Genomic DNA, 96,824 nt, shown 5'->3' with positions numbered 1-96,824 from the left:
ACCAATCTCATCCCCGGTTCAAGCCAAGGGGCCTGCGGTCCCGGCCGTCCGCACTCCGGCGGATGGCCATCCGCCGGAGTGCGCACCGATCATCCAACAATCAGCGCTAATTGAACATGCAAGGGGCTGGTCTCGGCAATCTCCTGGGCCGAGGATGACGCCGAGTAGAGAGCGAGGCGGTCAAAAAACTAACGCCGCCCGGAGGCGGCGTTTGAAGGCGCGTGATCCGTAAAGCTTAGAACTCTTCCCAGCTCTGCTCGGCTGCGGCCGCATTGCCGCCGAAGGCGCGGGCGACCTTGGCGATCGCCCGGCGGGCGGGCGAGGCAACCGGTCTTTGCGGCTCGTTGCGGACGAGCGCCACGGGCGTCGGCGCATCATCCGGCAGCTTGAAGCGGGCAATGAGGCGCACCAGTCCACCGGCTTCGGCCGACAGCCTGTGCGTGGCGGCGGAGGTCTCTTCCACCATCGCAGCATTCTGCTGTGTCACCTGGTCCATCTGGTTGACGGCGGTATTGACTTCCTTAAGGCCGGTCGACTGTTCGGTCGCGGCGGTGGCGATCGAATGGATATGATCGTTGATGGCGATAACGCGGGTGCCGATTTCGGCCAGCGCCTCGCCGGTCGCCTGGACCAGCTTCACGCCAACCTGCACCTCGTTGCCCGACTTGGTGATCAGCGCCTTGATGTCCTTGGCAGCCGTTGCCGAACGCTGGGCGAGTTCGCGCACCTCCTGCGCGACCACCGCGAAGCCCTTTCCGGCATCGCCGGCGCGGGCCGCCTCGACACCGGCATTCAGCGCCAAGAGGTTGGTCTGGAAGGCGATCTCATCGATGACGTTGATGATTTGGCTGATTTCGCGCGATGCCTGCTCGATGCGGCCCATGGCCTCGACGGCATTGCCCACGACGACGCCGGAGCGGCCGGCGTTCTCCTTGGCTTCGGACACCATGATGGTGGCTTCATGCGCCCGCTCGGTGGAATTCTGGACGACGGCGGTGATCTCGTCGAGCGCTGCCGAGGTCTCTTCGAGGGCGGCTGCCTGCTGCTCGGTGCGCTTCGACAAGTCGTCGCTGGCATTGCGCAGCTCGGCGGTGTTGCCGTTCATCGCTTCCGTCGTCTCGCGCACTTCGCGCATCGTCGCCTGCAGGGTGACGAAGGTATTGTTGACGTTCTGTTGCAGTTCGGCGAAGGCGCCCTGGAAGCTGCCGCTCATCGTCTGGGTGAGATCGCCTTCGGCAAGGCTTGCGATGACGCGGCGGGTCTCGCCGATGCCGGCATCGACGCTCGACAGCAGCATGTTGATGTTGCCGGCGAACTGGTTGAGGTTGTCGTCCTCGTAGTCCTTGCTGATGCGGTGGCCGAAATCGCCGGCCGCAGCCGCCGCCACGACGACGGACATGCTCGACTGCAAGTCGTCGCTCTTGGCGCGCATCGCCGCCTCCTGGGCATTCAGGCGCTTGACGGCGAGGCCGTTCGCCTTGAAGACCGCAACCGCTGCGGCCATCTCGCCGATTTCGTCCGGGCGGCCGGCGAAGGGAACCTCGGCGTCGAAATTACCGTCGGCGACTTCCTTGATCGCGTGGGTGACGCGCTTGATCGGGCGGCTGAGATGGCTGGTGCCGATATAGAAGCCCATGCCGATGCCGACCGCGATACCGATGCCGGTGATGCTGAGCACGAGCATCAGCACCCAGGAGCGGAAGCTCTCGATCTCGGCGTTGACGGTCTCCAGCGCTGCCTTGTCGATGGCGACGACGGCATCGATTTCCGCCTGGAACGCCTTGCGATTGGCGCGGTTGGCGTCGTTGTTGCCCTGTTGGCCGGCGGCCTCGGGGCCGACTTCCGTGCCGAGGCGGGCCGTTTCCATGCGGAAGGTGCGGAATTCCGCGGCGCGGGCGACAAGCTTGGCAAAATCGTCCTTTTCATCCTCGGGAACGAGCGGCGCCCAGCCCGAGATGACCTTGTCGATCTCGTCGAGGCCGGCCAGCAAGCCCTTGGCGAAGTTCGGCGTATCCTTGATCGTTTTGGCGGCATAGATGCCGCGCGATTCCATGACCACGGCCGTGACGAAACGATTGAGGCGTTCGCCGGCATAGGCGCGGCTGGCGGCCTGCTCGTAAGCCGTCAGGTTGCGACTGTATTCGTGCATGGCGGACAATGCCGTTGCACCGATCAGAAGTGCCACCGCGCCCATCACGCAAACCAGCAGATTAATTTTGCCACGGATCTTCAATGCAATGCCTCCTAGCTACGCCACTGCCTGGAAAGCAAATTCCCAGTCGATGCGTTGAATATCGGCGAAATTTATTAAAGTTAGATTTCTAATATTTACGATTATGGCTTCGGAAGTGATCCATGCCGAATGCAGCCGGAAGGCGTAAACGCCTGAAAACCGGGGCGATCGATCTGCCGCGGCGCAAACTACAACCACTCAGAGCAGGCCTCATTTCTTAACACCAGAGTGCGAAATTACTTTCCGGGCCAGCAGCGCAGAGTGAAATTATCCGGCATAATTGACTTTTATGGGCTTCATCCTTTATAAGCCCGCGCACGTCCGGGCACTCAAGCCTTTCATGGCCCGCCCGTTCGAAAAACAACGCTCCTTGCATTATGCAAATTCAAGAAGGGCCGCACTCCGCGGTGTTTAAAATAAATGAAGCGTACCTACCAACCATCCAAGCTTGTTCGCAAGCGTCGCCACGGTTTCCGTGCCCGCATGTCCACGAAGGGTGGCCGCAAGGTCATCGCAGCCCGCCGCGCGCAGGGCCGCAATCGTCTGTCGGCGTAAGCCGGGTTGCCCGGTAAGAGATGGCGGGCGAATTGACGATCAGTGAGAAGAAACACACTGTCGGGCGGCTGAAGAGCCGCCCGCAGTTTCTTGCCGCGCGCGAGGGCGAAAAACGCCGGGGCGGCTTCTTCCTTCTCGAAGTCCTCGACCGGAAGGAACCCGACAGCCACGCACGCGTCGGTTTTACAGTCACCAAAAAACATGGCAACGCGGTCGAACGGAACCGTATGCGCCGCCGCCTGAAAGAGGCGGTGCGGCTTCATGCGGGGTTTGCAATGCAGCCCGGACACGACTATGTGGTTGTCGCGCGCAGGGACGTGCTTGACGCGTCCTTCCAGGAATTGGCCGCGGAACTGAAATCCCGCGTGGAAACCAGGCCGAAACACCGGCGCTCCGGAGACGGACGCCCCAGGAACGTATGATGGAAAACAACCGCAATTATTTCATTGCGATCGCTCTCTCGGTGCTGATCGTCCTCGGCTGGCAGTTTCTCTATATGAATCCGCGCATCGAGGCCCAGCGCAAGGCGCAGGAAGCCCAGAAGGCGCAGCAACAGACCGAGCAGGTGCAGCAGCCGGCAGCAGGCGGTCAGGCACCGGCCCAGACGAGCGGCGCTGCCCCTTCCGGCCAGGCGGCCGCGACGGCGACGCTCGAGCAGGCGCTGGCAAAGTCCCCGCGCGTTGTCATCGACACCCCGGCGCTTTCCGGCTCGATCAACCTTGCCGGCGCCCGTCTCGACGATCTGAAGCTCAAGGGCTATCACGAGACCGTCGACGACTCGAGCCCGATCATCACGCTGTTCAGCCCGGCGGAAACCAAGGACGGCTATTTCACCGAACTCGGCTATATCGGCAGCGACGCGACGGGCAGCGTTCCCGGTCCCTCGACGCTCTGGACCGCACCTGAGGGCGCCAAGCTCACCGAAAAGACGCCGGTGACGCTTTCCTACACCAATGACAAGGGCCTGACCTTCACGCGCACCATTTCCGTCGACGAACGCTACATGTTCACCGTCGCCGACAAGATCGAAAACACAGGCCAGGTGCCCGCCGCGCTGTCTTCCTACGGCCGCGTGACACGCTACAACAAGCCGACGACGCCCTCCGTCTACGTTCTGCATGAAGGCTTCATCGGCGTGATCGGCGATGACGGCCTCATCGAAACCAAATATAGCGCCGTCGAGAAGGAAGCCGTGGCACCGGCGAAATCCACCGGCGGCTGGCTTGGCATCACCGACAAATATTGGGCGGCGACGATCGTTCCGCCGCAGAGTGCCGCCTATGAGGCGCATTTCTCCTATTTCGGCGATGGCCAGCCGCGCTATCAGGCCGACTACAAGGACGATGCCTTCACCGTTGCGCCGGGCCAATCGATCGAGCTGAAGAACCTCGTCTTCGCCGGCGCCAAGGAAGTGCCTGTTATCGACGGTTATGAGGCCAGCTATTCGATCCCGAAGTTCGACCGGCTGATCGACTGGGGCTGGTTCTATTTCATCACCAAGCCGATGTTCAAGCTGATGGACTTCTTCTTCCGCTACTTCGGCAATTTCGGCGTGGCGATCCTGTGCACCACCATCGTCGTCAAGGCTCTGTTCTTCCCGCTCGCCAGCAAGCAGTACGCTTCGATGGCGAACATGAAGCGCATGCAGCCGAAGATGGAGGAGCTGAAGGCGAAATTCGCCGACGACCGCATGGGGCTGCAGCAGGCAACGATGCAGCTCTACAAGGAAGAAAAGATCAACCCGATCGCCGGCTGCTGGCCGGTGGCGCTGCAAATCCCGATCTTTTTCTCGCTCTACAAGGTGATCTATATCACCATCGAAATGCGGCACGCACCCTTCTTCGGCTGGATCAAGGACCTTTCAGCGCCCGATCCGACGACGATCGTCAATCTGTTCGGCCTGTTGCCTTTCGAGGGACCGACGCTGCTGCACCTCGGCGTCTGGCCGCTGATCATGGGCGTCACCATGTTCGTGCAGATGCGCATGAACCCGACGCCGCCCGATCCGACACAGGCGATGATCTTCAACTGGATGCCGCTGGTATTCATGTTCATGCTGGCAAGCTTCCCGGCCGGCCTGGTCATCTACTGGGCCTGGAACAACACGCTCTCGGTGGCGCAGCAGGGGCTGATCATGAAGCGCCACGGCGTCAAGGTCGAACTCTTCGACAATCTGAAGGGTCTGTTCCGACGAAAAGAAGCGCCGTCGAAGTGACGCTTGCCAAGCCCCGCTCCGGCGGGGCTTTTCATTTCCGGGTGGCGGACGAAGGACACAAGGCATGCCGCGCAGGCGCCTGAAAAGCTTGACATCCGCCCGCAAAACCATGAAGCCCGGTAAAAGACCCAACCCAGAGATTGCAGAGCCCGCATGCCCGAAACCGAAAAGCCGCTCTTCGGCCACCCATGGATCTTCATCCGCGGCGTGCCGTCCCTGAACTTCCTGCCGCCGGAAGGGCCGTTGGAAGTGGCCTTCGCCGGTCGCTCGAATGTTGGCAAATCCTCGCTGATCAATGCGCTGGTCGGCCAGAAGGGCTTGGCGCGCACCTCGAACACGCCGGGACGCACGCAGGAACTGAATTATTTCGTTCCGGATGGTTATTCCGGCGAAGGCCAAGACCTGCCGCCGACGGCGATCGTCGACATGCCGGGCTATGGTTATGCGCAGGCGCCGAAGGAGCAGGTCGACAAGTGGACCAAGCTCGTCTTCGATTACCTGCGCGGCCGCGCGACGCTGAAGCGCGTCTATGTGCTGATCGACAGCCGCCACGGCATCAAGAAGAACGACGACGATGTGCTTGATCTGCTCGACAAGGCGGCCGTCTCGTATCAGATCGTGCTCACCAAGACCGACAAGATCAAGGCGGCTGGTGTGCCGAAGCTGCTTGCCGAAACGGCGGAAAAGATCCGCAAGCGCCCGGCTGCCTATCCCGGCGTGCTGTCCACCTCGTCCGAAAAAGGTGATGGGCTGGACGAATTGCGCCAGGCGATCGCCGAAACCGTCGGCATCGCCCGCTGGAAGTAGAGGGCGGAGGCGCCTCGGACGCGGCGCCCTGTTTGGTGTAAAGGTCTCTGCGACATCCCATAGTTGAACATTATGCTATTGGAAAACTAAAGGTTGACCACGCAGCTTTATTGAGCTAGATAGCGACCATCGAATTTTGCTTGCTGGCTTGGTTATCGCGCGATTGGCACCGCGCTCTGAACGAACTTCCTTTCAAAAATCGCTATCACCATCCGCATCGCCCTGGCGTTACGGTTCTCCAATATTGCTATGAAAGGGTTCATCATCATGGCCACTGGCACAGTTAAATGGTTCAATTCCACCAAAGGCTTCGGCTTCATTCAGCCTGATAATGGCGGCGACGACGCCTTCGTTCACATCTCCGCCGTCGAGCGCGCCGGAATGCGCGACCTCGTCGAAGGCCAGAAGATCGGCTTCGACCTCGAGCGTGACAACAAGTCGGGCAAGATGTCCGCTTGCAATCTCCAGAACGCTTAAATCGATACCTGCTTTCCTTTGACCACGGATGTACTGGCACTGCCGGAAGCACGTTATCCATCCAAGGCCAGGCGATTTGCCTGGCCTTTTTTGTTTTCGCTCGCGCGTCGAGCCCTCCCGTATCGGAGCCAATATGACTGAGACATACAGCAAATCTCGCCAGCGGGCGGAGATTGCCTTCGGCAACGTCCAGACCCAGTTTTTCGCGAAGAACCAGGCGGTCGAAGAGCTCGAATCCGACGCCCAATCGCAACAGGCAAAGACGTTGCGACTTCGGGAGGCCCGGCTTGCGAGGGAACAGAGTAACCGGGTGTCGGCCACCTCTGCCCTCGTTGCGAAACGCGCCAGGGCCCGCTGAGATCACAATCCGATCGACAAGGCTCGAGATTTAACCGCGTCTGAAATGACGAGCTTGCAGATCGCGCAGCTGCAGCATGGCCGAAGGCGTGCTGGCATTCACTCGTACCAAGGAAGCGTCAATGGCAGAGACTGCGAACGAACTTCAATCGATCAATACAGCCTGGCAGATCGCCATTCAGGAGATCCTGCGCATGGTGATCAGAGACATGTATCACGGCGGCGGCGAAGCGTCGTTCAGAACCCATATCAAGCGTATCGAAGAAGCGGCCGTCGACAGTATTTACACGGATTTGCGGCTGCGCGGGACCGATGAATGGACGGAGGTCCTGGTCAAGGAAAGGGCGAGCAATTTCGTCACGACCCTGCTGACGTCATTTACCTATGACCGGGCTTAAATCACCCTGCGGCCGGCAATCGACGGACGTGCCGCCGATCAACGCTTGCGTCCCCGCAGTTTTTAAAGCAACCCTAGTTCTCCTGCTGTACGGGAGCAGCCGCGTCCAAGAGTAATATTTGATGACCGATAGCAAAGACCAGCCGATTTCGCCCGAAGGCGTCGGCAACTTGCCCCATCTTGCCGAAGCCCTTGATGATGACCGGTTTCGACACTTCCTCGATCATGTGCCATTCGCGGTGGCTGTCTCCGAACTCGGTGGCGACGAGCCGCTGATCTACGTCAATCTCGAATTCGAACGGCTGACGGCGCTTGAGGCAACCGAGGTCCAGGGAAAACCTTGGCCGGAAATTAAATTGAAGTCCACCGCCGTCTCCGGAGAGGTGCCGCTCACGGCCGCTGTGACCTCTGCGGAGGAGTATATTGGTGCCTTCTCGCTGGTGGCCGAACCCGAGAGCACCGTCGTTATCGATGTCTGGTCGAATACGATCGTCGACGACGACGACACCCCGCTTTTCCGATTGGTGGCCTTTGCTGCCCGCAATGAGGCGACGGCCGCAGAGAGCTTCAGCGAACTGCTGACGGAGAAAGATGTCCTTCTGCGGGAACTACAGCATCGCGTGAAGAACAATCTTCAGATGATCACGGCGCTCATCCGAATGGAGGCGCGCAATGCTCAACAGAATGAGGAAAGCGAGAGGTTTGTACGGCTTGCCGGGCGGATTGAAGCTTTGGCTCTGCTCTATCGCTCGCTGTCGGACGAAGAGAAGGGCGCCACGATCGATCTTGGCACCTATGTCAGCCAGATTGCCGCTTCTGTGATGGCGGCCCACGCCGTGGAGGGGATCCGGCTGGACATGAAGGTCGATACCTGGCCGGTTTCCGTCGATGTCGCCATGCCGGCCGGCCTCGTCATCAACGAACTCCTCACCAATACGCTGAAGCATGCCTTCGTGGGGCGTGATGGCGGTGAGATTACGCTCCGCTGTGTCGTCAGCGATACCGGCTGCAGGATCACCGTTGCTGATAATGGGATCGGCCTTCCCCAGGATGTGACCTGGCCGCAGCCCGGGAAGCTGAGCGCGATGATCGTACAGTCGCTGAAACAAAACGCCCGCGCCGAGGTCGAAGTCAACTCGTCCCCTGATGCCGGCATGAGTGTCACGCTCGTCTTCCCGAGAGCCGAAGCGGCCCGATAGCCACCTATGTTCGGGGCGCCCCGAAGAGCGCCCCAATGCGTCTGTCGATACGAGCTGGCTTACATCTTCGGCAGCAGCACCTTGTCAACAACGTGGATGACGCCGTTCGACTGCTTGACGTCGGCAATCGTCACATGGGAGACGCCGCCGTTTTCATCGGTCAGGGTGATCTTGCCCATGCTTTCCTTGGCTTTCAGCACGCAGCCGCCGACGGTCTTGATGTCGTGCTCGCCGCCGTCATCCTTGATCATCTTGGCAACGGTCTTGGCCATCGCATCGGCGGCAACGACGTGGCAGGTCAAAACCTTGGTCAGCGTCGCCTTGTTTTCCGGCTTCAGCAGCGTATCGACGGTGCCCTTCGGCAGGGCGGCGAAAGCTTCGTTGGTCGGCGCAAAGACGGTGAAGGGGCCCTTGCCCTCGAGCGTGCCGACGAGGCCTGCTGCCTTGACGGCTGCGACCAGCGTCGTGTGATCCTTGGAGTTCACGGCGTTCTCGATGATGTTCTTGCTATCGAACATCGCCGCACCGCCGACCGTCGGGTTTTTCGCGGCGGCAAAGGCGACGGCGGACATGGCAGTGGCGAGCGCGAAGCCGCGCAATACGGACTTGATCATGATTTTCTCCTCACCGGACACCATCCGCGGGCTTTATGCCTGAGCGTCGTCCGGACATTTCGAACTACGGAGGGCCGCGCCGAAGAGTTTCAGTGAGGAGACATGATTTATGGCCGGTGCGATTACGGCCGGTGCAGGGGACCGCTTGCGATCACCGGACCAGTCGCCTGGCCGGTCGGTGAACCGCCGAAGGGTTCGAGACTGACGGCAAGCGTTGCGCCATCGGCTATCATGCTGCGCAGTTCGGCGGGAATGACGAGTTCACCGCTTTCGCCCGGCTGGAAGACGCCGAGCGATCTCGTCATGCCGCTGCCCGGGACCAGCCAGAGTTCCAGCGACTTCTCCTCCGGCTTGCCGGCGGCGACCGGCACGATTTTCAGCCGGCCGCTCTGAAGCTCATAGGAGGCAAGAAGATTGATAGTGCTGTTCTGGCCCGAAAGCGAGGCTACCAGTGGTGCAGGCCCCTGCGGCTCCGGCACCACGCCGGAGGCGAAGATGACGGCGCTGGCGGCGACGACGATGCAGGCGAAGCTCAGCGAGCGCCAGAAAACGGCGGAATTCCAGAGTCCCTGCGAAAAGGAGGGGGGCTTTTGGCCATCGCCGAACAGCCGCGCCTCGATCTGCTTGAAGGTTTCCCGGTTCGGAGCAACGCCTTCATACTCGTCGTTGAAGGCGGAGAGGTTGGTTTCCCAACGGCTGACGATCGCAGCGAAGGGGCGGTCGTGGCGCATGCGCTCTTCCACCACCCGACGATCCTGCAACGACAGGACGCCAAGCACATATTCGCCGGCGAGAACCTCGTCGCGGGAGCGGTCTCCCTTGCTTTTGTCGGGCGATGTCATCGTTCCATGCACTCTCTCAGTTTCAAGAGGCTGCGCCTGAGCCAGGTCCGCATCGTGTTCAGCGGGACACCAAACTGATCGGCCAGTTCCTGATAGCTCAGCCCTTCGACATAAGCCCGTTTCACCGCGACCGCACGATCAGCTTCCAACTCTTCCATGCAGGTGTCAATCCGCCTTCCTTCATCCTTGGTCACCGTCTGCATTTCCGGGTCGGGTCCGGCATCGGCAAGATCGTAGACCGTGTCCAATTCGTCGGCGACGGGCTTGCGCGCCCGCAGCGCATCGATCGACCGGTTGCGGGCAATTGCGCCCAGCCATGCCGAGGACGAACCCGAGGCGACGGAGAAGCTGCGAGCACGCTGCCAGATGCTGATATAGACTTCCTGCAGAGCTTCTTCGGCTTCCGTGCGATCCTTCAAGATACGCAGGCAGATCGAGAAAAGTTTCGGTCCGGTCTGATTGTAGAGGGCCACGAAAGCCCTGCGATCGCCGAGTGCGACGCGGCCGATCAGGTCTGCGATGTCATCGCCTTGCATGCCGTTCCTCATCTCAAGCTTGCGTGCGCCAGACGGTAACGACGTCCGGCTACGCGCCAGATACGAAAAACTATTGCCCTCTGGATTATTCCCTCGGTCAGAAACTTGCGATAAAAGGCCGCGAACAATTCTGCGGGGTTCCCATGAACGAAACCGAAAGCGAAATGCAGGCACGGCTTCTGGCCAAGGCTCTGCCCTTCATGCAGCGTTACGAGAACAAGACGATTGTCGTGAAATATGGTGGCCACGCCATGGGCAATCCCGAGCTCGGCAAGGCCTTTGCCAGCGACATCGCGCTGTTGAAACAATCGGGCGTCAACCCGATCGTCGTTCACGGCGGCGGCCCGCAGATCGGCGCCATGCTGAGCAAGATGGGCATCGAATCGAAATTCGAGGGCGGCCTTCGCGTCACCGACCAGAAAACGGTCGAGATCGTCGAGATGGTGCTCGCCGGCTCGATCAACAAGGAAATCGTCGCGCTCATCAACCAGACCGGCGAATGGGCGATCGGCCTTTGCGGCAAGGACGGCAACATGGTCTTCGCCGAAAAGGCGCGCAAGACCATCAAAGATCCGGATTCGAACATCGAGCGCGTGCTCGATCTCGGTTTTGTCGGCGAAGTGGTCGAGGTCGACCGGACGCTGCTCGATCTGCTTGCCCGCTCCGAGATGATCCCGGTCATCGCCCCCGTGGCGCCTGGCCGTGACGGCGCCACCTACAATATCAATGCAGATACCTTCGCCGGCGCCATTGCCGGTGCGCTGAACGCAACCCGGCTGCTGTTCCTGACCGATGTGCCCGGCGTGCTCGACAAGAACGGCCAGCTCATCAAGGAGCTTTCGGTCGCCGAAGCACATGCGCTGATCGCCGATGGCACGATCTCGGGCGGCATGATCCCGAAGGTCGAGACCTGCATCGATGCGATCAAGGCCGGCGTGCAGGGCGTCGTTATCCTAAACGGCAAGACCGCCCATTCCGTGCTGCTCGAGATCTTCACCGAGCACGGCGTCGGAACGCTGATCGTTCCCTGAACCAGGCTGCGCCCTTCACTTGCGAAGGGCGGATCTTCCTGACGCGGAAACAGGGTATCGAGGAAACAAATGCGCCTGACTGACTGCTATAATTTTCACGATTTCCGGCGCATGGCCAAACGGCGTCTTCCCGGACCGATATTCGACTATATCGACGGCGGTGCCGATGACGAGGTGACGTACCGGCGCAATACCGCGGCCTTCGAGGCCTGCGATCTGGTGCCTGACGTTTTGCGCGGTGTGGCCGATGTCGACATGTCGGTGACCGTCATGGGGCAGAAACTCGCAATGCCGGTCTATTGCTCACCGACGGCGTTGCAGCGCCTTTTCCACCACCAGGGGGAGCGGGCGGTCGCGGCAGCGGCGGCAAAACACGGGACGATGTTCGGCGTCTCCTCGCTCGGCACGATCAGTCTGGAGGAAGCCAGGCAGATCAGCAACGGGCCGCAGGTCTATCAGTTCTACTTCCACAAAGACCGCGGCCTCAACCGCGAGATGATGGCGCGGGCGAAAAATGCCGGCGTGCAGGCGATGATGCTGACGGTCGACAGCATCACCGGCGGCAACCGCGAGCGCGACAAGCGCACGGGCTTTGCCATTCCCTTCAAGCTCAATCTTGCCGGCATGACCCAGTTCGCGATCAAGCCTTCCTGGGCGATCGACTGGCTGACGCACGAGCGCTTCCGGCTGCCGCAGCTCGAAAACCACGTCAAGATGGATGGCGGCGCGCTGTCGATCAGCCGATACTTCACCGAGATGCTGGACCCGTCGATGTCGTGGGACGATGTGGCGGAGATGGTGCGCGAATGGGGCGGGCCATTCTGCCTGAAGGGCATCATGTCGGTGGAAGACGCCAAGCGCGCGGCGGAGATCGGCTGCAGCGGCATCGTGCTTTCCAATCATGGCGGGCGCCAGCTCGACGGCTCGCGCAGCGCATTCGACCAGTTGGCCGAGATCGTCGACGCCGTGGGCGACCGGATCGACGTGATGATGGATGGCGGCGTGCAGCGGGGAACGCATGTTCTTAAAGCGCTGTCGCTGGGGGCGAAGGCCGTCGGGCTCGGGCGCTACTATCTCTTCCCGCTTGCCGCTGCCGGACAGCCCGGTGTCGAACGGGCGCTGGAGACGATGCGCACCGAGATCGAGCGCGGCATGAAGCTGATGGGCTGCACCTCGGTCAGCCAGCTCAGCCGGCGGAATCTGCGCTTCCGTTCCTGAGCGGAACGGGATTTCATTCCGGGCCGCAGCCTTTCGTACTAAAGCGCGTCGCGATCTTTCGGATTCGCTCGTCGCGCTTTAGCTCTTTGTTTTTACGCATGCCGTTGTCGCAAAACCGCTGCACACTTTTGCGCGATATGCTTTACATCTGCGGCCCTCGGGCTTTCGACGTCAGAGCGGGCTATAAATCGCCGCCGCCTCCTGTTTCAACTTTTCCATCATCGACCGGTAAGGCCCCGGACCATAACTGACACGACCGACGCCGAGCTTTGCCAGCGTCTTCACATCCGGAGCGCCCGTCCGCATCATGATGTTGACCGGCAGCGGCGATGCGGCGCAGATCTTTTCGATCAAGGCGGGATCGATCAAACCAGGCACGAAGAAGCCGCTGCCGCCGGCGGCCGCATAGGCCTTGCCACGCTCGATCGCCTCGTCCACCAGACCGGCATGTTTGGAAAGATCGCTCTCGGCCAGGAAGAGATCGGTGCGGGCGTTGATGAAGAAGGGAATGCCCTTGCCTTCCGCCATAGCGCGAATGGCGCGGATGCGGGCCGCCTGCCTCTCGGCCGGATAAAGCCCGCCACCGCCGACCACCTGATCCTCGAAATTGATGCCGACAGCGCCGACTTCCACCAGCTTGGCAACGTTGGCGGCCGCACCTTCAGCCTCGGCCGAATAGGCGCCTTCGAAATCGACCGAAAGCGGCAGGTCGACGGCAGCGGTGATGGACTTCGCCGTTTCGACCAGCACCGACATCGGCAGCTTCTCGCCGTCGGCATAACCATGGGCAGCGGCCACCGACCAGCTTCCCGTCGCAAGCGCCTTGGCGCCGCCATCGGCGACGGCCTTGGCCGTGCCGGCATCCCAGATATTGTAAAGAATGACAGGATTACCCTTGCGATGCAGCGTGCCGAACAGCTCGGCCTTTTCACTCTGGTTCATGCCGTCTCCTCCATGTTGGGTGCTTGTGCGCTGATCTTCTCTTCATGCCGCAGCAGCCATTGCTTGCGCCAGAGCCCGCCGCCATAGCCGGTCAGCGAACCATCGCCGCCGAGGATGCGATGGCAGGGCACGATGATGGCAAGCTGGTTGGCGCCATTGGCGCGGCCGACGGCACGCACCACTTCCGGCCTTTCCATTTCCCTTGCGAGATCGCCATAGGCGCGCGTCTGGCCGACAGGAATCTCCATGAGCTTTGCCCAGACATGTTTTTCGAAGGGCGTGCCGCCGAGCGCCAACGGCGTCTTGAAGACGGTGAGCCGCCCTTCGAAATAATCCCGGATCTCCGCCGCGATCTGATCGATCGCCGGCGTGCGGCCGATCGCGACCGACGAGCGGACGCGCTTCTGCAGCGCCTCGAGCTCGGTCGGCAGCGCCTTACGGTCGTGGAATTCGAGAAGATGCAGATGCGTCTGGTCGGCAACGGCTACCATCGGCCCGAGCGGCGTGTCGAACCAGTCGGCAAAGAGCAGTTCGCGGTTCTGCGACATCGCCGGCGCCTTGCCGACGAGCCGCTGAAAAGCCGTCCGGAAACCACTTGGGGAGTCATATCCCGCATCGAGCTGCGCATCGATGACGCGCGCGCCATCGGCCAGCTGCCGGGCCGCCTCGCCCAGCCGGCGATAACGGACGATATCGTGGAAGGTCATGCCGAGCCCGCGTTTGAAGGCGCGGCGCACGGTCGAGGGATCGTGGCCGCGGCGCACGAGCTCATCCTCGGTCCAGCGCAGCTGCGGCTCGCGGTCGAGCGCGGCAAGCAGCTCGTGGACGATCGGTTCCCTGCCCGGCTGCTCCAGCGGCCTGCAGCGTTGGCACGGGCGGAAGCCGGAATGCATGCAGGCGGCGATCGTATCAAAAAAGAGCGTATTTTCCCGCTTCGGCTTGCGCGCTGGGCAGGTCAGACGGCAGAAGATGCCTGTCGTCTTGACGCAGACATAGGCCTGCCCCTCATAATCGGCGCTGCGCGCGATCAGGGCATCATAGAGCGTATCGTCATCGGGGCGTTCGAAAAGCATGACCGCTTTCTAGCATTCCGTGCCTGCGCCGTCCGCCGAAAATCGGGCGTCTATTTTTTCTTGCCGATTTCCTTGGCGGATGAGCCGTGCCATAAGACCGCCATGACCAAGATCGACCGCACGCCTGACAAAGCCGATTTCCAGCACGTTACAGACTGGGTCTTCGACCTCGACAACACGCTCTATCCGCATCATGTCAATCTCTTCGCGCAGATCGACAAGAACATGACCGCCTATGTCGCGGCACTCCTGCAGATGGAGCGGGAAGAGGCGCGCAAGCTGCAGAAGCAATATTACCTCGAGCATGGCACGACGCTGCAGGGCCTGATGATCCATCACGGCATCGACCCGAACGACTTTCTCGAAAAGGCGCATGCGATCGACTACACGGCGCTGACGCCGCAGCCGGAACTCGGCGAGGCGATCAAGGCGCTGCCGGGGCGCAAGTTCATCTTCACCAACGGCAGCGTCAAGCATGCCGAAATGACGGCGGAGGCGCTCGGCATTCTCGAACATTTCGACGACATTTTCGATATCGTCGCTGCCGATTACGTGCCGAAGCCGGCGCAGGCGACCTACGACAAGTTCACAGCGCTGAAGCGCGTCGAAACCACCAAGGCGGCGATGTTCGAGGATCTGCCGCGCAACCTGACGGTGCCGAAAGCGCTCGGCATGCAGACCGTGCTGCTGGTGCCGCGCAATCTGGAAGAGACGGTCGTCGAATGGTGGGAAAAGACCAGCGGCGAGGAGGATCATATCGATTTCGTCACCGACGATCTCGCCGATTTTCTCAGCAAGGTTACCGGCTGAAAGCATTACCAAGTTTTCATTCAGCTTACCGATGTTTAACTGGGTCTTCCGGGCCTGCGGCCATATCTTCTTTCGTGAGGGGACACCTTACGAAAGGCAAACACGATGTACCGCAACAAGCTGATACTGGCAGCGCTTTCCTCCACCCTCATCTTCGGCGCAGCCGCCGGGGCAGTTTTTGCCGCACCGGGTGACGGGCCGCGCCAGCATGCCGGCATGGGCCGTCCGGGTCCAGGCTCCGCTGCCTTCCGCGAAATCACCTATGTCCGCATGCTCAAGCAATTCGATACGAATAAGGATGGACAGGTCTCCAAGGACGAGGCGACCGCCGGCCTCGACAAGATCTTCGCCGCGATCGATACCAACAAGGATGGCTCGCTGACCCCGGGCGAAATCCGTGAGTACCGGAAAACGCAGATGCAGGCGATGCGCGATCAGCGCAAGCAGGAGGCCGGCGAAAACAAGGATGCGAATGCCGCAGCCGCGACGGCAGACAATAACGACCAGGGACGGCCGCCGCGCGACGGTCACGATGGTCGTGACGGGCATCGTTGGATGCGCCATGGCGGCAACATCATGCGCGCCTCGTTGATGATGCAACGGATCGACACCGACCAGAACGGCCAGATTTCCAAACAGGAAGCCACAGCCGCCTTCGACAAGCTGTTTGCGCGGATGGACCGCAACAAGGATGGCGTCATCTCGATCGACGACATGCCGGACCGGCCGCTGCTCTAAAGCATGTCGCGCAAAAGTGCGCCGCGGTTTTGCGACAACGGCATGCGTAAAAACAAAGACCTAAAGCGCGAGGAGCGAATCTGAAAGATCGCGACGCGCTTTAGAACAGGATGACGACTTCCCCTGCCTTTCCCCGCCTCGGCGGGGAGAGGCTTTGCGGCTTATCCCTCCGAAGCGCCTATTCGCGGTGTTCGTAGAAATTCTGCACGATCTTCCATGCCTCCTCGGCCGTGTCGACGAAGCTGATCAGCTTGACGTCGTCGGGCGCAATCGTCCCGAATTCCGCCAATGCGTCGAAATTGATGATGCTCCGCCAGAACGCCTCCCCAAAGAGGATCAGCGGCAGGCGCTCCATGCGGCCGGTCTGGATCAGCGTCAGGCATTCGAAGAATTCGTCAAGCGTGCCGAAGCCGCCGGGAAAGACGGCGATCGCCTTGGCGCGCACCATGAAGTGCATCTTGCGGATGGCGAAATAGTGGAAGTTGAAGCTGAGCTCCGGCGTCACATAGGCGTTCGGCGCCTGCTCGTGCGGCAGCACAATGTTGAGGCCGATCGAAGGGGCGCCCTCGTCGGCCGCGCCGCGATTGCCGGCCTCCATCACGCCGGGGCCGCCGCCGGTGACGATGACATATTCGTGGAAATTGAAGGTGGCCGAATATTTCGAGCAGAGCCGGGCGAATTTGCGCGCCTCGTCATAGTAGACGGAGGCCGCCTCCAGGTTGACGCGCTGGATATCGTTGCGGGCTGCCCAGGCGCTCTGGCCGGGGGCGGGAATGCGGGCGCCGCCGAACATGACGACGGTCGACTTGATGCCGCGTTCGGTCAGCATCATCTCCGGCTTCATCAGTTCCAGCTGCAGGCGGATCGGCCGCAACTCCTCGCGGCAGAGGAAATCCTCATCGACATAGGCAAGGCGGTAGGCAGGCGACATCGTCTGCGGCGTCTTCGGCACGGCTTCGGCACGCTGCTTGTCGGTCGAGCTGCTCTTCAGCGGGTCCCATACGCCATCCTTGCGCCGCGAACCGCCGTTTCGTCCCTTCGCCATGTCAAAATGCCTTTCAGTATTGCCGGCTACGAAGCCGGATATGTCGCTATAACGCCTTGAATCCAGGTATGATCTTGTCGGAAAAATCATTCCGTTCTACGGCTTCATGCTGTAAAGCAGGGTAAACCCCGCCAACCGCAATTCCGGAGACGCCCCGTCTCCACGATAAAGATCGAAGTTTAAGGAATTCTCATGAGCGCCACCGACCTCGCATCCCTCGAAAAGATCATCGAAGCCGCCTTTGACAATCGCGACAATGTGAACACGTCGACGAAGGGCGAGGTTCGCGATGCGGTCGAAGCAGCGCTCGATCTGCTCGATGCCGGCAAGGTCCGTGTCGCCGAACGCTCCGCCGACGGCGCCTGGTCGGTCAATCAGTGGCTGAAGAAGGCCGTGCTGCTGTCCTTCCGCCTCAACGACATGGACGTGGTGAAGGGCGGCTCGGGCAACTCGACCTGGTGGGACAAGGTTCCTTCGAAGTTCGAAAACTGGGGCGAGAACCACTTCCGGGCCGCCGGCTTCCGCGCCGTGCCGAACTGCGTCGTGCGCCGCTCGGCTTATATCGCCCCGAACGCGATCCTGATGCCTTCCTTCGTCAATCTCGGCGCCTATGTCGGTGAAGGCACGATGGTCGATACCTGGGCAACGGTCGGCTCCTGCGCGCAGATCGGCAAGCATGTGCATCTCTCCGGCGGCGTCGGCATTGGCGGCGTGTTGGAGCCGATGCAGGCGGGCCCGACGATCATCGAGGACAATTGCTTCATCGGCGCCCGTTCCGAGGTGGTCGAAGGCTGCATCATCCGCGAAGGCTCGGTGCTCGGCATGGGCGTCTTTATCGGCAAGTCGACCAAGATCGTCGACCGCGCCACCGGCGAGGTGACCTACGGCGAAGTGCCGCCCTATTCCGTCGTCGTCGCCGGCTCGATGCCGTCGGGCAATGCGACGATGGGCAACGGCCAGCCGGCGCCGCATCTCTACTGCGCCGTCATCGTCAAGCGCGTCGATGAAAAGACCCGCTCGAAGACCGGCATCAACGAGTTGCTCAGAGATTGATGACACCGGGACGTTGATCCGGTAAACAGACGGCGTCTTTTTACGCGAGGCGGCCCCGCCTTGCCATGTCTTTGCCATTCCCGCCGGATAGTTCGACCGCCATGACCGCTACCGACCCCGTCGCCAATCTCCAGACGCTGATTCGCTGCCCGTCCGTGACGCCCGCCGAAGGCGGCGCGCTGTCGGCGCTGGAGGCGATGCTTGCGCCGCTCGGCTTTTCGGTCGACAGGGTGAAGGCGAGCGAAGAGGGAACGCCCGACATCGAAAACCTCTATGCCCGCCTCGGCACGGACGGCCCGCATCTGATGTTTGCCGGCCATACCGATGTCGTGCCGGTCGGCGACGAAGCCGCCTGGACGCATCCACCCTTTGCCGCCCAGATTTCGAAGGGCGAGCTTTTTGGCCGCGGCGCTGTCGATATGAAGGGCGGTATTGCCTGTTTCGTTGCCGCCGTCGCCCGCCATATCGAGAAAAACGGGCCGCCCAACGGCTCGATCTCCTTCCTCATCACCGGCGACGAAGAAGGCCCGGCGATCAACGGCACGATCAAGCTGCTGCAATGGGCGGCCGAACGCGGCGAGCGCTGGGATGCCTGCCTTGTCGGCGAGCCGACCAATCCGGACAGGCTCGGCGACATGATCAAGATCGGCCGGCGCGGCTCGCTGTCGGGTAAAATCACCGTTCACGGCGTGCAGGGCCATGCCGCCTATCCGCATCTTGCCGACAATCCGGTGCGCGGCATGCTGCAGCTGACGCAGGCGCTGATGCACCCGCCGTTTGACGGCGGCACCGGCGATTTCCAGCCGTCGAACCTCGAAGTGACCACCGTCGACGTCGGCAATCCGGCGACCAACGTCATCCCGGCCAAGGCATCGGCAAGCTTCAACATCCGCTTCAACGATAGCTGGACGGTCGAAACGTTGCGTGCCGAAATCCTGCGCCGTCTCGACGCCGCCGCAGGCAACGGCGCGTTGCGGCCGGGCCGCGAACCGGTGGCCTATGATATCGTCTGGGCCGACCGGCCGAGCCATGTCTTCCTGACGCGCAACAATGAGCTGATCGCCTCGCTGTCTTCAGCCGTCGAAAGCGTTGCCGGCCAGTCGCCGCGGCTTTCGACCACCGGCGGCACATCGGATGCGCGCTTCATCAAGGATTATTGCCCGGTCGTCGAGTTCGGCCTCGTCGGCCAGACCATGCACATGGTCGACGAGCGCGTCGCTGTCGCCGATCTGGAGACGCTGACGGCGATCTACGAAACCTTCATCGCCCGCTGGTTCGCCAATGCCGGGCTTTAGGGAGGTTCAGTACTATCTGGCCGGCCTCTGGCTGCTGATCCGGCTGGATCCGCGCGGCTTCCGCTACCTCGACATGTCGGAGCGCGGCGTCAATCGCTCGTTCTGGGCGATGCTCTGGTGCCTGCCGCCGATGGGTATTTCCTGGCTCTGGTGGCGACAGGCCTTCCTGCGGGCGATGCCGCCGGAAGCCGATGTCGATTTTCCCTTCTATATCAGGCTCGGCCTCGTCGAGGTCGCCAACTGGTTCGTGCCGCTGGTCTTTGCCGGGTTTCTGCTGCTTGCCTTCCGCATGGGCGAACGTTTCGCGCCTGTCGTCGTCAGCGTCAACTGGCTCGGCGTGCCGCTTTCCTATATCAACGGGCTGCTGCTGGCGCTGGTGTTCTTCCTGCCCGGCTCCGTCGGCCTCGTCTCGCTGCTGCTGCTCGCCTTCATGCTGGCGCAGGTCTTCGTGCTGGCGCGCATTCTCCGGATGATCTGCCATGGCCATGCGCTGATGACCGGGGCGCTGACACTGGTGCTTCTCGTGCCATCGATGATCCTTTCGGAATATCTGCAGCACTTCCTCGGCATCTATCCCGTCTGACCAAGCTTACGAGGGGTCGTCAGCATCCCCGTCATTGGCATCGGTATCGGTGACCGGCCTTCGGCGATCGGGGATCACGTCGGGATAGTCCACCTGCATGAAATAGAGCCCGTCCGGCGGCGCCACCGGGCCGCAGGCCTTCCGGTCGCGAGCCTTAAGCGCTGCCTCGACATCATCGGGCTTCCATTTGCCTTCGCCGGCGAGCTTCAGCGTGCCGGCAAAGGAGCGGATCTGGTTGTGGAGAAAACTCTGCGCCGTGGCGCGGATCTCGATCAACTCGCCGTTGCGCGTCACATCCAGCCGGTCGAGCGTGCGCACCGGACTGTTTGCCTGGCAATGGGCGGCGCGGAAGGTGGAGAAATCGTGCCTCCCGACCAACCTCTGGGCGGCGGCGTGCATGACCTCGTGATCAAGCACCTTCGGCACCCACCAGGCCTTGCCGGCTTCGAGCGCCAGCGGCGCCCGGCGGCTGACGATGCGATAGAGGTAATGGCGCCGCAGCGCCGAAAAACGCGCATCGAAGAACTCGGGAGCCACCTTGACGTCGAGAATGGAGACGCGCTCGCCGGCAAGCCTCAGATGCGCGTTCAGCGCATTCTGCAACTGGTAGGACGACCACTCCTTCGAAAGATCGGCATGGATCACCTGCCCCATGGCATGGACGCCGGAATCGGTCCGGCCCGCGCCGCGCACTAAGACCGTCTCGCCGGTCAGCGACAGCACCGCGGCCTCGATCGCGCCCTGCACCGAGTGGCCATTTTCCTGCCGCTGCCAGCCGACATAGGGGCCGCCGTCATATTCGACGGTCATGCGGAAACGCGGCATCAGGTGAGCCTCGTGCCCGCCGCAAGCGGCGTGCCCCTGAGAAAATCCGCCGCCGCCAGCGGCTTGCCGCCGGCCTTCTGCAGCCTGGTGAGCCGCACCGCGCCCGAGCCGCAGGCGACCACCAGATCATCCGTCAGCAATAACCCGGCCGCACCCTGCCCTTCAGCCAGCTCGGACGCCAGCACCTTCACCCGCTCCGGCTTGCCACCGATTTCGAGCTCGAACCAGGCGCCCGGAAACGGCGCCAGGCCGCGGATGTGATTGTGCACGTCGCTCGCATCCCTGGAAAAATCGATGCGCGTCTCGGCCTTGTCGAGCTTGGCGGCATAGAGCACGCCGTCTTCCGGCTGCGGCGTCAGCGGCAGGTCGTTCATTTCGAGTTTCACCATGGCCTCCGCCATCGCCTTGGCGCCGACCAGCATCAGCCGGTCGTGCAGCTCGCCAGCGGTCATGTTCGGGCCGATCTCGACCTCGCGGGTGAGTGCCAAGGCGCCGGTATCCAGACCCTTATCCATCTTCATCACCATCATGCCGGTCTTTGCGTCGCCGGCCATGATCGCCCGCTGGATCGGTGCCGCACCCCGCCAGCGCGGCAGCAGCGAGGCATGACCGTTGTAGCAGCCATCGCGGGTGCCGTTCAAAATCGCTTCCGGCAGCAACAGTCCGTAGGCAACGACGACGCCGACATCGGCATTCAGGCCACGAAACCTCTCGCGCTCCTCGGGGTCCTTGAAATTGACCGGGGTGAAGACCGGCAGGCCGAGCAGTTCGGCCGCCTGATGCACCGGCGATTTCTGCAGATCGAGGCCGCGCCGCCCGCCCGGCCGCGGCGGCTGCGTATAGACCGCAACGATCCTGTGGCCGGCATCGACGAGCAGGCGCAGGGTCGGAACCGAGAACTCCGGGGTTCCCATGAAGATGATGCGAAGAGACATTTTATCTCGCCAATTGAGGATCAACCGTCTTCAAACGGGTTTACGAGCTTGAGATCAAGCCCCTCGAAATCTCGGATATTGCGGGTCGCAAGCGTCGCGCCGTTGGCAAGGCAGATGGCGGCAATCATAGCATCCTGGACCGAAATCGGCCGCCCCATGCTTTCGCGTTTCGCCCGCAAGCGACCGGTAGCCATGGCCGTTTCCAAATCCCAGCCGGCGATACGATCGCGAAACTGGCCTTTCACCAAATTCTCGATCGCGCGAAAGAAGCGGTCCGATCCTGTCTTCAAGAAAACCCTTTCGGCTCCGTAAATCTGCTCCATCAAGCCAACCGTGCAAAGCCAGATTCTCGAGCCATCCTGCTGCAATATCCAGGCCTTCACCTTTTCATTCGGCAATGGCCTGGCGAACTCGGAAATCACATTCGTATCGAGAACGATCATTCGAAATCCTCGAACGGCCGGCCGAAATCCTTTTTCCGCGCGGCCTCGATTTCGTCCATGATTGCAGCAAATTCATCGTCGACTGCGTTTTCGCTGACGAAAGCGGCGCGTATTGCTTCATACGCCGACAAATTCGCGGGCTTTGCTTCTGCTTTTCTTTTCAGCGCTTCCCGCAAAAGCTCCTTGGCCTCGTCAGAAAGACTGTTGCCGCTCCGCTGCGCCGATTCCGCAATGTCTCGCTTCATTGCTTCGGAAATGTTTCTGATCAGAAAATCACCCATTCGGCACCTCCATCATGATATCAGTGATATCATAGTGGGTCGCCGGTGAATTTTCAACGCAACGTCAGAGCGCCTTGGACTTCGCCGCCTTGGTGAATTTCTTGATCACCATCTCCCGCTTCAGCCGCGAGATGTAATCGATGAAGAGCACGCCGTTCAGGTGGTCGATCTCGTGCTGCAGGCAGGTGGCAAGCAGGCCGTCGGCTTCGACCGTCTGTTCCTTGCCGTTCCGATCGAGATATTTGACCGAGACGATAGCCGGGCGCTCGACCTCGGCATAATAATCCGGAATCGAAAGACAGCCTTCCTCATAGACGGAACGCTCGTCGGAAGATTTGACGATCTCAGGATTGATGAAGACCTGCGGCTGCTTTTCCTCGCCCTCGCGCGAGATGTCGATGACGAGCATACGGCGCGGCACGCCGATCTGGATCGCCGCAAGGCCGATGCCCGGCGCGTCGTACATGGTTTCCAGCATATCGTCGGCAAGACGCTGCAGGTCGGAATCCACCCGCTCGATCGGCTTGGACAGCTGGCGGAGAACGGGATCGGGAAGAATGATGAGTGGCTTGATGGTCATGGCGTTCCCATAACCCATCTTTTCCGACTATGGAATTATCCGGCAGCCGGGGAATACGCTTTTTTGCATCCCCGCCTGGAATTTCGCCATATTCGCCTCATGCCGCCCGACGGGCAGCACCGGCGGAACGGCCCTCCGGCCGGGCGCGGAAGCGCCGCAGCAGCTCGATCAGGGTCTCCACCTCGTCCTTGAGGCGGCGGGTTTCCGCCGAAGAGTGCTCGACCATGTCCGAATTCTGCTGGGTGATCGCACCCATGTTGCGGACGGCGAGGCTGACCTCGTTGACGCCCGTCGCCTGATCGCGGGCGGCGGCGGCGATATCGGCGACGAAACGGTTGATGATGTCGATGCGGCTGATCATGTCGTTCAGCGCCTCACCGGTGCTGGAGACGATGCCGACGCCCTGATTGACCTGGGTCGAGCTCTGCGAGATCAGGTTCTTGATCTCCTTGGCCGCTTCCGCGGTGCGCTGCGCGAGCTGGCGGACTTCCTGGGCGACGACGGCGAAACCCTTGCCGGCATCGCCGGCACGCGCCGCCTCGACACCGGCGTTCAGCGCCAGCAGGTTGGTCTGGAAGGCGATCTCATCGATGACGCCGATGATCTTGGAGATCCCGGTCGAGGATTTCTCGATGCCGGCCATCGCCGAGACGGCGCTGGTGACGAGTTCGCCGGAGTTCTTCGCCTTCTGCTGCGTCTCGCGCACGGCGTCCGACGCCTTCTCGGCATTGGCGGCCGTCTGGCCGACGCTGACGGACAGCTGCTGCAGAGCGGCCGAGCTCTCCTCGACGCCTGCCGCCTGCTGGGCGGTGCGTAGCGCCAGATCGTTGGTCGCCTTGGAAATGACGTCGGCGCCGCTCATGATGTGGCCGGAGGTCTCGCGCACGGAGGCAAAGGACTGGCTTAGCGCCCTGACGGCACGGTTGTAGTCCTCGGCCATCTGCCGGAAATTGCCAGGCAGATCGGACGGCAGGGTGGCTTCGAGATCGCCGTTCGACAGCGCTTCCAGGCCGCGACGCAGCTGCTCCAGCGCGATCGCCTGATCGGATTCGGCCTCAGCGCGCTGCTCTTCCAAGGCGCGGCGCTTGGCTTCCAGCGTCTCGAGATAGACCGAGATGGAATAGTCCATGTCGAGCATGCCTGATTTGATGACGGCCGACAGTTTCTCGGCCAATGCCTTGCCTTGCTGGCGCGCAAAGATCGAAGGCCACTGCTTCTCCATGATGCCCTTGACCAGCTCGGACATGACGATGGCGTAACCGCCAATATACCAGCGCGGCTCCAGCCCGATGCGGGCGTCCGTCCGCCCGACCGCGGTCACGCCGTTGACATAGCTCTCGTCGAACGCGCCGCCGGCGAGATTGGCCCAATGGTCCTGCTGGCGCTTCTTGGCATGGCCGACATGGTTCTTATCGGCGAGGAAGCCGGCAACCGCAGGGGTCTTGGCGATCTTGGCGTAGAATTTATCGAGGGCGCCGCCGATCAGCTCTGATATGACAGGGCGCAGATCCCGCATCGACTTGCGCGCTGCCTCATCCAGTTCGATGAAGTCCAGGCGCTGCCTGAGGGCATTGTCGGTCTGCTGGGCGGTCATGGAGATCTCTGTACTTGGCGCGACGCGCGGGAAGGAATTTCTGCGCCGCAGGTTTTGGCCAATATGGTTGAGCAATCGTTAAATCGGACGGCGATTTCTTCTCCCCGAGCGAGGAAGAGCGGTTGCTTGCGAGGATATTGAGGGCGGCTCATTCCGTTCACGTTTTGATCTATATCTCGCCATTTCTTCTGTTATGCTGCGGCATGACTATCCATTCCGAATCGCTCGCCCTTGCGCTTGCCTCGATCAGCCCGGCCATGCTGGCGCTTGTCGGAGGCGTTCTCGCCGCCCTCGCCCTGCTGGTAATCGTGCTTCTGCTGCGCGGCGCCAGCCTTCGCCGCGAGCAGGCGGAGGAAGCGAGCTTTCGTGCTGAGGAAAACGAAGCGCGCATGGCCGAGCTTTTGAAGATCCAGGCGGAGATGCAGGGCCGCATCGCGGCGATGACCGAGGTCTTCGGGGCGCGGCAGAGCGAACTCAACCAGACGATCAGCCAACGCCTCGACGGAATGTCGCAGCGCGTCAGCTCGACGATCACCGAGCAGACCAAATCGACGCATGAGAACCTGCAGCGGCTGCAGGAGCGGCTGGCGGTCATCGATGCCGCGCAGAACAATATCCAGACGCTCGCCAAGGATGTCGTCGGGCTGCAGGCCATTCTGTCCAACAAGCAGACGCGCGGCGCCTTCGGCCAGTCCAGGATGGAAACGATCGTCGCCGACGGTCTGCCGATGGGCGCCTACGCCTTCCAGCAGACGCTGTCCAACGGTTCGCGGCCGGACTGCACGATCCGCATGCCGAACGGTGCGCCGCCGCTGGTGATCGACGCAAAATTTCCGCTCGAAGCCTGGAACGCGATCCGCGACGCCGTCAGCCCCGAGGCCGGCAAGATCGCCGGCCAGCAATTCCGCCGCGACATGGAGGTCCATATAAGGGACATTTCCGAGAAATATCTGATCCAGGGGGAAACCCAGGATACGGCCTTTCTCTTCGTGCCGTCCGAATCGATCTTCGCCGAGATCCACGAGCACTTCGAACCGGTGGTGCAGAAGGCGCACCGCGCACGCATCGTCATCGTCTCGCCGTCGCTGCTGATGCTGTCGATCCAGGTCATCCAGGCCGTGCTCAAGGATCAGCGCATGCGGGCGCAGGCGCATCTGATCCAGGGCGAAGTGGCGATCCTGATGGACGATCTCAGCCGCCTCGACGAGCGGGTGCGCAAACTGCAGGGTCATTTCGCCATGGCGCAGAAGGATATCGATATGGTGGTCACGTCAGCCGACAAGCTCACCAAGCGCGGCGCCAGGATCGAAGCGCTGGAATTCGAGGCCGGCGGCGGCGAAGCCAAGCCCGCCCGCGACAGCGAAGCCGCGGCCAAATCGGTGGAAAGCCGCACCGGTCTTCTGAAGCTGCGGGTGGTTGACGAGGAGTGACCGCTTCGGGCAGTGTCTCGCCCGCATGAAACAGTAGGAGCATCATGTCGTCCGCATGCTCCAGAAGACGGGACACATTCATGATCACAGTTTTCGGGTCCATCAACATGGATCTCATCGCCACGACCGAGCGCCTGCCGAAGCCCGGCGAGACGGTGGCCGGCAACGGCTTTGCCACGGCCGCCGGCGGCAAGGGCGCCAACCAGGCGCTGGCAGCGCGGCGCGCCGGACGCTACGTGCATATGGCCGGCGCCGTCGGCAAGGATGCCTTCGCTGCGGAGGCGCTGGCCCTGCTCGATGATGCAGGTACCGACCTTTCCCTGATCAAACATGTCGACGGTCCCACAGGCACGGCGCTGATCCTTGTCGGCGGCGACGGCGAGAACATGATTGCCGTCGTTCCCGGCGCAAATGGCCAGGTCACACCTGCCGATGCCGAAACTGCGATCGGCCGCATGAACGACGGCGATATCCTGATGCTGCAGCTCGAAGTGCCGGCTGCCGCCGTCGAAGGCGCGCTGTCGGCCGCCCGCGCCAAGGGCGTCACCAGCATCCTCAACCTCGCGCCGCTGATCCCCGATGCCCCGCGTCTCGGCCGGCTTGCCGATATCGTCATTGCCAACGAGACCGAGTTCGAGCGGCTCGCCGGGCAGGAGGGCATGGACGCGCAAGCGCGCGAGGCAGCCCTTGTGCATCTGCATGCGGAGACGGGCCAGACGCTGATCGTGACGCTCGGCGCCGACGGGGTCATCGCCATTCGTGACGGGGCGATTTCAAGGGCGCAGGGTCTCAAGATCGAACCTGTCGATACGGTCGGCGCCGGAGACACGTTCTGCGGCTATTTCGCCGCCAGCCTCGACGACGGCCTCGATTTTGTCTCGGCGCTGCGCCGTGCGGCGGTTGCCGGTTCGCTCGCATGCCTCAAGGCCGGGGCGCAACCTTCGATCCCTTTGAGCGAGGAAGTCGCAGACAGGATATGAAATCTTGAAGGAATGGACGGGCGTATGATGATGGGACCGCGGAGGCTGTGGCCTGATGGGCCTGCCGGCACCGGGTTTACTCGACATGTTCCGCTCAGTCCCTTCATCGTCGCGCGGTTCGGCTGTCGTGGCGCAGAACAACTGGGAAGAGTTCTGATCGTCCAGCCCCTCATAATGCAAAAGGCGCCTGGGAGATCCGGCGCCTTGTGCATTTCGGGGATAATGCAGCTCAGGCAGCGTTCGACGTCTGCTCTTCGTTGAGGAAGGCGTAGATCGCCGAGGCGGATTCGGTGGCGCGCAGCTTGGCGACCAGATCGTGATCGCGCAGCACGCGGGCGATACGCGACAGAGCCTTGAGATGATCAGCGCCCGCGCCCTCCGGCGCAAGCAGCAGGAACACGAGATCGACCGGCTGGTCGTCCAGCGCCTCGAAATCGACCGGCTGCTCCAGCCGGGCGAAGATGCCGACGATCGAATGGATGTTTCCCAGCTTGCCGTGGGGAATGGCGATGCCGTTGCCGACTCCGGTCGAGCCCAGACGTTCGCGCTGCAGGATGACGTCGAAAATCTCCCGTTCGGAAAGCCCGGTGATCCTGGAGGCTCTTGCAGCCAATTCCTGAAGCAACTGTTTCTTGGAATTTACTCTGAGGGCGGGAATGATCGCATCCTGATGGAGCAAATCTGCCAATGCCATTTCTTTTTCCTTCTGTCGCCGGGATCAAATGCAAGGAGCGGCGGCAATACCGCCGCTCACCACCCTGATCTCAGCCTTTGATACTGGCTGAATCGATCCAGCCAATATTTCCGTCGTGCCGACGGTAAACGATGTTCAGATGTTCCTTGCCGGGGCTGCGGAACAGGAGAAGCGGCTCGTCGGTCATGTCGAGCGCCATCACTGCGGTGGCGACCGACATGGTCTTCAGCTGCTTCGTGCTTTCTGCGACGATGGCCGGAGCGAAATCGTCGGCGATTTCATCATCGTGATCAGGAACGGAATCCATGACCGTGTAGGAGACCTCTGCAAAACCATTCAGATGGCTTCCGGCGTGATGGTCCTTCAGCTTGCGCTTGTATCGCCGCAGCCGCTTCTCGATCCGCTGGGAAGCCGCGTCGAAAGCCAATTGCGGGTCGGTCGCCTCGCCGGCTGCATGCAGCACCACCCCGCTGTCGAGATGCAGCTTGCAATCCGCCGAGTAACGAGAACTCGCCTTTTCCACGGTCACTTGGCCGGAATATCCCCCGTCGAAGTATTTCGTGATGGCCATACCAATTTGGTCCTCGATCTTTTGACGGAACGATTCACCAATTTCCATATGTTTCCCGGATACACGCACACTCATGGAGTTTCCCTTCTTATGGTCGTTTGCGGGTATCAGTTTACGCCAAGCCTCAGGTTCATCCAAGCACTTCGCACAATCTCAAGCAAGATCGGCTTAGGCCTGCGGGTCCTTGGTGCCCTTCTGATGCTGGGGATAACTCCAGACGCCGTTCGCGGCATCGATTGCGGCGGGCTTCTAGCCAGAGCGTGCCGAAAAGTCAATAGGGCGCCGAATCACCCTCGGCGGCACGCGGTCAGCGTGTGGCGGATACCTTGTCGGGCAAGGCATGTCGCCGATCGCCACCCCATCCACTTTACGCGTTTCGCGCTTGCGTTGCGCGCCTTCTTGCAGGGATCGTCATGGCGGCGACACCTGATATGACGCAGACGAGTCCAATCCAGGCCGTCGGGCTCAGCCTTTCGCCGAGGAAGACGATGCCGATCGCAACGCCGATCGGCACTCTGAGATAGGCCTGCGCGGTGGTTCCGACCGAACCCAGCGTCTGGACGAGACGGAAATAGATCACAAAGGCAAGCGCCGTCGAAAAGGCGGAGAGGGCCAGCAGCGCCAGCATCGATGCCGCCGAAGGATCGATTTCCCACGGCCGATCGACGACGAGGCTCATCGGCAAGAGAATAACCGCGCCCGAGATCAACGAGCCGGCCGCCGGCACTGCGGGATCGAGCCCCTCGAAGTTCTTGCTGAAAATCGCGGCACCTGCATAACAGATGGTCGCCAGGATGATGGCAAGCTGCGCCATCAGGTTTTCACCGAGACCGCCGAGCGCTTCGACGCCGATGACGAGGCAGATGCCGGCAAGCCCGGCCATGACGCCGAAAAGTCTTCGCAGCGTCACCTGCTCATGGCGGGCGATCAGCACGGCCAGCAGGAAGGTGAAGATCGGCGTTGCCGAATTCAGGATCACCGCCAATCCAGCGTCGACGGACTGTTCCGCCCAGGCGATCAGCGTGAAGGGGACGACGCTGTTCAGACAGGCCTGAACGAAAAACCGCCGCCAAGTGGCACGATCGCGCGGCAGACGGACACGCCGGTGGCGCAGGACGGCCAGCAGAATACCGCCGGCAATCAGCGTGCGGGCGGCGATCAACGTTATCGGCGGGATCGTCTCGACGCCGATCTTGATGAAGCTATAGGAGGAACCCCAGAGGCTCGCCAGCACCAGCAGCAGGAAAAGCTCCCTGGCAAGGTTGGAATTTTGCGGCGTCATGGTCGGCATTTCGATTTCGTTGAAGACAATTCAAAGGGTTGCAGCGCCGTTGCGCGTCTGAAAAGACGCTGGGGCGCCGGAGAGGAATAGCGGGATTTGCGGGCCGGATGCTTCGAACGAGGTCGAAGCATTGCTGCGTCAGAAGCCTGCGACCTTGGCGAGTGCCCGCTTCTCGCGGCGGCGCTGGACCGAAGAGGCGATGTTCATTGCCTCCCTGTATTTCGCAACGGTGCGGCGGGCGAGATCGACGCCGCCCTTCTTCAGCATGTCGACGATATCGTCATCGGAAAGCACCGCCTCCGGACTCTCCTGCAGGATCAGCGCGCGGATCTTGTGACGCACGGCCTCGGCCGAATGGCTGTCGCCGCCGGCGACGGCGCTGATCGAGACGGTGAAGAAATATTTGAGTTCGAAGAGGCCGCGCGGCGTCAGCATATATTTGTTCGACGTGACGCGGCTGACGGTGGATTCATGCATCTTGATCGCTTCGGCGACCGTTTTCAGGTTCAGCGGGCGCAGGTGATCGACGCCGTGCAGCAGGAAGGCGTCCTGCTGGCGGACGATTTCGCTTGCCACCTTCATGATGGTTTTTGCCCGCTGGTCGAGGCTGCGGGTCAGCCAGTTGGCGCTCTGCAGGCAATCGGAGAGGAAGGCGTGGTCCTCGCCGTTCTTCGTCACACGGGAAAAATAGGACTGGTTGACCAGCACGCGCGGCAGCGTATCCGGATTGAGCTCGACCAGCCAGCCGCCGTCCGAGGCGGACCTGACGACTACATCCGGCGTGATCGCTTCGGAAACACCCGCTTCGAAGCCGCTGCCGGGCTTGGGATTGAGCTGACGGATCTCGCCGAGCATGTCGAGAAGATCCTCCTCGTCGACGCCGCAAAGCCGCTTCAGCGTGGCAAAATCACGCCGGGCCAGCAGTTCGAGGTTTTCGACCAGAGCCTGCATGGCCGGGTCGTATCGGTCCTTCTGCCTGAGCTGGATCGCCAGGCATTCAGCGAGGCTGCGGGCGAAAACACCTGGCGGATCAAGGCTCTGCAGGGTGGCAAGCACGCGCTCGGCCTGTGCGAGGCTCGTGCCCAGCCTCTCGCCCGCCTCGACGATATCGGCCTGCAGATAACCGCAGTCGTCGAGCTGGTCGACGAAATTCTGCGCGATCAGCCGGTCGGCCATATCAGGCAGGACGAAGGGGATCTGCTGGGCGAGATGATCGCGCAGCGACACCTGGCCGGCGACGAAATCGTCGAGATCGTAGTCGGCGCCCTCGCCGCTGCCCGGCATCGACTTCCACTGGCTGACGAGTTCCGGCGCATCGAGGCGCTGCGGGGCGCCGTCATCAGGAAAGACATTGGTGTAATTGGCGTCGAGTTCGTCGTTCAGCCGGCTGGTGCTGGCGCTGCCGCCATTGTCATACCAGTCGCTGGAGAGCGCGTCGGCGCGGTTGTCGTAGCCATCGTCGGAGCCGGCATCCTCGGGCTGATGAGCATATTCTCCATCTTCGGCATCGCCGCGTTCGCCGCCCGCCTCACCGTCATTCGACGGAAATTCGAGCAGCGGGTTCTTCTCCACTTCCAGGGCGATGAACTGGTTGAGTTCGAAATGAGTCATCTGCAGCAACTGGATGGATTGCATCAGTTGCGGTGTCATCACCAAAGACTGGGTCTGGCGCAGGAAAAGATTGGCGGACAGTGCCATGACGGACGCGAAACTCCCCTCGATTCCTCCGGGAAACCGCGTCCGATCAAGGCTTCAGGCCACGGAAATCCAAGTTGGCCCAAAAATTGCTTTTTTATTGTATTTGGTCAAGCGGAACTATGACGGCACGGTGAATTTCTGCCGATCCGGCCTAAAATCATCCGGATCCGGCGTCAGAGGCTAAAATTGTCGCCGAGGTAGAGCCGGCGCACTTCCGGATTGTTGACGATGTCGTTCGCCCGGCCATGGGTCAGCACCTCACCGGCATGGATGATGTAGGCGCGGTCGATAAGGCCCAGCGTCTCGCGCACATTGTGGTCGGTGATAAGAACGCCGATGCCGCGTGCCGTCAGATGGTGAACGAGATTCTGGATGTCGGCAACCGAGATCGGGTCGACGCCGGCAAACGGCTCGTCGAGCAGCATGAAGGTCGGGTCGGTCGCAAGCGCACGCGCGATTTCGAGGCGGCGGCGCTCACCGCCGGACAGGGCGACGGCGGCAGTTTTGCGCAGCTTCTGGATATGAAATTCCTCCAGCAGCTCATTCAGCTTCTGCTCGCGCTCGGCCTTGTCCTTCACATGCACTTCGAGGACGGCGCGGATATTCTCTTCCACCGTCAGGCCGCGGAAGATCGAGGCTTCCTGCGGCAGGTAACCGACGCCGAGGCGCGAGCGGCGGTACATCGGCATGGTCGTGACGTCGTTGCCGTCGATCTCGATCGTGCCTTCATCGACCGGCACCAGGCCGGTGATCATGTAAAAACAGGTGGTCTTGCCGGCGCCGTTCGGGCCGAGCAGGCCGACGGCCTCGCCACGGCGCACCACCAGCGAGACGCCGTTGACGACGCGCCGCGTCGCATAGGTCTTCGTCAGACCCCGTGCGATCAGCGTTCCCTGATAGCGGCTCTTGTCGGCGGCGCCCGCAGCTTGTGGCCCGGGCTTGCCGAACATGGTGGATAGCGATGATAATTTCACGTGGGAGGCCGGCTTCTCAGTTCTGCTTCTGCTGCTGCGCATTCGGCTGCGATTTCGGATCGAGCTGAATCTGGACACGCCCGCCGCAGCTTTCAAGCTCCGCCTGGCCAGTCTGCATGTGAACCGTCAGTTTGCAGCCGGTAAAGACGTTCGGCCCGTCCGACAGAATAACCTTGTTCCCCTGATCCGCGGTGAGGGTGAATGTCTGCGAGGCCATGTCGAAATTGCCATCATCGGCAGTCGCCGTCTGCGTGCCCGAGGTCAGGAAGACCTTGTCCGTCACCAGGATCTTGTCGATATCGGCACTTCCCGATGCAAGCGAGGCCGACTGCTGCGGCTGTGCCGCGGGCTGGGCCGGCGGTTGGGCGCCGTCAGCGGCCGGCTTTGCCGCCTTGTCCTTGTAATAGACGGTCATCTTGCCGGATTGCATCGTCGTCGTCCCCTGGACGACCTTGACGTTGCCGGTGAAGAGCGCGGTGTGTTCCTGGTCGTGGATCTCCAGCTTGTCGCTTTCGATCTGGATCGGCTGGTCGTTGGACAGCTTCATGCCCGGCATCGTGGCCGTCGCCTGCGCGCCGGCGCCCGTGGCCGTCAGAATAAGGGCAAATGCGCCGGCAATGAATGCCATGCCTGTCTTGCAAGTGGAAATGCGACAATCTTTTGTCATGGATGACCCGGCTGGTTAAGTGCCCTGTTTATGGATGGTGGATGGATCGACATTCATGCGAACATTCCCCTCGAATGTGATCACCCGTCCCTTATCGGTTATCTGAAGCGTCTTCGCAACAATGGAGGCATTGTCCTTGGTGATGGTGACGGGGTCGTCGCTGCGCATGTTTCCGCCCTTGATGTCGAGCTGCGCGGACTGGAAATTCGCATTGAGGCCGCTGCTCAGCACCAGGGTGAAGGGGGCCGTCATATGCAGGTTGTCGGTAGCGCGGTTGTAATCGGCGGTCGAGGCGACGACGCGGGCGATCAGACCGTCATTCATCGGCACGGCGGCCTTGATGGTTTCGAGGGTGATGAGATCGGGATTGCGGATATCCTGCAGCGCCCTTTCGGCCAGCATCGAATAATTGATGCCGTCGGAATTGCGACCTGATATCGCCGGCTTTTCCATCACGACCTTGCCGTTCTCGATCTTGGCGCCTTCCATCTTGATGTTTTCGGGCAGATAGGTGCGGATCACCGTCACGGCGCCAACAGCGGCTGAAACGATAAGGGCCGCCACAGGCAGCAATATCTTCAGGCGCCGCACGCGGGCGGAATGGAACAAGGCATCGCCATAGGCATTCCTGCCGGACCCTGAATAGGCGGCATGTCCGTTGTTCTTCAGGGTATCGAGCATAGGCCTCGTCCATGTGCGGTGATCGCCGCGCCTCGATAACAAAGCCGGCCGCCAATCACAGTTCGTTTCGCATTATTACATTGGCTTGCCAATATGGAATTTTTTCTGCAACAAGCAACAAAACGGAAAAACATTGAAAAGTGGCATTCGTACGGGCCGCTGCCACCCTATTTCACCGGATCGATCGGCGGCATGCCGAGGCCGGTGCCAGCGCTGGAGGTTTCTATGGACAGTTTGATCATCGCGGATCGCCGGCGGTTGCGCCGCAAGCTGGGCTTCTGGCGCCTCATCGCGGTGGCCCTCATCGTGGCACTTGGTTTCGCCTTCTACCGCTTTGCCCTCGGCGATGCCGGGACGCAGCGCCCGCACATCGCCCATGTGACGATATCCGGGCTGATCGTCGACGACGACGAGCTTCTCGAGCGGCTGAAGAAGGTCGAGACCAGCGACCAGGTGAAGGCAGCGGTGATTTCGATCTCCTCGCCCGGCGGCACGACCTATGGCGGCGAAAAAATCTTCAAGGCGATCCGTGCGATATCGGTCAAGAAGCCCGTCGTCTCCGACGTGCGCACGCTTGCCGCCTCCGCCGGCTACATGATCGCCACCGCCGGCGATACGATCATTGCCGGTGACAGCTCGATCACCGGCTCGATCGGCGTCATCTTCCAGTATCCGCAGATCCAGCCGCTGCTCGACAAGATCGGCGTCTCGCTGCAGGAGATCAAGTCCTCGCCGCTGAAGGCCGAGCCCTCGCCCTTCCACGAGGCGAGCGAGGAAGCCAAGGCGATGATCCGCAACATGGTGGTCGACAGCTATAACTGGTTCGTCGACCTGGTCGCCGACCGGCGCAAGCTGCCGCGCGACGAGGTGCTGAAACTGGCCGACGGCACGATCTATACCGGCCGCCAGGCGCTGAAGGTGAAACTCGTCGATGCAATCGGCGGCGAGGCTGAGATCCGTGCCTATCTGACGTCACGCGGCGTCGACAGCGATCTGCCGATGGTGGACTGGGACAAGAAGAGCAATACGCCCTTTCTGCTCGCTGGGGCTGTTTCTCGGTTGATTACGATCTTCGGTTATGATGATCTCATGAAAACCCAGGATATCAATGGAATCCTGCCCCCAAAGTTGCTTCTTGACGGGCTGCTTTCAGTTTGGCAGGTTGGCCACGATTGATAAGAAATCAATAATTTAAGGGGGCGAAAGTGATCAAGTCCGAATTGGTGCAGATTGTTGCCGCACGCAACCCGCATCTCTATCATCGCGACGTCGAGAATATCGTCAACGCGGTTCTCGACGAGATCACGGATGCACTGGCTGCGGGTAACCGAGTCGAATTGCGCGGCTTTGGCGCCTTTTCGGTCAAGAACCGCCCTTCGCGCTCCGGACGCAACCCGCGGACCGGCGATACCGTCTTCGTCGAGGAGAAGTGGGTTCCCTTTTTCAAGACCGGCAAGGAGCTGCGCGAGCGGCTTAATCCCGGCCAGGCCGACGAAGAGGATTGAGCCGTCGCTGCCTGCGGCGAAACCGCACTTGAACTCGAGGGCCGTTTTCCTATTCTGGTAACGCATCGTGCTTTGCGTGTTCTACAAGGACACATAGTGCTGCAAGCATGAAACGCGCCCTGCAAAAAGACCGGCGCAATCTGCCGCGTGGAGACCTCAAATGGCCAAGAAGATCGTCAACCTGTTGATTCTGCTGCCGCTCGGCGTCATCCTCATCGTCTTCTGCGTCGCCAACCGGCAGAGCGTCACGCTCGCCTTCAATCCGTTCCGGCCGGAAGACCAGGTGCTGGCAGTTTCCGCGCCCTTCTTCGTCTTCCTGGTCGTCGCGTTGATCACGGGCATGCTGATCGGGGCCGCCGCCACCTGGTTCAGCCAGGGCAAACACCGCAAGCGCGCCCGCACCGAGGCCAAGGAAGCCATCCGCTGGCAAAGCGAGGCCGACCGCCACAAGAGCCGCGCCGAGGAAATCGCCGGGCAACTGCCAGCGCGGTAAGACTGGTCAGTATTCGATTGGCTCGGGTTCGGCTGCCGTCAAGCCGGAAAAAAGCTCAGTTCCTCATAATCGCCCTCCGGCGAGGTGCCGTAGCCGGTCACCTGGAAACCGTGGACGAGGTAGAACGCCTTTGCCCGCCGGTTCTTCACCAGGCATTTCAGCCGGTATCGGTGTTGCGGCCATTCCGGCAGGGCGTGCAGCAGCGCCGTGCCTGCACCCTGACCCTGGAATTCCGGTTTTAGGTAGAGCATGTGGATGAAATCGTCCTCCGGCCAAAGCGACAGGAAGCCGGCGACGCTGCCGCTTTCATGCGCGCAGACGAAGACCGTCTCGCCATTGGTATGGGCGGCGAAATCCTCGCGATGGAATTTGCCCGGATCGACCCAGACGAATGTTTCGCGGCGCACGGAAAGGTAAATCTCCGCAAGCATTTCCTGGTCTTCCGCCCGCGGCGGCCTGATGGTCCACGTCATCATGCCGATTTAAACAAACCCTCCGCCCGCGCCAAGCCTAACCGGCCGCCATCTTCGCGACGACGGCGGCATTGAAGTCCGAAAAGAACCCTTCGGCGAGCCTCTGCGAGGTCGAATCGAGCAGGCGGGCGCCGAGCTGGGCGAGCCCGCCGCCGAGTTCGGCCTTAGACCGGTAGTGCAGGATCGTCTCGGCACCCCGTTCCTCGAGCACGATATCGGCGCTGCCCCTGGCGAAGCCGGCAAGGCCGCCCTTGCCTTCGGCCGACAGCGTATAGCTCTTCGGTGCCTCGACATTGGAAAGCGTCAGCAGCCCGTGGAAGGTGGCAGAGAGCAGGCTGAACCTGACCTTGATCGTCGCCTCGAAGACATCAGGCGACAGCCGCTCGATGCTCTGGCAGCCCGGAATGCAGCCGCGCATGATCTCGGGATCGTTGAGTGCTGCCCAGACGACGTCCCGCGGCGCGGCGATGCGTTCTTCGCCGGTGAAATCCATTCAATGGCCCCATCTTCGATTCGCTCATCTTATCCCAGCGGGAAAGCGCTTTGCCAAGGCGGCACGGAATGTTATCTGCCGGGTTCCGATCTGACACACATAGGGGCTGGGCCGATGAACGACGAACTGAAGCCCTGGAGCGTGACGGCAAGCCGCATCACCTATGAGGATCGCTGGATCCGGGTCCGGAGCGACGATTGCGTCACCGCCGATGGAACCGTCGTCGCGCCCTTCCATGTGCTCGACTATCCCGACTGGATCAACGTCATCCCTGTGATGCCTGACGGGCGCGTGCTGCTGACACGGGAATACCGACACGGCCGCGGCGAGATCGTGCTCGGTCTGGTCGCCGGCAGCCTCGAACCCGGCGACAGCAAGACCGGCGATGCGGCGATGGCGGCGGCCCGGCGCGAACTCCGGGAGGAAACCGGCTATGAAGCCTCGACCTTCGTCAAGCTGCTCACCTCCTATCCGAATGCCGCCAGCCAGAGCAATATGGTGACGAGCTGGCTGGCGCTTGGTCTCAGCCGGGCCGGTGAACCGTCTTTCGACCCCGGAGAGAAGGTCGAACTGCTGTTTGCGGATCTTGCTGCCGTCCTCGCCGAGCTGCAGTCCGGTGCCGTCATCATGCAGTCGATGCATGTCGCGGCCCTCTATGCGGCGGAAAGCTGGCTTCGCACACAGGCCTCCGAGGGCTTGAAGTAGGCGCCGCGCCGGGAAAACCCTCCCCTTGCCCGGGCTTGGCCGGCAGCGCAGTTGATCCGCCCCGCTTTTTTGCGCTACTGCATATTCAAAGTGCCGCAATGCGCTTTGCGCGTTTCAAAAGACGCGCGGGCCTGCAGCCGACGCAAATCCGACAAGACACCCCGACAGAGACGCGGAAGAGCACGTTGAAACAGAGAGAAGGCCGGCCGGGCCAGAAGAAAACATCAGGTCCTTCCGATGAAAGCCGCAGGGACGATCGGGCAGGCCGGTCGCCGAAGCCGGTGGCGCGGCCCGCGGCAAGCCGTGAGGCTGTGCGCGAGGGTGCCGCCGTGCCTGCCGCCGTCGCGCGTCCTCTGATGACACGCAGCGGCGAGCGCCCGACTGAGCGCGTGCCCGTCATCCTCGAATCGCTCGGGGCCGGCGACTTTCATCTGATCGACAGCGGCAACGGCGAAAAGCTCGAGCAATACGGCCCCTATCGCATCATCCGTCCGGAAGCCCAGGCGCTGTGGCGGCCTTCTCTGCCCCCCCATATCTGGGAAAAGGTCGATGCCGCCTTCACCGGCGACACCGACGAGGAAGGCACCGGCCGCTGGCGCTTCCCGAAGGAGGCGCTCGGCGAGACCTGGCCGCTCAACCTGCTCGGCGTCGATTTTCTCGGCCGCTTCACCTCCTTCCGCCATGTCGGCGTCTTCCCCGAGCAGGTCGTCCACTGGAGCTGGATGAAGGAGCAGGTCGAAAAGGCCGGCCGGCCGCTGAAAGTGCTGAACCTCTTCGGTTATACCGGCGTCGCTTCGCTGGTTGCCGCCGCGGCCGGCGCCGAGGTCACCCATGTCGACGCCTCGAAGAAGGCGATCGGCTGGGCGCGGGAAAACCAGGCGCTCGGGCGCATGGAGAAGCTGCCGATCCGCTGGATCTGCGAGGATGCAATGAAATTCATCCTGCGCGAGGAACGCCGCGGCAGCCAGTACGATATCATCCTCACCGATCCGCCGAAATTCGGCCGCGGCCCCAATGGCGAAGTCTGGCATCTTTTCGAGCATCTGCCGTTGATGCTCGATGTCTGCCGCGAGATCCTGTCGCCAAAGGCAGTGGGCCTGGTGCTGACGGCCTATTCGATCCGCGCCAGCTTCTATTCGATCCACGAGTTGATGCGCGAGACGATGCGGGGCGCTGGCGGTGTGGTCGAATCCGGCGAGCTGGTGATTCGCGAAGCCGGCACCGACGGCAAGACGCAGGGCCGCGCGCTTTCCACCTCCCTCTTTTCCCGCTGGGTGCCGAAATGAGCAAGGACTTCCACGATCAGGGACCGCGCAGGGTCGGGCAGGTGAAGGAAGTCACTTCGCTCGCCAATCCGATCATCAAGGACATCAAGGCGCTGACGAACAAGAAGTCGCGCGAGGAAAGCGGTACTTTCCTCGCCGAAGGACTGAAGCTCGTCATCGATGCGATCGAACTCGGCTGGGCGATCCGCACGCTGGTCTATGCCAAGGCCGCCAAGGGCAAGCCGCTGGTCGAGCAGATGGCGGCAAAGACCGTCGCCTCGGGTGGGCTGGTGCTTGAGGTCAGCGAAAAGGTGATCGCCTCGATCACCCGCCGCGACAATCCGCAGATGGTGGTCGGCATCTTCGAACAGCGCTGGACGCCGCTTAAGGGTATCCGACTGAGCGAGGGCGAGACATGGGTGGCGCTCGATCGAGTCCGCGACCCCGGCAATCTCGGCACCATCATCCGCACCGCCGATGCGGCTGGGGCTTCCGGCATCATACTTCTCGGAGAAACGACCGATCCCTTCTCGCTCGAAACGGTGCGGGCCACGATGGGCTCGGTCTTTGCCGTTCCGGTCGCGCGGGCGACGCCTGAGGAATTCATCGCTTGGCGGAAATCGGCCGGCGTTTCCGTCGTCGCGACACATCTTGCCGGGGCGGTCGATTACCGGACGATCGACTACCGGAAAAAGCCCGTCGTGCTGTTGATGGGCAACGAACAATCGGGCCTGCCGGAGCAGCTGGCCAGGGAGGCCGACGCGCTTGCACGCATCCCGCAGCAGGGCCGCGCCGATTCGCTGAACCTCGCCGTCGCCACCGCCGTCATGCTTTTCGAGGCACGCCGCCATCTCCTCTCACTTGCCGAGGGCAAATGACCGAACAGACGCATGCACGCCCGGCGCTGTTTTCGCGCCCGGCGCCGATCCTCTTTTTCATCGTCGTCGCCGTTCTCATCGACCAGGCCGTCAAGATCGCCGTTGATCATTACCTGCCGCTGCAGGAGGCGGTGCCCGTCGTTCCGATGCTGGCGCTCTATCGGACCTATAATCTCGGCGTCGCCTTTTCGATGCTATCCGGCATGGACGGCTGGTTCATCGTCGGCATGCGGCTCGTCATCGTCGCCTTCGTCATCTGGCTGTGGTACCGCACGGCGAAGGATCGCTGGATCGCCCATCTCGGTTATGCGCTGATCATCGCAGGCGCGATCGGCAATCTCGTCGACCGCTTCGCCTATGGGCATGTGATCGATTACATTCTTTTCTACACCGAGAGCTGGTCCTTCGCGGTCTTCAATCTCGCCGACAGTTTCATCACCATCGGGGCCGGCTGCGTCATTCTCGACGAGCTGCTGTTGCCGAAAAAGGCCGGCCGCTAAAATCTTATCGAAATCCTGAAGGCATTCGGAACGGGCCTCATGTTACCCAGATAGCATGCAGAACCTGGGACAGTTGCAGGAAAGATTGTCCGCCGCCTTCGGTGGACCCGCCGCCAAGCCGCTTGAGAAGCGGATGGAGGTCTTTTCCCCACGGCCGAACGCAGCCGCACCCCGGGGCGCTGAGGACCGCCAGGGCGGGCCTGCACCGACACGGCGCCTGCTGTTCTACTGGCTGGGCGGCGCCGGCCTTCTTGCCGCAACGATCCTGATGCTGCTTGCCCATGCCGGCGATCCGCTGCTGCTTTCGGGCGGTCTCGTCGTTCTTGGCCTGGCCGTCATCGCCAGTTATGCCCTGCTGATGGTTCGCTCGCGCAGGGCCGGGCAGCGCCCCGGTCAACCCATGCCGGATTGGAACGCCGGCGCAAAGCTGTTCGCCGACGTGCACGACGTGCTCGGCGACATCACAGTCAGCCGCACCATGGACCGGCGCATCATCTCCGCCAACGACACGTTTCGCCGCCTGACCGGGCGGTTGCGTCCGGAAGGACGCAGCTGCGAGGAGATCGGGCTTGCCTTCCGCCCCGGTCCGATACCGCATTGCTACGATGTCGAGATTTCGACGCCGGAAGGCCAGCGCATCTTCCTCTGGCGCGATGTCGTTACCCGCGACCCTGCGAACGGCCGCCTGCTGTTGCAGAGCGTTGCCCGCGACGTGACCGACGAGCGGCTGATCGCGCAGGGCCGCGAGGAGGCCCGCCAGAAGGCCGAATATAACAGCGCCGCCAAATCGAGATTGCTTGCCACCGTCAGCCACGAGGTGCGCACGCCGCTTTCCGGCATCCTCGGCATGACGCATCTGATCGCCGAGACGCGGCTGACGCAGGAACAGCAGAACTATCTGGCAAACATCCGCCAGTCCGGCCATGCATTGACGCAGCTCGTCGAGGACCTGCTCGATTTCTCCACCATCGAGGTCGGCCGCTTCGCGCTGCACCCGCGCTCGGAATCGCTGCGCAAGCTTCTGGAAAGCGTCGTCGAGATGCTCGCCCACCGGGCGCATGAAAAGGGTATCGAGATCGGAGCCACCGTGTCATCCGACGTGCCCGAAAATATGAGCTTCGACCCGGCGCGGCTGCGCCAGGTTCTGTTCAACGTCATCGGCAACGCCGTGAAGTTCACCCAGGTCGGCGGCGTCTTCATCCGCGTGTCGCTCGACGGCGACGACCTCTCGATCACCGTGACCGACAGCGGTCCCGGTATGACGGCGGAGGAGCAGGCGCGCGTCTTCGGCGAGTTCGAGCAGGGCGGGAGCGTTGCCGACAAGAGCAGCGGGACCGGGCTCGGCCTTGCCATCTCCGCCCGCATCATGCGCGAATTCAACGGCGCGCTGACGGTTGCCAGCGAAAAGGGCAGAGGCAGCGAATTCACCATCCGCTTCCCTGTCGATATCGGCAGCGAGCGCCCCGACCGGCGAAACACGCTGCTTTCAGGCAACAGCGTCGTGCTGCTGGCGCCGGCAGGTGCGGCGCGCACTGCCATCGCCGAAACGATCTCTGCGCTCGGCGGCCTCTGCCATCTCGTCGGCGACGGCGAGACGGCGCGGGCAACACTGCTCGAGCTGGCAAAGAGCGGACGGCGGCCGACCGATATCATCATCGACCACCGGATGTCGGCGGAATTTTCCGCCCATCTTGCCGATCGCGCCGACATCGCCGCACTTGGCCTGCGCAAGGTCCTGCTCGTCAATCCGGAAGAGCGCAGCGCCCACCCGCTCGACCTCTTCGACGCCTGGCTCATCCGGCCGCTGCGCGAACAGTCGCTGATCGACGTGCTGCGCGGGCGCATGCGCGGCATGGAGAAGCGCGACGCGTTGAACGACAACCAGCCGGGCTTCGGCCTTTCGGCGACGGAGACAATGGTTGCCGCCCGCGGGCTCAGCATCCTGCTCGGTGAGGACGATCCGATCAATGCCATGCTGGTGCGCGTCGTCCTGGAAAAGGGCGGACATAAGGTGCGCCATGTCGAGGATTTCGAGACGCTGCTCGACTACGCGCTCTGCGAGGCGAATGACCGGCCCGATATCATTATCAGCGACCTCTCGATGCCTGGTGGTAACGGCATCGACATGCTGGGACGCCTGCGCGGCCACGAGCGGCGGCTCGATCTCGCCTCGGTGCCGGTGATTGTGCTGACTGCCGACAAGAGCGACGAATCGCGCCGCCAAGTCTTGCTCAACGGCGCCAACCGCGTCATGATAAAGCCGGTCGATCCGGTGCGGCTGCTGACCGAAGTTCAGGCGGTCGCCGCCCTTTCCGCCCGCCGGGCAGAGGCGCGGTGAGCGCCTCGGAAACCGGCACGCTTCTTGCGCCTGGAAATTCAAAATGTCACTTTCCTGTCGTAGAGAAGTGTTTTATGGCGTCGATAAGCCGGCAACGGGAGAATCGTCATGTCCGCCATCGACATCCTGAATCGTGACACCACGGCGGAGGCTGCACGGCCCTCGACGGCTGCCGTGCAGAAGGACGGCGATATCCTCGGCCGCATCGGCAATCTGGAGACCCGCCTTGCCCGCACGGCACGCGAGATCGATGCCGCCCAGGCCGTGCGCTACCGCGTCTTCGTCGACGAAATGAAGGCGCAGCTGCCGCTGGACGCCATGCGCCGCCAGCGCGATGTCGACGCCTATGACGCCGTCTGCGACCATCTTCTCGTTCTCGACCGCTCGATCGAGGGCGACCCGGAAGACCAGATCGTCGGCACCTACCGGCTGCTGCGTCAGGATGTCGCCATCGCCAATGGCGGTTTTTACTCGGCTTCCGAATTCGAAATCGAGAGCCTCATCGCCAAACATCCAGACAAGCGCTTCATGGAGCTCGGCCGCTCCTGCGTGCTGCCGGAATACCGCACCAAGCGCACCGTCGAGCTGCTGTGGCAGGGCAACTGGGCCTACGCGCTGAAGCACGGCGTCAGCGCCATGTTCGGCTGCGCCTCTTTCCCCGGCGTCTATCTCGAAAGCCACGCGCTGGCGCTGTCCTTCCTCTACCACAACGTACTGGCGAAGAACGAATGGGCCGTCGGCGCCCTGCCGCATCTGGCCCGCAACATGGACCTGATGCCGGTCGAGGCCATCAACCCGAAGCGGGCGCTGATGGCCCTGCCGCCGCTGATCAAGGGCTATCTGCGCCTCGGTGCGATGGTCGGCTCCCACGCGGTCGTCGATCATGCCTTCAACACGACCGACGTGCTGATCGTGCTGCCGATCTCCAGCATTTCGGACCGTTACCTGAATTATTACGGCGCCGACGCCGGCCGCTTCGCGAGCTAAAAGCCGGGGACCGTCAGCCAAAGGCTTGACGATCTCTGGGCATCCCTTCATTCTGACATCGCGTTTTCCGTGGGGCGCATCGGCATTGTGCCGGCTGGGCTATGCCCGCCCATAATCTTCAACCATGCGCCATGCCGAATTTCGAAAACCTCCGCAAGCGAGCCAAGCTCTATAAACGCTGGCATCAGGACAGATATTATCCGGTCGCCGCTGAAATCCGGCGATGGCTTCCCCGTTACTCCAGCCTGGACGACCTTGAGATCCTCAAGCTGGATTTCAAGCTCGCCGACGCGCAGGAGCTGGTGGCGGCGAAGGAAGGTTTCGAAAGCTGGACAGCGCTGAAACAAGGACTGGCAAAAATGGAACCGCCCCTCCAGACAAGACCCGAAAAGCCGACTTTCATCGATGCGCAGCCGCAGCTCTTCGTCCGCGATATCGCCACTTCCTGCGATTTCTACACCGGCAGGCTCGGCTTCGAGCTCGCCTTCATTTATGGCGAGCCGCCTTTTTACGCGCAGGTTTTCCGGGGCGCGGCGCGGCTCAATCTCCGATCTTCCGACATGCCTTTGTTCCATCCGGATTTCCGGCTTCGGGAAGAGGATGCACTGTCGGCGACCATCACGCTCGATGACGCCAAGGCGCTGTTCCTGGAATACACGGCATCGGACGTCCCTTTTCATCAGGGCCTCAGGGCCGAACCATGGGGCGCCCAGACCTTCATCATCCGCGATCCCGACGGTAATCTCATCGCCTTTGCAAGCTGACCGCTAGAGCATGATGCCGAAAAGTGTGATCGGTTTTCGGACGACACCATGCTCTCACTATATGATGTAGAACAGGATTCAGATTTTAGGCCGACCCGGCCTAAAATCATCCTGTTCGCGCGGGACACAGGCTGCGCAATGGGATGCGATTCCCATCGGGACAGCTAAGCCCGTCACCGAAACAGCCGGATCGGACCGGGATAGAGCGCGACGGTCTCGTCCGTCGTCAGCAACTGAATGCCCTCGACGATCGCCTGCGCGATGAGGATCCGGTCGAAGGGGTCGGCGTGGATTGCCGGCAATCGATGCACCGCCAGCGTATGCATGACGGTGATCGGCAATTCGCAATAATCGTTGTCGATGAGGGCACGGTAGAAGAGCGGCGGATCGAGATTGAAATCGTCGCGGCCGACGGCGTGCTTGGCGCTGAGTTCACCAAAGCTTGCGGGGCTGAAGAACAGCTGGTTGAGCGGATCGGCGACCAACTCCTTCGCAGCAGTCGGCAGTTTCGGCGAATCCTCCGCAAGCAGGATCAGCAGCAGCGTGTCGAGAAGGAGCTTCATCGCGGTTTTGAAAACCTTGCGACGTCCTGCAGATCCATGCTGTCGAAATCATCCGGCACGGAGATCCGCCCCTTCAGGAAACCGACACGCCGGATCTGCTGCGCACCGCCGGCATCGAGCGGCACCACCTTGACCAGCGGCTTGCCGGCCTTGGCGATCACGAAGACCTCACCGTTCGCCGCGTTTTCGACGAGCCGCGACAGATGAGTCTTTGCTTCGTGGATGTTGATGATTCGCATCTCGGCTTCGGCATCCATAAACTTAGTTCAATCAACTTAGTTTATGGATCTGGATTTCGCAAGAAGCAAAATTCCCGTCGAATCAATTCCTTATCAGCAGCTTAGCGTAAATCGCAGCTTATGCGAAGCCGGGTAAGGACAATCCACAAGACGCTGTGCCCGGCCGACGCGGTCGGCCGGGCACAGAATGCCGTCCATATGCTCGGGCGAGTTTACGAACCCGCACCGTAGGCGGCGATCGCCGCCATGTTGACGATGTCGCTGTCCTTGGCGCCCATCGAGGTGATCTGCACCGGCTTGTCGAGGCCGACGAGAATCGGGCCGATCACCGTGGAGCCGCCGAGCTCCTGCAGCATCTTGGTCGAGATCGAGGCCGAGTGGAAAGCCGGCATGACGAGAACGTTGGCCGGCCCGGAGAGGCGGCAGAAGGGATATTGCTCCATCACCTTGCGGTTCAGGGCAACGTCGGCCGCCATCTCGCCGTCATATTCGAAATCGACGCGGCGCTTGTCGAGGATCTTTACCGCCTCGCGCACCCGCTCGGAGCGTTCGCCCGAGGGGTGGCCGAAGGTGGAATAGGCCAGCATAGCGACCCGCGGCGGATAACCCATGCGCCGCGCGAGACCCGCGGCCTCTTCGGCGATATCGGCAAGCTCTTCGGCCGTCGGCATGTCGTGCACCGCCGTATCGGCAACGAAGACCGTGCGGCCGCGGCAGAGCGCCAACGACACGCCGATAACGCGGTGGCCCGGCTTCTCGTCGATGCAGCGGCGCACATCTTCGAGCGCCGTCGAATAGTTTCGGGTGATGCCCGTCACCATGCCGTCAGCGTCGCCGAGCGCCACCATGGTGGCGGCGAAGTGGTTGCGGTCGTTATGGATCAGCCGCTGGGCGTCGCGGTGGAGATAACCGTGCCGCTGCAGCCGGGCATAGAGATAGTCGATATAGGCCTCGACCCGGGTCGAAAGCCGGGCATTGACGATTTCGAGGCCCGGCCGGTTGAGATCGATGCCGGCACGTTCCGCCGTCGCCCGGATCAGGTCCTCGCGGCCGAGCAGGATGGCGGTGCCGAGCTGCTGGTTGGCGTAGGACATCGCGGCGCGCAGGACCTGTTCTTCCTCGGCCTCGGCAAAGACGATGCGCTTTGGACGGCGGCGGACGCGCTCGTAAAGGCTGGCGAGCGTCGAGGCGATCGGATCGCGGCGCGCCGAAAGCTCGCGGGCATAACCGGCCATGTCGGTGATGACCTTGCGGGCGACGCCGCTTTCGATCGCGGCTTGCGCGACCGCCACCGGGATCGCCGAGATCAGCCTGGGATCGAAGGGAACGGGGATAATGTATTGCGACCCGAAACGCGGCCGGTTGCCCTGATAGGCGGCAACCACGTCATCGGGCACGTCCTCGCGGGCAAGGTTTGCCAGCGCGTTGACGGCGGCAATCTTCATCGCGTCGTTGATTGTGGAGGCGCGCACATCGAGAGCGCCTCGGAAGATGTAGGGAAAGCCGAGGACGTTGTTGACCTGGTTCGGATAGTCCGAACGGCCGGTCGCCATGATGGCGTCGTCGCGGATGCGGGCCACCTCTTCCGGGGTGATCTCGGGATCGGGATTGGCCATGGCGAAGATGATCGGCCGCTCCGCCATCGAGCGGATCATCTTGGCCGAAAACGCGCCCTTCTGCGACAGGCCGAAAACGACGTCCGCGCCTTTCATCGCCTCTTCCAGCGTGCGCGTGTCGGTCTTTGCCGCATGCGCCGATTTCCACTGGTTCATGCCCTCGGTGCGGCCCTGGTAGATGACGCCCTTGGTGTCGCAGAGGATGACGTTCTCTGGCGCAAAACCCATCGCCTTGATGAGTTCAACGCAGGCGATCGCCGCAGCACCCGCACCGTTGCAGACGAGCTTCGTCGTCTTCAGGTCGCGGCCGGTCAGCTCCAGCGCATTGATCAGGCCGGCAGCGGCGATGATCGCGGTTCCATGCTGGTCGTCATGGAAGACGGGAATGTCCATCAGCTCGCGCAGCCGGCTTTCGATGACGAAACAATCCGGCGCCTTGATATCCTCGAGGTTGATGCCGCCGAAGGAAGGGCCGAGGAAACGCACGCAGTTGATGAACTCGTCGACATTTTCCGTATCGATCTCGAGGTCGATGGAATCGACATCGGCAAAGCGTTTGAACAGCACCGCCTTGCCTTCCATGACGGGCTTGGATGCCAGCGCGCCGAGATTGCCGAGGCCGAGGATCGCCGTGCCGTTGGAAATGACGGCAACCATGTTGCCGCGCGCCGTATAATCGTAGGCGGTCTGCGGATCGGCGGCGATTGCCTTCACGGGCACGGCAACACCCGGCGAATAGGCAAGCGAGAGGTCGCGCTGCGTCGCCATCGGCTTGGTCGGGTTGATCTCCAGCTTGCCGGGCCGGCCCATCGCGTGAAAATCGAGCGCCTCCTGGTCGGTAACCGAGGTCACCGGCCGGTCTTTCTTATCGATATCGGGCATAAATCCTCCAACGTCCTGTGGGCGACGCTTTGCTCTTCCTCAAATGCTGTTGTCATCTATAGCGGCGCGCGGATAGGGTTGGCACCTGTTTTTTTGGGAAAAACTCCACCTCCGTGAACGCACGAATAGACACAGGGAATGAAGCCTTTTCGGCTGCCGAGCTCGCCACGGCGGAAAGCCGTGCCTCGGCAACGCCGATGATGGAGCAATATATCGAGATCAAGGCGAACAATCCGGGTTCGCTTCTGTTCTATCGCATGGGCGATTTCTACGAGCTGTTCTTCGAGGATGCGCTGGAAGCCTCACGCGCGCTCGGTATCACGCTGACCAAGCGCGGCCAGCACATGGGCCAGGATATCCCGATGTGCGGCGTTCCGGTGCATGCGGCCGATGATTATCTACAGAAGCTGATTTCGCTCGGCTTCCGCGTCGCCGTCTGCGAGCAGATCGAGGATCCCGCGGAAGCGAAGAAACGCGGCGCGAAATCCGTCGTCAAGCGCGACGTCGTCCGCCTCGTCACTCCAGGCACGATCACCGAGGAAAAGCTGCTTTCGCCCTCGGAATCCAACTATCTGATGGCGCTGACTCGCATTCGCGCCAGCGGCGAGGCCTTGCTGGCGCTTGCCTGGATCGATATTTCCACAGGCGTCTTTCGGCTTGCCGAGACCGAAGCCTCGCGGCTGCTTGCCGATATCCTGCGCATCGATCCGCGCGAACTCATCCTGCCCGACACGATCTTCCACGATCCCGAACTCAAGCCGGTCTTCGACGTGCTCGGCCGGACAGCCGTGCCGCAGCCTTCCGTGCTCTTCGACAGCGCCAGCGCCGAAGGCCGGATCGCGCGGTATTTCGGCGTCGCGACGCTCGACGGCTTCGGCACCTTCTCGCGCGCCGAGCTGGCAGCGGCCGCCGCCGCCGTCGCCTATGTCGAGAAAACGCAGATTGCCGAGCGGCCGCCGCTTGGAAAGCCGGAACGGGAAAGTGCCGCTTCGACGCTGTTCATCGATCCCGCCACCCGCGCCAATCTCGAACTTGCCCGCACGCTTTCGGGCGATCGCAACGGTTCGCTCTTGAAGGCGATCGACCGCACCGTCACCGGCGGCGGCGCCAGGCTTCTGGCCGAGCGGCTGATGTCGCCGCTGACCGACCCCGCCCGCATCAATGCGCGGCTTGATTCGATCGGCTTCCTGATCGACGAACCGCTGCTTTGCGGCAATCTGCGCGACACGCTGAAACATGTGCCCGACATGCCGCGCGCCCTGTCGCGCCTGGCGCTCGACCGCGGCGGCCCGCGCGATCTCTCAGCGATCCGCCAGGGCCTTGACGCGGCGGGCGGAGTTGCGGCGATGCTCGGCAAGGCGATGCTGCCCGAAGAGCTCGGCCAGGCGCTATCAGGGCTGCAGGCCCTTCCCGCGGCCCTGGAAAAGCTGCTTGCCGACACGCTTGCCGACGAATTGCCGCTGTTGAAACGCGATGGCGGCTTCCTGCGTGACGGCGCCAGCGCCGAGCTCGACGAGGTCCGGGCACTGCGCGACCAGTCCCGTCGCGTCATCGCCGGCCTGCAATTGCAATATGCCGAGGAGACCGGCATCCGGTCGCTGAAGATCAAGCACAACAACGTCCTTGGTTATTTCATCGAAGTGACCGCCGGCAATGCCTCGCCGATGACGGAGACGGCGGACGCGAAGGCCCGCTTCATCCACCGCCAGACGATGGCGAACGCGATGCGCTTCACCACGACCGAACTTGCCGACCTCGAAAGCCGCATCGCCAATGCCGCCGACCAGGCGCTTACGATCGAACTCGAAGCCTTCGACAGGATGACGGCGGCCGTCGTTGCGGAAGCCGAGGCGATCAAGTCGGGCGCCCGGGCGCTTGCCGTCATCGACGTCGCCGCAGGCCTGGCGCTTCTCGCCGAGGAGCAGGCCTATTGCCGCCCGCAGGTCGACGGCTCGAAGATGTTTGCCATCGAGGGCGGGCGCCATCCTGTTGTCGAGCAGGCGCTGCGGCGGCAGGCGGGCGGCCCCTTCGTCGCCAATCATTGCGATCTCTCGCCGAGGACCGGCGACCGGGACGGGGCGATCTGGCTGCTGACCGGCCCGAACATGGGCGGCAAGTCGACCTTCCTGCGCCAGAACGCGCTGATATCAATCCTGGCGCAGATGGGCTCCTTCGTGCCGGCGACCTCGGCCCATATCGGCATCGTCGACCGGCTTTTCTCGCGCGTCGGCGCCTCCGACGATCTGGCGCGCGGCCGCTCCACCTTCATGGTCGAGATGGTGGAGACGGCGGCGATCCTCAACCAGGCGAGCGACCGTTCGCTCGTCATCCTCGACGAGATCGGTCGCGGCACCGCGACGTTCGACGGTCTGTCGATCGCCTGGGCGGCCGTCGAGCACCTACATGAGGCCAATCGCTGCCGTGGGCTCTTCGCCACGCATTTCCACGAGTTGACCGTGCTTTCGGAAAAGCTTGGCCGGCTATCGAACGCAACGATGCGCGTCAAGGAATGGGACGGCGATGTCATTTTCCTGCATGAGGTCGGGCCCGGTGCTGCGGACCGCTCCTATGGCATTCAGGTCGCGCGACTTGCCGGGCTTCCAGCCTCGGTCGTGGCGCGCGCCCGCGACGTGCTCACCCGCCTGGAAGATGCCGACCGCAAGAACCCGGCGAGCCAGCTGATCGACGACCTGCCGCTTTTCCAGGTGGCGGTGCGCCGCGAGGAAACCGCCCGCGGGACCTCCAAGGTCGAGGAGGCGCTGAAGGCGATGAGCCTTGACGACATGACGCCGCGCGAGGCAATGGATGCGCTTTACGACCTCAAGAAAAAGCTGAAATAGGAGCGGCGCGCCATGTTCATGGAAAAACTGGTTCGCGAAACCGAGCGCCTCTCGCTCATCTGCTCCATGCTCGATACGATGCGGCGCGCCGATAAGGACCGCAATGCCCGCGGCTGGACTTCGCCGATCGGCATGCTGAAAATCACCCGCTGCTGCGCTGTGATCTCAGAGCTCGGAACCTCGATTGCCAAGGCCGGCTATCGCGAATGCGACAGGCAGGCGCTCGAGGAGATCATGCGCGAGACACGGCAGGTGCTGCATTTGCTGAATGCGCGGGCCGCCGGCTGAGAATTTCCGGGAAAGCCGGCGCCCTTGCGTCAAAGCGCCGTCGCCTCTTGCGGCGAACCAACACCATTTCGCCAAATTTAAAGGTTCTTGCAGTATGAAGGCCCGTGTCAATCGCCGGGCAAAGGGGCTATAGCGCATGCAGACGAAACAAGCGGCAGGCCGTGAACCGGCAGTCCGGCATGAACAGGAAACCGCCCCGGCGATAGCGATGCGCGACCTCGATTTCTCCAATATCCTCGACGTCGAGCTCTTGCAGAAGCAGTGTGACGCCGTTGCCGAGGCCAACCGCAACCGGCCCGACGTCCTGCGCGCCGATCTTCTGGCGGTGCTGAAGAAGGCGAGCACCGAAGGCCGGCAGAAGGCGCGCGAGGCACTGATGGCCGACGGCGGCGGGCTCAACTGCGCCTACCGGATTTCCTGGCTGCAGGACCAGATCACCACCGTCCTCTACAATTTCGCCACCGCCCATATCTTTCCGCAGCAGAAGGACAAGTTCGCGGTCACCGCCGTCGGCGGCTACGGCCGCGACACGTTGGCGCCGGGCTCCGATATCGACCTGCTGTTTCTCTTTCTGCCGAGGCCGGCGGAAGAGACGCACAAAGCGGTCGAATTCATGCTCTACGTGCTCTGGGACATGGGCTTCAAGGTCGGTCACGCCACCCGCACGGTGGAGGAATGCATTGCGCTTTCCAAGTCCGACATGACGATCCGCACCGCCATCCTGGAGATGCGCTACATCTGCGGCCTGCAGCGGCTGGAAACCGAGCTCGAGACCCGCTTCGACAAGGAGATCGTCACCGGCACCGGTCCCGAATTCATCGCCGCCAAGCTTGCCGAGCGCGACGAGCGCCACCGCAAGGCGGGCGACACGCGTTATCTCGTCGAACCGAACGTCAAGGAAGGCAAGGGCGGGCTTCGCGACCTGCACACGCTGTTCTGGATCTCGAAATATTATTATCACGTGCGCGACCAGGCGGAGCTGGTCAAGCTCGGGGTGCTGTCCAAGCACGAATACCGCCTGCTTGAAAAAGCCGATGATTTTCTCTGGGCGGTGCGGTGCCATATGCACTTCCTGACCGGCAAGGCCGAGGAGCGCCTGTCCTTCGATATCCAGCGCGAGATCGCCGAAGCCTTCGGCTATCACACCCGCCCGGGCCTTTCGGCCGTCGAGCGCTTCATGAAGCACTATTTCCTCGTCGCCAAGGATGTCGGCGATCTCACGCGCATCCTCTGCGCCGCCCTTGAAGACCAGCAGGCGAAGTCGATCCCGGGCCTCACCGGCGTCATCAGCCGCTTCACCCACCGCAACCGCAAGATCGCCGGTAGCGTCGAATTCGTCGAAGACCGCGGCCGCATTGCGCTCGCCGACCCCGAAGTCTTCAAGCGCGATCCGGTCAACATCATCCGGCTCTTCCACGTCGCCGACATCAACGGGCTGGAATTCCATCCGGACGCGCTGAAACGCGTTACCCGTTCCCTCGCGCTTATCGACAACGCCTTGCGGGAAAACGACGAGGCGAACCGGCTGTTCATGTCGATCCTGACGTCGAAGCGGGATCCGGCGCTCATCCTGCGCCGGATGAACGAAGCCGGCGTGCTCGGCCGCTTCATTCCCGAATTCGGCAAGATCGTCGCGATGATGCAGTTCAACATGTATCACCACTATACGGTCGACGAACATCTGATCCGCACCGTCGACATTCTCTCCGAGATCGACAAGGGCCGCGCCGAGGATCTGCATCCGCTCGCCAACAAGCTGATGCCCGGCATCGAGGACCGCGAGGCGCTTTATGTCGCCGTGCTCCTCCACGACATCGCCAAGGGCCGGCAGGAGGATCATTCGATCGCCGGCGCCCGCGTCGCCCGCAAGCTTTGCGTCCGCTTCGGCCTGTCGCAGAAGCAGACGGAAATCGTCGTCTGGCTGATCGAGGAACATCTGACCATGTCGATGGTGGCGCAGACCCGCGACCTCACCGACCGCAAGACCATCACCGATTTCGCCGACCGCGTGCAGTCGCTCGACCGGCTGAAGATGCTGTTGATCCTGACGATCTGCGATATCCGCGCCGTCGGTCCGGGCGTGTGGAACGGCTGGAAGGGACAGCTTCTGCGCACGCTCTATTATGAAACCGAGCTGCTGCTCGCCGGCGGCTTTTCGGAGGTCTCCCGCAAGGAACGCGCCAATGCCGCCGCCGAGGCGCTGCATTCGGCGCTCGCCGACTGGAGCCAGAAGGACCGCAATACCTATACCAAGCTGCACTACCAGCCCTATCTGCTCTCCGTGCCGCTGGAAGACCAGATCCGCCACGCCCATTTCATCCGCCAGGCGGATAAAGCGGGCCAGGCGCTCGCCACCACGGTGCGGACCGACAGTTTCCACGCGATCACCGAGATTACCGTGCTGTCGCCCGACCATCCGCGACTGCTCGCCGTCATTGCCGGCGCTTGTGCTGCGGCCGGTGCCAACATCGTCGACGCGCAGATCTTCACGACATCGGACGGGCGGGCGCTCGACACGATCCATGTCAGCCGCGAATTTACCGACGATGCCGACGAACTACGCCGGGCTGCGACGATCGGCCGGATGATCGAGGACGTGCTGTCCGGCCGCAAGCGCCTGCCCGAGGTCATCGCCACGCGCGCGCGCAACCGCAAGAAGAGCAAGGCCTTCGTCATTCCGCCGTCGGTCAACATCACCAACAGCCTGTCGAACAAGTTCACGGTCATCGAAGTCGAATGCCTCGACCGGCCGGGGCTGCTGTCGGAGATCACCGCCGTCCTTTCCGATCTGTCGCTCGACATCCAGTCGGCCCGCATCACCACCTTCGGCGAAAAGGTGATCGACACCTTCTACGTTACCGATCTAGTCGGCCAGAAAATATCAGGCGACAGCAAGCGCGCCAACATCACCGCCCGGATGAAGGCCGTCATGGCCGAGGAAGAAGACGAGCTGCGCGAGCGTATGCCCTCCGGCATCATCGCACCCGCCGCCACCGCCCGGACCCCGCCTGCCAGCGACAAGAAGGCCGGTTCCCCCATATGAGCCTGAACGCATGAGTCCCCACGCATGAGCCCAAACGCATGAGCTTGGTCAAGAAATTCGCGACCGTCGGCGGCGCCACCCTCGGCAGCCGCATCTTCGGCTTCGCCCGTGAAACGTTGATGGCTGCGGCCCTCGGCACCGGACCGATGGCCGACGTCTTCTACGCCGCCTTCCGCTTTCCGAACCTCTTCCGCCGGCTGTTTGCCGAGGGCGCCTTCAACGCCGCCTTCGTGCCGCTCTTTGCCAAGGAGATCGAGGCGAATGGCACCGATGGCGCCAAGCGCTTTTCGGAAGAAGTCTTTGGCGTGCTGTTTTCGGTGCTGCTGCTCATCACCATCGTGATGGAGCTTGCCATGCCGCTCTTGGTGCGCTTCGTCATCGCGCCGGGCTTTGCCGACGACCCCGAAAAGTTCTCGATCACGATCCGCATGGCGGCCGTGATGTTTCCCTATCTGATGTGCATGTCGCTGACGGCGATGATGAGCGGCATGCTGAATTCGCTGCATCATTTCTTCGCCGCCGCCATCGCGCCCGTCTTCCTCAACGTGGTGATGATCGGGGCGCTGTTTTATGCGCTCTATACCGGCGCCGATCCGCTGGCGACGGCCTGGTACCTCTCCTGGGGCGTTCTTGCCGCCGGCGTCCTGCAGCTTGCCGTCGTTTATGTCGGCGTGCTTGCGGCCGGCATGAGCATCGGCTTCCGTTTCCCGAAGATGACGCCGAACGTCAAGCGGCTGCTGATCCTGGCGGTGCCGGCGGCGGTGACCGGCGGCATCACCCAGATCAACCAGTTGATCGGCCAGGCGATTGCGTCGTCCCGCGACGGCGCGATCGCAGCACTGCAATATGCCGACCGCATCTATCAGCTGCCGCTCGGCGTCGTCGGCGTCGCCGTCGGCGTGGTGCTTCTGCCGGAACTTGCCCGGTCGCTGAAGGGCGGCAACCTGCGCGAGGCTGGAAACCTGCAGAACCGCTCGATCGAATTCGTGCTGTTCCTGACGATCCCCGCCGCCTTCGCGCTCTGGATCCTGTCCGACGAGATCATCCGCGTTCTCTACGAGCGCGGCGCCTTCCATCAGGAAAACACCGCCGTCGTCGGCTCGATCCTGGCGATTTACGGCATCGGCCTGCCGGCTTTCGTGCTGATCAAGGCGCTGCAGCCCGGCTTCTATGCCCGCGAGGACACCAAGACGCCGATGCGTTTTTCGGCCATCGCGGTTGCGACCAACTGCGCCACGGCGCTGACCCTCTTTCCCTATATGGGTGCGCCCGGCATTGCGGTTGCCGAGGCCACGGCCGGCTGGATCAGCACCGTACTGCTGTTTGCCACGCTTTTGCGCCGTGGCCACCTGACATGGGAATGGGCGCTGGCAAAGCGCACCGCCCTGCTGATCGTCGCTGCGGCCGTCATGGGTGCGGCCATCGTCTTCCTCAAGCAATATTGGGCGCCCTGGCTTGCTTCCGGCGCGCCGCTTCTCACCAAGATCGGCACCCTCGGGCTGCTGATTGCAATCGCCATGCTGATCTATTTCGCCGCCGCCTTCCTGGTCGGCGGGGCAAATCTCGGCATGATCCGACGCAATCTCAACCGCAAGCCGGCACCGGCAAAGGACGGGTGAGGTCGCACTTTTCCCGGAAATTGCTTCAGCAGTCGACCCATCGTCGCTGCGGTCCGACGTCGACATGAATGATGCCGTTGCAATAGCTGCCGATGCCGCCGATGCCCGGCGCGCTTCTTGCAGCAGCAATGATCGTGCGCTCCGACAGGCCGGGCATCCTGAAATCGGCCGCCAGACATTTTCCGTGCAGGGACCCATGGCGGCGGGGATGCGGCCTGTGGCCCGAGGTTATCACAGGGCGTCGGCCGGTCTTTGCAGCAATATGCGACAGGACCGCTCGCAGGCGCCCTGGAAAGCAGCCGGCACGAACGCTGACGGTCTGGACCGTGTAGGCGAGACGTGCCTGATGTTTTGCAAGATGCGCGGCATGCCTTTTCATGTCTTGACCGACGGCATCCGTTGCTGATTGTAGGGCGAAAAGGCTTGCCATGGCGAGCAAAATTGCGTTCTGCATGGTCGCTCCGATCGGCTATCCAGCGACCCCAACGGCGCCGGCACCAGGCGCAGGATTTTCGGTTCAAAAAAAGCTTTTTTGTGAAATTTTATACTCAATTATGAGTAAGACGGTTGATCAATTCGGCTTAAAATCTGGAGAATTACCGCTCCAAACTGGAATAAACATCTCAAACGCGAGGCAGCACATGACGATCCAGTCTCTTTTCCTCGTCACCCTCGTGGTCGATGACTACGACCGCGCCAAGGCCTTTTATTGCGATGGCCTCGGTTTCGATTGCCTTCAGGACGAGCTGCAGCCGGAGGGCAAGCGCTGGGTGGTGGTGAAGCCGCGGGGTGGGGATGGAGCCGCCTTTCTGCTGGCGCAGGCGGCAGGCGAGACGCAGCGCGCGGCCATCGGCAATCAGACCGGCGGGCGTGTCGGCTTCTTTCTGAAGACCGACGATTTCGCCCGCGACCATGCCGCGATGCTGGCAGTCGGCGTGCGCTTTCTGGAAGAGCCGCGTCACGAGGTTTACGGCACGGTGGCGGTGTTTGCGGATCCCTACGGCAACACTTTCGATCTGATCCAACACACTGCCGCCTGAACCCCTTGATTGCGACCGGTTGCCCGTGCATAAGCCGCGGCGTTAACAACATGGGCGAAAAGCCCTGCTGCATTCTGCGGCAATTTAAACTGTGACAGCGTGGGCCCTCCACCAGCCTATTGAGGACGACATGAACGAATTCAAGAAACTCGTATTCTCCGGCGTACAGCCGACCGGCAATCTGCATCTCGGCAATTATCTCGGCGCGATCCGCCGGTTCGTGGCGCTGCAGGAAGGCAATGACTGCATCTACTGCGTCGTCGACATGCATGCGCTCACCGCCCAGCTCGTGCATGAGGACATGCCGAGCCAGACGCGCTCGATCGCCGCCGCCTTCATCGCTGCCGGCATCGACCCGGAAAAGCATATCGTCTTCAATCAGTCGGCCGTGCCGCAGCATGCCGAACTCGCCTGGATCTTCAACTGCGTCGCCCGCATCGGCTGGATGAACCGGATGACGCAGTTCAAGGACAAGGCCGGCAAGGACCGCGAACAGGCCTCGCTCGGCCTTTACGCCTATCCGAGCCTGATGGCTGCCGACATTCTCGTCTATCGCGCCACCCATGTGCCTGTTGGTGAGGACCAGAAGCAGCATCTGGAGCTTGCCCGCGACATCGCGATGAAGTTCAACCTCGACTATGCCGAGCATATCAGCAGGACCGGCTACGGCGTCGACATCACCGTCGGCAACGAGCCGGTGCATGCCTATTTCCCGATGGTCGAGCCGCTGATCGGCGGGCCGGCGCCGCGCGTCATGTCGCTGCGCGACGGCACCAAGAAAATGTCGAAGTCGGACCCCTCCGATCTCTCGCGCATCAACCTGATGGACGACGAGGACGCGATCTCGAAGAAGATCCGCAAGGCCAAGACCGATCCTGATGGTTTGCCGAGCGAGATCGACGGGCTGCAGGGCCGTCCGGAAGCCGACAATCTGGTGGCGATCTATGCCGCACTCGCCGACAGGTCGAAGGCGGACGTGCTTGCCGAATTCGGCGGCCAGCAATTCTCCGTCTTCAAGCCGGCGCTGGTCGACCTGGCGATCAACGTGCTCGCGCCGATTACCGGCGAGATGCGCCGGCTGATGGACGATACCAGCCATATCGACGCGATCCTGCGCAAGGGCGGCGAGCGCGCCAGGGCACGCGCCGAGGTGACGATGCGCCAGGTGCGCGACGTCATCGGCTTCCTCTATTGAGATAGATCTCCCCTTTTCCCCGCTGCGGGAGAAGGGGACCTTCCCCTGGGGAGAAGGGGGCCTTCCCCCGGGGAGAAGGGGATTTCTTCTGGGGCATCAGAGGAAAAACTGGACTTGCAAATTTTCCGCTTCGGGTGTCAGAGTCCGCGCCATGGTATCGAAGCGACTCTCACGGCTCGAAGGTCACCGCCGCAAATTCATGGCGGTAATCGACGGTACACCCGAATGCCAACGCGCCGTTCATTATGCCGGCCGGCGCGCGAAGAATTCCAATGGCGGGCTGGTGCTGCTCTATGTGATCCCGGATGGGGATTTCCAGCAATGGCTCGGCGTCGAGGAGATCATGCGGGCCGAAGCGCGCGAGGAAGCCGAGGCGGTGGTTGCCAAGATCGCCCAGATCGTGCGCGAGACCATCGGCATCGAGCCTGAGGTCGTCATCCGCGAGGGCGGTGCTGCCGAACAGATCAACGCCGTGATCGAGGAAGACCGCGATGTGGCGATCCTGGTTCTCGCCGCCGGTTCTGCGAAGGAAGGTCCAGGGCCGCTGGTCTCCTCGGTCGCCGGTCGCGCGGCGGCGTTTCCGATCCCGGTCACCGTGCTGCCGGATACGTTGACCAACGAGGAAATCGACGCTCTCTGCTAGAGCATGATGCCGAAAACTGTGAGCGGTTTTCGGACGACATCATGCTCTAACTCTAGCATTTCTTGAGTACAAGTCTCTTGATTACAGCCGTCAATCGGCTTATCTTCTTTTGAAGAATTCTAAAGACGGCCGAGACCATGGGCCGGCCGCATGGAGAATCAGATGTTCATTCAGACCGAAGCCACGCCGAATCCCGCCACGCAGAAGTTCCTGCCGGGCAAGGTGGTGATGGAAAACGGCACGGCCGAGTTCCGCAGCAGTGAGGAGGCTCAAGCGTCGCCGCTCGCTGCCCGCCTGTTCGAAATATCGGGCGTTACCGGCGTCTATTTCGGCTATGATTTCATTTCCGTCTCCAAGGACAATGCCGACTGGCAGCATCTTAAGCCGGCTATATTAGGCTCGATCATGGAGCACTTCATGTCCGGCAAGCCGGTCATGGGCGATGCCTCCATCCTCTCCGAAGACGCCGATGCCGGCGACGAATTCTTCGACGAAGGCGATGAATCGATCGTGCTGACCATCAAGGAGCTTCTGGAGACCCGCGTGCGCCCGGCCGTTGCCCAGGATGGCGGCGACATCACCTTCCGCGGCTTCAAGGATGGCAAGGTCTATCTCAACATGAAGGGTTCCTGCGCCGGCTGCCCGTCTTCGACGGCAACGCTGAAGCACGGCGTCCAGAACCTACTGCGCCATTTCGTTCCGGAAGTGCAGGAAGTGATTGCCGCTTAAAAATCCTGAATTCGTCCCGCCGTTCATCTCAGGTTCGGCCGAACGGATTTATCGATAGGCGACACTGGTTTATTCGGAAATTGATGGCATGATCATTCTGGCGCTCGACACGGCAGGTGTGGACTGCGCTGCCGCCGTCTATGACAGCGGCAGGGATACGGTGCTGGGGGAGGCATCGGACATGATCGGCAAGGGGCATGCTGAACATCTGATTGGTATCGTCGATCGCGCGCTCGATCAGGCGGGACTGGCCCTTTCGGATATCGACCGCATTGCCGTTACCATCGGTCCCGGCTCCTTTACCGGTATCCGCGTCGGCGTTGCCGCAGCCCGTGGTTTTGCGCTTTCCCTCAATGTGCCGGCCGTCGGCGTCACCACGCTCGAAGTCATGGCATCAGCCCAGCGCGACAAGACGCCTCATCGCGCCGTGCTGGCGGCGATGGATGCCAAGCGGGACGAAATCTACCTCCAATCCTTCGCGGCCGACGGTTCGCCCCTCGACGCGCCACGGGCAGTCGGCGTTGCGGAAGCGCAGGCATATGCTGCCGGCTTCGACGGCGAGATTACCGGTTCGGCGACGGCCCTCCTGAAGGCGGACGCCGGCGGCGATCACACCAACAGGTTCCCGATCTCCGTCGTGGCGCGCCTGGGCGCTGCCGCCTCCCCCGATGCCGGAAAGCCGAAGCCCCTTTATCTGCGCGGACCCGATGCCAAGCCGCAGGCCGGGTATGCGATTGCGCGACGAGTATGACGATGCTGGAAGCCTATCTGACGCTGAAACCGGAATTCGAGATCATCGCCATGGAGCGCGAGGATTGCCGCGAGGTCGCCCTCCTGCACGGCGAGCGGTTCGCTCGGCCCTGGGGCGACGGTGAATTTCACGGCCTGCTGATGCAGGATACCGTCTTCGGCTTCGTTGCGCGCCAGACCAATGCCATCCTGAAAAAACCGCTTCCGGGGTTCATCCTTGCCCGCCATGTCGCCGGCGAGGCGGAGATCCTGACGATTGCCGTGCAGGCGAAGGTCGCTCGCGCCGGACTGGGCTGGCGGCTGATGCAGGCGGCGATGCGGGAAGCACACGCGCGCGGCGGCGAGAGCATGTTTCTCGAGGTCGACAACGGCAATACGGCAGCGCTTGGCCTCTACCGCAAGCTCGGCTTCGAAAAGGTCGGCGAACGTCAGGGTTACTACAGACAAGAAAACGGCGCCCTCTCCACGGCGCTTGTCATGAAGCGCGTTCTTCGGTAGTTCCCTGGCAGCGAGATAACATGCAGGCCGGCGCAAATGCCGTGCGGCGTTGTCGAAACACGAATATCTCTATAGGCCGGCGATGACTGATGTAGCCAAGACCCTTGAGGAGCTTTGCACCGAACGCGGCATGCGCATGACCGAGCAGCGCCGCGTGATCGCGCGCATCCTGGAAGATTCGGAAGACCATCCCGACGTCGAAGAACTCTACCGTCGCTCGGTGAAAGTCGATGCGAAGATCTCGATCTCGACCGTCTATCGCACCGTGAAACTGTTCGAGGATGCCGGCATTATCGCCCGCCACGACTTCCGCGACGGGCGTTCGCGCTACGAAACGGTGCCGGAAGAACATCACGACCATCTCATCGACCTGAAGACCGGCACGGTCATCGAATTCCGCTCGCCGGAGATCGAGGCGCTGCAGGAGCGCATCGCCCGCGAGCACGGCTTCCGGCTAGTCGACCACCGCCTCGAGCTCTACGGCGTTCCGCTGAAGAAAGAAGATCTCTGAAGCAATGGCAGCCCGGGAGACCAGCATTTGATCGCCTGGCTGCGCATCGCCTTCGCCGCGGTCGTCATCCTTGCCGTCAGCATCGTGCTCATGCCGCTGCAGGTACTGGCGCTGTGGTTCGACTGGCGGCTGCGCCGCCGGCTTCCGCGCGCCTGGCACCGGATCGTCTGCTATTGCCTCGGCATCCGCGTCCGCGTGAGCGGCAAGCTGGAAGACCGCCGGCCGCTGATGCTCTGTTCCAACCATTCCTCCTGGCTGGATATCATGGTGATGTCGGCCGTTGCCGACGTCGCCTTCATCGCCAAGATCGAGGTGCGTGACTGGCCGATCTTCGGCACGCTCGCCAAGCTGCAGAAGAGCGTCTTCGTCGTGCGCGAGGAGCGGCGCAAGACTGGTCATCAGGCAAACGAGATCGCCGGGCGCATGGCCGACGGTGAGATCGTCGTGCTCTTCCCGGAAGGCACGACCTCGGACGGCAACCGGTTGCTCGAGGTCAAGTCCTCGCTGTTCGGCGCCGCGGCGATGGCGGTGCCTTATTCGCCGACGGGAACCGTCGTGGTGCAGCCGGTGGCGGTTGCCTATACCAGGGTGCACGGCATCGCCATGGGGCGCTATCACCGGCCGCTCGCCGCCTGGCCGGGTGATATCGAGCTGCTGCCGCACCTCCTCGACATCGTGCGCTGCGGCGCCATCGACGCCGAGGTTTCCTTCGGCGAGGCGGTCGATTATCGCGCCGAGACCAGCCGCAAGGAGGTGAGCGCGACGATCGCCTTGCGCATCCGCAACCTCCTGAACAGCCGCCTGCGCGGGCGGGAAATCTCCTAAAAGAAGATTTCGATTTTCTCCGGCGGCAAAAACCACTAAATAGCGCGCCATGACACAGGACAGCGCCCTTCTCCAGGCCCCCGAGGCAATTCCCAGCGAGAGCCTCCGCGACGGCAGCAACAGCCGCAAGGTCTTCATCAAGACCTATGGCTGTCAGATGAACGTCTACGATTCCATGCGCATGAGCGATGCGCTCGCCCGCGACGGCTATGAGCCGACGGAAGATATGGAAGAGGCGGACCTCGTTCTCCTCAATACCTGCCATATCCGCGAAAAGGCGGCCGAGAAAGTCTATTCGGCGCTCGGGCGGCTGCGCGATATGAAAAAGAAGAAGGCGGCGGACGGACGGGAGATGATGATCGGCGTTGCCGGCTGCGTCGCCCAGGCCGAAGGCGAAGAGATCCTGCGCCGCGCACCCGCCGTCGACGTTGTCATCGGCCCGCAGACCTATCATCGCCTGCCGGAGGCGCTACGCCTGGCCAAACTAGGCCAGCGCGTCGTCGACACCGAATATGCGATCGAGGACAAGTTCGAGCATCTGCCGATCGCCGAGAGCCGCAGGATCCGGGCCCGCGGCGTCACCGCCTTCCTGACGGTGCAGGAAGGCTGCGACAAATTCTGCACCTTCTGCGTCGTGCCCTATACACGCGGCTCGGAAGTGTCGCGGCCGGTTTCCCAGATCGTCGAGGAAGCCGAAAAGCTCGCCGACAGCGGGGTGCGCGAGATCACCCTGCTCGGGCAGAACGTCAACGCCTGGCACGGCGCCGGGAGCCAAGGCGAGGCATGGAGCCTCGGCGACCTGCTCTACCGGCTGGCCGAGATCCCCGGCCTTGCGCGGCTGCGCTATACCACAAGCCATCCGCGCGACATGGACGACCGGCTGATCAACGCCCATCGCGACCTCAGCGCACTGATGCCCTATCTGCACCTGCCGGTGCAATCGGGCTCGGATCGCATCCTGAAAGCGATGAACCGGCGCCACACGGCCGCCGAATATCTGGCGCTGATCGAGCGCATCCGCACGGTGCGGCCCGACATTGCGCTGTCGGGCGATTTCATCACCGGCTTTCCGGGGGAGACAGATGAGGATTTTAAGGATACATTGAGACTTGTGGAGGAGGTCCGTTATGCACAGGCCTTCTCGTTCAAATACTCGACACGGCCGGGCACGCCCGGCGCGGAGCTGAAGGACCAGGTGCCGGAAGAGATCAAGGCAGAACGGCTGGAACGCCTGCAAATGCTTCTCCTGAAGCAGCAGCAGGAATTTGCCGAATCCTGCATCGGCAAAGAGATCGACCTGTTGCTCGAAAAGCCCGGTCGCATGCCGGAACAACTAATCGGACGTTCTCCCTGGCTTCAATCAGTGAATGTTGATGCAAAAGCATCGCAAATCGGTGACATTATTAAAGTGCGAATCACAGGGACCGGAACAAACAGCCTGTTTGCCGAACGCGCAGAGGCTGCGGTCTAACCCAAGGAGCCCGACCGCTTGAACGGACAAGAATTGGTTTCTTCTTCACCGCGCCACCCCCGCACGCCGAGCGATACCAATCACTTCGTCCTGACGTTCGAGAACAACCGGTTCGCCAGCGAGCTCTTTGGTCAATTCGACCAAAACCTCAAGCTGCTCGAGCAACGGCTGAACATCGATGCGCGGGCACGCGGCAATTCGGTCGTCATCACCGGCGATATCGTGACCACCAACCAGGCGCGACGCACGCTCGACTATCTCTATGAAAAACTTCAGAAAGGCGGCAGCGTGGAACGATCCGACGTCGAGGGTGCAATCCGCATGGCGGTCGCCGCCGACGATCAGCTCAGCCTGCCGACCATGGAGCGCAAGGCCAAGCTGACGATGGCGCAGGTTTCCACCCGCAAGAAGACGATCATCGCCCGCACGCCGACCCAGGACGCCTATATCAGGGCGCTGGAACGCGCCGAGCTTGTCTTTGGCGTCGGCCCGGCCGGCACCGGCAAGACCTATCTCGCCGTCGCCCATGCCGCCCAGCTCTTGGAGCGCGGCGCTGTCGAAAAGATCATCCTGTCGCGCCCGGCCGTCGAGGCCGGCGAGCGCCTCGGCTTCCTGCCCGGGGACATGAAGGAAAAGGTCGATCCCTATCTTCGCCCGCTCTATGATGCGCTCTACGACATGATCCCTGCCGACAAGGTCGACCGGGCGATCACCGCCGGCGTCATCGAAATCGCGCCGCTCGCCTTCATGCGCGGGCGCACGCTCGCCAATGCCGCCATCATCCTCGACGAAGCGCAGAACACGACGTCGATGCAGATGAAGATGTTCCTGACGCGTCTCGGCGAAAATGCGCGGATGATCGTCACCGGCGACCCGAGCCAGATCGACCTGCCGCGCGGCGTCAAATCCGGCCTCGTCGAGGCCTTGCAGCTTCTGAACGGCGTCGAAGGCATCTCGATCGTGCGCTTCACGGATACCGACGTCGTCCGCCACCCGCTGGTCGGGCGCATCGTCAGGGCCTATGATTCCACCTATGCCGTCGCCGAAGACGTCAGCCGGCAGGGCTAATGGCCGAACTCGACATCCAGATCAGCGTCGAGGACATCGGCTGGCCCGGCGAGGAGACGCTGCTGTCGTTTTGCGAACGTGTGCTCGGTGCCGCCGTGGTCTATCTCCGCGACAGCGAGAAGCAGCCTTTCCCGACGATGCCGCCCGAGGTTTCGCTCGTTTTCACCGACGATGCCTCGATCCAGGACATCAACGCCGAATGGCGCGGCAAGGACAAGGCGACCAACGTGCTCTCCTTTCCGGCCTTTCCGGTTCAGCCCGGCAAGATGCCCGGCCCGATGCTCGGCGACATCATCATCGCCCGGGAGACGCTGGAGCGGGAAGCGGCCGAGCTCGAAAAGAGTTTCGACGACCACCTGACCCATCTTCTGGTGCACGGTTTCTTGCATCTTCTGGGCTACGACCATATGAATAGTGCCGAAGCCGAAATTATGGAGGGGTTGGAGACTCGCATTTTGGCGCAGCTCGGCCTATCTGATCCCTACGAGGGTCAAGACCTTAAAATGGAACCATGAGCGACTTTACGACGAAGCCGGCGGCAGACGCCAAGGACTCCGAGCCATCCTCCTCTTCGGACGAGGCAGGCAGTAGTAGTCGGCCATCCGGCCGATCGCAATCCTTCTGGTCGCGCGCCGCGCGCATCCTTCGCCCGCAGCAGGGCTCGCGACTGCGCGAGGATCTCGCCGACGCGCTGATGACCGACGCGGCCGGCGACGACGCCTTTTCGCCCGACGAACGGGCGATGCTCAACAACATCCTGCGCTTTCGCGAGGTGCGCGTCGCCGACGTGATGGTGCCGCGCGCCGATATCGAGGCGGTCGACCAGAACATCACCATCGGCGAACTGATGATCCTCTTCGAGGAATCCGGCCGCTCACGCATGCCTGTCTATGCCGATACGCTCGACGATCCGCGCGGCATGGTGCATATCCGCGACCTGCTCTCCTATGTCGCCAAGCAGGCCCGCAACAAGCGCCGCGGCCCGACGAAACCGGCCGCCGTCGTGCCGGCGATCGAGGTTGCCCCTGAAAACATCCAGAAGACCGCGCGTTCGGCCAAGCAGAATCTCGATCTCGCCCGCGTCGACCTGCAAAAGACGCTGGCCGAGGCCGGCATCATCCGCAAGATCCTGTTCGTGCCGCCGTCGATGCTGGCGTCCGACCTGTTGCGCCGGATGCAGGTGAACCGCACGCAGATGGCGCTCGTCATCGACGAATATGGCGGCACCGACGGGCTTGCCTCGCATGAAGACATCGTCGAAATGGTGGTCGGCGACATCGACGACGAACATGACGACGAAGAGGTGATGTTCAAGCGCGTCGCCGAGGACATGTTCATCGCCGACGCCCGCGTCGAGCTGGAAGAGATCGCCCAAGCGATCGGGCCGGATTTCGACATCAGCGAGCAGGTCGACGAGGTCGATACGCTGGGCGGCCTGATCTTCTCCGCACTCGGCCGCATCCCGGTGCGCGGCGAGGTCGTCCAGGCGCTGCCGGGCTTCGAATTCCACATCCTCGACGCCGATCCGCGCCGCATCAAGCGGCTGCGCATCACCCGCAAGCGCCACGCGGTTCGCCGCCGCGCCAAGGCGGATGGCGACGCCGCTCCCGGCTCCGAGACCGGCGACGATCGGCCGGCGAAATCGACCGCCAACTGACAGGCCCCAACTGACGGGACAAAGAGCCGCTTTTTTGAAAGACTGCGAATGGGTTGATTCGCGGTTTGATGGGAGTGCGCATGGAGCGGCTTGCGGACAGGGTTATCCTCGTCTGGGGTTTCAAACGGTCGCTGCTGGCTATCGCCGCCGGGGCATTCGCGGTTCTGGCGCTGCCGCCTATCGGCTTTTTCGCGGCGATGTTCGTTTCCTTCACGCTGCTCGTCTGGCTGATCGACGGGGCGGCGGCATCGCCTGAAAGCGGCCTGATCGGCAGGCTGTGGCCGGCGTTTGCCACCGGCTGGCTGTTCGGCTTCGGCTATTTCGTCGCCGGCCTCTGGTGGCTCGGCCATGCGCTGCTGGTCGATCAGGAAGAATTTGCCTGGGCGCTGCCGCTGGCAATCCTCGGGCTGCCGGCCTGTCTTGCGATCTTCTACGGCCTGGCGGCGGCCCTTGCCCGCATCTTCTGGTCTGATGGCATGGGGCGGATCGCCGCGCTTGCGGCAGGCTTCGGGCTGATGGAATGGCTTCGAAGCGTGATCCTCACCGGCTTTCCCTGGAACGCCATCGGCTACGGCATCATGCCGGTTCCGCTGATGATGCAGTCGGCGCATGTGATCGGGGCGATGGGCGTGACGGCTCTTGCCGTCTTCGTCTTTTCTGCGCCTGCCCTTGCCGGGACACGGCAGGGCGCGCGACCGGGCATCGCCCTCGCCGTCCTGCTATTTGCTGCCCATCTCGGTTATGGCGCCTATTCTCTCCATCTCGCGCCGCGGCCGGACACATTGCCTGAGGACAAGCGGCCGGTGGTGCGGCTGGTGCAGCCGGCGATCGACCAGACAGAGAAAATGGATAACGACGTCGACCGCGCCGCGATCTTCGAGACGCATCTGAAGCTCTCGGCCGAAGCGCCGAAGAATGGCGGGCGCAAGCCCGATATCATCGTCTGGCCGGAAACGTCGATCCCCTTCATCCTGACCGACAATCAGGATGCGCTGACGCGGATTGCCGATACGCTCGACGACAATCAGATCCTGATCGCCGGCGCCGTACGCGCCGAGGAGATGGGACCAGGCACGCCGCCGCGCTACTATAATTCCATCTACGTGATCGATGGCCGCGGGCAGATCATCGCCGCGTCCGACAAGGTGCATCTGGTTCCCTTCGGCGAATATCTGCCCTTCGAGGACGTGCTCACCGAATTCGGCATCCAGAACGTCGTCGAGATTCCGGGCGGCTTTTCGGCCGCGGCAAGCCGGCACTTGCTGACGCTGCCCGGCGGGCTCAATCTCTATCCGCTGATCTGCTACGAGATCATTTTTCCCGGCGAAATGACCGGTGACATAAAAGACGCCAACGCGATCCTCAATATCACCAATGATGCCTGGTTCGGCACGACGCCCGGCCCCTACCAGCATTTCCAGCAGGCGCGGGTACGGGCTGTTGAAACCGGCCTGCCGCTGATTCGCGACGCCAATAGCGGCATTTCAGCGCTGGTGAATGCGCATGGGGAAATTATTGCGGGCCTCGGTCTTGGAGAAACCGGCTTCGTCGATGCAACGCTCGATAGCATCAGCGATGGAGTCGGAACGACATTCCCCCGGCAAACATACTTCTGGTTGACCGAGGCGCTGCTGATTTTGATTGCGCTAATTTCTCGCAGAGGTTTTATTTCCGGGTTGAATTGACCAAAAACCCCTAAAATTGCATAGTGATGTCAATCGGCGTTCTTAACGTATGTTTGAAGGTGGGTTCCTCACCGCTTGCAACGTGGCGTTTTGGGATGGATCAGGGGCATGCCGGTTAGAAACAGGTTGAAATTCTTAGCTAGGGCACGACCATGATTGAAAACAAGAAGAAGCCGAATCCGATCGACATCCATGTTGGCAGCCGTATTCGCCTCCGCCGTACAATGCTGGGCATGAGCCAGGAAAAGCTTGGCGAAAGCCTTGGTATCACCTTCCAGCAGATCCAGAAATACGAAAAGGGCACCAACCGCGTCGGCGCAAGCCGCCTGCAGAACATCTCGAACATCCTCAATGTTCCGGTGTCGTTTTTCTTCGAGGACGCGCCCGGCGAACATTCCAGTGCCGGCGGCGGCATGGAAGCCTCCAGCTCGAATTACGTCGTCGATTTCCTGTCGTCCTCGGAAGGACTGCAGCTCAATCGCGCCTTCGTCAAGATTTCCGATCCCAAGGTTCGCCGCAAGGTCGTGGAGCTGGTGAAAGCCCTGGCCGCTGAAGCCGACGCCGACTGAACCAAGACCAGTGCAGAATTCGAAAGGTGGTCGAAAGGCCGCCTTTTTTGCGTTTTTGGGGCAGAATTTGTCACTTTGCCGCAGATATAAAGATATATTTATGTCCTTCTGCGCTTGTCATCGGCCCTCGAACTGAGTACCTACTAGCTGGCTTTTATTCTTTGAGGGGAATCCCGAAATGCGCGCGAATTATCTCTTTACCAGCGAGTCTGTTGCCGAAGGTCATCCGGACAAGGTCTGTGACCGCATCTCCGACGAGATCGTCGATCTGGTCTACCGCGAAGCGGCCAAGACCGGCGTCAATCCGTGGGGCGTGCGCATTGCCTGCGAAACGCTGGCGACGACCAACCGCGTCGTCATTGCCGGCGAGGTTCGCCTGCCGCCGAGCCTGATGAAGAAGGACAAGGACGGCAAGGACGTCATCAATCCTTCGAAGTTCAAGGCCGCCGCCCGCCGCGCCATCAAGGATATCGGCTACGAGCAGGACGGCTTCCACTGGAAGAAGGCAAAGATCGACGTGCTCTTGCACTCGCAGTCGGCCGACATCGCGCAGGGCGTCGACAGCGCCGCCGACCAGCAGGGCGACGAGGGCGCCGGCGACCAGGGCATCATGTTCGGTTATGCCTGCCGCGAAACGCCGGACCTGATGCCGGCCCCGATCTATTATTCCCACAAGATCCTGCAGCTGCTCGCAGTTGCCCGCAAGAAGGGCGACGGCGAGGTCGCCAAGCTCGGCCCCGACGCCAAGAGCCAGGTGACCGTGCGTTACGTCGACGGCAAGCCGTCGGAAGCAACCTCGATCGTGCTTTCGACCCAGCATCTCGACGAGAGCTGGGATTCGAACAAGGTCCGCGCCGTCGTCGAGCCCTATATCCGCGAAGCGCTCGGCGAACTGAAGATCGCCGACGATTGCAAGTGGTACATCAACCCGACCGGCAAGTTCGTCATCGGCGGACCGGACGGCGATGCGGGCCTCACCGGCCGCAAGATCATCGTCGACACCTACGGCGGTGCCGCTCCGCATGGCGGCGGCGCATTCTCCGGCAAGGACACGACGAAGGTCGACCGTTCGGCCGCCTATGCCGCCCGCTATCTTGCCAAGAACGTCGTCGCCGCCGGCCTTGCCGACCGCTGCACGATCCAGATCTCCTACGCGATCGGCGTCGCCCAGCCGCTGTCGATCTATGTCGACCTGCATGGCACCGGCAAGGTCACCGAGGATCAGATCGAAGCGGCTATCCGCAAGAACATGGACCTTTCGCCGACCGGTATCCGCCGCCATCTCGACCTCAACAAGCCGATCTATGCCAAGACCTCCGCTTACGGCCATTTCGGCCGCAAGGCCGGCCGCGACGGCTCGTTCTCCTGGGAGCGCACCGACCTCGTGAAGGCGCTCAAGGAAAGCGTGAAGGCCTGAGATAAAGCATGACGGATATGGAACGCCGCGGCCGGGCGACCGAAGCCTTCTTCGGTCGCCGCAAGGGCAAGGCCCTGCGCGAACAGCAGGCCGAGACGCTGAACAGTCTGTTGCCGGCATTCCTGATCGATCTTACAGCGGCTCCCCCGGAGCCGCTGACTTCCCTCTTCCCGGTTCCGGTCGAAAGATTGCGGCTGGAAATCGGTTTCGGCGGCGGCGAGCATCTGATCCACCGTGCGCTGGAGAGGCCTTCGACTGGCTTCATCGGTGTCGAACCCTTCGTCAATTCCATGCAGAAGCTGCTGTCGCGCATCGGCGAGACGGGTGCCACCAATATCCGCGTGTATAATGACGATGCGACGCAGCTGCTCGACTGGCTGCCGGACGGCTCACTCGATCAGATCGATCTGCTCTATCCCGATCCCTGGCCGAAGCGGAAGCACTGGAAGCGGCGTTTCGTCTCGAAAACCAATCTCGACCGCTTTCATCGCGTGCTGAAGCCCGGCGGCCTGTTCTGCTTCGCCTCCGACATCGACACCTATGTAAACTGGACGCTGATCAAATGCCGCGACCATGGCGGCTTCGACTGGATAGCCGACAATGCAGCGGGTTGGCTGACCCCCTATGAGGGCTGGCCGAGCACACGTTACGAGGCCAAGGCGCGGCGCGAAGGCCGGTCTTCGGCCTATCTGACCTTCAGGAAAATCTGAGGCTGCCGGCAAGTCGGCGAACGCGCCCGTGATGTTCTTCGGCGCGCGGGACGCTGGCGTGACGGATTTCCGTGCCGAAGGATGGCCTAAAGCGCGTCGCGACCTTTCAGATTCGCTTGCCACGCTTTAGCTAAAGCCGACAACGACAACAGGCTGAACTGAAGGATCAGAGCGCCCTCACTTGCGACGCGGAGAGTTCCGCCGTTGAACCGGTTGCCATTGGCGCTCACGCGACTATTTTCTGTGCTGGCCAGCCTCCTCTCAATGGAAGAGAGAAAATGACCGGGAGCAAGTCATGTGCCGAAATATAAAACCCCTGTTCAATTTCGATCCGCCAGCGACGGACGACGAGATCCACGATGCCGCGCTCCAGTTCGTGCGCAAGGTGAGCGGAACGACCAAACCGTCGAAGCGCAACGAGGTCGCATTCGAGCACGCGGTCAGTTCGATCGCGGCATGTGCCCGCGAGCTGCTCGATTCGCTGGAAACGTCTCAACCTCCTCGTGATCGCGAAGAGGTCGCGGCAAAGGCGCGCGCGAGAACGGCGGTCCGGTTCGCTTAAGGAAACCCTGTCACGCACAGGAGATCTCAATCAAGGCTCAAATGGCCTTGACGGTCAGTGCAGGCTGACCGTCTTCAATTCGTCCTCGGCAGCCTTGAAAAAGGTGCTGGAGCGGTTGTCCGTCAAAAGGATCGGCGTGCCGTCGGCGCCGAAGAGTGCCCAGAGATCGACGTTCGGATCGATATCCGGCGCCTCGGGAAAGCACTTGGCGACCTCATCGGTCCGCATTTTTCTGATATAGGCGACCTCGCCGTTGCCGATGTGGGCAAGCTCGGATTTGGTCAAGTGAGACGTGGCTTCTTTCATCAACATTCCTGTTCCTCCGGGAGAAGGGACCAACGGTTCGACAAACCGTTGTGCTACTGTGAGACCGAAATGTTAATTTTCTTGACCATGCGCGCGGGTTCCGGACGAATTAGATCGACGGAGAGCAGACCGTTCTTCAGGCCGGCGCCGAGCACCTGCATGCCGTCGGCAAGAACGAAAGTACGCTGGAACTGACGGGCGGCGATACCGCGATAAAGATAGTCCCGTTCACCCTGTTCGGCCTGGCGGCCGCGGATCACAAGCTGATTCTCCTCAATGGAGACATCGAGTTCCTCCTCGCTGAAGCCGGCCACGGCAAGGGTGATGCGCAGACGTTCCGGCGCGCCGGTGTCGGCGGCGATGCGTTCGATATTATAAGGTGGATATCCGTCACTTGCCTTGGAAATGCGCTCCAGCGTCTTTTCCATGGCATCGAAGCCCAGAAGCAGCGGGCTGGCGAAAGGGGTAATGCGGCTCATCTCGTTTCAAGTCCTTGATGCAAGCGACCATCCCGGACCTTAACGGCAGCATCCGGATGCCGCCAATATGGGGAGAGGAGCCCGGCGCTGCAAGGCATAGGGCGCGACGTGTCGGCACCACCTTCTCAATTTTAAGCTGGCGTCAGGCTCTTTCCTTGACAAAGCGCCTGCTGCCTCGCATCAAAACATGCCCGCGCGGATTGTGCTGATTTGTGACGGGACGTGAAGAAATCGGTGCATGCCCGATAACACGCAGTGCGAGGATGGAACGATCGGAATGGCAAGCGCAAGAAAGATCATCATCGACACGGATCCCGGCCAGGACGACGCGGCCGCCATCATGCTTGCCTTCGGCAGCCCCGATGAGCTGGAGGTGCTGGGGGTCACGACGGTCGCCGGCAACGTGCCGCTTTCGCTCACCAGCCGCAATGCGCGCATCGTCTGCGAGCTCTGCGGCCGGACGGAGACGAAGGTTTTCGCCGGCGCCGACGCGCCGATCGCCCGCAAGCTGGTGACCGCCGAACATGTGCATGGCAAAACCGGCCTCGACGGTCCGGAACTCAGCGAACCGACAATGGCGCTGCAGCCCGGCCATGCTGTCGACTTCATCATCGAGACGCTGCGCCGCGAGCCGGAAGGAACGGTGACGGTCTGCACGCTCGGGCCGCTCACCAATATCGGCATGGCCTTCCAGAAGGCGCCCGACATCGTCCCCCGCATCCGCGAACTGGTGATGATGGGCGGCGGCTTTTTCGAGGGCGGCAACATCACGCCGGCGGCCGAATTCAACATCTATGTCGACCCAGAGGCCGCCGATATCGTCTTCCGCTCAGGCGTTCCGATCGTGATGATGCCGCTAGACGTGACGCATCAATTGCTGACCCGCAAGGACCGGGTGAAGCGCATGGCCGAGATCGGCACGGCGCCGGCAAAGGCCATGGTCGAGATGCTGGAATTCTTCGAACGGTTCGACATCGAGAAATACGGTTCCGACGGCGGGCCGCTGCACGACCCGACCGTCGTCGCCTATCTGCTGAAGCCGGAGCTTTTCCAGGGCCGGGACTGCAATGTCGAGATCGAGGTTCAGTCCGAACTTACCGTCGGCATGACGGTCGTCGACTGGTGGCATGTGACCGAGCGCAAGCGCAATGCCAGGGTCATGCGCCATGTCGATGCGGAGGGCTTCTTCGATCTGCTGATCGAACGCTTCGCCCGCATCTAAAACTTCGGTTTCCTTCCTCGCAAGGAGGAAGGAAACGATCTCAGGCGTCTTTTTCGTCGAAGACGGAGTTGGTTTCGGCTTCGGCCGGCTTCGGGCCGCCCTTGGCGACACCGACCATGGCCGGGCGCAGCACGCGCTCGCCGATGGAGAAGCCTGCCTGCACGACCTGGACGACCGTATTGTTCGGCACCTCCGGGTTCGGCACCTCGAACATTGCCTGATGGAAATTCGGATCGAACTTCTGGCCAACCGGCTCCAGCTTGCGAACGCCGTGGCGCTCGAGAGCCGACAGCATGGCGCGCTCGGTCATTTCGACACCCTCGATCAGCGTGCTCAGGCCGGCATCGGCCGTAGCCTTGGTCTCCGGAGCGATGGCATCGAGCGCGCGGCGCAGATTATCCGAGACGGCGAGCATGTCGCGCGCGAAACCCGCGACGGAATAGGACTTGGCATCCTTCACCTCACGCTCGGTGCGGCGGCGCAGATTGTCCATCTCGGCAGCAAGGCGCAGATAGCGGTCACGCAGTTCGCCGTTTTCGGCTTTCAGAAGCTCGATCGGGTCCGGCTGGGCGGGCTCTTGCTGCGCAGTTTCGTTCTCGACGTAGGCGGTAGCGTCGGCTGCGGCATCCGCCGCAGTTGCGTCAGGTCCGTTTTTCGTCGTGTCATCGGTCATGACGGTCTCCGGTTGGTGTCTTCAGATGCGCCCGATATCGAGGTTTGACCGAAAAAAATCAAGTCTGCGTGACAAAGAAGCGAAAATTCCGCGTGACTGATAGCTGCGCGTCAAAGCTGATTGCGCGAAAGGCGGGAGACGAGCTGGGCCGTATAGTCCACCATCGGCACGATGCGCGAATAATTGAGCCGCGTCGGGCCGATGACGCCGACGGCGCCGACGATGCGATCGTCGTCGTCCCGATAGGGCGCGACGATCAGCGACGAGCCGGACAGCGAGAAGAGCTTGTTTTCCGAACCGATGAAGATGCGCACGCCCGAACCGCTTTCGGCGAGATTGAGGATCTCGATCAGGCTGTCTTTCTTCTCGAGATCGTCGAACAGCAGGCGCAGCCGGTCGAGATCCTCGGCGCCGGCGAGGCCTTCGAGCAGGTTGGCGCGGCCGCGGATGATCAGTTGGGTGGGCTTTCCCTCGTCCGGGCTGCCGGCCCAGACAGCAATGCCGCGCTCGACCAGATCGCGCGACAGGGCATCGAGTTCGTGACGAACGTCGTCTTTCAGCCGGCTTAATTGTTTGCGAAGCTCCGGCAGGGTCTGGCCGGACATATGGGCATTGAGGAAATTCGCCGCTTCGGTCAGCTGCGAGGAGGTGACGCCTGCCGGCAGCTCGATGATGCGGTTTTCCACCTGATCGTGATCGCCGACGAGCACGGCCAGCGCCTTTGTCGGTTCGAGCCGGATGAACTCGACATGTTTCAGCACCGGATCGCTTTTCGAGGTGATGACGAGGCCGGCGCCGCGCGAAATGCCGGATAACATGCGGCTGGCCTCGTTCATCATCGATTCGACGGGATTGCCGCCGCTTTCGACCCGCACCTGGCGGTCGATGTTGGCGCGTTCCTCGGCCGAGAGGTCACCGACCTGCATGAAGGCATCGACGAAGAAGCGCAGGCCGATCTGGGTCGGCAACCGGCCGGCGCTGACATGCGGCGAATAGATCAGGCCGAGCTCTTCGAGATCGCTCATGACATTGCGCACCGAGGCCGGCGACAGCGACATCGGCAGGATACGGGACAGGTTGCGTGAACCGAGCGGCTCGCCGCTTTCCAGATAACCTTCGACGATGCGACGAAAAATTTCCCTGGAGCGCTCGTCCAGCGCAGCTACGGCATCCGAAACCGACGTCGACCTGATGCCCATGAAGCTTTCGAACCCGTGCTGATGATACTTCCCGAAAAGTAAGTCAAACTAACACCCGTGGCAAAAGGGAATTTGCAAATGAGCGCCGCCAATCGTAGAAGCGGTCAAATAAACCCCAGGAGATGAGAATGCGGCCTTCAGGCAGAAAAATCGACCAGATGCGCAAGGTCTCGTTCGAGCGCAATTTTTCCAAGCATGCGGAAGGCTCCTGCCTGGTGAAGTTCGGCGATACGCATGTGCTCTGCACCGCGAGCCTCGAAGAAAAGGCGCCGCCATGGCTGCGCAATACCGGCAAGGGCTGGGTCACGGCCGAATACGGCATGCTGCCGCGGGCGACCGGGGAACGCATGAAGCGCGAAGCCGCCGCCGGCAAGCAGGGCGGCCGCACCCAGGAAATCCAGCGGCTGATCGGTCGGTCGCTGCGCGCCGTCGTCGACCTGCAGGCGCTCGGCGAGCGGCAGATCACGCTCGATTGCGACGTCATCCAGGCCGATGGCGGCACGCGGACCGCTTCGATCACCGGCGGCTGGATCGCGCTTTACGACTGCCTGAAATGGATGGAAAGCCGCAACATGATCAAGGTCGACCGGGTCCTAAAGGATCATGTCGCCGCCATCTCCTGCGGCATCTTCGCCAGCCAGCCGGTGATCGATCTCGATTACCTTGAGGATTCCTCGGCCGAGACCGATGCGAACTTCGTCATGACGGGCACCGGCGGGATCGTCGAGATTCAGGGCACGGCCGAAGGCACGCCGTTCAGCGAGGGCGAATTCACCTCTCTGATGCAGCTTGCCAGAAACGGCATCGGCGAACTCGTGGCGCTGCAGAAGCAAGCCGTCGAAGGATGAACCCCATGCTGGAAGGCATGTTGGAAACGGCGCTCTATGCGCGGGATCTCGATAAGGCCGAGACGTTCTACGAAGACGTTCTCGGGCTTGAAAAGATCGCGCGGGCCGCCAACCGGCATGTCTTCTTCCGCTGCGGGCCTGGCGTTCTCCTGATCTTCAATCCTAAGGAAACGGTGAAGCCGCCGGCGCCTGAAGCACTGCAGGTGCCGCCGCACGGCACGAGCGGCCAAGGCCATGCCTGTTTCCGGGTGTCCGGCCGCAATATCGATGCCATGGCCGAACGGCTGACGGCGGCCGGCGTTGCGATCGAATCCGAGGTGCGCTGGCCGAACGGCGGTCGCTCGATCTATTTCCGCGATCCTGATGGCAACAGCCTGGAATGCGCGGAGGCTAAAATCTGGGGCATCGAACAGGACATCTGAATGCGCAAGCTTGAAACGAAGACCATCGTCGTCGCCAGCCACAATGCCGGCAAGATCCGCGAGATCCAGGAATTGATCGGGCCGCTCGGCTTCACCGCCAAATCGGCCGCCGAACTGAATTTCGTCGAACCGGATGAGACGGGCACGAGCTTCGAGGAGAATGCGACGATCAAGGCAATCGCCTCAGCCAATGCCTCAGGCATGCCGGCGCTGTCAGACGATTCCGGGCTGGTGGTCGATGCACTCGGCGGCGATCCCGGTGTCTACACCGCCAATTGGGCGGAGAGGGCAGACGGCACGCGCGATTTCGACATGGCGATGGCCAAGGTGGAAAAGGCGCTGCAGGATGCCGGCGCGACAAAGCCCGAACAGCGCAGGGCGCGCTTCATCAGCGTGCTCTGCCTCGCCTGGCCGGATGGGCATACGGAGCTGTTTCGCGGCGAGGTGGAAGGCAGCGTCGTCTGGCCGCCGCGCGGCACCCAGGGCTTCGGCTACGATCCGGTGTTCCAGCCTGAGGGCTACGACATCACCTTCGGCGAAATGAGCGGCGAGGAAAAACACGGCTGGAACGTCGGCAAGCCGCAAGCGCTGTCGCACCGGGCCCGCGCCTTCAAACTCTTTGTCGAAACCTGCCTGGAGGCATAGAGTCGGTCCGTGGTCAATTTCGACACGCCAAGCACCTCGCGCGACGCGGCTCTGCTGCCTGATACCGGCGAGCCGGGCTTCGGCGTCTATGTGCATTGGCCCTTCTGCGCGGCGAAGTGTCCCTATTGCGACTTCAACAGCCATGTGCGGCATCAGCCGGTGGATCAGGAGCGTTATACGGCCGCCTTCCTGACGGAGATGGCGGCGGTCCGGGCGATCAGCGGGCCGAAGACGGTGACGAGCATCTTTCTCGGCGGCGGCACGCCCTCGCTGATGAAGCCGGAAACGGTCTCGGCCATTCTCGACGGCATTGCGCGGCACTGGCATGTGCCAGATGGCATCGAGATCACCATGGAGGCCAATCCTTCGAGCGTCGAGGCCGAACGGTTCCGCGGCTATCGGGCGGCCGGCGTCAATCGCGTCTCGCTCGGCGTGCAGGCGCTGAACGACCGGGATCTGAAATTCCTCGGCAGGCTGCATGATGTCGCCGACGCACTGAAGGCGATAAGGCTGGCGCGCGACATCTTTCCGCGCATGTCCTTCGACCTGATCTATGCCCGGCCGGAGCAGACGGTCGAGGAATGGGAAAAGGAACTGAAGGAGGCGATCTCCTATGCGGTCGACCATCTTTCGCTCTATCAGCTGACCATCGAGGAGGGCACGCCCTTCTACGGCCTGCACAAGGCCGGCAAGCTGATCGTGCCGGATGGCGAGCAATCGGCACTGCTCTACGAGGCGACGCAGGAGATCACCGCGCGCGAGGGCATGCCGGCCTATGAGGTTTCCAATCATGCCCGGCCGGGGGCCGAAAGCCGGCATAACCTGACCTACTGGCGCTACGGCGATTATGCCGGCATCGGCCCGGGCGCCCATGGCCGGCTGACGCGTGGCCCCGAGAAGCTCGCGACGGCGACCGAGCGCAAGCCGGAAACCTGGCTCGAGATGGTCGAGCGTGATGGGCACGGCATTCTCGACGAGGAGCGGCTCGGCTTCGAGGAACAGTCCGACGAGCTGCTGCTGATGGGGCTGCGGCTGAGGGAAGGCGTCGATCTTGCCCGCTGGCAGCAGCTTTCGGGCCGCGACCTCGACCCGAAACGCGAGGAATTCCTGCTCGAACACAAATTCATCGAGCGGATCGGCAATTCACGCCTGCGCTGCACGCCATCAGGCATGCTGATCCTCGATTCCGTCGTCGCCGATCTCGCCTGCTGACGCGGCGGGCTGGATTTGCGGCACGGCGGCATCGATATTGCCGCCGCGCAAGAAGGCATGTCTCAGCCGTGGCTTGTCGCGCCCGCCTTGAAGAGGCTGCCGGTCGGTGTCTTCAAAAACATCTCCAGCGGAATATGCTCCTGGTGCAGGAAGCCGGTCGCCGGCAGCAGACCGTCGCGGACCATCTCGATGACGGCGACGACGGAGGCTGACGTCGTCCAGGCAATCGCCGTGCGGCGCGCCCCGGCAATCTCGATCGGGTAATAGGCGCGCACGAACTCCTTGCGGCGCAGGCTGCCATTCTCGGTGCCTTCGGCGGCGACATGGACATAGACGACATCGTCTTCAACCGGCGGCTTGGCATTGGTCAGGATCTCGCCGGCGAGCTTGCGCTTATCGCGCATCAACAGCTCGTGGAAGAAGAAGTTCATCAACTCCATATGGCCGGGATAACGCATGGTCTTGTAATCGAGATTGTCAATCTTGCCGAGCATCGTGTCGCACATAGTGCCAAGGCCGCCCGACGTCGTGAAGGCTTCGAGCTTGACGCCGCCGACATAGACGGTCTCGTGCCATTCCATCGGCGAGACGAGCTTGCGCACACCGCCCTCGATGACCTCGCAGTCGTTCAGATACTCGTTGACGACGCCCTCAGGCGACCAGTTGAAGGCATAGCCCAGCAGCCCGGTCGGATGCTGCGGCAGGGCGCCGACGCGCATGCGGATCGACCGGCAGCGATCGAAGCCGTCGGCCAGGCTTGCGCCGACGATGCCGACGAAACCCGGCGCCAGGCCGCATTGCGGCGCCATCAGGCCGCGGGCGGTCTTCGACAGCTCGATGATGAAATTGGTTGTGGGAACGTCTTCGGTCAAATCGAAATAATGAATGCCGGCAAGATGGGCGGCGCGCGCCAATTCGATGTTCAAATGATAGGGCAGGCAGGAGAGCACCGCCTCGACATTCGAGAGCAGTTCGCCGATCACTTGCGGGTCGGAGATATCGCCGGTGCGGCACTTGAAGGGGACGTCGCTCAGCGGCAATTGCGCGTCGACCCCGATGACCTCGAAGCCGCCTTCATGCAACAGCGTCGCCGCCAGCCGTCCGACCTTGCCCAGGCCGAGAACGGCGATCTTTTCGAAACTCATTCATTCCTCCCACGCGCCGTTTTGGCGCTTCAGTCTTTGACATGCACTGGATGCGCCGGAGGTATAGAATAAAAAACTTATAAAGGAAAACGACCGGAATCGCTTCCGGCCGTGGATTTTTCGGGAAAACTCGTCGATTATTCGTTGATCAGGCGCTTCAGAAGCTCGACTTCGTGCGAAAGCTTGGTGTCTCCCGAAATCAGCTCCTCGATCTTGCGCACGGCATGCAGCACGGTCGTGTGATCGCGCCCGCCGAACCGGCGGCCGATCTCCGGGAAGGAGCGCGGCGTCAGCGTCTTCGACAGATACATGGCGATCTGGCGCGGCTTGACGATGACGCGGGTGCGGCGGTTCGACACCAGTTCCTGGCGCGAAACGTTGTAGTGCCTTGCGACGATGCGCTGGATATCCTCGATGCGCACACGGCGCGGCTCGCCGGAGCCGACCAGATGGGCGAGCAGTTCGTCGACGCGTTCGATCGACAGGTTCGGCTCGAAGGAGCGGCGGAAGACCAGCTGGTTGAAGGCGCCTTCGAGTTCGCGGCCGCTGGCCGTGACGTTGCGGGCGACGTGCTGGAGCAGTTCGGCCGGAATTTCGAGCGAGGGATCTTCGAGCCGGGCGACAGCAAGGCGACGCTTGAGGATTTCGAGACGCATCTCGTAATCCGGCGCGTCGAATTCGATCGCCACACCGCCCTGCAGGCGCGAGCGAACGCGGGGGTCGAGCGACTCCAGCTCCCAGGGCGCACGGTCGGCGGCAACGACGACCTGCTTGGCGCTGTCGAGCAGCATGTTCAGGAGATGGCAGAATTCATGCTGGATCATCTTGCCCTGCAGGAACTGCATGTCGTCGATGATCAAGAGGTCGATGTTGCGCAGCGAATCCTTCAGCGTCAGCGCATCATTGTCGCGGATCGCGGTGGCGAAGCGCCACATGAAATATTCGGCCGTCAGATAGACGACGCGCAGAGCCCGCGGGTTCTGCACCGCGGCATTGGCGACCGCCTGCAGCAGGTGGGTCTTGCCGAGGCCGACGGTCGAATGGATGAAGAGCGGGTTGAAGCGCACGGCGCCCTGACCAGCTTCCGCAATCGTCTTTGCAGCCGCAAGTGCGACCCGGTTCGAGCTGCCTTCGACGAAGGTGTCGAAGGTGAAGCGGCTATCGAGCGGCGAACCGAAGAGCGGCGAGCCAAAGCTTGCTGGCCTTGCGGCGGCAACAGCCGAAACCGCCTGCTGGACGGCCTGACCGGCCGGCTGCGCGCTTGTCGGGCGACGCATCTGCGTGGGGGCGGCTGGTTCCGGCGCGACCGCCTCATCGAGCGCCTTCGTGCCGTGGCGCGTTGCCGTGCGCACCAGGACTTCGATTTTCAGAATTTCCGGATCCTCGGCCTGGAACAGACCGGTGATGAGATCGAGATAACGATTGTTGATCCACGACTTCAGGAAGGTCGTGGGAACCGAAAGGCGAACCACGCTCTTCGAGACCGAATGCAGCTTCAGCCTGGCAAACCAGCTGGCATAGACGTCAGGACCGACCTGGGCCTTCAAGCGCGCGCTGACGCGCTCAAACAAAATGCTCTGCTTCATTTCCGCCTTTGCTTCGCCCACTTCGAGGCGAATGGAGCCGAACGTCTGCGGTGCCGCATCCCCATTGTCGAGCCCGCCCGTCGTCATCGTATTCATCTGCATAATGCCGCCTTTCAATTCCACCGGGCGGCATCCGCTAAAACGGCCGCCCGATCATTCCCCGCTTTGGCGGGCTGACGGATCCTCATGAGCCGCTCGCCTGCCGGTTCACTCAAAACACTGGCCCCTCAACGGGACCGACGCAGAACTCCGTTGCAGGGGCCGCATTCATGCGGCAACCTTCATCGGCTTTCCGTGTCAGGCTGGCGGTCGAACCTCGTATTCGGCCGACCAACCCGAACGCAATATTACTTTAACCTTCTCCGGCGACCTCGCCTTAAACGTGTGGCCACTGAAGGCACAAAACATCCCCGCTCCGTAACAGCCACGTTACGGCCCAAATCCGTCGAGTGCTTGAAAAAACGGAAGCGCAAGCTCCGTAACAAAAGGCACAAACTCATCGCCCTGCCGACGTGGCAGTTAAGACCGAGCCCCTGCAGGTGATGTCCGCGCCCTTTGTTAAAAGCCATTTAGGCAGGATCAAAAGGCAATATCAACGATGAATTTTACGCAAAATTAAGAAGCGGCCATTGACTCCGCCTACCCTTTTCGGGCGTCACACCAGCGTCAAAAAAGAATCGCAGTTGAATCAAAGAGATTCCCCGTTCGGGCTATTTTGACACGCATTGAAAGAAAAAAAAATAAAATCCTCTTGACTCGCCTGTGGTCCCGGAAGCTTGGGGCAGAGTCGCGCGGTGCAAAAGCATCCTTGCGCAAGCTATTGTTTCTACACACTTTTTCCTGTCATGGCACTGACACGAAATAGTCGTGAGATTAACCATGCAGGGGCCGATCGGTTGAATCGAAAAAGCCCGGTAAAATTACCGGGCTAATCATAAAGAAGAAGTCCTTAACGGAAGATTACGCGGTCGTGGTGACCGAAAGAGCCTTCACACGAGCAGCCAGACGCGAGACCTTGCGCGATGCCGTGTTGGAATGCAGCACACCCTTGCTGGCGGCGCGGGCAAGCTCGGGCTGAGCAGCCAGGAAAGCTTCCTTCGCCTTGGCGGCGTCACCGGATGCGATGGCCTCTTCGACCTGGCGAACGAAAGTACGAACGCGCGAGCGACGAGCCTTATTGACGTCGGTACGGCGGGCGATCTTGCGGGTCGCTTTTTTCGCCGAAGTTGTATTGGCCATGGATGCCTCTCTCAAGAATTCGAACAAACTCCGCCATTACCGCGGGCCTTGCGGCCACAAAATCCAGCAATGCGGGAGCAATCGCGGAAAACCAAACCGGCTTTCCGAACCGTGGGCGGGCATATAACTCTAAAGCCGGCCCACGTCAACGCGGATTTTCAAGCTTTACCACCGGCAAGCGCCTAAAAGCATTCAACGGTGCGTAAAAGCAGGTTTGCGCTTCTCGACGAAGGCCGCCATGCCTTCTTTCTGGTCGTCCGTGGCAAAGAGACTGTGAAACAGGCGGCGCTCGAAACGCAAGCCCTCCTCCAGCGTCGTCTCGAATGCGCGGTTGATCGCCTCCTTGGCCATCATCACCGAGGGGCGCGACAGCGAAGCGATCTTTTCGGCTGCGGCAAAAGCCTCGTCGAGCAGACGTTCGGGCGCGACCACACGCGAAACGAGTCCCGATCGTTCGGCTTCCGCCGCATCCATCATGCGGCCGGTCAGGATGAGATCCATCGCCTTCGCCTTGCCGACGGCGCGCGTCAGCCGCTGCGAGCCGCCCATGCCGGGAATGACGCCGAGGGTGATTTCCGGCTGGCCGAACTTCGCCGTCTCCGAGGCGATGATGAAATCGCACATCATGGCGAGCTCGCAGCCGCCGCCGAGCGCAAAACCGCTGACCGCAGCGATCACCGGCTTGCGTGCCTTGGCGACCTCATCCCAGCCGCTGATGAAATCACTCTTATAGATATCGGCGAACTGGAGCGGCTGCATCTCCTTGATATCGGCGCCGGCAGCAAAGGCGCGCTCGGAACCGGTCAGCACGATCGCCCCGACCGTCTCGTCGGCGTGGAAGGCGGCATAGGCCTCTTTCAGTTCCTTCAGGACGGTGGAGTTCAGCGCGTTCAGCGCCTGCGGGCGGTTCAGCGTGACGAGGCCGACATTGCCTCGGGTTTCGACGATCAGGGTCTCATAGGCCATGCTGTTCTCCCGGTTTCTCACTCTTAACGTCTGGCAGGCTTACTTCTGGCAGGTGGCGCAATAGAAGGTGGAGCGGCCCGCCTGGACGATGCGGGCGACCGTACCGCCGCAGCCGGGCGTGCGGCAAGCCTGACTTTCGCGATCATAGACGGAGAAGGAATGCTGGAAATAGCCGAGCGATCCGTCGGTCTGGATATGGTCGCGCAGCGATGATCCGCCGGCGGCGATCGCGTCGGCGACGACGTCGCGGATCGAGGTGACGAGCAGGTCGAGCTGTGCCTTCGGCCGGCCAGTCGCCGTCACCAGCGTGCCAGCGGCGCGGATCGGCGAAAGATGCGAACGCCACAATGCTTCGCAGACATAGATATTGCCGAGACCGGCAATGTTCTTCTGGTCAAGCAGCGCGCTCTTCAGCGGCTGCGCCTTGTCCCGGAAGCGTTCGGCCAGATAGGCGGCGCTGAGCTCGTTTCCCGTCGGCTCCGGGCCGAGATCGCGGAAGAAGGGATGGGCGGCGAGATCGGCGCGTCCCACCATATCCATGAATCCGAAACGGCGCGGATCGTTGTAGACGACGCGGCGGGGGCCGCTGGCCGCTTGCAGATGGAAGACGACGTGATCGTGCTTCTCGTCCTTCGAGCGGGCATGGTGGAATTCGCCCGGCATGCCGGAGGCTGCACCTTCCTCGATGCGAAAGGAACCGGACATGCCGAGATGCGAAATCAGCGTGTTGCCGTCGTCGAGATCGACCAGCAGGTATTTGGCGCGGCGGCCAAGGCTGACGATGGTGCGGCCGGAAACCCTGTCTGCGAAAGCGTCGGGAAAGGGGAAGCGCAGATCGCCGCGGCGCAGCTCCAGCCTGGTGACGCGCGTGCCCTCCATCGCCGGCGTCAGGCCGCGTTTCACCGTTTCGACTTCTGGCAATTCCGGCATCTTAACCCATCTATCTCTAACGTGTTTCAACCGACGACGATGTGCGCTATAGCGCCAGTGTGCCGCGGAAAACGCGGCCCAGTGATAACGTCGCGCGCGGTCTTTCGCTATGGCCGCCGCGCCTGAATCTCAGGAACGGAGCAGTCTGATGTCAGAAAGCCGCACTTCCGCCGATGGCGGCATGAAGACCTCCTACGGCTTCCGCGAGGTGCCTGACGGCGAGAAGCAGGGCCTGGTCAACCAGGTGTTCCACAAGGTCGCCAAGCGCTATGACATCATGAACGACGTCATGTCGATGGGCATGCACCGCGCCTGGAAGGATGCGATGATCTCGGCGCTGAACCCGCGCAAGGAGCCTGGCTACAAGGTCCTCGACGTTGCCGGCGGCACGGGTGATATCGCCTTCCGCATCGTCGAGGCGTCGGGCAGACAGGCGCATGCCACGGTGCTCGACATCAACGGCTCGATGCTCGGCGTCGGCGCCGAGCGGGCGGAAAAGAAGAAGCTTTCCGGCAATCTCACCTTCGTCGAGGCGAATGCCGAGGAACTGCCTTTCGAGACAGGCAGCTTCGACGCCTATACGATCGCCTTCGGCATCCGCAACGTGCCGAGGATCGATGCGGCGCTGTCTGAGGCCTATCGCGTCTTGAAGCGCGGCGGGCGGCTGCTGGTGCTGGAATTTTCCGAAGTCGATATGCCGCTTCTCGACAAGATCTACGACGCCTGGTCGTTCAATGCCATTCCACAGTTCGGCAAGGCGATCACCGGCGATGCCGAACCCTATCAATATCTGGTGGAATCGATCCGCAAGTTCCCGAACCAGGAGAATTTCGCGGCAATGATCCGCCAGGCCGGCTTTTCGCGCGTCACCTTCACCAATTATACCGGCGGCATCGCCGCACTCCATTCCGGCTGGAAGCTCTGACGCATGACGCCGAAAAGTGTAGAGCGGTTTTCGAATAGCGTCGCGCGAGAATCAAACAGAACATGAGTACTTTCGGCGCATATTTCCGCCTTTGGCGCGTCGGCTGGGTGCTCGTGCGTGAGGGTGTCGTGTCAGCCCTTCCTTCCGAAGGGCTGCCGCCTCCGGTCGCGCTCGCCAAATCCTTCGTCACGATTTTCGAGCGAAGCAAGGCGCGGCATCAGAAGCGCAGCGACCGGTTGGCACAGGCTGTCGAGCGGCTCGGTCCGTCCTATGTGAAGATCGGGCAGTTCCTGGCGACGCGGCCGGATGTTGTCGGCGTCGAATTCGCCAACGACCTATCGCAGCTTCAGGACCGGATGGCCTTCTTTCCCTCGGCCGCCGCCAAGGCCAATATCGAAGGCTCGCTCGGACGGCCGATCAGCGAACTCTATGCGAGCTTCGGCGATCCGATCGCCGCCGCCTCGATCGCGCAGGTGCATCCGGCCGAGGTCGATAGCGCCGAGGGCCGGAAGAAGGTCGCCGTCAAGATCGTGCGCCCCGGCGTGCGCCAGCGCTTTGCCCATGACATCGAGGCGATGTATCTCGTTGCCCATATGCAGGAGCGTTTCCTGCCATCCAGCCGGCGGCTGCGGCCGGTCGAGGTGACGAAGACGCTGGAGCAGACGACCAAGGTGGAGATGGATCTTCGCCTGGAGGCGGCAGCTCTTTCCGAGATCGCCGAAAACACCGAAAAGGACCCGGGTTTCCGCGTGCCGAAGGTCGACTGGGAACGCACCGGGCGCGACGTCATCACCATGGAGTGGATCGACGGCACGAGGATGTCCGATGTCGAGGGTCTACGCGCGGCGGGCCACGACCTCAATGTGCTCGCCGATACGCTGATCCAATCGTTCCTGCGCCACACGCTGCGCGACGGCTTCTTCCATGCCGACATGCATCCGGGCAATCTCTTCGTCGATGCTGATGGCATGATCGTCGCCGTCGACATGGGCATCGTCGGGCGGCTGGGCAAGAAGGAGCGGCGGTTCCTCGCCGAAATCCTCTATGGCTTCATCACCCGTGACTATATCCGGGTTGCCGAGGTGCATTTCGAGGCCGGTTATGTGCCCGGTCACCACAATGTCGAAAGCTTCGCCCAGGCGATCCGGGCAATCGGCGAGCCGATCCACGGGCAGCCGGCCGAGACGATCTCGATGGGCAAGCTGCTGACGCTGCTTTTCGAAGTGACCGAGCTCTTCGACATGGAGACGCGGCCGGAGCTGGTGATGCTGCAGAAGACCATGGTCGTGGTCGAAGGCGTATCGCGCATGCTCAATCCGCGCTTCAACATGTGGAAGGCCTCCGAGCCCGTCGTCGGTGACTGGATCCGCACCAATCTCGGACCGAAACGGATCGCCACCGATCTCAAGGACGGGCTGAAGGCGGCGGTCAAGCTCGCCGAAGCCGTGCCGGAAATCGCAGCGAAGACCGAAAAATTCCACCATCAGCTGCTGCATATGAGCGAGCACGGCTTACGTTTCGATGCTGAGACGGCGGAGGCGATCGGCAAGGCCGAAGCGCGGCACAACCGTTCGGCCAAGATTGCGCTGTGGATCATCGCATTGACGCTTGTCTATATTGCCTGGATGCTGAGCTGATCCGCCTGCCAAAAACATGCTGTGTTCGGCATTTGGGATATCCCATGTGACGGAGGGCTCGCTTAGTCTCGTCTTCAAAGCATGATGCCGAAAAGTGTGAGCGACATCATGCTCTGACTCTTTAATTTAGAACGGGATTCAGATTTTGGGCCGATCGGCCTAAAATCATCCCATTCTAGGGAGATATGGCACATGAAGCACGAACGCCCTGGCATCGAACTTTCCGGACGACCGCTCGGTTTTGCCGAGATGGTGACGATCGGGGCGGGCAAGGCTGCGGTTTCGGCTTCGGCGACAGGCATGGCCCGCATCGCGATCGCCCGCGAGGTCGTCGAGGATGCGATTGCCTCCGGCATGCCCGTCTACGGCTCGACGACAGGCGTCGGCGCCATGAAGGATGTGGAGTGGTCGGCCGACGAACTCGACACCTTCAATCTCGGCTTGGTGCGCGCCCATCATTTCGGCACCGGCACCCCCTTTTCCTGCAATATCGTGCGCAATGCCATGGCGATCCGTATCAACACGGCGCTGACCGGCCAGGTCGGCTGCACGCCGGAGCTGATCCAAGCCTATATCAGGATGCTCGAGGCCGATCTCATCCCGGTCGTGCGCCGTACCGGCTCGATCGGCTGTGCGGATATCGGCCTGATGGGACAGATCGGCGCTGTGCTGACCGGCGTCGGCGAAGCGATCTATCGCGGCAACCGGATGCAGGCGGCCGAGGCTTTCCAGGCGGCCGGGCTGGAACCGATGCGGATGGCGCCGCGCGACAGCCTCGCTTCGCTCAGCATCAATGCGGTGAGCTTTGCCTCGGCAGCGGAAACGACGCGCAACGCCGCGGCCTCGATCCGCGTCCTGCTGGCGACGGCGATGATGGCGGCCGGCGCGCTTGGCGCCTCCCGCGATCCCTGGAAGGCGGTCCGGCATGTCGGAACGGCGCGCGAAGCGCTGATCGGTGCCTGGCTTTGCAATGCCTCCGACGAATGGAACTGGCCCGTCGCAACGCATGTGCAGGATCCGCTCAGCCTGCGGATGATCGCGCAGGTGTTCGGCGCGGTGATCGAAAACCTTTTATCGACCGGACACAAGATCCTTGCCGCCACCGGGCGCTCGGACGACAATCCGGTCGTGGTCGAAGGCCGGGTGATGACGTCGGGGGGCTCGCTGCCGCTCGATGTGACGATCCTGCTCGAATCGGCCGCGCTCTGCATGGCGCATGCGGCGCGCAACGCCTTCAACCGCTGCGTCATTCTCGGCAATGGCCAACGGCGCGACCTGCCGGTCAATCTCGTGCCGCCGGGGCGGATCGCCACCGGTTTCGGGCCGATCATCAAACTTGCCGGCGAGATCTTCTCGCGCGTGCTGTCGATGTCCAATCCCGTGTCGGCCCAGTCGCTGGTCGTCGCAGCCGGGCTGGAGGACGAGGCAGCCTTCCTGCCGCTCGTCATCGAACGCTTCGACCGGCAGATGCGGGCGCTGAAGCGTCTCGCAGCCCTCGAGGCGCTGCTGTCTGCCCAGGCGATCGACATTCTCGGCGATGAACCGAAGGGTGTCGCCGCCATGCTCTACGAGGTCGTGCGCAAACATGCGGATTTCTATACGGTCGACCGGCCGCTTTCGGCTGAAGTGGAGGCGATCGAGGAGGAACTTGGTTCGGACGAATTCGTGACCAAGCTGACCGAGCAGGTTCCGATCGCCTCCTTCGACGATTTCTTCGCCCTCGGCTCGCTGCAGCGCATCGAGGAACGGCTAACCCATCACGAGCCGGCAGCGGTCTGATTTCCAGTTACGGAGGAAGCAGCATGGACTTCGATCTCGTTCTGCAGGGCAGTGTGGTGCTGCCGGACCGCATTCTCGAAGAGGGCTATGTCGCCGTGCGCGACGGCAAAATCGCCGAGGTCGGCCTCGGCGTGCCGCCTGCGGGCCGCGAACGGCATCTGCTCGGAAAAGCGCTGATCCTGCCCGGTGCGATCGACGCGCAGGTGCATTCGCTTTCCCAGAAAGACCAGGAGGACTTCCTCTGGTCGACACGCTCGGCGGCGGCCGGCGGCGTGACAACGATTGTCGACATGCCCTATGACGAGGGCAATCTCGTCTGCTCGGCGGCGGCGGTGAAGCGGAAGATCGATCATGCCGGTCCGCAGGCGCGCGTCGACTTTGCGCTCTACGGCACCGTCGATCCGGAAGAAGGCCCGGCGCGCATCCGTGAGATGGTCGAGGCAGGCGTCGCGGCCTTCAAATTTTCGACCTTCGGCACCGATCCCAAGCGCTTTCCGCGCATTCCGCCGGCCCTGCTCGACGCCTGCTTTGCGGCAATCGCGCCGACGGGACTGACGGCGGGCGTGCACAATGAAGACGACGAGGCGGTGCGCACTTACATGGAGCAAGTGAAGGCAAGCGGCATCACCGATTGGCGGGCGCACGGCCTGTCGCGGCCGCCGATCACCGAGCTGCTGGCAATGCATACGATCTTCGAGACGGGTGCCAATACCGGCTGCCCGGCACATGTGGTGCACTGCTCGCTCGGGCGCGGCTATGATATCGCGCGCGCCTATCGCCGCGACGGCTTTGCGGCGACGGTCGAATGCTGCATCCACTACCTGACGCTCGACGAGGAAAACGACGTAAAGCGGCTCGGCGGCAAGGCGAAGATCAATCCGCCCGTGCGGCCGCGCGCCGAGGTGGAGACGCTCTGGCGGAAGGTGGCCGAGGGTGATGTCTGGCTGCTTTCGACCGACCACGTCAGCTGGTCGGAAAACCGCAAGACCAATCCAGACATGCTCGCCAACGCATCCGGCGTTCCCGGCCTCGAGGTGATGGTGCCGCTTTTCGTCAAAGGTGCCATCGAACGCGGCATTCCGCTGACATGGGCCGCCAGGCTGATGGCGGAGAACCCGGCGAAGCATTTCCGGCTCGACCATATCAAAGGCGCGCTGACGCCGGGCAAGGATGCAGATATCGTCGTGCTGGAGCCGCGCGACAGCGTCTATGACGCCGCCGCGAGCGGCAACAATGTCGTCGGCTGGAGCCCCTATAACGGCATCCGCCTGCCCTGGACCGTCTCGGCCACCTATCTGCGCGGTGAAAAGATCGCCGAGGGCGCGAAGGTGCTGGCCGAGCCCGGCACCGGCCGGTTCGTGCGGCCGCTGCCGCGCCAGGTCATTGCGGGAGCTGAAGCATGAGCCGCAATCTTCCCGTCAAGGCCGGCCGGATCGCTGAAGATATCGAGGCGCTGGCCGGGATTACCGAGCCGGGGCACCCTTGGACGCGGCGTGCCTTCTCGCCGCTCTTCCTCGACGGCCGGGCCTATATCGAAGCACGGATGAAGGCGGCGGGGCTGGAAACGCGGATCGATGCCGCCGGCAATCTGGTCGGACGGCGGACAGGCCGGAAACCGTGGCTGGGCACGATCATGGTCGGCTCGCATTCCGACACGGTGCCGGATGGCGGCCGCTTTGACGGCATTGCCGGGGTCATCTCGGCGCTGGAGGTGGCGCGCGCGCTTGTTGACCAGAATATCGAGCTCGATCACGATCTCGAAGTCGTCGATTTCCTTGCCGAGGAGGTCAGCATCTTCGGCGTGTCCTGCATCGGCAGCCGCGGTATGACAGGCCAGTTGCCGGAGGCATGGCTTTCGCGCGTCAGCGACGGGCGCGACCTGGCCGAGGGCATCGCCGAGGTCGGTGGCCGACCGGATGTGCTGATGCAGCAGAACAGGCCCGATATAGCCGGCTTTCTGGAGCTTCATATCGAACAAGGCCCGGTGCTCGAAGCCGAAAATGAGGATGTCGGCATCGTCACCGCGATATCAGGCATCACCCGTATCGAGATCACCGTCGAAGGGCGGGCCGACCATGCCGGCACGACGCCGATGGACCGGCGGGCGGATGCGCTGGTGGCGGCGTCGCAGCTGGTGCTCGACATCCGCAATGCCGCTGCCGAACTTGCCAAGTCGCCGGGGCATTTCGCGGCGACGGTCGGCGAATTCCGGATCGAGCCGAATGCCGCCAATGTCGTGCCGTCGAAGGTGGTGCTGCTGATCGATGGCCGTGCCGAAATCCGTGCCGACATGGAGGCATTCTGCCGCTGGCTCGACGGCCATGTCGAAAAGCTGGCGGGGGCCTATGGCGTGACGATCAAGACGCCGAACCGGGTTTCCGACAATCAGCCAACGCCTGGCGATGCCGGGCTGCTGTCGACCTTGGAGGCTGCCTGCGAACGGGTCGGCGCGAAACATCGGCGGATGGCCTCCGGCGCAGGACACGATACGGCCTGGATCGCCAAGGTGGCGCCGGCGGCGATGATCTTCGTGCCTTGCCGGGAAGGCCGCAGCCATTCGGCCGACGAGTGGGCTGAGAATGACGATATCGCGCTCGGCGCCGCCGTGCTTTTCGAGGCGGTGCGCGAGATGGACACGAGCTTGAATCAGGAGAAGGCGAATGGGGCGCATACTCGTTGAGAAGGACGTGGAAGCTGCCGTCAAGGGCGGCTCCGTCTATGCCGCCGGCGGCGGCGGCTGGGCCGATCACGGGCGGATGCTCGGGCTTGCCGCCGTCAATGTCGGCAAGCCAGAGCTGGTCTCGATCGATGAGTTGAAGGACGAGGATTGGGTCGCGACTGCGGCTGCGATCGGCGCGCCGGCCTCCACCACCCCCTGGGAAATGCAGGGCATCGATTATGTGAAGGCCGTGCAGCTGCTGCAGGAGGCGCTGGGCGAAAAGCTTTCCGGGCTGATCATCGGCCAGAACGGCAAATCCTCGACGCTGAACGGCTGGCTGCCGTCGGCGATCCTCGGCACCAAGGTGGTCGACGCGGTCGGCGATATCCGCGCGCATCCCACAGGCGACATGGGCTCGATCGGCATGGCCGGATCGCCCGAGCCGATGATCCAGACCGCCGTCGGCGGCAATCGCGCCGAGAACCGTTACATCGAGCTGGTGGTGAAGGGTGCGACGGCGAAGATCTCGCCGGTGCTGCGGGCCGCCGCCGATCAATCCGGCGGCTTCATCGCCAGTTGCCGCAATCCGCTCCGAGCCTCCTATGTCCGCAGCCATGCGGCGCTCGGCGGTATCTCGATGGCGCTTGCGCTGGGCGAAGCAATCATCGCGGCGGAGAAGCGCGGCGGATCTGCCGTCGTCGACGCGATCTGCAAGACGACGGGCGGGCATATCCTTGCCGAAGGCGTCATCACCCGCAAGGACGTCGTCTATACCAGGGAAGCCTTCGACATCGGCACGATCAGAGTCGGCGCAGGCGAAAAATCGGTGACGCTGCATGTGATGAACGAATATATGGCGGTGGACGATGCGGATGGCAAAAGGCTTGCGACCTTCCCCGCCGTCATCACCACGCTTTCACCGGAGGGCGAGCCGCTCAGCGTCGGCCAGCTCAAGGAGGGCATGCATGTCTTCATCCTGCATGTGCCGATGGAGATCATTCCGCTGTCGGCAAGCGTGCTCGATCCGACCGTCTATCCCGTCGTCGAAAAGGCGATGGGGATCGAGATCGCACGCTATGCGTTGGCGACGAAGGCCTGAGCCATGGCGCGCGATCCCGGTCTCGAAGAACTGATGCGCGAGGAGCTCGGCGATCGGCCGGGCCTTGCCGAAAAGTCCATGTTCGGCGGCCGGGCCTTCATGCTGAACGGCAATCTTCTCTGCTGCGCGCGCCATGACGGCATGCTGATCCGTCTCGGCAAAGGGAATGACGGCTGGGCGCTGGCGCTGCCAGGCGTGATCCAGATGCTGTCGGGCGAGCGTGTCATGCATGGCTGGGTGCGCGGCAATGCCGAAGTTTACGGCGACGATGCCCTGAGACGACGTTTGCTCGATGCGGCACTCGCCTATGTGGAATCGCTGCCGAGCAAATAGCAAAACGAGGAACCCACGATGCCGAAGGCCAATCCACGTCATCCGAAATTTCCGATTCCCGGCGGGCCGGAACTGCGCGCCAAGGGCTGGCGGCAGGAGGCGCTGCTGCGGCTGCTCGAAAACGTGCTCTCCGTCGGCGAGGATCCCGACAACCTGATCGTCTATGCCGCCCTCGGCAAGGCGGCCCGCAACTGGGCAGCGCATAGGGGCATCGTCAAGGCGCTGACCGAGATGGAGGAGGACCAGACGCTGCTCATCCAGTCCGGCAAGCCGATCGGGCTCGTACGAACGCATGCCAAGGCGCCGCTGGTCATCATGGCGAACTGCAATATCGTCGGGCAATGGGCAAAGGCCGAAGTGTTCTACGAGCTGCAGCGCAAGGGGCTGATCTGCTGGGGCGGGCTGACGGCCGGCGCCTGGCAATATATCGGCAGCCAGGGCGTCATCCAGGGCACGTACGAAATCTTCATGCGCATTGCCGAGCGGCGCTTCGGCGGCGATCTCCTCGGCCGGTTCGTGTTGACGGCTGGCCTCGGCGGCATGGGCGGAGCGCAGCCGCTCGCCGGCCGCATGGCAGGCGCTGCGATCCTCTGCGTCGACATCGATCCGGAGCGGGCCCGCAAGCGCCAGCAGATCGGTTATCTCCAGGAAATCGCGCCCGATCTCGATGCCGCCCTTCGGATGATCGATGCGGCGGTGAAGGACAAGCGGGCGCTGTCCGTCGGCCTCGTCGGCAATGCGGCGGAGGTCTATCCCGAGATCGCCCGGCGCGGCATCGTGCCTGATATCGTCACCGACCAGACCTCGGCGCACGACCTCGTCTATGGCTATGTGCCGAAGGGCATGAACCTCGATCAGGTCAAGGGTCTGCGCGACGATGGCCAGGGGCAATTGATGGCGGCAAGCCGCGCCTCGATCGTCGAGCATGTGACGGCGATGCTGGAGTTCCAGAAAAAGGGCTCGGAAGTCTTCGACAATGGCAACCTGATCCGCACGCAGGCCAAAGAGGGCGGCGTCGCCAATGCCTTCGACATTCCGATCTTCACCGAGGCCTATCTCAGGCCGTTGTTTGCCCGGGCGATCGGCCCATTCCGCTGGATGGCGCTATCGGGCGAGGAGAGCGACATCGCCCGCATCGACGACCTGCTGCTCGAAATGTTCCCCGACAACAAAATCATCACCAACTGGATCCGGCTGGCGCGCGAGCATGTGCCCTTCGAGGGGCTTCCGGCCCGCATCGCCTGGCTCGGCCATGGCGAACGCACGGCACTCGCTCGGCGCGTCAATGCGCTGGTTGCGAGCGGCGAACTCAAAGGCCCCGTCGCCTTCTCCCGCGACCATCTCGATGCCGGCGCCATGGCGCATCCCAATATCATGACCGAGGGGATGAAGGACGGCTCGGATGCGATCGCCGACTGGCCGCTGATCGACGCGATGATGCTCTGCTCGTCGATGGCCGATCTGGTCGTCATCCATTCCGGCGGCGGCGGCTATGCCGGCTACATGACGAGCTGCGGCGTCACCGTCATCGCCGACGGCACGGATGCCGCCGACGAACGGCTCGACCATGCGCTGACCAACGACACGGCGCTCGGCGTCATGCGTTATGCCGATGCCGGTTACGAGGAAGCGCTGGACGAGGTGGCGAAGAAGGACGTGCCCTATATCCGGCTTGGTTGAAATGGACCACGATCTGCTATATATCATTGTCATATCCCGCCGAGGACGATGACATGGAAACAGCAAAAATCTTCTGGTCAGGGCGTTCCCAAGCCGTCCGTTTGCCAAAGGAATTCCGCTTTGATGGCGATAGCGTCACCATTCGACGGCAGGGGCGTGCGATCATTCTCGAGCCGATTTCCGATGATTGGGACTGGCTTGCCGACGTGGCCGGTCCGGTTGATCAGGACTTTGCGACAGCGGCGGAAGAGAAGCCTGCCGGGCAGGAGCGACCCGAACTCGACTTCTTCAAATGAAGTACCTGCTCGATGCGAATGCCGTCATTGCCCTGATGAAGGTCAATGAGCGCCTCATCGCCGAACTGCGCAAACACAGACCGCAAGATTTCGCCATACCGGCAATCGTTGCGCATGAACTCTTCTACGGTGCTTACAAAAGCCTCCGTACCGATGAGAATCTGGCGCGGATCGATGCATTGCAATTCAATATCCTGGAATTCGACCGGAACGACGCGCGCAAGGCGGGGGAAATCCGCGCGGCGCTGCAGGCATTGGGAACGCCGATCGGACCCTATGACGTCCTGATTGCCGGACAGGCCGCCGCACGCGGCCTCATCCTGATCACCCGCAATCTGCGTGAGTTCGAGCGCGTGGCTGATTTACAAACCGAGAATTGGGAAGGTTAGCTTCAATCAAGTCGTCTGGGCAGCGCGTCAGGCAATTAGATTGGAGACTTCGAGAAGGTTGCCGTCGGGATCCCTGAAATAGACCGAGCGCAGACGTCCGGTCGCACCGGTGCGTTCGACCGGGCCCTCTTCGATCACAACGCCCGCGGCCTGTAGATCAGCAATGACATCGGCAAGCGGTGTCTCGGCGATGAAGCAGAGGTCGCCGGAGCCGGGTGTGGGACGTTTCGCCTTGGGATCGAATTCGTGGCCGGCCCGATGCAGGTTGATCTTCTGGCGGCCGAATTTCAGCGCCTTGCGGCCTTCCGCGAAGGTTTCGACAGACATGCCGAGGATGCGGGAATAGAAATCGCAGGTGATGGCGATATCGGCGACGGTCAGCACGAGATGATCGAGACGGTCTATGCGGATCATGCTTTTCTCCTCGCGAGGTGCTGGGCAAAACATGCGGAAGCGAAGGCCAATGCCAGCATGGCAAGCGTGAAGATAACGACGGCGGCCCAGCCTTCAACCGCGTAGAACCACCCGCCCGCCGAACCCATGAGGCTGGAGCCGACATAATAGGCGAGCATATAGAGCGACGAGGCGTGCCCTTTGGTGCCACGCGCCAGCTTGCCGACAAGGCCGCTGGCGATCGAATGGCTCATGAAGAAACCGGTCGTGAGCACAATTATACCGAGGATGATGACCGGGAGTGAGGCAAAGAGCGTCAGCGCGCTGCCGGCGGCGGTGAGTACCAGACCGAAGAGAAGCACGGAAAAGTGCCCGATCCGGTCTCCCAGCAGGCCGCCGATCGAAGAGGCGCCGATGCCGAAGAGATAGACGGTGAAGATCAACCCGAGTTCGGTCTGGTTGAGGTCGTAGGGCGGCGCCACAAGGCGGAAACCGGCATAATTGTAGATCGTCACGAAGGAGCCCATTGCCAGGAAGGCGATGGCGAAGATGAAGGGCAACGCCGGATTGCTGAGATGGCCGAACCAAGCCTTGAGATGAAAGTGCGGATCGAAGCCCGGCCGGCGGACGAAATTGCGTGATGGCGGCAGGAGGGCGATGAAGCCGATTGCGGCGGCAAGGCCGATGGCGCCGATGAGAAAAAGCGCCGGACGCCAGGTGAGATATTCGGCGAAGATGCCGGTCAACACGCGTCCGGACATGCCGCCGAAGGCCGTGCCGCCGACATAGAGGCCCATGGTGGCGCCAAGGCCGCGCGGATCGATTTCCTCGGCGAGATAGGCCATGGCGACAGCAGGCACGCCGCCGAGAACGAGGCCCTGCAGGGCGCGGATGACGAGCAGCAGGTGCCAATTCGGGGCAAAGGCGGAGGCAATGGTCAACAATGCCGCCCCAACCAGCGATATCGACATCAGGCTGCGGCGGCCAAGGCCTTCCGAGACGGCGGCGGCACAGACGATGGCGACCGCCAGGAAACCGGTGGAGAGCGAGAGGGACAGCGAGCTTTCGGCCGGACTGACGGAGAATTGCTGCGAGAAGATCGGCAGCAGCGGCTGGACGCAATAGAGCAGCGAGAAGGTGGAGAAGCCGGACAGGAAGAGCGCCAGGCTGGCGCGGCGATAGGCGCCGGTGCCACGGGTCAGGTATTGCTTCTGCCCTGGGATCGCGGTTGTCTCGGCGGTCTTCATTGCATGCGCTGACGTCGGCATATCTCATCCTTCCAGCCTCCGATCTAGTCAACACCACTCCATTTGTCCAATATATGACACTGGCGATTTCGATAGGTTTTGGAGATGGCGATGGAGTTGCGGCACCTGAGATATTTCCTGGCAGTAGCGGAAGAAGGCAATTTCACCCGTGCCGCCGGCAAGCTCGGCATCGGGCAGCCGCCGCTCAGCCAGCAGATCCGCGATCTGGAGACGGAAGTGGGTGCGGCGCTGTTTCATCGCGTGCCGCACGGCGCCGAATTGACGGCGGCGGGCACGGCCTTCCTCGGCGAGGCAAAGGCTTCGCTGGCGGCCGCGGAAAAGGCGAAACTTGCGGCGCAAAGCGCCAATCGCGGCGAGACCGGCCGGCTGTCGCTCGGTTTCACTGCCTCCTCCGCCTTCAATCCCATCGTCAGCACGACGATCCGACGCTTTCGCGCACGCTGGCCGGAGGTGCAACTGTCGCTGACGGAAATGAATACGCTGGCGCTGATGCAGAAGCTGGAACGCGGCGAGCTCGACGCCACCTTCATGCGCCCCAGCCTCGACGATCCCGCCGGCATAAGGCTGCGGCGGCTGCCGGACGAGCCGATGGTGATCGCCCTGCCCGCCAGCCATCTCCTGGCACGGCGCAGTAGCGTGCCGCTTGCGGCGCTGGCAGACGAACCCTTCATCCTCTTTCCCCGGCTCGTGGGCTTGAGCCTCTACGACGATGTCGTGCTTGCCTGCCGCAAGGCCGGATTCGAGCTGACCGTGGCACAGGAGGCACCGCAGATTTCCTCGGTCGTCAATCTGGTGGCGGCCGATCTCGGCGTCTCGATCGTGCCGGCTTCGATTTCGCAGATCAAGCTCGAAGGTGTGGCCTACCGGCCGATCGAGGGGCCGCCGGCCGTGGCGCGCCTGGCGCTGGCGATCCTGAAAACACATCGCTCGCCGGTCACCGAGAACCTGATCAGCTTGCTGAACTGATGAATTAACCCACCGGATCCCAATAGGGCGGATCACCAAAACTCTTCTTCAG

102 protein-coding genes (1 of these 102 running past the window's edge) are annotated in these 96,824 nt (G+C 62.2%); 64 read left to right on the top strand and 38 right to left on the bottom strand.

Annotation, left to right across the window (positions count from 1 at the left end):
* Positions 1–235: 235 nt before the first annotated feature.
* Positions 236–2,233 carry a methyl-accepting chemotaxis protein gene (locus GR198_RS21280; RefSeq protein WP_164069543.1) on the bottom strand — a complete coding sequence of 666 codons (1,998 nt, stop codon included), beginning with the start codon at positions 2,231–2,233 and terminating at the stop codon, positions 236–238.
* 420 nt (positions 2,234–2,653) lie between these two features.
* Here GR198_RS21280 and rpmH point away from each other — a divergent pair, with 420 nt between their 5' ends.
* From rpmH to GR198_RS21240, 8 genes are all read left to right on the top strand, one after another.
* On the top strand, positions 2,654–2,788 hold the full coding sequence (rpmH, locus tag GR198_RS21275) for a 50S ribosomal protein L34 (RefSeq protein WP_003545006.1): 135 nt from the start codon (positions 2,654–2,656) through the stop codon (positions 2,786–2,788).
* A gap of 20 nt (positions 2,789–2,808) precedes the next feature.
* Positions 2,809–3,210: a ribonuclease P protein component gene (gene rnpA / locus GR198_RS21270; RefSeq protein ID WP_164069542.1), complete on the top strand. Its 402-nt coding sequence runs from the start codon at positions 2,809–2,811 to the stop codon at positions 3,208–3,210.
* Entirely contained in the window at positions 3,210–5,003 is a 1,794-nt protein-coding gene (gene yidC, locus GR198_RS21265) for a membrane protein insertase YidC (protein WP_164069541.1), read from the top strand. Before rnpA ends, yidC begins: the two co-directional genes overlap by 1 nt.
* 153 nt (positions 5,004–5,156) lie before the next feature.
* On the top strand, positions 5,157–5,810 hold the full coding sequence (gene yihA, locus GR198_RS21260; protein WP_012755831.1) for a ribosome biogenesis GTP-binding protein YihA/YsxC: 654 nt from the start codon (positions 5,157–5,159) through the stop codon (positions 5,808–5,810).
* Between the two features lie 267 nt (positions 5,811–6,077).
* On the top strand, positions 6,078–6,287 hold the full coding sequence (locus GR198_RS21255) for a cold-shock protein (protein ID WP_018244551.1): 210 nt from the start codon (positions 6,078–6,080) through the stop codon (positions 6,285–6,287).
* A 133-nt stretch (positions 6,288–6,420) separates the two neighbouring features.
* A complete protein-coding gene (locus GR198_RS21250) occupies positions 6,421–6,645 on the top strand; it encodes a hypothetical protein (RefSeq protein WP_164046444.1) in 225 nt (74 codons plus the stop codon).
* A gap of 121 nt (positions 6,646–6,766) precedes the next feature.
* Positions 6,767–7,042 carry a hypothetical protein gene (locus tag GR198_RS21245; protein ID WP_024323874.1) on the top strand — a complete coding sequence of 92 codons (276 nt, stop codon included), beginning with the start codon at positions 6,767–6,769 and terminating at the stop codon, positions 7,040–7,042.
* A 121-nt stretch (positions 7,043–7,163) separates the two neighbouring features.
* A complete protein-coding gene (locus GR198_RS21240) occupies positions 7,164–8,240 on the top strand; it encodes a sensor histidine kinase (RefSeq protein WP_164069540.1) in 1,077 nt (358 codons plus the stop codon).
* 59 nt (positions 8,241–8,299) lie between these two features.
* Here GR198_RS21240 and GR198_RS21235 read toward each other — a convergent pair whose 3' ends face one another.
* The 3 genes from GR198_RS21235 to GR198_RS21225 form a co-directional block, all read right to left on the bottom strand.
* Positions 8,300–8,854 carry a fasciclin domain-containing protein gene (locus tag GR198_RS21235; protein WP_011650236.1) on the bottom strand — a complete coding sequence of 185 codons (555 nt, stop codon included), beginning with the start codon at positions 8,852–8,854 and terminating at the stop codon, positions 8,300–8,302.
* Positions 8,855–8,976: 122 nt separating this feature from the next.
* Positions 8,977–9,696 carry an anti-sigma factor gene (locus GR198_RS21230; protein ID WP_003544986.1) on the bottom strand — a complete coding sequence of 240 codons (720 nt, stop codon included), beginning with the start codon at positions 9,694–9,696 and terminating at the stop codon, positions 8,977–8,979.
* Positions 9,693–10,232: a sigma-70 family RNA polymerase sigma factor gene (locus tag GR198_RS21225; RefSeq protein ID WP_164069539.1), complete on the bottom strand. Its 540-nt coding sequence runs from the start codon at positions 10,230–10,232 to the stop codon at positions 9,693–9,695. Before GR198_RS21225 ends, GR198_RS21230 begins: the two co-directional genes overlap by 4 nt.
* Positions 10,233–10,375: 143 nt before the next feature.
* Between GR198_RS21225 and argB the strand changes: the two genes are divergently transcribed.
* Positions 10,376–11,263 carry an acetylglutamate kinase gene (argB, locus tag GR198_RS21220; protein ID WP_003556104.1) on the top strand — a complete coding sequence of 296 codons (888 nt, stop codon included), beginning with the start codon at positions 10,376–10,378 and terminating at the stop codon, positions 11,261–11,263.
* Positions 11,264–11,332: 69 nt separating this feature from the next.
* A complete protein-coding gene (locus GR198_RS21215) occupies positions 11,333–12,481 on the top strand; it encodes an alpha-hydroxy acid oxidase (protein ID WP_029873874.1) in 1,149 nt (382 codons plus the stop codon).
* A gap of 171 nt (positions 12,482–12,652) precedes the next feature.
* Here GR198_RS21215 and GR198_RS21210 read toward each other — a convergent pair whose 3' ends face one another.
* Both GR198_RS21210 and GR198_RS21205 read right to left on the bottom strand, forming a co-directional pair.
* Entirely contained in the window at positions 12,653–13,423 is a 771-nt protein-coding gene (locus GR198_RS21210) for an isocitrate lyase/PEP mutase family protein (protein WP_164069538.1), read from the bottom strand.
* On the bottom strand, positions 13,420–14,496 hold the full coding sequence (locus tag GR198_RS21205; protein ID WP_164069537.1) for a bifunctional transcriptional activator/DNA repair enzyme AdaA: 1,077 nt from the start codon (positions 14,494–14,496) through the stop codon (positions 13,420–13,422). Before GR198_RS21205 ends, GR198_RS21210 begins: the two co-directional genes overlap by 4 nt.
* Before the next feature lie 102 nt (positions 14,497–14,598).
* Here GR198_RS21205 and GR198_RS21200 point away from each other — a divergent pair, with 102 nt between their 5' ends.
* Complete coding sequence (locus GR198_RS21200) at positions 14,599–15,306, top strand: pyrimidine 5'-nucleotidase (RefSeq protein ID WP_029873877.1); 708 nt, start codon at positions 14,599–14,601, stop codon at positions 15,304–15,306.
* Positions 15,307–15,411: 105 nt separating this feature from the next.
* Positions 15,412–16,044 (top strand): EF-hand domain-containing protein, encoded by a 633-nt coding sequence (locus tag GR198_RS21195; RefSeq protein WP_029873878.1) that lies wholly within the window; start codon positions 15,412–15,414, stop codon positions 16,042–16,044.
* 178 nt (positions 16,045–16,222) lie between these two features.
* Here the strand turns inward: GR198_RS21195 and GR198_RS21190 are convergent, their stop codons facing one another.
* Positions 16,223–17,089 carry an LOG family protein gene (locus tag GR198_RS21190; RefSeq protein WP_029873879.1) on the bottom strand — a complete coding sequence of 289 codons (867 nt, stop codon included), beginning with the start codon at positions 17,087–17,089 and terminating at the stop codon, positions 16,223–16,225.
* A gap of 192 nt (positions 17,090–17,281) precedes the next feature.
* On the opposite strand from GR198_RS21190, the gene dapD reads away from it, so the two are divergent.
* From dapD to GR198_RS21175, 3 genes are all read left to right on the top strand, one after another.
* Complete coding sequence (gene dapD, locus GR198_RS21185) at positions 17,282–18,142, top strand: 2,3,4,5-tetrahydropyridine-2,6-dicarboxylate N-succinyltransferase (protein ID WP_029873880.1); 861 nt, start codon at positions 17,282–17,284, stop codon at positions 18,140–18,142.
* A gap of 101 nt (positions 18,143–18,243) precedes the next feature.
* The gene (gene dapE / locus GR198_RS21180; RefSeq protein ID WP_029873881.1) at positions 18,244–19,437 is read left to right on the top strand and encodes a succinyl-diaminopimelate desuccinylase; all 1,194 of its coding nucleotides are present in this window, start codon (positions 18,244–18,246) and stop codon (positions 19,435–19,437) included.
* Positions 19,424–20,020 (top strand): hypothetical protein, encoded by a 597-nt coding sequence (locus GR198_RS21175; RefSeq protein WP_029873882.1) that lies wholly within the window; start codon positions 19,424–19,426, stop codon positions 20,018–20,020. Before dapE ends, GR198_RS21175 begins: the two co-directional genes overlap by 14 nt.
* A 6-nt stretch (positions 20,021–20,026) precedes the next feature.
* On the opposite strand, the gene truA is transcribed toward GR198_RS21175, so the two are convergent.
* From truA to GR198_RS21145, 6 genes are all read right to left on the bottom strand, one after another.
* Positions 20,027–20,845 carry a tRNA pseudouridine(38-40) synthase TruA gene (gene truA, locus GR198_RS21170; protein ID WP_029873883.1) on the bottom strand — a complete coding sequence of 273 codons (819 nt, stop codon included), beginning with the start codon at positions 20,843–20,845 and terminating at the stop codon, positions 20,027–20,029.
* On the bottom strand, positions 20,845–21,780 hold the full coding sequence (gene fmt / locus GR198_RS21165; RefSeq protein ID WP_029873884.1) for a methionyl-tRNA formyltransferase: 936 nt from the start codon (positions 21,778–21,780) through the stop codon (positions 20,845–20,847). Before fmt ends, truA begins: the two co-directional genes overlap by 1 nt.
* A 20-nt stretch (positions 21,781–21,800) precedes the next feature.
* On the bottom strand, positions 21,801–22,223 hold the full coding sequence (locus GR198_RS21160) for a type II toxin-antitoxin system VapC family toxin (protein WP_029873885.1): 423 nt from the start codon (positions 22,221–22,223) through the stop codon (positions 21,801–21,803).
* The gene (locus GR198_RS21155) at positions 22,220–22,504 is read right to left on the bottom strand and encodes a plasmid stabilization protein (RefSeq protein ID WP_029873886.1); all 285 of its coding nucleotides are present in this window, start codon (positions 22,502–22,504) and stop codon (positions 22,220–22,222) included. The genes GR198_RS21160 and GR198_RS21155 overlap by 4 nt, the downstream gene beginning before the upstream one ends.
* 64 nt (positions 22,505–22,568) lie before the next feature.
* The gene (gene def, locus GR198_RS21150; protein ID WP_027666160.1) at positions 22,569–23,084 is read right to left on the bottom strand and encodes a peptide deformylase; all 516 of its coding nucleotides are present in this window, start codon (positions 23,082–23,084) and stop codon (positions 22,569–22,571) included.
* Positions 23,085–23,181: 97 nt separating this feature from the next.
* On the bottom strand, positions 23,182–24,678 hold the full coding sequence (locus tag GR198_RS21145; protein WP_164069536.1) for a globin-coupled sensor protein: 1,497 nt from the start codon (positions 24,676–24,678) through the stop codon (positions 23,182–23,184).
* Positions 24,679–24,881: 203 nt separating this feature from the next.
* On the opposite strand from GR198_RS21145, the gene GR198_RS21140 reads away from it, so the two are divergent.
* Positions 24,882–26,108, top strand: coding sequence for a DNA recombination protein RmuC (locus GR198_RS21140; RefSeq protein WP_164069535.1), 1,227 nt, complete (start codon positions 24,882–24,884; stop codon positions 26,106–26,108).
* An 80-nt stretch (positions 26,109–26,188) separates the two neighbouring features.
* Complete coding sequence (locus tag GR198_RS21135; RefSeq protein WP_029873889.1) at positions 26,189–27,088, top strand: ribokinase; 900 nt, start codon at positions 26,189–26,191, stop codon at positions 27,086–27,088.
* A gap of 229 nt (positions 27,089–27,317) precedes the next feature.
* On the opposite strand, the gene ptsN is transcribed toward GR198_RS21135, so the two are convergent.
* The 7 genes from ptsN to lptC form a co-directional block, all read right to left on the bottom strand.
* Positions 27,318–27,782, bottom strand: a complete 465-nt coding sequence (gene ptsN / locus GR198_RS21130) for a PTS IIA-like nitrogen regulatory protein PtsN (protein ID WP_003556082.1) — start codon at positions 27,780–27,782, stop codon at positions 27,318–27,320.
* 70 nt (positions 27,783–27,852) lie between these two features.
* A complete protein-coding gene (gene hpf, locus GR198_RS21125) occupies positions 27,853–28,428 on the bottom strand; it encodes a ribosome hibernation-promoting factor, HPF/YfiA family (protein WP_011650214.1) in 576 nt (191 codons plus the stop codon).
* A gap of 292 nt (positions 28,429–28,720) precedes the next feature.
* The gene (locus GR198_RS21120) at positions 28,721–29,644 is read right to left on the bottom strand and encodes a DMT family transporter (protein WP_204328541.1); all 924 of its coding nucleotides are present in this window, start codon (positions 29,642–29,644) and stop codon (positions 28,721–28,723) included.
* 129 nt (positions 29,645–29,773) lie between these two features.
* Positions 29,774–31,333, bottom strand: coding sequence for an RNA polymerase factor sigma-54 (gene rpoN / locus GR198_RS21115; protein WP_164069534.1), 1,560 nt, complete (start codon positions 31,331–31,333; stop codon positions 29,774–29,776).
* A gap of 173 nt (positions 31,334–31,506) precedes the next feature.
* Positions 31,507–32,283 carry an LPS export ABC transporter ATP-binding protein gene (lptB, locus tag GR198_RS21110; RefSeq protein ID WP_007633745.1) on the bottom strand — a complete coding sequence of 259 codons (777 nt, stop codon included), beginning with the start codon at positions 32,281–32,283 and terminating at the stop codon, positions 31,507–31,509.
* 40 nt (positions 32,284–32,323) lie between these two features.
* Complete coding sequence (locus GR198_RS21105) at positions 32,324–32,974, bottom strand: LptA/OstA family protein (RefSeq protein WP_029873892.1); 651 nt, start codon at positions 32,972–32,974, stop codon at positions 32,324–32,326.
* A gap of 15 nt (positions 32,975–32,989) precedes the next feature.
* On the bottom strand, positions 32,990–33,655 hold the full coding sequence (lptC, locus tag GR198_RS21100; RefSeq protein WP_029873893.1) for an LPS export ABC transporter periplasmic protein LptC: 666 nt from the start codon (positions 33,653–33,655) through the stop codon (positions 32,990–32,992).
* 225 nt (positions 33,656–33,880) lie between these two features.
* Here lptC and sppA point away from each other — a divergent pair, with 225 nt between their 5' ends.
* The 3 genes from sppA to GR198_RS21085 all read left to right on the top strand — a co-directional run bounded on the left by sppA (position 33,881) and on the right by GR198_RS21085 (position 35,653).
* On the top strand, positions 33,881–34,831 hold the full coding sequence (sppA, locus tag GR198_RS21095) for a signal peptide peptidase SppA (protein ID WP_164069533.1): 951 nt from the start codon (positions 33,881–33,883) through the stop codon (positions 34,829–34,831).
* Between the two features lie 29 nt (positions 34,832–34,860).
* A complete protein-coding gene (locus GR198_RS21090) occupies positions 34,861–35,160 on the top strand; it encodes an integration host factor subunit beta (RefSeq protein ID WP_003544934.1) in 300 nt (99 codons plus the stop codon).
* A gap of 160 nt (positions 35,161–35,320) precedes the next feature.
* Positions 35,321–35,653 carry a LapA family protein gene (locus GR198_RS21085; protein WP_164046414.1) on the top strand — a complete coding sequence of 111 codons (333 nt, stop codon included), beginning with the start codon at positions 35,321–35,323 and terminating at the stop codon, positions 35,651–35,653.
* A gap of 38 nt (positions 35,654–35,691) precedes the next feature.
* Here the strand turns inward: GR198_RS21085 and GR198_RS21080 are convergent, their stop codons facing one another.
* Both GR198_RS21080 and GR198_RS21075 read right to left on the bottom strand, forming a co-directional pair.
* Entirely contained in the window at positions 35,692–36,126 is a 435-nt protein-coding gene (locus GR198_RS21080) for a GNAT family N-acetyltransferase (RefSeq protein ID WP_164069532.1), read from the bottom strand.
* 37 nt (positions 36,127–36,163) lie between these two features.
* Positions 36,164–36,619, bottom strand: coding sequence for an SRPBCC family protein (locus GR198_RS21075; protein ID WP_164069531.1), 456 nt, complete (start codon positions 36,617–36,619; stop codon positions 36,164–36,166).
* 114 nt (positions 36,620–36,733) lie between these two features.
* Between GR198_RS21075 and GR198_RS21070 the strand changes: the two genes are divergently transcribed.
* The 7 genes from GR198_RS21070 to GR198_RS21040 all read left to right on the top strand — a co-directional run bounded on the left by GR198_RS21070 (position 36,734) and on the right by GR198_RS21040 (position 44,056).
* Complete coding sequence (locus GR198_RS21070) at positions 36,734–37,324, top strand: NUDIX hydrolase (protein ID WP_164069530.1); 591 nt, start codon at positions 36,734–36,736, stop codon at positions 37,322–37,324.
* A 185-nt stretch (positions 37,325–37,509) separates the two neighbouring features.
* Entirely contained in the window at positions 37,510–38,610 is a 1,101-nt protein-coding gene (locus tag GR198_RS21065) for a class I SAM-dependent methyltransferase (protein WP_164069529.1), read from the top strand.
* Positions 38,607–39,467, top strand: a complete 861-nt coding sequence (locus GR198_RS21060; RefSeq protein WP_164046407.1) for a TrmH family RNA methyltransferase — start codon at positions 38,607–38,609, stop codon at positions 39,465–39,467. Before GR198_RS21065 ends, GR198_RS21060 begins: the two co-directional genes overlap by 4 nt.
* A complete protein-coding gene (lspA, locus tag GR198_RS21055; RefSeq protein WP_003544911.1) occupies positions 39,464–39,967 on the top strand; it encodes a signal peptidase II in 504 nt (167 codons plus the stop codon). Before GR198_RS21060 ends, lspA begins: the two co-directional genes overlap by 4 nt.
* Before the next feature lie 55 nt (positions 39,968–40,022).
* Complete coding sequence (locus GR198_RS21050) at positions 40,023–42,305, top strand: PAS domain-containing hybrid sensor histidine kinase/response regulator (RefSeq protein WP_029873901.1); 2,283 nt, start codon at positions 40,023–40,025, stop codon at positions 42,303–42,305.
* 108 nt (positions 42,306–42,413) lie between these two features.
* Positions 42,414–43,292 carry a GNAT family N-acetyltransferase gene (locus GR198_RS21045; RefSeq protein ID WP_029873902.1) on the top strand — a complete coding sequence of 293 codons (879 nt, stop codon included), beginning with the start codon at positions 42,414–42,416 and terminating at the stop codon, positions 43,290–43,292.
* 131 nt (positions 43,293–43,423) lie between these two features.
* Positions 43,424–44,056, top strand: coding sequence for a bleomycin resistance protein (locus tag GR198_RS21040; RefSeq protein ID WP_164069528.1), 633 nt, complete (start codon positions 43,424–43,426; stop codon positions 44,054–44,056).
* Positions 44,057–44,229: 173 nt separating this feature from the next.
* Here GR198_RS21040 and GR198_RS21035 read toward each other — a convergent pair whose 3' ends face one another.
* The 3 genes from GR198_RS21035 to GR198_RS21025 form a co-directional block, all read right to left on the bottom strand.
* Positions 44,230–44,619 (bottom strand): type II toxin-antitoxin system VapC family toxin, encoded by a 390-nt coding sequence (locus GR198_RS21035; protein ID WP_164055343.1) that lies wholly within the window; start codon positions 44,617–44,619, stop codon positions 44,230–44,232.
* Positions 44,616–44,858, bottom strand: a complete 243-nt coding sequence (locus GR198_RS21030) for a type II toxin-antitoxin system Phd/YefM family antitoxin (protein WP_029873905.1) — start codon at positions 44,856–44,858, stop codon at positions 44,616–44,618. The genes GR198_RS21035 and GR198_RS21030 overlap by 4 nt, the downstream gene beginning before the upstream one ends.
* A gap of 212 nt (positions 44,859–45,070) precedes the next feature.
* Complete coding sequence (locus GR198_RS21025) at positions 45,071–47,356, bottom strand: NADP-dependent malic enzyme (protein WP_003544898.1); 2,286 nt, start codon at positions 47,354–47,356, stop codon at positions 45,071–45,073.
* A gap of 113 nt (positions 47,357–47,469) precedes the next feature.
* On the opposite strand from GR198_RS21025, the gene mutS reads away from it, so the two are divergent.
* From mutS to murJ, 4 genes are all read left to right on the top strand, one after another.
* Positions 47,470–50,196, top strand: a complete 2,727-nt coding sequence (gene mutS, locus GR198_RS21020; protein WP_164069527.1) for a DNA mismatch repair protein MutS — start codon at positions 47,470–47,472, stop codon at positions 50,194–50,196.
* A 12-nt stretch (positions 50,197–50,208) separates the two neighbouring features.
* Complete coding sequence (locus tag GR198_RS21015; protein ID WP_003544896.1) at positions 50,209–50,484, top strand: hypothetical protein; 276 nt, start codon at positions 50,209–50,211, stop codon at positions 50,482–50,484.
* Positions 50,485–50,620: 136 nt separating this feature from the next.
* A complete protein-coding gene (locus GR198_RS21010; RefSeq protein WP_029873907.1) occupies positions 50,621–53,527 on the top strand; it encodes a [protein-PII] uridylyltransferase in 2,907 nt (968 codons plus the stop codon).
* Positions 53,528–53,565: 38 nt separating this feature from the next.
* Complete coding sequence (gene murJ / locus GR198_RS21005) at positions 53,566–55,146, top strand: murein biosynthesis integral membrane protein MurJ (protein WP_164025272.1); 1,581 nt, start codon at positions 53,566–53,568, stop codon at positions 55,144–55,146.
* 25 nt (positions 55,147–55,171) lie between these two features.
* Here the strand turns inward: murJ and GR198_RS21000 are convergent, their stop codons facing one another.
* Positions 55,172–55,600: a YcbK family protein gene (locus tag GR198_RS21000; protein WP_029873909.1), complete on the bottom strand. Its 429-nt coding sequence runs from the start codon at positions 55,598–55,600 to the stop codon at positions 55,172–55,174.
* A 187-nt stretch (positions 55,601–55,787) separates the two neighbouring features.
* Between GR198_RS21000 and GR198_RS20995 the strand changes: the two genes are divergently transcribed.
* From GR198_RS20995 to GR198_RS20915, 17 genes are all read left to right on the top strand, one after another.
* Positions 55,788–56,186, top strand: a complete 399-nt coding sequence (locus tag GR198_RS20995; RefSeq protein WP_029873910.1) for a VOC family protein — start codon at positions 55,788–55,790, stop codon at positions 56,184–56,186.
* A 130-nt stretch (positions 56,187–56,316) separates the two neighbouring features.
* A complete protein-coding gene (trpS, locus tag GR198_RS20990) occupies positions 56,317–57,381 on the top strand; it encodes a tryptophan--tRNA ligase (protein ID WP_029873911.1) in 1,065 nt (354 codons plus the stop codon).
* Between the two features lie 151 nt (positions 57,382–57,532).
* On the top strand, positions 57,533–58,024 hold the full coding sequence (locus GR198_RS20985; RefSeq protein ID WP_003544884.1) for a universal stress protein: 492 nt from the start codon (positions 57,533–57,535) through the stop codon (positions 58,022–58,024).
* A gap of 162 nt (positions 58,025–58,186) precedes the next feature.
* Positions 58,187–58,753 carry a NifU family protein gene (locus GR198_RS20980; RefSeq protein WP_029873912.1) on the top strand — a complete coding sequence of 189 codons (567 nt, stop codon included), beginning with the start codon at positions 58,187–58,189 and terminating at the stop codon, positions 58,751–58,753.
* Between the two features lie 88 nt (positions 58,754–58,841).
* Positions 58,842–59,504 carry a tRNA (adenosine(37)-N6)-threonylcarbamoyltransferase complex dimerization subunit type 1 TsaB gene (gene tsaB / locus GR198_RS20975; protein ID WP_164069526.1) on the top strand — a complete coding sequence of 221 codons (663 nt, stop codon included), beginning with the start codon at positions 58,842–58,844 and terminating at the stop codon, positions 59,502–59,504.
* Positions 59,501–60,001 carry a GNAT family N-acetyltransferase gene (locus GR198_RS20970; protein WP_018070061.1) on the top strand — a complete coding sequence of 167 codons (501 nt, stop codon included), beginning with the start codon at positions 59,501–59,503 and terminating at the stop codon, positions 59,999–60,001. The genes tsaB and GR198_RS20970 overlap by 4 nt, the downstream gene beginning before the upstream one ends.
* Positions 60,002–60,083: 82 nt before the next feature.
* Entirely contained in the window at positions 60,084–60,512 is a 429-nt protein-coding gene (locus GR198_RS20965) for a Fur family transcriptional regulator (protein WP_003544875.1), read from the top strand.
* Positions 60,513–60,539: 27 nt separating this feature from the next.
* Positions 60,540–61,337 (top strand): lysophospholipid acyltransferase family protein, encoded by a 798-nt coding sequence (locus tag GR198_RS20960; RefSeq protein WP_029873914.1) that lies wholly within the window; start codon positions 60,540–60,542, stop codon positions 61,335–61,337.
* Positions 61,338–61,386: 49 nt separating this feature from the next.
* Positions 61,387–62,808 carry a tRNA (N6-isopentenyl adenosine(37)-C2)-methylthiotransferase MiaB gene (gene miaB / locus GR198_RS20955; RefSeq protein ID WP_029873915.1) on the top strand — a complete coding sequence of 474 codons (1,422 nt, stop codon included), beginning with the start codon at positions 61,387–61,389 and terminating at the stop codon, positions 62,806–62,808.
* 18 nt (positions 62,809–62,826) lie between these two features.
* Complete coding sequence (locus GR198_RS20950; RefSeq protein ID WP_003544862.1) at positions 62,827–63,876, top strand: PhoH family protein; 1,050 nt, start codon at positions 62,827–62,829, stop codon at positions 63,874–63,876.
* Positions 63,876–64,391 carry an rRNA maturation RNase YbeY gene (gene ybeY, locus GR198_RS20945; protein ID WP_029873916.1) on the top strand — a complete coding sequence of 172 codons (516 nt, stop codon included), beginning with the start codon at positions 63,876–63,878 and terminating at the stop codon, positions 64,389–64,391. Before GR198_RS20950 ends, ybeY begins: the two co-directional genes overlap by 1 nt.
* Positions 64,388–65,533 carry a hemolysin family protein gene (locus GR198_RS20940; RefSeq protein ID WP_029873917.1) on the top strand — a complete coding sequence of 382 codons (1,146 nt, stop codon included), beginning with the start codon at positions 64,388–64,390 and terminating at the stop codon, positions 65,531–65,533. Before ybeY ends, GR198_RS20940 begins: the two co-directional genes overlap by 4 nt.
* 80 nt (positions 65,534–65,613) lie before the next feature.
* On the top strand, positions 65,614–67,218 hold the full coding sequence (lnt, locus tag GR198_RS20935; protein ID WP_164069525.1) for an apolipoprotein N-acyltransferase: 1,605 nt from the start codon (positions 65,614–65,616) through the stop codon (positions 67,216–67,218).
* A gap of 152 nt (positions 67,219–67,370) precedes the next feature.
* Positions 67,371–67,787 (top strand): helix-turn-helix domain-containing protein, encoded by a 417-nt coding sequence (locus GR198_RS20930; RefSeq protein ID WP_003544853.1) that lies wholly within the window; start codon positions 67,371–67,373, stop codon positions 67,785–67,787.
* Positions 67,788–67,965: 178 nt separating this feature from the next.
* Positions 67,966–69,204 carry a methionine adenosyltransferase gene (metK, locus tag GR198_RS20925; RefSeq protein WP_018485328.1) on the top strand — a complete coding sequence of 413 codons (1,239 nt, stop codon included), beginning with the start codon at positions 67,966–67,968 and terminating at the stop codon, positions 69,202–69,204.
* A gap of 8 nt (positions 69,205–69,212) precedes the next feature.
* Positions 69,213–69,914 carry a tRNA (guanine(46)-N(7))-methyltransferase TrmB gene (gene trmB / locus GR198_RS20920; RefSeq protein WP_164069524.1) on the top strand — a complete coding sequence of 234 codons (702 nt, stop codon included), beginning with the start codon at positions 69,213–69,215 and terminating at the stop codon, positions 69,912–69,914.
* Positions 69,915–70,209: 295 nt separating this feature from the next.
* A complete protein-coding gene (locus GR198_RS20915) occupies positions 70,210–70,476 on the top strand; it encodes a DUF2277 domain-containing protein (protein ID WP_011650185.1) in 267 nt (88 codons plus the stop codon).
* Positions 70,477–70,530: 54 nt separating this feature from the next.
* On the opposite strand, the gene GR198_RS20910 is transcribed toward GR198_RS20915, so the two are convergent.
* Together GR198_RS20910 and GR198_RS20905 are read right to left on the bottom strand one after the other, a co-directional pair.
* Positions 70,531–70,788 carry a DUF1150 family protein gene (locus GR198_RS20910; protein ID WP_003544838.1) on the bottom strand — a complete coding sequence of 86 codons (258 nt, stop codon included), beginning with the start codon at positions 70,786–70,788 and terminating at the stop codon, positions 70,531–70,533.
* A 47-nt stretch (positions 70,789–70,835) separates the two neighbouring features.
* Positions 70,836–71,261 (bottom strand): Hsp20 family protein, encoded by a 426-nt coding sequence (locus GR198_RS20905; protein WP_131719544.1) that lies wholly within the window; start codon positions 71,259–71,261, stop codon positions 70,836–70,838.
* Positions 71,262–71,538: 277 nt separating this feature from the next.
* Here GR198_RS20905 and GR198_RS20900 point away from each other — a divergent pair, with 277 nt between their 5' ends.
* Entirely contained in the window at positions 71,539–72,483 is a 945-nt protein-coding gene (locus GR198_RS20900) for a nucleoside hydrolase (RefSeq protein WP_164069523.1), read from the top strand.
* Between the two features lie 40 nt (positions 72,484–72,523).
* On the opposite strand, the gene grpE is transcribed toward GR198_RS20900, so the two are convergent.
* The gene (gene grpE, locus GR198_RS20895; RefSeq protein WP_164025250.1) at positions 72,524–73,156 is read right to left on the bottom strand and encodes a nucleotide exchange factor GrpE; all 633 of its coding nucleotides are present in this window, start codon (positions 73,154–73,156) and stop codon (positions 72,524–72,526) included.
* A gap of 110 nt (positions 73,157–73,266) precedes the next feature.
* Entirely contained in the window at positions 73,267–74,355 is a 1,089-nt protein-coding gene (hrcA, locus tag GR198_RS20890; RefSeq protein WP_003544833.1) for a heat-inducible transcriptional repressor HrcA, read from the bottom strand.
* Positions 74,356–74,483: 128 nt separating this feature from the next.
* Here hrcA and rph point away from each other — a divergent pair, with 128 nt between their 5' ends.
* Genes rph through hemW form a run of 4 tightly spaced genes read left to right on the top strand, consistent with a single transcriptional unit; the run spans position 74,484 to position 77,482 of the window.
* Complete coding sequence (rph, locus tag GR198_RS20885; RefSeq protein WP_164069522.1) at positions 74,484–75,203, top strand: ribonuclease PH; 720 nt, start codon at positions 74,484–74,486, stop codon at positions 75,201–75,203.
* Positions 75,200–75,625 carry a VOC family protein gene (locus GR198_RS20880; protein WP_011650180.1) on the top strand — a complete coding sequence of 142 codons (426 nt, stop codon included), beginning with the start codon at positions 75,200–75,202 and terminating at the stop codon, positions 75,623–75,625. The genes rph and GR198_RS20880 overlap by 4 nt, the downstream gene beginning before the upstream one ends.
* Entirely contained in the window at positions 75,626–76,270 is a 645-nt protein-coding gene (gene rdgB, locus GR198_RS20875) for an RdgB/HAM1 family non-canonical purine NTP pyrophosphatase (protein ID WP_164069521.1), read from the top strand.
* A gap of 9 nt (positions 76,271–76,279) precedes the next feature.
* Positions 76,280–77,482, top strand: a complete 1,203-nt coding sequence (gene hemW / locus GR198_RS20870) for a radical SAM family heme chaperone HemW (RefSeq protein WP_164069520.1) — start codon at positions 76,280–76,282, stop codon at positions 77,480–77,482.
* A gap of 62 nt (positions 77,483–77,544) precedes the next feature.
* On the opposite strand, the gene GR198_RS20865 is transcribed toward hemW, so the two are convergent.
* From GR198_RS20865 to mutM, 5 genes are all read right to left on the bottom strand, one after another.
* The gene (locus tag GR198_RS20865) at positions 77,545–78,627 is read right to left on the bottom strand and encodes a saccharopine dehydrogenase family protein (RefSeq protein ID WP_003556030.1); all 1,083 of its coding nucleotides are present in this window, start codon (positions 78,625–78,627) and stop codon (positions 77,545–77,547) included.
* 137 nt (positions 78,628–78,764) lie between these two features.
* Positions 78,765–80,315 carry a chromosomal replication initiator protein DnaA gene (gene dnaA / locus GR198_RS20860; protein ID WP_131719538.1) on the bottom strand — a complete coding sequence of 517 codons (1,551 nt, stop codon included), beginning with the start codon at positions 80,313–80,315 and terminating at the stop codon, positions 78,765–78,767.
* Positions 80,316–81,173: 858 nt separating this feature from the next.
* Positions 81,174–81,452, bottom strand: a complete 279-nt coding sequence (gene rpsT, locus GR198_RS20855) for a 30S ribosomal protein S20 (protein ID WP_003544819.1) — start codon at positions 81,450–81,452, stop codon at positions 81,174–81,176.
* Between the two features lie 192 nt (positions 81,453–81,644).
* Entirely contained in the window at positions 81,645–82,418 is a 774-nt protein-coding gene (locus GR198_RS20850; protein WP_164069519.1) for an enoyl-CoA hydratase, read from the bottom strand.
* A gap of 39 nt (positions 82,419–82,457) precedes the next feature.
* Positions 82,458–83,348: a bifunctional DNA-formamidopyrimidine glycosylase/DNA-(apurinic or apyrimidinic site) lyase gene (gene mutM / locus GR198_RS20845; protein ID WP_164069518.1), complete on the bottom strand. Its 891-nt coding sequence runs from the start codon at positions 83,346–83,348 to the stop codon at positions 82,458–82,460.
* A 148-nt stretch (positions 83,349–83,496) separates the two neighbouring features.
* Between mutM and ubiE the strand changes: the two genes are divergently transcribed.
* The 10 genes from ubiE to GR198_RS20795 all read left to right on the top strand — a co-directional run bounded on the left by ubiE (position 83,497) and on the right by GR198_RS20795 (position 94,145).
* A complete protein-coding gene (gene ubiE / locus GR198_RS20840; RefSeq protein ID WP_164069517.1) occupies positions 83,497–84,273 on the top strand; it encodes a bifunctional demethylmenaquinone methyltransferase/2-methoxy-6-polyprenyl-1,4-benzoquinol methylase UbiE in 777 nt (258 codons plus the stop codon).
* A gap of 62 nt (positions 84,274–84,335) precedes the next feature.
* The gene (gene ubiB, locus GR198_RS20835; protein ID WP_164069516.1) at positions 84,336–85,910 is read left to right on the top strand and encodes a 2-polyprenylphenol 6-hydroxylase; all 1,575 of its coding nucleotides are present in this window, start codon (positions 84,336–84,338) and stop codon (positions 85,908–85,910) included.
* 192 nt (positions 85,911–86,102) lie between these two features.
* Entirely contained in the window at positions 86,103–87,689 is a 1,587-nt protein-coding gene (locus GR198_RS20830; protein WP_164025240.1) for an aromatic amino acid lyase, read from the top strand.
* A 23-nt stretch (positions 87,690–87,712) separates the two neighbouring features.
* Positions 87,713–89,092 carry a dihydroorotase gene (locus GR198_RS20825; RefSeq protein WP_029873933.1) on the top strand — a complete coding sequence of 460 codons (1,380 nt, stop codon included), beginning with the start codon at positions 87,713–87,715 and terminating at the stop codon, positions 89,090–89,092.
* The gene (locus GR198_RS20820; protein WP_164069515.1) at positions 89,089–90,369 is read left to right on the top strand and encodes a Zn-dependent hydrolase; all 1,281 of its coding nucleotides are present in this window, start codon (positions 89,089–89,091) and stop codon (positions 90,367–90,369) included. The genes GR198_RS20825 and GR198_RS20820 overlap by 4 nt, the downstream gene beginning before the upstream one ends.
* Positions 90,350–91,447 (top strand): DUF917 domain-containing protein, encoded by a 1,098-nt coding sequence (locus tag GR198_RS20815; protein ID WP_164069514.1) that lies wholly within the window; start codon positions 90,350–90,352, stop codon positions 91,445–91,447. The genes GR198_RS20820 and GR198_RS20815 overlap by 20 nt, the downstream gene beginning before the upstream one ends.
* Before the next feature lie 3 nt (positions 91,448–91,450).
* Positions 91,451–91,780 carry a TfoX/Sxy family protein gene (locus GR198_RS20810; RefSeq protein WP_029873936.1) on the top strand — a complete coding sequence of 110 codons (330 nt, stop codon included), beginning with the start codon at positions 91,451–91,453 and terminating at the stop codon, positions 91,778–91,780.
* An 18-nt stretch (positions 91,781–91,798) separates the two neighbouring features.
* Positions 91,799–93,460 (top strand): urocanate hydratase, encoded by a 1,662-nt coding sequence (locus GR198_RS20805; protein WP_029873937.1) that lies wholly within the window; start codon positions 91,799–91,801, stop codon positions 93,458–93,460.
* Between the two features lie 53 nt (positions 93,461–93,513).
* A complete protein-coding gene (locus GR198_RS20800; protein WP_018495663.1) occupies positions 93,514–93,756 on the top strand; it encodes an AbrB/MazE/SpoVT family DNA-binding domain-containing protein in 243 nt (80 codons plus the stop codon).
* Positions 93,753–94,145: a type II toxin-antitoxin system VapC family toxin gene (locus GR198_RS20795; protein WP_029873938.1), complete on the top strand. Its 393-nt coding sequence runs from the start codon at positions 93,753–93,755 to the stop codon at positions 94,143–94,145. Before GR198_RS20800 ends, GR198_RS20795 begins: the two co-directional genes overlap by 4 nt.
* A gap of 27 nt (positions 94,146–94,172) precedes the next feature.
* Here the strand turns inward: GR198_RS20795 and GR198_RS20790 are convergent, their stop codons facing one another.
* Both GR198_RS20790 and GR198_RS20785 read right to left on the bottom strand, forming a co-directional pair.
* Positions 94,173–94,559 carry a VOC family protein gene (locus tag GR198_RS20790; protein WP_029873939.1) on the bottom strand — a complete coding sequence of 129 codons (387 nt, stop codon included), beginning with the start codon at positions 94,557–94,559 and terminating at the stop codon, positions 94,173–94,175.
* Positions 94,556–95,806: an MFS transporter gene (locus GR198_RS20785; protein ID WP_029873940.1), complete on the bottom strand. Its 1,251-nt coding sequence runs from the start codon at positions 95,804–95,806 to the stop codon at positions 94,556–94,558. Before GR198_RS20785 ends, GR198_RS20790 begins: the two co-directional genes overlap by 4 nt.
* A 90-nt stretch (positions 95,807–95,896) precedes the next feature.
* On the opposite strand from GR198_RS20785, the gene GR198_RS20780 reads away from it, so the two are divergent.
* Positions 95,897–96,772: a LysR family transcriptional regulator gene (locus GR198_RS20780; protein ID WP_029873941.1), complete on the top strand. Its 876-nt coding sequence runs from the start codon at positions 95,897–95,899 to the stop codon at positions 96,770–96,772.
* 4 nt (positions 96,773–96,776) lie between these two features.
* On the opposite strand, the gene GR198_RS20775 is transcribed toward GR198_RS20780, so the two are convergent.
* Positions 96,777–96,824, bottom strand: the final stretch of a protein-coding gene (locus GR198_RS20775; protein ID WP_029873942.1) for a LysR family transcriptional regulator. It continues 858 nt past the right edge of the window; 48 of the gene's 906 nt are visible here — the last part of the coding sequence; the start codon falls outside the window, past its right edge — the gene reads right to left on this strand; the stop codon is at positions 96,777–96,779.

It is taken from the genome of Rhizobium leguminosarum, assembly GCF_010668065.1.
Taxonomy (GTDB): Bacteria; Pseudomonadota; Alphaproteobacteria; order Rhizobiales; family Rhizobiaceae; genus Rhizobium; species Rhizobium leguminosarum_S.
The sequence above is the reverse complement of the archived record's forward strand: the minus strand, read 5'-3'. Positions and strand labels throughout refer to the sequence as shown.

Excerpts from the sequence above, each read along its gene's own strand:
- GR198_RS21025 (WP_003544898.1), bottom strand. The coding sequence starts at position 47,356 with ATGCCCGATATCGATAAGAAAGACCGGCCGGTGACCTCGGTTACCGAC.
- grpE (WP_164025250.1), bottom strand. The coding sequence starts at position 73,156 with ATGACCGATGACACGACGAAAAACGGACCTGACGCAACTGCGGCGGAT.
- GR198_RS21050 (WP_029873901.1), top strand. The coding sequence starts at position 40,023 with ATGCAGAACCTGGGACAGTTGCAGGAAAGATTGTCCGCCGCCTTCGGT.
- lnt (WP_164069525.1), top strand. The coding sequence starts at position 65,614 with ATGGAGCGGCTTGCGGACAGGGTTATCCTCGTCTGGGGTTTCAAACGG.
- fmt (WP_029873884.1), bottom strand. The coding sequence starts at position 21,780 with ATGTCTCTTCGCATCATCTTCATGGGAACCCCGGAGTTCTCGGTTCCG.
- GR198_RS20790 (WP_029873939.1), bottom strand. The coding sequence starts at position 94,559 with ATGATCCGCATAGACCGTCTCGATCATCTCGTGCTGACCGTCGCCGAT.
- rnpA (WP_164069542.1), top strand. The coding sequence starts at position 2,809 with ATGGCGGGCGAATTGACGATCAGTGAGAAGAAACACACTGTCGGGCGG.
- GR198_RS21080 (WP_164069532.1), bottom strand. The coding sequence starts at position 36,126 with ATGACGTGGACCATCAGGCCGCCGCGGGCGGAAGACCAGGAAATGCTT.
- ptsN (WP_003556082.1), bottom strand. The coding sequence starts at position 27,782 with ATGGCATTGGCAGATTTGCTCCATCAGGATGCGATCATTCCCGCCCTC.
- GR198_RS21235 (WP_011650236.1), bottom strand. The coding sequence starts at position 8,854 with ATGATCAAGTCCGTATTGCGCGGCTTCGCGCTCGCCACTGCCATGTCC.
- GR198_RS20880 (WP_011650180.1), top strand. The coding sequence starts at position 75,200 with ATGAACCCCATGCTGGAAGGCATGTTGGAAACGGCGCTCTATGCGCGG.
- GR198_RS21240 (WP_164069540.1), top strand. The coding sequence starts at position 7,164 with ATGACCGATAGCAAAGACCAGCCGATTTCGCCCGAAGGCGTCGGCAAC.
- murJ (WP_164025272.1), top strand. The coding sequence starts at position 53,566 with ATGAGCTTGGTCAAGAAATTCGCGACCGTCGGCGGCGCCACCCTCGGC.
- GR198_RS20940 (WP_029873917.1), top strand. The coding sequence starts at position 64,388 with ATGAGCGACTTTACGACGAAGCCGGCGGCAGACGCCAAGGACTCCGAG.
- GR198_RS21135 (WP_029873889.1), top strand. The coding sequence starts at position 26,189 with ATGATCACAGTTTTCGGGTCCATCAACATGGATCTCATCGCCACGACC.
- GR198_RS20815 (WP_164069514.1), top strand. The coding sequence starts at position 90,350 with ATGGGGCGCATACTCGTTGAGAAGGACGTGGAAGCTGCCGTCAAGGGC.
- GR198_RS20805 (WP_029873937.1), top strand. The coding sequence starts at position 91,799 with ATGCCGAAGGCCAATCCACGTCATCCGAAATTTCCGATTCCCGGCGGG.
- GR198_RS20785 (WP_029873940.1), bottom strand. The coding sequence starts at position 95,806 with ATGCCGACGTCAGCGCATGCAATGAAGACCGCCGAGACAACCGCGATC.
- GR198_RS20995 (WP_029873910.1), top strand. The coding sequence starts at position 55,788 with ATGACGATCCAGTCTCTTTTCCTCGTCACCCTCGTGGTCGATGACTAC.
- ubiE (WP_164069517.1), top strand. The coding sequence starts at position 83,497 with ATGTCAGAAAGCCGCACTTCCGCCGATGGCGGCATGAAGACCTCCTAC.
- GR198_RS21255 (WP_018244551.1), top strand. The coding sequence starts at position 6,078 with ATGGCCACTGGCACAGTTAAATGGTTCAATTCCACCAAAGGCTTCGGC.
- GR198_RS20865 (WP_003556030.1), bottom strand. The coding sequence starts at position 78,627 with ATGAGTTTCGAAAAGATCGCCGTTCTCGGCCTGGGCAAGGTCGGACGG.
- GR198_RS20970 (WP_018070061.1), top strand. The coding sequence starts at position 59,501 with ATGACGATGCTGGAAGCCTATCTGACGCTGAAACCGGAATTCGAGATC.
- mutM (WP_164069518.1), bottom strand. The coding sequence starts at position 83,348 with ATGCCGGAATTGCCAGAAGTCGAAACGGTGAAACGCGGCCTGACGCCG.
- dapE (WP_029873881.1), top strand. The coding sequence starts at position 18,244 with ATGACCGCTACCGACCCCGTCGCCAATCTCCAGACGCTGATTCGCTGC.
- GR198_RS21195 (WP_029873878.1), top strand. The coding sequence starts at position 15,412 with ATGTACCGCAACAAGCTGATACTGGCAGCGCTTTCCTCCACCCTCATC.
- sppA (WP_164069533.1), top strand. The coding sequence starts at position 33,881 with ATGGACAGTTTGATCATCGCGGATCGCCGGCGGTTGCGCCGCAAGCTG.
- GR198_RS21030 (WP_029873905.1), bottom strand. The coding sequence starts at position 44,858 with ATGCGAATCATCAACATCCACGAAGCAAAGACTCATCTGTCGCGGCTC.
- metK (WP_018485328.1), top strand. The coding sequence starts at position 67,966 with ATGCGCGCGAATTATCTCTTTACCAGCGAGTCTGTTGCCGAAGGTCAT.
- truA (WP_029873883.1), bottom strand. The coding sequence starts at position 20,845 with ATGCCGCGTTTCCGCATGACCGTCGAATATGACGGCGGCCCCTATGTC.
- GR198_RS20985 (WP_003544884.1), top strand. The coding sequence starts at position 57,533 with ATGGTATCGAAGCGACTCTCACGGCTCGAAGGTCACCGCCGCAAATTC.
- dapD (WP_029873880.1), top strand. The coding sequence starts at position 17,282 with ATGAGCGCCACCGACCTCGCATCCCTCGAAAAGATCATCGAAGCCGCC.
- rpsT (WP_003544819.1), bottom strand. The coding sequence starts at position 81,452 with ATGGCCAATACAACTTCGGCGAAAAAAGCGACCCGCAAGATCGCCCGC.
- GR198_RS21225 (WP_164069539.1), bottom strand. The coding sequence starts at position 10,232 with ATGCAAGGCGATGACATCGCAGACCTGATCGGCCGCGTCGCACTCGGC.
- GR198_RS21230 (WP_003544986.1), bottom strand. The coding sequence starts at position 9,696 with ATGACATCGCCCGACAAAAGCAAGGGAGACCGCTCCCGCGACGAGGTT.
- hpf (WP_011650214.1), bottom strand. The coding sequence starts at position 28,428 with ATGAGTGTGCGTGTATCCGGGAAACATATGGAAATTGGTGAATCGTTC.
- ubiB (WP_164069516.1), top strand. The coding sequence starts at position 84,336 with ATGAGTACTTTCGGCGCATATTTCCGCCTTTGGCGCGTCGGCTGGGTG.
- GR198_RS20795 (WP_029873938.1), top strand. The coding sequence starts at position 93,753 with ATGAAGTACCTGCTCGATGCGAATGCCGTCATTGCCCTGATGAAGGTC.
- GR198_RS21060 (WP_164046407.1), top strand. The coding sequence starts at position 38,607 with ATGAGCAAGGACTTCCACGATCAGGGACCGCGCAGGGTCGGGCAGGTG.
- GR198_RS20850 (WP_164069519.1), bottom strand. The coding sequence starts at position 82,418 with ATGGCCTATGAGACCCTGATCGTCGAAACCCGAGGCAATGTCGGCCTC.
- trpS (WP_029873911.1), top strand. The coding sequence starts at position 56,317 with ATGAACGAATTCAAGAAACTCGTATTCTCCGGCGTACAGCCGACCGGC.
- GR198_RS21040 (WP_164069528.1), top strand. The coding sequence starts at position 43,424 with ATGCCGAATTTCGAAAACCTCCGCAAGCGAGCCAAGCTCTATAAACGC.
- GR198_RS21250 (WP_164046444.1), top strand. The coding sequence starts at position 6,421 with ATGACTGAGACATACAGCAAATCTCGCCAGCGGGCGGAGATTGCCTTC.
- GR198_RS21070 (WP_164069530.1), top strand. The coding sequence starts at position 36,734 with ATGAACGACGAACTGAAGCCCTGGAGCGTGACGGCAAGCCGCATCACC.
- GR198_RS21010 (WP_029873907.1), top strand. The coding sequence starts at position 50,621 with ATGCAGACGAAACAAGCGGCAGGCCGTGAACCGGCAGTCCGGCATGAA.
- lptC (WP_029873893.1), bottom strand. The coding sequence starts at position 33,655 with ATGCTCGATACCCTGAAGAACAACGGACATGCCGCCTATTCAGGGTCC.
- hrcA (WP_003544833.1), bottom strand. The coding sequence starts at position 74,355 with ATGGGCATCAGGTCGACGTCGGTTTCGGATGCCGTAGCTGCGCTGGAC.
- GR198_RS21200 (WP_029873877.1), top strand. The coding sequence starts at position 14,599 with ATGACCAAGATCGACCGCACGCCTGACAAAGCCGATTTCCAGCACGTT.
- GR198_RS21085 (WP_164046414.1), top strand. The coding sequence starts at position 35,321 with ATGGCCAAGAAGATCGTCAACCTGTTGATTCTGCTGCCGCTCGGCGTC.
- lspA (WP_003544911.1), top strand. The coding sequence starts at position 39,464 with ATGACCGAACAGACGCATGCACGCCCGGCGCTGTTTTCGCGCCCGGCG.
- argB (WP_003556104.1), top strand. The coding sequence starts at position 10,376 with ATGAACGAAACCGAAAGCGAAATGCAGGCACGGCTTCTGGCCAAGGCT.
- GR198_RS20780 (WP_029873941.1), top strand. The coding sequence starts at position 95,897 with ATGGAGTTGCGGCACCTGAGATATTTCCTGGCAGTAGCGGAAGAAGGC.
- GR198_RS20810 (WP_029873936.1), top strand. The coding sequence starts at position 91,451 with ATGGCGCGCGATCCCGGTCTCGAAGAACTGATGCGCGAGGAGCTCGGC.
- GR198_RS20820 (WP_164069515.1), top strand. The coding sequence starts at position 89,089 with ATGAGCCGCAATCTTCCCGTCAAGGCCGGCCGGATCGCTGAAGATATC.
- trmB (WP_164069524.1), top strand. The coding sequence starts at position 69,213 with ATGACGGATATGGAACGCCGCGGCCGGGCGACCGAAGCCTTCTTCGGT.
- GR198_RS20800 (WP_018495663.1), top strand. The coding sequence starts at position 93,514 with ATGGAAACAGCAAAAATCTTCTGGTCAGGGCGTTCCCAAGCCGTCCGT.
- GR198_RS21140 (WP_164069535.1), top strand. The coding sequence starts at position 24,882 with ATGACTATCCATTCCGAATCGCTCGCCCTTGCGCTTGCCTCGATCAGC.
- GR198_RS21190 (WP_029873879.1), bottom strand. The coding sequence starts at position 17,089 with ATGGCGAAGGGACGAAACGGCGGTTCGCGGCGCAAGGATGGCGTATGG.
- ybeY (WP_029873916.1), top strand. The coding sequence starts at position 63,876 with ATGGCCGAACTCGACATCCAGATCAGCGTCGAGGACATCGGCTGGCCC.
- rpoN (WP_164069534.1), bottom strand. The coding sequence starts at position 31,333 with ATGGCACTGTCCGCCAATCTTTTCCTGCGCCAGACCCAGTCTTTGGTG.
- GR198_RS21175 (WP_029873882.1), top strand. The coding sequence starts at position 19,424 with ATGCCGGGCTTTAGGGAGGTTCAGTACTATCTGGCCGGCCTCTGGCTG.
- GR198_RS21215 (WP_029873874.1), top strand. The coding sequence starts at position 11,333 with ATGCGCCTGACTGACTGCTATAATTTTCACGATTTCCGGCGCATGGCC.
- tsaB (WP_164069526.1), top strand. The coding sequence starts at position 58,842 with ATGATCATTCTGGCGCTCGACACGGCAGGTGTGGACTGCGCTGCCGCC.
- GR198_RS21155 (WP_029873886.1), bottom strand. The coding sequence starts at position 22,504 with ATGGGTGATTTTCTGATCAGAAACATTTCCGAAGCAATGAAGCGAGAC.
- rph (WP_164069522.1), top strand. The coding sequence starts at position 74,484 with ATGCGGCCTTCAGGCAGAAAAATCGACCAGATGCGCAAGGTCTCGTTC.
- GR198_RS20830 (WP_164025240.1), top strand. The coding sequence starts at position 86,103 with ATGAAGCACGAACGCCCTGGCATCGAACTTTCCGGACGACCGCTCGGT.
- GR198_RS21075 (WP_164069531.1), bottom strand. The coding sequence starts at position 36,619 with ATGGATTTCACCGGCGAAGAACGCATCGCCGCGCCGCGGGACGTCGTC.
- yidC (WP_164069541.1), top strand. The coding sequence starts at position 3,210 with ATGGAAAACAACCGCAATTATTTCATTGCGATCGCTCTCTCGGTGCTG.
- yihA (WP_012755831.1), top strand. The coding sequence starts at position 5,157 with ATGCCCGAAACCGAAAAGCCGCTCTTCGGCCACCCATGGATCTTCATC.
- rpmH (WP_003545006.1), top strand. The coding sequence starts at position 2,654 with ATGAAGCGTACCTACCAACCATCCAAGCTTGTTCGCAAGCGTCGCCAC.
- GR198_RS20910 (WP_003544838.1), bottom strand. The coding sequence starts at position 70,788 with ATGTTGATGAAAGAAGCCACGTCTCACTTGACCAAATCCGAGCTTGCC.
- GR198_RS21205 (WP_164069537.1), bottom strand. The coding sequence starts at position 14,496 with ATGCTTTTCGAACGCCCCGATGACGATACGCTCTATGATGCCCTGATC.
- GR198_RS21015 (WP_003544896.1), top strand. The coding sequence starts at position 50,209 with ATGTTCATGGAAAAACTGGTTCGCGAAACCGAGCGCCTCTCGCTCATC.
- dnaA (WP_131719538.1), bottom strand. The coding sequence starts at position 80,315 with ATGCAGATGAATACGATGACGACGGGCGGGCTCGACAATGGGGATGCG.
- GR198_RS20930 (WP_003544853.1), top strand. The coding sequence starts at position 67,371 with ATGATTGAAAACAAGAAGAAGCCGAATCCGATCGACATCCATGTTGGC.
- GR198_RS21000 (WP_029873909.1), bottom strand. The coding sequence starts at position 55,600 with ATGCAGAACGCAATTTTGCTCGCCATGGCAAGCCTTTTCGCCCTACAA.
- GR198_RS20965 (WP_003544875.1), top strand. The coding sequence starts at position 60,084 with ATGACTGATGTAGCCAAGACCCTTGAGGAGCTTTGCACCGAACGCGGC.
- GR198_RS21145 (WP_164069536.1), bottom strand. The coding sequence starts at position 24,678 with ATGACCGCCCAGCAGACCGACAATGCCCTCAGGCAGCGCCTGGACTTC.
- miaB (WP_029873915.1), top strand. The coding sequence starts at position 61,387 with ATGACACAGGACAGCGCCCTTCTCCAGGCCCCCGAGGCAATTCCCAGC.
- GR198_RS21105 (WP_029873892.1), bottom strand. The coding sequence starts at position 32,974 with ATGACAAAAGATTGTCGCATTTCCACTTGCAAGACAGGCATGGCATTC.
- GR198_RS20980 (WP_029873912.1), top strand. The coding sequence starts at position 58,187 with ATGTTCATTCAGACCGAAGCCACGCCGAATCCCGCCACGCAGAAGTTC.
- GR198_RS21045 (WP_029873902.1), top strand. The coding sequence starts at position 42,414 with ATGTCCGCCATCGACATCCTGAATCGTGACACCACGGCGGAGGCTGCA.
- GR198_RS21210 (WP_164069538.1), bottom strand. The coding sequence starts at position 13,423 with ATGAACCAGAGTGAAAAGGCCGAGCTGTTCGGCACGCTGCATCGCAAG.
- lptB (WP_007633745.1), bottom strand. The coding sequence starts at position 32,283 with ATGTTCGGCAAGCCCGGGCCACAAGCTGCGGGCGCCGCCGACAAGAGC.
- GR198_RS21035 (WP_164055343.1), bottom strand. The coding sequence starts at position 44,619 with ATGAAGCTCCTTCTCGACACGCTGCTGCTGATCCTGCTTGCGGAGGAT.
- def (WP_027666160.1), bottom strand. The coding sequence starts at position 23,084 with ATGACCATCAAGCCACTCATCATTCTTCCCGATCCCGTTCTCCGCCAG.
- GR198_RS20905 (WP_131719544.1), bottom strand. The coding sequence starts at position 71,261 with ATGAGCCGCATTACCCCTTTCGCCAGCCCGCTGCTTCTGGGCTTCGAT.
- GR198_RS21160 (WP_029873885.1), bottom strand. The coding sequence starts at position 22,223 with ATGATCGTTCTCGATACGAATGTGATTTCCGAGTTCGCCAGGCCATTG.
- rdgB (WP_164069521.1), top strand. The coding sequence starts at position 75,626 with ATGCGCAAGCTTGAAACGAAGACCATCGTCGTCGCCAGCCACAATGCC.
- GR198_RS21120 (WP_204328541.1), bottom strand. The coding sequence starts at position 29,644 with ATGCCGACCATGACGCCGCAAAATTCCAACCTTGCCAGGGAGCTTTTC.
- GR198_RS20915 (WP_011650185.1), top strand. The coding sequence starts at position 70,210 with ATGTGCCGAAATATAAAACCCCTGTTCAATTTCGATCCGCCAGCGACG.
- GR198_RS20825 (WP_029873933.1), top strand. The coding sequence starts at position 87,713 with ATGGACTTCGATCTCGTTCTGCAGGGCAGTGTGGTGCTGCCGGACCGC.
- GR198_RS20900 (WP_164069523.1), top strand. The coding sequence starts at position 71,539 with ATGGCAAGCGCAAGAAAGATCATCATCGACACGGATCCCGGCCAGGAC.
- GR198_RS21245 (WP_024323874.1), top strand. The coding sequence starts at position 6,767 with ATGGCAGAGACTGCGAACGAACTTCAATCGATCAATACAGCCTGGCAG.